Annotated in this window: 75 protein-coding genes (1 of these 75 cut by a window edge); 38 read left to right on the forward strand and 37 right to left on the reverse strand. The window is 70.4% G+C overall.

Translation table 11 applies throughout. The annotated features are described in order from the left end of the window. The 5 genes from AB0G32_RS15540 to AB0G32_RS15560 all read right to left on the reverse strand — a co-directional run. On the reverse strand, nucleotides 1-494 hold the 5' end (the start) of the coding sequence (locus AB0G32_RS15540) for an FtsX-like permease family protein (RefSeq protein WP_361162749.1). 1,837 nt of this gene lie to the left of the window's left edge; only the first 494 of its 2,331 coding nucleotides appear in the window; the start codon lies at nucleotides 492-494; its stop codon lies beyond the left edge, outside the window. Further along, the gene (locus tag AB0G32_RS15545) at nucleotides 491-1,183 is read right to left on the reverse strand and encodes an ABC transporter ATP-binding protein (protein WP_361162751.1); all 693 of its coding nucleotides are present in this window, start codon (nucleotides 1,181-1,183) and stop codon (nucleotides 491-493) included. Before AB0G32_RS15545 ends, AB0G32_RS15540 begins: the two co-directional genes overlap by 4 nt. Next, entirely contained in the window at nucleotides 1,180-1,704 is a 525-nt protein-coding gene (locus AB0G32_RS15550; RefSeq protein WP_361162753.1) for a PadR family transcriptional regulator, read from the reverse strand. The genes AB0G32_RS15545 and AB0G32_RS15550 overlap by 4 nt, the downstream gene beginning before the upstream one ends. A 94-nt stretch (nucleotides 1,705-1,798) precedes the next feature. After that, a complete protein-coding gene (locus AB0G32_RS15555; protein ID WP_361162755.1) occupies nucleotides 1,799-2,065 on the reverse strand; it encodes a hypothetical protein in 267 nt (88 codons plus the stop codon). After that, nucleotides 2,062-2,997: an SPFH domain-containing protein gene (locus tag AB0G32_RS15560; RefSeq protein WP_361162757.1), complete on the reverse strand. Its 936-nt coding sequence runs from the start codon at nucleotides 2,995-2,997 to the stop codon at nucleotides 2,062-2,064. Before AB0G32_RS15560 ends, AB0G32_RS15555 begins: the two co-directional genes overlap by 4 nt. Nucleotides 2,998-3,242: 245 nt before the next feature. On the opposite strand from AB0G32_RS15560, the gene AB0G32_RS15565 reads away from it, so the two are divergent. Continuing rightward, nucleotides 3,243-5,540 (forward strand): transglycosylase domain-containing protein, encoded by a 2,298-nt coding sequence (locus tag AB0G32_RS15565; RefSeq protein ID WP_361162759.1) that lies wholly within the window; start codon nucleotides 3,243-3,245, stop codon nucleotides 5,538-5,540. A gap of 67 nt (nucleotides 5,541-5,607) precedes the next feature. Here AB0G32_RS15565 and AB0G32_RS15570 read toward each other — a convergent pair whose 3' ends face one another. The 4 genes from AB0G32_RS15570 to AB0G32_RS15585 form a co-directional block, all read right to left on the reverse strand. Continuing rightward, nucleotides 5,608-7,665 carry a SpoIIE family protein phosphatase gene (locus AB0G32_RS15570; protein WP_361162761.1) on the reverse strand — a complete coding sequence of 686 codons (2,058 nt, stop codon included), beginning with the start codon at nucleotides 7,663-7,665 and terminating at the stop codon, nucleotides 5,608-5,610. A gap of 295 nt (nucleotides 7,666-7,960) precedes the next feature. Beyond that, the gene (locus tag AB0G32_RS15575) at nucleotides 7,961-8,653 is read right to left on the reverse strand and encodes a DUF402 domain-containing protein (RefSeq protein ID WP_361162763.1); all 693 of its coding nucleotides are present in this window, start codon (nucleotides 8,651-8,653) and stop codon (nucleotides 7,961-7,963) included. Nucleotides 8,654-8,713: 60 nt separating this feature from the next. Then, the gene (locus AB0G32_RS15580; protein ID WP_361162765.1) at nucleotides 8,714-10,105 is read right to left on the reverse strand and encodes a class II fumarate hydratase; all 1,392 of its coding nucleotides are present in this window, start codon (nucleotides 10,103-10,105) and stop codon (nucleotides 8,714-8,716) included. Nucleotides 10,106-10,159: 54 nt separating this feature from the next. Continuing rightward, nucleotides 10,160-11,845, reverse strand: coding sequence for a fumarate hydratase (locus AB0G32_RS15585; RefSeq protein ID WP_361162766.1), 1,686 nt, complete (start codon nucleotides 11,843-11,845; stop codon nucleotides 10,160-10,162). Nucleotides 11,846-11,990: 145 nt separating this feature from the next. Here AB0G32_RS15585 and AB0G32_RS15590 point away from each other — a divergent pair, with 145 nt between their 5' ends. Both AB0G32_RS15590 and AB0G32_RS15595 read left to right on the forward strand, forming a co-directional pair. Continuing rightward, nucleotides 11,991-12,686: a DUF1707 domain-containing protein gene (locus AB0G32_RS15590; RefSeq protein WP_361162768.1), complete on the forward strand. Its 696-nt coding sequence runs from the start codon at nucleotides 11,991-11,993 to the stop codon at nucleotides 12,684-12,686. 124 nt (nucleotides 12,687-12,810) lie between these two features. Further along, nucleotides 12,811-13,188, forward strand: coding sequence for a WhiB family transcriptional regulator (locus AB0G32_RS15595; protein ID WP_361162770.1), 378 nt, complete (start codon nucleotides 12,811-12,813; stop codon nucleotides 13,186-13,188). 119 nt (nucleotides 13,189-13,307) lie between these two features. Here AB0G32_RS15595 and glpX read toward each other — a convergent pair whose 3' ends face one another. Further along, nucleotides 13,308-14,345 carry a class II fructose-bisphosphatase gene (gene glpX / locus AB0G32_RS15600; protein WP_361162772.1) on the reverse strand — a complete coding sequence of 346 codons (1,038 nt, stop codon included), beginning with the start codon at nucleotides 14,343-14,345 and terminating at the stop codon, nucleotides 13,308-13,310. Between the two features lie 125 nt (nucleotides 14,346-14,470). On the opposite strand from glpX, the gene AB0G32_RS15605 reads away from it, so the two are divergent. Then, complete coding sequence (locus tag AB0G32_RS15605; protein WP_361162774.1) at nucleotides 14,471-15,004, forward strand: DUF4245 domain-containing protein; 534 nt, start codon at nucleotides 14,471-14,473, stop codon at nucleotides 15,002-15,004. 65 nt (nucleotides 15,005-15,069) lie between these two features. On the opposite strand, the gene AB0G32_RS15610 is transcribed toward AB0G32_RS15605, so the two are convergent. Further along, nucleotides 15,070-15,660: a malonic semialdehyde reductase gene (locus tag AB0G32_RS15610; RefSeq protein WP_361162776.1), complete on the reverse strand. Its 591-nt coding sequence runs from the start codon at nucleotides 15,658-15,660 to the stop codon at nucleotides 15,070-15,072. 261 nt (nucleotides 15,661-15,921) lie between these two features. Between AB0G32_RS15610 and AB0G32_RS15615 the strand changes: the two genes are divergently transcribed. Genes AB0G32_RS15615 through AB0G32_RS15625 form a run of 3 tightly spaced genes read left to right on the forward strand, consistent with a single transcriptional unit; the run spans nucleotide 15,922 to nucleotide 18,955 of the window. Further along, nucleotides 15,922-17,322 carry a glycosyltransferase gene (locus AB0G32_RS15615; RefSeq protein WP_361162899.1) on the forward strand — a complete coding sequence of 467 codons (1,401 nt, stop codon included), beginning with the start codon at nucleotides 15,922-15,924 and terminating at the stop codon, nucleotides 17,320-17,322. Beyond that, nucleotides 17,319-17,453, forward strand: a complete 135-nt coding sequence (locus AB0G32_RS15620) for a hypothetical protein (RefSeq protein ID WP_361162778.1) — start codon at nucleotides 17,319-17,321, stop codon at nucleotides 17,451-17,453. Before AB0G32_RS15615 ends, AB0G32_RS15620 begins: the two co-directional genes overlap by 4 nt. After that, nucleotides 17,450-18,955: a polysaccharide deacetylase family protein gene (locus AB0G32_RS15625; protein ID WP_361162780.1), complete on the forward strand. Its 1,506-nt coding sequence runs from the start codon at nucleotides 17,450-17,452 to the stop codon at nucleotides 18,953-18,955. Before AB0G32_RS15620 ends, AB0G32_RS15625 begins: the two co-directional genes overlap by 4 nt. 192 nt (nucleotides 18,956-19,147) lie before the next feature. Here the strand turns inward: AB0G32_RS15625 and AB0G32_RS15630 are convergent, their stop codons facing one another. The 3 genes from AB0G32_RS15630 to AB0G32_RS15640 form a co-directional block, all read right to left on the reverse strand. Further along, the gene (locus AB0G32_RS15630) at nucleotides 19,148-19,399 is read right to left on the reverse strand and encodes an exodeoxyribonuclease VII small subunit (RefSeq protein WP_361162782.1); all 252 of its coding nucleotides are present in this window, start codon (nucleotides 19,397-19,399) and stop codon (nucleotides 19,148-19,150) included. A gap of 9 nt (nucleotides 19,400-19,408) precedes the next feature. Continuing rightward, nucleotides 19,409-20,617: an exodeoxyribonuclease VII large subunit gene (xseA, locus tag AB0G32_RS15635; protein WP_361162784.1), complete on the reverse strand. Its 1,209-nt coding sequence runs from the start codon at nucleotides 20,615-20,617 to the stop codon at nucleotides 19,409-19,411. Nucleotides 20,618-20,789: 172 nt separating this feature from the next. Continuing rightward, nucleotides 20,790-22,160 carry an APC family permease gene (locus tag AB0G32_RS15640; protein ID WP_361162786.1) on the reverse strand — a complete coding sequence of 457 codons (1,371 nt, stop codon included), beginning with the start codon at nucleotides 22,158-22,160 and terminating at the stop codon, nucleotides 20,790-20,792. 92 nt (nucleotides 22,161-22,252) lie between these two features. Between AB0G32_RS15640 and AB0G32_RS15645 the strand changes: the two genes are divergently transcribed. Further along, nucleotides 22,253-23,350 carry a 4-hydroxy-3-methylbut-2-enyl diphosphate reductase gene (locus AB0G32_RS15645; protein ID WP_361162788.1) on the forward strand — a complete coding sequence of 366 codons (1,098 nt, stop codon included), beginning with the start codon at nucleotides 22,253-22,255 and terminating at the stop codon, nucleotides 23,348-23,350. Between the two features lie 9 nt (nucleotides 23,351-23,359). Next, nucleotides 23,360-24,115, forward strand: coding sequence for a polyphosphate--glucose phosphotransferase (gene ppgK / locus AB0G32_RS15650; protein ID WP_361162790.1), 756 nt, complete (start codon nucleotides 23,360-23,362; stop codon nucleotides 24,113-24,115). A 48-nt stretch (nucleotides 24,116-24,163) separates the two neighbouring features. Here ppgK and AB0G32_RS15655 read toward each other — a convergent pair whose 3' ends face one another. Beyond that, entirely contained in the window at nucleotides 24,164-24,775 is a 612-nt protein-coding gene (locus AB0G32_RS15655; protein ID WP_361162792.1) for a DUF6542 domain-containing protein, read from the reverse strand. Nucleotides 24,776-24,962: 187 nt separating this feature from the next. Between AB0G32_RS15655 and ychF the strand changes: the two genes are divergently transcribed. Beyond that, entirely contained in the window at nucleotides 24,963-26,051 is a 1,089-nt protein-coding gene (gene ychF, locus AB0G32_RS15660) for a redox-regulated ATPase YchF (protein WP_361162794.1), read from the forward strand. 320 nt (nucleotides 26,052-26,371) lie between these two features. Here the strand turns inward: ychF and AB0G32_RS15665 are convergent, their stop codons facing one another. The 7 genes from AB0G32_RS15665 to AB0G32_RS15695 all read right to left on the reverse strand — a co-directional run bounded on the left by AB0G32_RS15665 (nucleotide 26,372) and on the right by AB0G32_RS15695 (nucleotide 37,134). Beyond that, nucleotides 26,372-28,261 carry a tetratricopeptide repeat protein gene (locus AB0G32_RS15665; protein ID WP_361162796.1) on the reverse strand — a complete coding sequence of 630 codons (1,890 nt, stop codon included), beginning with the start codon at nucleotides 28,259-28,261 and terminating at the stop codon, nucleotides 26,372-26,374. Beyond that, nucleotides 28,258-29,400 carry a hypothetical protein gene (locus AB0G32_RS15670; RefSeq protein ID WP_361162798.1) on the reverse strand — a complete coding sequence of 381 codons (1,143 nt, stop codon included), beginning with the start codon at nucleotides 29,398-29,400 and terminating at the stop codon, nucleotides 28,258-28,260. The genes AB0G32_RS15665 and AB0G32_RS15670 overlap by 4 nt, the downstream gene beginning before the upstream one ends. Next, entirely contained in the window at nucleotides 29,372-33,871 is a 4,500-nt protein-coding gene (locus AB0G32_RS15675; RefSeq protein WP_361162800.1) for a hypothetical protein, read from the reverse strand. The genes AB0G32_RS15670 and AB0G32_RS15675 overlap by 29 nt, the downstream gene beginning before the upstream one ends. After that, a complete protein-coding gene (locus tag AB0G32_RS15680; protein ID WP_361162802.1) occupies nucleotides 33,864-34,667 on the reverse strand; it encodes a hypothetical protein in 804 nt (267 codons plus the stop codon). The genes AB0G32_RS15675 and AB0G32_RS15680 overlap by 8 nt, the downstream gene beginning before the upstream one ends. Beyond that, entirely contained in the window at nucleotides 34,645-36,135 is a 1,491-nt protein-coding gene (locus tag AB0G32_RS15685) for a hypothetical protein (protein ID WP_361162804.1), read from the reverse strand. Before AB0G32_RS15685 ends, AB0G32_RS15680 begins: the two co-directional genes overlap by 23 nt. Before the next feature lie 343 nt (nucleotides 36,136-36,478). Beyond that, nucleotides 36,479-36,871, reverse strand: a complete 393-nt coding sequence (locus AB0G32_RS15690) for a twitching motility protein PilT (RefSeq protein WP_361162806.1) — start codon at nucleotides 36,869-36,871, stop codon at nucleotides 36,479-36,481. Continuing rightward, the gene (locus AB0G32_RS15695; RefSeq protein WP_009321758.1) at nucleotides 36,868-37,134 is read right to left on the reverse strand and encodes a hypothetical protein; all 267 of its coding nucleotides are present in this window, start codon (nucleotides 37,132-37,134) and stop codon (nucleotides 36,868-36,870) included. Before AB0G32_RS15695 ends, AB0G32_RS15690 begins: the two co-directional genes overlap by 4 nt. 535 nt (nucleotides 37,135-37,669) lie before the next feature. Here AB0G32_RS15695 and AB0G32_RS15700 point away from each other — a divergent pair. The 9 genes from AB0G32_RS15700 (at nucleotide 37,670) to AB0G32_RS15740 (ending at nucleotide 46,589) form a co-directional block, all read left to right on the forward strand. Next, nucleotides 37,670-37,954 carry a hypothetical protein gene (locus tag AB0G32_RS15700; RefSeq protein ID WP_328330855.1) on the forward strand — a complete coding sequence of 95 codons (285 nt, stop codon included), beginning with the start codon at nucleotides 37,670-37,672 and terminating at the stop codon, nucleotides 37,952-37,954. Continuing rightward, entirely contained in the window at nucleotides 37,936-38,349 is a 414-nt protein-coding gene (locus tag AB0G32_RS15705; protein ID WP_361162809.1) for a DNA-binding protein, read from the forward strand. Before AB0G32_RS15700 ends, AB0G32_RS15705 begins: the two co-directional genes overlap by 19 nt. Before the next feature lie 342 nt (nucleotides 38,350-38,691). Beyond that, complete coding sequence (locus AB0G32_RS15710; protein WP_361162811.1) at nucleotides 38,692-39,717, forward strand: DUF4190 domain-containing protein; 1,026 nt, start codon at nucleotides 38,692-38,694, stop codon at nucleotides 39,715-39,717. Between the two features lie 182 nt (nucleotides 39,718-39,899). Further along, nucleotides 39,900-40,652, forward strand: coding sequence for a GntR family transcriptional regulator (locus tag AB0G32_RS15715; RefSeq protein WP_361162813.1), 753 nt, complete (start codon nucleotides 39,900-39,902; stop codon nucleotides 40,650-40,652). 388 nt (nucleotides 40,653-41,040) lie between these two features. Further along, nucleotides 41,041-41,229, forward strand: a complete 189-nt coding sequence (locus AB0G32_RS15720; RefSeq protein WP_361162815.1) for an SPOR domain-containing protein — start codon at nucleotides 41,041-41,043, stop codon at nucleotides 41,227-41,229. Nucleotides 41,230-41,273: 44 nt separating this feature from the next. Further along, on the forward strand, nucleotides 41,274-41,759 hold the full coding sequence (locus AB0G32_RS15725) for a (deoxy)nucleoside triphosphate pyrophosphohydrolase (RefSeq protein ID WP_361162817.1): 486 nt from the start codon (nucleotides 41,274-41,276) through the stop codon (nucleotides 41,757-41,759). Between the two features lie 138 nt (nucleotides 41,760-41,897). Further along, nucleotides 41,898-42,305: an ATP-binding protein gene (locus tag AB0G32_RS15730; RefSeq protein WP_361162819.1), complete on the forward strand. Its 408-nt coding sequence runs from the start codon at nucleotides 41,898-41,900 to the stop codon at nucleotides 42,303-42,305. Nucleotides 42,306-42,543: 238 nt separating this feature from the next. Further along, nucleotides 42,544-45,216 carry a SpoIIE family protein phosphatase gene (locus AB0G32_RS15735; RefSeq protein ID WP_361162821.1) on the forward strand — a complete coding sequence of 891 codons (2,673 nt, stop codon included), beginning with the start codon at nucleotides 42,544-42,546 and terminating at the stop codon, nucleotides 45,214-45,216. Nucleotides 45,217-45,305: 89 nt separating this feature from the next. Continuing rightward, complete coding sequence (locus AB0G32_RS15740; RefSeq protein ID WP_361162823.1) at nucleotides 45,306-46,589, forward strand: hypothetical protein; 1,284 nt, start codon at nucleotides 45,306-45,308, stop codon at nucleotides 46,587-46,589. Here AB0G32_RS15740 and AB0G32_RS15745 read toward each other — a convergent pair. The 4 genes from AB0G32_RS15745 to AB0G32_RS15760 are packed head-to-tail and all read right to left on the reverse strand — an operon-like array spanning nucleotide 46,567 to nucleotide 50,441. Beyond that, nucleotides 46,567-47,349: a succinate dehydrogenase/fumarate reductase iron-sulfur subunit gene (locus tag AB0G32_RS15745; RefSeq protein WP_361162826.1), complete on the reverse strand. Its 783-nt coding sequence runs from the start codon at nucleotides 47,347-47,349 to the stop codon at nucleotides 46,567-46,569. The two genes, AB0G32_RS15740 and AB0G32_RS15745, sit on opposite strands and share 23 nt — an antisense overlap. Beyond that, nucleotides 47,346-49,268: a fumarate reductase/succinate dehydrogenase flavoprotein subunit gene (locus AB0G32_RS15750; protein ID WP_361162828.1), complete on the reverse strand. Its 1,923-nt coding sequence runs from the start codon at nucleotides 49,266-49,268 to the stop codon at nucleotides 47,346-47,348. The genes AB0G32_RS15745 and AB0G32_RS15750 overlap by 4 nt, the downstream gene beginning before the upstream one ends. 20 nt (nucleotides 49,269-49,288) lie before the next feature. Further along, complete coding sequence (locus AB0G32_RS15755) at nucleotides 49,289-50,125, reverse strand: hypothetical protein (RefSeq protein ID WP_361162830.1); 837 nt, start codon at nucleotides 50,123-50,125, stop codon at nucleotides 49,289-49,291. A 25-nt stretch (nucleotides 50,126-50,150) separates the two neighbouring features. Continuing rightward, entirely contained in the window at nucleotides 50,151-50,441 is a 291-nt protein-coding gene (locus AB0G32_RS15760) for a hypothetical protein (protein ID WP_361162832.1), read from the reverse strand. Nucleotides 50,442-50,712: 271 nt separating this feature from the next. Here AB0G32_RS15760 and AB0G32_RS15765 point away from each other — a divergent pair, with 271 nt between their 5' ends. The 8 genes from AB0G32_RS15765 to AB0G32_RS15800 all read left to right on the forward strand — a co-directional run bounded on the left by AB0G32_RS15765 (nucleotide 50,713) and on the right by AB0G32_RS15800 (nucleotide 62,312). Then, nucleotides 50,713-52,965 carry an ABC transporter family substrate-binding protein gene (locus AB0G32_RS15765; protein ID WP_361162834.1) on the forward strand — a complete coding sequence of 751 codons (2,253 nt, stop codon included), beginning with the start codon at nucleotides 50,713-50,715 and terminating at the stop codon, nucleotides 52,963-52,965. 163 nt (nucleotides 52,966-53,128) lie between these two features. Beyond that, complete coding sequence (gene typA, locus AB0G32_RS15770) at nucleotides 53,129-55,045, forward strand: translational GTPase TypA (protein ID WP_361162836.1); 1,917 nt, start codon at nucleotides 53,129-53,131, stop codon at nucleotides 55,043-55,045. Nucleotides 55,046-55,770: 725 nt separating this feature from the next. Continuing rightward, complete coding sequence (locus AB0G32_RS15775; protein WP_361162901.1) at nucleotides 55,771-56,724, forward strand: ABC transporter permease; 954 nt, start codon at nucleotides 55,771-55,773, stop codon at nucleotides 56,722-56,724. A 128-nt stretch (nucleotides 56,725-56,852) separates the two neighbouring features. Beyond that, a complete protein-coding gene (locus tag AB0G32_RS15780; protein ID WP_361162838.1) occupies nucleotides 56,853-58,646 on the forward strand; it encodes an ABC transporter substrate-binding protein in 1,794 nt (597 codons plus the stop codon). A gap of 111 nt (nucleotides 58,647-58,757) precedes the next feature. Beyond that, entirely contained in the window at nucleotides 58,758-59,735 is a 978-nt protein-coding gene (locus AB0G32_RS15785; protein ID WP_361162840.1) for an ABC transporter permease, read from the forward strand. Between the two features lie 22 nt (nucleotides 59,736-59,757). Continuing rightward, nucleotides 59,758-60,819 carry an ABC transporter ATP-binding protein gene (locus AB0G32_RS15790; RefSeq protein ID WP_361162842.1) on the forward strand — a complete coding sequence of 354 codons (1,062 nt, stop codon included), beginning with the start codon at nucleotides 59,758-59,760 and terminating at the stop codon, nucleotides 60,817-60,819. Between the two features lie 16 nt (nucleotides 60,820-60,835). Continuing rightward, complete coding sequence (locus AB0G32_RS15795; protein ID WP_361162844.1) at nucleotides 60,836-61,966, forward strand: oligopeptide/dipeptide ABC transporter ATP-binding protein; 1,131 nt, start codon at nucleotides 60,836-60,838, stop codon at nucleotides 61,964-61,966. Between the two features lie 13 nt (nucleotides 61,967-61,979). Further along, nucleotides 61,980-62,312, forward strand: a complete 333-nt coding sequence (locus AB0G32_RS15800; RefSeq protein ID WP_361162846.1) for a hypothetical protein — start codon at nucleotides 61,980-61,982, stop codon at nucleotides 62,310-62,312. A 192-nt stretch (nucleotides 62,313-62,504) separates the two neighbouring features. Here AB0G32_RS15800 and AB0G32_RS15805 read toward each other — a convergent pair whose 3' ends face one another. The 5 genes from AB0G32_RS15805 to AB0G32_RS15825 form a co-directional block, all read right to left on the reverse strand. Then, entirely contained in the window at nucleotides 62,505-63,548 is a 1,044-nt protein-coding gene (locus AB0G32_RS15805; protein ID WP_361162848.1) for a dipeptide ABC transporter ATP-binding protein, read from the reverse strand. Between the two features lie 25 nt (nucleotides 63,549-63,573). Then, a complete protein-coding gene (locus AB0G32_RS15810) occupies nucleotides 63,574-64,620 on the reverse strand; it encodes an ABC transporter ATP-binding protein (protein ID WP_361162850.1) in 1,047 nt (348 codons plus the stop codon). Between the two features lie 46 nt (nucleotides 64,621-64,666). Next, nucleotides 64,667-65,647, reverse strand: coding sequence for an ABC transporter permease (locus tag AB0G32_RS15815; RefSeq protein WP_361162852.1), 981 nt, complete (start codon nucleotides 65,645-65,647; stop codon nucleotides 64,667-64,669). A gap of 121 nt (nucleotides 65,648-65,768) precedes the next feature. Further along, a complete protein-coding gene (locus AB0G32_RS15820; protein ID WP_361162854.1) occupies nucleotides 65,769-67,529 on the reverse strand; it encodes an ABC transporter substrate-binding protein in 1,761 nt (586 codons plus the stop codon). A gap of 111 nt (nucleotides 67,530-67,640) precedes the next feature. Beyond that, nucleotides 67,641-68,669: an ABC transporter permease gene (locus AB0G32_RS15825; RefSeq protein ID WP_361162856.1), complete on the reverse strand. Its 1,029-nt coding sequence runs from the start codon at nucleotides 68,667-68,669 to the stop codon at nucleotides 67,641-67,643. 479 nt (nucleotides 68,670-69,148) lie between these two features. Between AB0G32_RS15825 and AB0G32_RS15830 the strand changes: the two genes are divergently transcribed. Genes AB0G32_RS15830 through AB0G32_RS15850 form a run of 5 tightly spaced genes read left to right on the forward strand, consistent with a single transcriptional unit; the run spans nucleotide 69,149 to nucleotide 74,691 of the window. Further along, nucleotides 69,149-70,777, forward strand: coding sequence for an ABC transporter substrate-binding protein (locus tag AB0G32_RS15830; protein WP_361162858.1), 1,629 nt, complete (start codon nucleotides 69,149-69,151; stop codon nucleotides 70,775-70,777). Between the two features lie 6 nt (nucleotides 70,778-70,783). Then, entirely contained in the window at nucleotides 70,784-71,707 is a 924-nt protein-coding gene (locus tag AB0G32_RS15835) for an ABC transporter permease (protein WP_361162860.1), read from the forward strand. After that, nucleotides 71,700-72,683, forward strand: a complete 984-nt coding sequence (locus AB0G32_RS15840) for an ABC transporter permease (RefSeq protein ID WP_361162862.1) — start codon at nucleotides 71,700-71,702, stop codon at nucleotides 72,681-72,683. The genes AB0G32_RS15835 and AB0G32_RS15840 overlap by 8 nt, the downstream gene beginning before the upstream one ends. A gap of 9 nt (nucleotides 72,684-72,692) precedes the next feature. Continuing rightward, nucleotides 72,693-73,667, forward strand: a complete 975-nt coding sequence (locus tag AB0G32_RS15845) for an ABC transporter ATP-binding protein (RefSeq protein WP_361162864.1) — start codon at nucleotides 72,693-72,695, stop codon at nucleotides 73,665-73,667. Further along, complete coding sequence (locus AB0G32_RS15850) at nucleotides 73,660-74,691, forward strand: dipeptide ABC transporter ATP-binding protein (RefSeq protein WP_361162866.1); 1,032 nt, start codon at nucleotides 73,660-73,662, stop codon at nucleotides 74,689-74,691. The genes AB0G32_RS15845 and AB0G32_RS15850 overlap by 8 nt, the downstream gene beginning before the upstream one ends. 145 nt (nucleotides 74,692-74,836) lie before the next feature. Here the strand turns inward: AB0G32_RS15850 and AB0G32_RS15855 are convergent, their stop codons facing one another. Next, nucleotides 74,837-76,969: a prolyl oligopeptidase family serine peptidase gene (locus tag AB0G32_RS15855; protein ID WP_361162868.1), complete on the reverse strand. Its 2,133-nt coding sequence runs from the start codon at nucleotides 76,967-76,969 to the stop codon at nucleotides 74,837-74,839. A gap of 200 nt (nucleotides 76,970-77,169) precedes the next feature. On the opposite strand from AB0G32_RS15855, the gene AB0G32_RS15860 reads away from it, so the two are divergent. Then, nucleotides 77,170-77,364 carry a hypothetical protein gene (locus AB0G32_RS15860; RefSeq protein ID WP_189415312.1) on the forward strand — a complete coding sequence of 65 codons (195 nt, stop codon included), beginning with the start codon at nucleotides 77,170-77,172 and terminating at the stop codon, nucleotides 77,362-77,364. Between the two features lie 12 nt (nucleotides 77,365-77,376). Here the strand turns inward: AB0G32_RS15860 and AB0G32_RS15865 are convergent, their stop codons facing one another. The 3 genes from AB0G32_RS15865 to AB0G32_RS15875 are packed head-to-tail and all read right to left on the reverse strand — an operon-like array spanning nucleotide 77,377 to nucleotide 78,625. Beyond that, complete coding sequence (locus AB0G32_RS15865; protein WP_361162870.1) at nucleotides 77,377-77,583, reverse strand: DUF397 domain-containing protein; 207 nt, start codon at nucleotides 77,581-77,583, stop codon at nucleotides 77,377-77,379. Next, a complete protein-coding gene (locus AB0G32_RS15870; protein WP_361162872.1) occupies nucleotides 77,580-77,783 on the reverse strand; it encodes a DUF397 domain-containing protein in 204 nt (67 codons plus the stop codon). The genes AB0G32_RS15865 and AB0G32_RS15870 overlap by 4 nt, the downstream gene beginning before the upstream one ends. Next, nucleotides 77,780-78,625, reverse strand: a complete 846-nt coding sequence (locus AB0G32_RS15875; protein ID WP_361162874.1) for a helix-turn-helix transcriptional regulator — start codon at nucleotides 78,623-78,625, stop codon at nucleotides 77,780-77,782. The genes AB0G32_RS15870 and AB0G32_RS15875 overlap by 4 nt, the downstream gene beginning before the upstream one ends. Nucleotides 78,626-78,735: 110 nt before the next feature. Between AB0G32_RS15875 and mshB the strand changes: the two genes are divergently transcribed. The 3 genes from mshB (at nucleotide 78,736) to AB0G32_RS15890 (ending at nucleotide 82,448) form a co-directional block, all read left to right on the forward strand. Continuing rightward, complete coding sequence (gene mshB, locus AB0G32_RS15880) at nucleotides 78,736-79,602, forward strand: N-acetyl-1-D-myo-inositol-2-amino-2-deoxy-alpha-D-glucopyranoside deacetylase (protein WP_361162876.1); 867 nt, start codon at nucleotides 78,736-78,738, stop codon at nucleotides 79,600-79,602. Continuing rightward, nucleotides 79,599-80,018 (forward strand): DUF6113 family protein, encoded by a 420-nt coding sequence (locus AB0G32_RS15885; protein WP_361162877.1) that lies wholly within the window; start codon nucleotides 79,599-79,601, stop codon nucleotides 80,016-80,018. Before mshB ends, AB0G32_RS15885 begins: the two co-directional genes overlap by 4 nt. A gap of 156 nt (nucleotides 80,019-80,174) precedes the next feature. Then, on the forward strand, nucleotides 80,175-82,448 hold the full coding sequence (locus AB0G32_RS15890; RefSeq protein WP_361162879.1) for a hypothetical protein: 2,274 nt from the start codon (nucleotides 80,175-80,177) through the stop codon (nucleotides 82,446-82,448). 94 nt (nucleotides 82,449-82,542) lie between these two features. On the opposite strand, the gene AB0G32_RS15895 is transcribed toward AB0G32_RS15890, so the two are convergent. Beyond that, a complete protein-coding gene (locus AB0G32_RS15895) occupies nucleotides 82,543-83,409 on the reverse strand; it encodes a transglutaminase-like domain-containing protein (protein ID WP_361162881.1) in 867 nt (288 codons plus the stop codon). An 88-nt stretch (nucleotides 83,410-83,497) separates the two neighbouring features. Further along, nucleotides 83,498-84,499 carry a GNAT family N-acetyltransferase gene (locus tag AB0G32_RS15900; protein ID WP_361162883.1) on the reverse strand — a complete coding sequence of 334 codons (1,002 nt, stop codon included), beginning with the start codon at nucleotides 84,497-84,499 and terminating at the stop codon, nucleotides 83,498-83,500. A gap of 141 nt (nucleotides 84,500-84,640) precedes the next feature. Here AB0G32_RS15900 and fdxA point away from each other — a divergent pair, with 141 nt between their 5' ends. Beyond that, nucleotides 84,641-84,961, forward strand: coding sequence for a ferredoxin (fdxA, locus tag AB0G32_RS15905; RefSeq protein ID WP_003973842.1), 321 nt, complete (start codon nucleotides 84,641-84,643; stop codon nucleotides 84,959-84,961). A 110-nt stretch (nucleotides 84,962-85,071) separates the two neighbouring features. Then, nucleotides 85,072-86,166, forward strand: coding sequence for a bifunctional succinyldiaminopimelate transaminase/glutamate-prephenate aminotransferase (locus AB0G32_RS15910; protein ID WP_361162885.1), 1,095 nt, complete (start codon nucleotides 85,072-85,074; stop codon nucleotides 86,164-86,166). The last annotated feature ends 75 nt before the right edge of the window (nucleotides 86,167-86,241 follow it).

The following is an 86,241-nucleotide window of genomic DNA, read 5'->3' on the forward strand; positions in this document are numbered from 1 at the left end:
ACGAAGGCGAGTTCCGCCGAACCGACCAGGCCCTGCTCGGCGATGGTGCCGGTGACCGGGTCGGGCAGCCGCGCGCGCAACAGCTTCCCGGCGTCCGACTCCAGCAGCTTCTTCAGCGCGGGGGAGACGAACATCTCGCCCGCGGCCGGGACGGCGTCCAGGCCGGGCGGCACCGGCGCGTCGGGTCCCTCGGCCTGCATCGCGCGGCCCCGGATCCGCTGGCCGCGGAACTCCGTGTCCAGGTCCGCGACCAGCAGGGTGCCGGCCGAGCGCGCGGGGACGGTGGTGTTCATCCACGTGATGTCCGTACGGGCGTCCTCCCGGGCGTGCCGGGCGGACAGCGCGCTCGGGACGGCGGTGGTCAGCAGCAGCAGCGCCACCCCGAGCCCGACGCCGACGGCCGTCAGCAGCGCGCGGGTCCAGCCCTCGCGCCCTCCGGTGAGCGCGAACCGGACGCCCAGGGCCAGATCGCGGCCCCAGTGCCGGGCGTTCATACGACCCGCTCCATGTCCCGGGACCGGCCGTCGCGCACGATGATCTCGCGGTCCGAGTAGGCGGCCACCCGGGCCTCGTGGGTGACCAGCACCACGGCGGCGTTGGTGGACCGGGCGGCCTCGGTGAGCAGTTCCATCACGCGTTCGCCGTTGAGCGAGTCCAGGGCACCGGTGGGCTCGTCGGCGAAGAGCACCCGCGGGCTGGTCACCAGCGACCGGGCGACGGCGACCCGCTGCCCCTGACCGCCGGAGACCTCGCCGGGCCGCTTCCTGGCCAGGTCGTCCACCTCCAGGCGTTCCATCCAGCCGAGCGCGGTCCGTTCGGCCGCCTTGCGGGCGGTGCCGTTCAGTCTGAGCGGCAGCGCCACGTTCTCCACGCAGGTCAGTTCCGGTACGAGCTGGCCGAACTGGAACACGAACCCGAACTCGGTGCGCCGGAGCGCGCTGCGCTGGGCGTCGTTCATGGCGGACAGTTCCCGCCCGTCGTAGCTGATGGTCCCGGAGTCGGGCGGGACGATGCCGGCCAGGCAGTGCAACAGCGTGGACTTGCCGGAACCGGACGGTCCCATCACGGCGACGACCTCGCCGGGGTGGATGGAGAACTCGGCGCCGTCCAGCGCCAGGGTGGGGCCGTAGGCCTTGCGCAGGTCCTGCGCGGTGAGCAGCGAGCCGGGGGGCGGAGTCGTCACGGGGCCACCGCCGTACGGAGCCTGTCGAGGCGCGCCGCGGTGAGCTCCAGCCACCGCAGGTCGGCTTCCAGGTGGAACAGGGCGTGGTCGCAGATGAGCTGGTCGGCGAGGTCGCCCTTGCGCTTGCGGTCGGTCAGCACCCGCATGTGCCGCAGGTGCTCGGCGCGCTGCTCGTCGAGGATGCCGGCGGCGTCGCGGTGCGTGAGCAGGGCGAGGACGACCTTCGTGTACAGCGTCGACTGGAGGTACGGCTCCGGCTTCTCCGGCGTCGCGAGCCACCGCGCCACGTCGGTGACGCCGGCGTCGGTGATCGCGTACCGCTTGCGCTCCGGGCCGCCGCCGGCCTCGATGCCGTCGACCTCCACGAGGCCGTTCTTCAGCAGCCGGGACATCGTCGAATAGACCTGGCCGTAGTGGAGCGGCCGGTCGTGACCGAACTTCTCGTCGAAGGCCCGCTTCAGGTCGTAACCGTGGCGGGGGCCGGACTCCAGGAGCCCGAGCAGAGTGTGACCGATGGACATGCGGAGCACTCTACATACGGTGTATACGCGGTGTGTATACATCTTGTGTGTAGACCGTGGCGGGCGGTGCGGCCGTGCAGGTGGGGGCTTGTTGTCACGGTTGTGTCACATCGGGCGGCGGCCCGTCGCTCGACGGCGGCCGGCCCCGGCGGGGCAGCGGGCCGGTGTCGCGGGGCAGCCGGCCGGCCTCCGCGAGGGCCCGGCGCAGCAGGAACTCGATCTGCGCGTTGGCCGAGCGCAGTTCGTCGCCCGCCCAGCGGGCCAGCGCCTCGTACACCAGGGGGTCCAGCCGCAGCAGCACCTGCTTGCGCTGCTGCGGCCGGCGCCGCGGGGTGGGGTCGGCCCCGGAATCCGTCGTCACTGGTAGAGCGTCCCCGTGTTGAGCACCGGCTGCGCGGAGCGGTCCCCGCACAGCACGACCATCAGGTTGGACACCATCGCCGCCTTGCGCTCCTCGTCCAGCGTCACGATGTCCTCCCGGGTGATCCGGGCCAGCGCCATCTCGACCATCCCGACCGCCCCGTCCACGATCTGCCGCCGCGCCGCCACGACCGCCCCCGCCTGCTGCCGCTGGAGCATCGCCGAGGCGATCTCCGGCGCGTACGCGAGGTGCGTGAAGCGGGACTCGACGATCTTCACGCCGGCCGCCTCCACCCGCGCGTGTAGCTCCACGGCGAGCTTCTCGGTGATCTCCTCCGCGTTGCCGCGCAGCGACAGGCCGTCCTCCTCGTGGGCGTCGTAGGGGTACTCGATGGCGATGTGCCGCACGGCCGCCTCGGTCTGGGTCGAGACGAACTCCACGTAGTCGTCCACCTCGAACATGGCCTGCGCGGTGTCCTCGACCTTCCACACCACCACGGCCGCCAGCTCGATCGGGTTGCCGTAGGCGTCGTTCACCTTGAGCACCGCGGTCTCGTGGTTGCGCACCCGGGTGGAGATCTTGGTGCGGGAAGTGAGCGGGTTGACCCAGCGCAGGCCGTCCTGCCGGATCGTGCCCCGGTAGCGGCCGAAGAGCTGGACCACCCGCGCCTCGCCGGGCGCGACCATGTTCAGCCCGCACATCGCGAGGAACGCGGCGATCGCGACCAGGATGCCGCCGATGATCAGCGCCGTCTTGCCGCCGGCCGCCGCGACCGCCGTGGCGCTCGCGATCAGCCCCGCGCCCGCCAGCAGCCCGACCAGCCCGAGCAGCAGCGCCCAGCCCCCGCCGATGCTGTTGGCCGGGCACTCCCGCACCCGCGGCGCCGGCATCTCGGGCAGGTCGGCGGTGACCTGCGGGTCCTGTGCGGTCATGGGAATACCCCCGTCAGTAGCCATCGTGTTTCTATCTAAGTGATAGCACTTTACCCGCTCACGGCAACCTTCAAGCCCTCCCGTACGTCGGTTCCAAGTGGAGGAGGTGCTGATTCTCACGTGCCCAAAAGGCAGGATCGGCGACTCTTCGCCACATCTGGCGGTGCTAGCTTCTTACGCTGACCTGCTGACGGAACCTGTGTGGCCGGTGAGCACACACGAACGAAGCGGAGCGGAACGAGCCCATGGGACGAGCGGAAGAGAGAAAAGCGCGGCAGCGTGGCGGACGCCGCGCGGCGCCAAAGCGCCGCCGTCCACCGGCCGCCGCGAACGGCAAGGGACGGATACGCCGGCTCTTCACCTGGAAGAAGATGCTCGGCACCTTCCTCGGCCTCTGCCTGCTCGGCATGGGTGCCTTCATCGTGCTGTACATGATGATCCAGATCCCCGCGGGGAACGCCGACGCGACGCTGCAGAGCAACGTCTACAAGTACAGCGACGGCACGGTCATGACCCGCGACGGCGACCGCAACCGCGAGATCGTCGACCTCTCCAAGGTGCCCAAGGACGTCCAGCACGCCTTCGTCGCCGCCGAGAACAAGACGTTCTACGAGGACTCCGGCGTCGACCTCAAGGGCACCGCCCGCGGTCTGCTCAACACGGTCTCCGGCAAGGGCGCGCAGGGCGGCTCGACCATCACCCAGCAGTACGTCAAGAACTACTACCTGACCCAGGACCAGACCGTCACCCGCAAGCTGAAGGAACTGGTCATCTCCCTGAAGCTGGACCGGGAGAAGTCCAAGGACTACATCCTCGCCGGCTATCTGAACACCAGCTACTACGGCCGCGGCGCCTACGGCATCCAGGCCGCCGCCCAGGCCTACTACCGGGTCGACGCCGAGGACCTCACGGTCGAGCAGGGCGCCTACCTGGCCGCACTCCTCCAGGCGCCGAGCCAGTACGACTGGGCGGTGGCCACCGACACCGGCAAGAAGCTGGCCAAGGAGCGCTGGAACTACGTCCTGGACAAGATGGTCGAGCAGGACTGGCTGAGCAGCTCCGACCGGAAGGCCGCGAAGTTCCAGGTCCCCAAGGACCCCAAGGGCACCGCTGGCATGCAGGGGCAGACCGGCTATCTGGTGGACGCGGCCAACGACGCGCTGGAGCAGCAACTGGTCGACCAGGGCACCGCCGAGGACAGCGACCAGGCCGAGGCCATGCGGGAGGCCGGCGGCTGGACCATCACCCTCAACATCGACAAGAAGAAGCAGGCCGCGCTGGAGAAGTCGGTCAAGGCCCAGCTGACCAGCAAGCTCGACTCCGACGAACGCGACGTGGACGCCGACGTCCAGGCGGGCGCGGTCTCCGTCGACCCGAAGACCGGCGCGGTCGTGGCGATGTACGGCGGCGTGGACTACCTCAAGCACTACGTCAACAACGCCACCCGCAAGGACTACCAGCCCGCCTCCACCTTCAAGCCGGTCATCCTGGCCGCCGCCGTGGACCAGGACGCCGAGACCCAGGACGGCGTGCCGATCACCGCGAACACGGTCTACGACGGCACCAGCAAGCGCCAGGTGGTGGAGAACGGCACCAAGGTCGGCTTCGCCCCGGAGAACGAGGACGACGCCGACTACGGCGACATCTCCGTGCAGACGGCCATGAACAAGTCCGTGAACTCCGTCTTCGCGCAGATGGGCGTCGACGTCGGCATGCAGCAGGTGGTCGACGTCGCCGCCGACCTCGGCATGGACGACGACCTCCAGGCCGTACCGGCCCAGACCCTGGGCAGTATGGGCGCCAGCCCGCTCCAGATGGCCGGCGTCTACGCCACCCTCGACAACCACGGCAAGAAGGTCACCCCGGCGGTCGTGAAGTCCGTCGAACACAACTCCCGGGCGGTCGAGTTCCCCGACCCGATCGGCGAGCAGGTCATCAGCCGGGAGGCCGCGGACACCGTGACCAGCGTGCTGACCGGCGTGGTCGACGACGGTACGGCCAAGACGTCGGTACGCGACAACACGATGCGCGACGGCCAGCAGGTGGCCGGCAAGACCGGTACCTCCGACAACAACAAGTCGGCCTGGTTCACCGGCTTCACCCCCAAGCTGGTCACCTCCGTCGGCCTGTTCGGCGAGGACGCCAAGACCCACGGCCAGGTCGCGATGTACGGCGCGGGCGGCAACGACCGCGTCAACGGCGGCGGGTACCCGGCGCAGATCTGGGCCGCGTACACCTTCGGCGTGATGGACGCGACCAGCAAGTTCGACCTGGACACCAAGCAGGGCGCGGCGGTCGCCCCCACCACCTCGGCGCCGCCGGTCACGTCGGCCCCGCCCACCGAGGAGGAGACCACCTCCGCGCCGCCGACCGACGAGGAGACCACCTCCGCGCCGCCCACGGACGAGGAGACCACCACCCCGCCGCCGGACGACGAGGAGACCACCACTCCGCCGCCGGACGACGAGGAGACCACCACTCCGCCGCCGGACGACGAGGAGACCGACGAGGAGGACGACGGCATCCCGGGCGACGACTGGTAGGCGGCAGCTAGACGGGAAGGGCGCCCGGTGCACATCTGCACCGGGCGCCCTTCCGTCTGTCGGGGACTCAGCCGTGGTTCAGCTCGAACCACACCACCTTGCCGGTACTCAGCCGGGTCGCGCCCCAGCGCCGGGCCAGCCGGTTCACCAGGTACAGCCCGCGCCCGCCCTCGTCGGTGGCCCGGGCCTGCCGCAGCCGCGGCAGTTGCGGCACGTCGTCGCCGACCTCGCAGCGCAGCACGTCGGTACGCAGCAGCCGCAGGGTCACCGGCCGGGAGGCGTACCGCACCGCGTTGGTGACCACCTCGCTGACCAGCAGCTCGACCGAGTCGGTCAGCTCCTCCAGGCCCCAGCGGGCCAGCGCGTGCCGGGCCAGCCGGCGGGCCCGGCCGGGCGCCGCGTCCTCCGGCTCCAGGTACCAGTACGCCACGTCGCTCGGCGCGATCCCGTCGAAGCGGGCGGCGAGCAGCGCGATGTCGTCGTCCCGGTCGCCCGGCCCGAGCATGTCCAGCACCTCGTCGCACAGCGCTTCCAGGGGCGGCGGATGGTCCGGGCCGGTCAGCTGGGCGGTGGCGGCGAGCTTCTCCCGCAGCTGCTCTATGCCGGTCCACACGTCCCGCAGCCGCGACTCCACCAGACCGTCGGTGTAGAGCAGCAGGGTGGCGCCGGCCGGCGCGTCCAGCTCCACGGCCTCGAAGTCCACGCCGCCGACGCCGATCGGGGCGCCCGGCGGCACCCGCAGCACCTCCGCCCGGCCGCCCAGGTGCAGCAGGACGGGCGGCGGATGGCCGGCGTTGGCGATGGTGATGCGGTGCGAGACCGGGTCGTAGACCGCGTACAGGCAGGTCGCCATCCGGTCGGTGCCGAGCCGCTGGGCCTGCTCGTCCAGGTGGTGCAGCACCTCCTGGGGCGGCAGGTCCAGGCCCGCCAGGGTCTGCGCGGTGGTGCGCAGCTGGCCCATGATGGCCGCCGACGTCATGGAGTGCCCCATCACGTCCCCGACCACCAGCGCCACCCGGCTGCCGGGCAGCGGGATCGCGTCGTACCAGTCGCCGCCGACCCGGGCCGTCTCGGCGGCCGGGAGGTAACGGGAGGCCAGCCGGACGCCCGTGCAGCGCGGCAGGTTCTCCGGGAGCATGGTGCGCTGGAGCTCGTCCGCGATGTACGCCTCGCGGCCGTACAGCACCGCCTTGTCGATGCCCAGCGCGCTGTGCGTGGCGAGCTGCGCGGCGACCAGCAGGTCGTCGGCCTCGAAGGCGGTCCGGTCCGGGCGGCGCAGGAACAGCGCGGCGCCGATCACCCGGCGCCGGCCGCGCAGCGGCGCCAGGATGGCGCGCTGTCCTTCGGGGATGGGCAGTTCGCTGCGGTCGCCGAGGAGTTCGGGCAGGGCGGCGCGGGCCGCGGGCGCGTCCGTGAAGACCGGCCGCACGCCGCGCAGCACCTCCGCCAGTGCGCTGCCGGGCCGTACTTCGCACAGCTCGGCGCCGACCGCGTCCAGATCGGCCGGTTCCGGCTGGACCGGCGGCACGAAGCTGCCCTCGGTGTCCCGCTCGGCCGGAATCCGGTCGGTGCGGCGCAGCCGCAGCACCAGCGGACCGGTGGGCCGCTCGTCGCCGACCGGCAGCGGCTCGCGCAGATAGACCAGGATCGCGTCGGCGAACGTGGGCACGGTCGCCCGGCACAGCCCCATCACGATCTCGTCGAGGTCCATGCCCCGGGCGATCCGCCGGGTCGCGGCGCCCACGAACCGCAGCCGCTCCCCGTCCCGCCGCATCGGCGTGGGCCGGCCCGGCGGCAGCGGCTGCCCGCTGCGCCGCTCCGGACCGGCCGGCTCGGCCGGGGCGCCCTCCTGGACCGGCACCGGCCGGGGGCGGTGGGCGCCGGGCCCGGCCGGCTCCTCGGTGCCCGGCTGGGCGTGCTCGGAGACCCCGACGGGGTCGCCGCCCGCCGCGGCGGGCGCGGGCGGCACGGGTGGCGTCGGCGGGGTGTCCCCGGTGCGGCCCTGCGCCGGGAGGGCGCCCTCGGGGGCGCGTGGCGGTGCCGGGGTGTGCAGCAGCGCCCCGCGGGGGTCCGTGGGGTCGATGCCCGGCTGAGGGCGCTCGAAGGAGATCGGGTGCTCCGTCACGCGTGTCGAATCCGTCCGTCCGCGACTGCCCGCCGTGCGTGCAGTTCGTCCCGCAGAAATCCGATTACCCGGAACTGCCGTCCCGGGAACGGAATCCCCGCGTGGTCAGAGGCTGTGCCTGTACCGCCGCCGCACCGGCCGCGGTCCCTGCCGGCGCTGCCCTCGTACCCCTCGCTCACGTCCTGCCGCCCCTCGGTGACGTTCGGTCAAGCCCTGTGCGGGTCACGCCTGTTGCCGCCGCGAGCCCTTGCGGAGGACGATCCTACGTTTCTTGCCCGGGGGCGCATCAAGGGTCTCATGAGGACACGTGCGCGGGCGTGCGATCCCAGTCGGCCGGGAGGAACGGTACCGGCCACGCGGGGTCCGGGCGCCAGTGCTGCCAGCCGTCCGAGAACGGCGGCCCCCAGGCGCGGATCAGCGCCACGGCGGCCCGGCCGGCCGCCCGCACCCGCTCGGCCAGCGCCGCGTCCATCAGTCCGTCCCGCTGGGCCTGCGCGAACTCGTCCTCGTCCCGCCACTGCCAGCCGCGGTCCGGGTCGACGGTGATGTCCAGGAAGTGGTCCTCGGAGTCGACGCCGCCGGACCAGCGGGTCAGCGGCTCCTCCAGGTTCACGTACCAGTTCTTGAACCGCCAGTCCGGCTCCCAGAACAGCCACACCGACCAGGGCTCGCCGGGCCGGGCCAGCTTCAGCACCCCGGTGCCGAGCCAGTGGCCGCGGGCCACGGTCCGGGGTCTGGTGTAGCGGGTGGCCAGCGGTTCCCGGTGCGGGGGCGTGCCGTCGGCCAGCACCGGCTTGACGCATTCGGTGCCGGGGGCCAGCCAGACGGCGAGCAGGTCGGCGTCGTCGCGTACGACGGTGACGGGGCGGGCGATGTGCGGGCGGGGGCCGCCGTTCTCCCGGTAGCGCCACAGGATCTGGGTCCCGGGGGTCCAGAACGCCGGCCCGCCCGCCCGGGCGGCCGTACTCACCGCTTCACCGTCTGCCATGCGGAGATATTAGGTGCCGCGGGCATCCGGCGCTGCGGCATCCGTCACCTCGGCCCCCGTTCAGGGGCGGGTCATCCGCAGCACGTCCAGCGCCTCGTCGAGCTGCTGCTCGGTCAGGTCGCCGCGCTCCACGTACCCGCTCTCCACGACGACCTGACGGATCGTCTTCCGCTCGGCCAGCGCCTTCTTGGCGACCTTGGCGGCCTCCTCGTACCCGATGTACTTGTTCAGCGGCGTGACCACGGACGGCGAGGACTCGGCGTACTCGCGGGCCCGGTCGCGGTGGGCGACGATCCCGTCCACGGTCCGGTCGGCCAGCAGCCGGGAGACGTTGGCGAGCAGCCGCACCGACTCCAGCACGTTCTTGGCGATGACCGGCAGCATGACGTTCAGCTCGAAGTTGCCGGCCGCGCCCGCCGTCGCCACGGTGGCGTCATTGCCGGTCACTTGGGCCGCGACCATCAGCACCGCCTCCGGAATGACCGGATTCACCTTGCCCGGCATGATCGACGACCCGGGCTGGAGGTCGGGCAGCGCGATCTCCGCGAGCCCGGTCCGGGGGCCGGAGGACATCCAGCGCAGATCGTTGGCGATCTTCGTCAGCCCGACCGCGATGGTGCGCAACTGCCCGCTGGTCTCCACGATCCCGTCCCGGGCGCCCTGCGCCTCGAAGTGGTCGCGGGCCTCGGTCAGCGGCAGCCCGGTGACCCGGGCCACCTCCGCGATGACGGCGGCGGCGAACCCGGGCGGGGTGTTGATCCCGGTGCCGACCGCCGTGCCGCCCAGCGGCAGTTCGGCCAGCCGCGGCAGCGAGGCGTGCAGCCGCTCCACGCCGTACCGGACCTGGGCCGCGTATCCGCCGAACTCCTGCCCCAGGGTCACCGGGGTGGCGTCCATCAGATGCGTCCGCCCCGACTTCACGACGTCGGCGAACTCCTCGGCCTTCCGCTCCAGGGCCGCCGCCAGATGTTCCAGCGCCGGGACCAGGTCCCGGCTGACGGCGGCGGTCGCGGCGATGTGGATGGAGGACGGGAAGACGTCGTTGGACGACTGGGAGGCGTTGACGTGGTCGTTGGGGTGCACGTCCCGCCCGAGCCGTTCGCTCGCCAGGGTGGCGATCACCTCGTTGGTGTTCATGTTGGACGAGGTGCCGGAGCCGGTCTGGAAGACATCGACCGGGAAGTGGTCGTCCCACCTCCCGTCGGCGACCTCGGCCGCCGCCGCCCCGATCGCCCCGGCCACCTCCTGGTCCAGCACCCCCAGCTCGGCGTTGACCTTCGCCGCCGCCCCCTTGATCCGGGCCAGCGCCTCGATGTGCGCCCGCTCGATCCGCTGCCCGGAGACGGGGAAGTTCTCGACGGCCCGTTGCGTCTGCGCCCGCCACTTGGCGGCTGCGGGGACGCGGACCTCGCCCATGGAGTCGTGCTCGATGCGGTAGTCGCTGTCGCTCATGTCCGGTACAGCGAACGGCACCGGCCCGTTGTTCCTGGACGAGGTCCGTTCGGGTCAGGCGAGCCCCGGCCCTCGCACCGGGATCGACGTGAACGTCAGCTGCGGCGCGGGGTCCTGGAAGAAGTCGTTCCCCTTGTCGTCGACGACGACGAACGCCGGGAAGTCCTCGACCTCGATCTTCCAGACCGCCTCCATGCCGAGCTCCTCGTACTCGACGACCTCGACCTTCTTGATGCAGTCCTGGGCGAGCCGGGCGGCCGGGCCGCCGATCGAGCCGAGGTAGAAGCCGCCGTGCGCGTCGCAGGCGTCGGTGACCTGCTTGGACCGGTTGCCCTTGGCCAGCATCACCTTGGAGCCGCCCGCCGCCTGGAACTGCGCGACGTAGGAGTCCATCCGCCCGGCCGTGGTCGGCCCGAAGGACCCGGAGGCGTACCCCTCGGGCGTCTTCGCCGGACCGGCGTAGTACACCGGGTGGTCCTTCAGGTACTGCGGCATCTCCTCGCCCGCGTCCAGCCGCTCCTTGATCTTGGCGTGCGCGATGTCGCGGGCCACCACCAGCGGGCCGGTCAGCGACAGCCGGGTCTTGACCGGGTACTTGGTCAGCTCGGCGAGAATGGCGTCCATCGGCTGGTTGAGGTCGATCCGGACGACGTCGCCCTCGACGCCCCCCTCGTTGAGGGTCTCGTCCGTGGTCTCCGGCAGGAACCGCGCCGGGTCGGTCTCCAGCTGCTCCAGGAACACGCCCTCGGCGGTGATCTTCGCGACCGCCTGCCGGTCGGCCGAGCAGGAGACGGCGATCGCGACGGGGCACGAGGCGCCGTGCCGGGGCAGGCGGACCACCCGTACGTCGTGGCAGAAGTACTTGCCGCCGAACTGCGCCCCGATCCCGATCTGCTGGGTCAGCTCGAAGACCTTCTCCTCCAGCTCCTTGTCCCGGAACCCGTGCCCGAGCGGCGAGCCCTCGGTGGGCGCGTTGTCCAGGTAGTGCGCGGAGGCGTACTTCGCGGTCTTCAGCGCGTACTCGGCCGACGTGCCGCCGACCACGATCGCCAGGTGGTACGGCGGGCAGGCGGCCGTACCCAGCGAGCGGATCTTCTCCTCCAGGAACTTCATCATGGCGGACTCGTTCAGGACCGCCTTGGTCTCCTGGTAGAGGAACGACTTGTTGGCCGAGCCGCCGCCCTTGGCCATGAACAGGAACTTGTAGGCGCCGCCGTCGGTCGCGTACAGCTCGATCTGGGCGGGCAGGTTGGAGCCGGTGTTCTTCTCCTCCCACATGGTGAGCGGGGCCATCTGGGAGTAGCGCAGGTTGAGGTTCTGGTACGCGTCGTAGATGCCGCGGCTGAGCGCCGCCTCGTCGCCGCCCGCCGTCAGCACGTTCTGGCCGCGCTTGCCCATGACGATCGCCGTACCGGTGTCCTGGCACATCGGCAGCACGCCCGCCGCCGCGATGTTGGCGTTCTTCAGCAGGTCGAGGGCCACGAACTTGTCGTTGCCGGAGGCCTCCGGGTCGTCGATGATCCGGCGGAGCTGCGCCAGGTGCGCGGGGCGCAGATAGTGCTGGATGTCGTGGATGGCCTCCTCGGCCAGCTTGCGCAGCGCCTGCGGCTCCACCTTGAGGAACGTTCGCCCGTCGGCCTCGAAGGTGGAGACACCCTCGGAGGTCACCAGCCGGTAGGGGGTGGTGTCCTCTCCCTGGGGGAGCAGATCGGTGTACGCGAACTCAGGCATCTCGCCCATTCCTCACTCGACAGACGGTCGCTGGCCTCCGTTGGCAGCGTTCCTCAGCGTAGAACCTGCCGGTGACGGTGAACTTGTGAGGTTGTCCTCAGTAAGTACCGGCGAGGGCTGGTCGCGATCTATCGCGTTTGGGTACGCTGCTGCCGTGGACCTTCAGAAGCACGCGCCGCAGCAGGACGCCCCCACGCCCGTCGCCGAACTGCGCGCCTCGGACGCCGACCGCGACCGCATCGCCGACATGCTCCGCGAGGCGCACGCCGAGGGGCGGCTCAGCGCCGACGAGCACGCCGAGCGGGTCGAGGGCGTGCTGGCCGCCAAGACCGTGGGCGAGCTGGACGGGTTCGTCCGGGACCTGCCCGCCGCCCACGAGCGGCGCGCGTTCCCCTCGGCGCCGCCGCGGCGCCCCGTGCCCGGCGCGCTGCCCGCCGAGCCGGACGACCGGGTGGTCGCGGTGTTCAGCGCCGCGGTCCGCAAGGGCCGCTGGCGGGCGGGCCGCCGGATCCACGCCTACTCGGTCTTCGGCAGCGTCGAGATAGACCTGAGCGAGGCGGTCTTCGAGTACCAGCAGGTGGTCGTCAAGGCCGTCTCGGTCTTCGGCAGCGTCGACATCCGGGTCCCGGAGAACGTGACGCTGCGCGGCGCGGGCGGCGCCGTGCTGGGCAGCTTCGAGGTGGACACGGCCGACTCGACCGACACCGAGGCCCCCGTGGTGCACGTGGACGGCTGGGCGGTCCTGGGCAGCGTCGAGGCCCGCCCCAGACGCGGCAGTCTGGTCGTGGACATCCTGGACCGGGTCCAGCGCAAGGTCGACCGGCATGTGCGCAGGCATCTGGGGCGCTGACCGTTGCCGTCGTGAACGCCCGGGGTGAGCGCGGCGGTTCGGGACCCAGTGCATAGGCGCGCGTACAGCGGGTAAGGCTTGCTGCATCGTCTCTCGCTCGCGAAGCCGTCGTCAGGAGTAGACCGTGCTGCAACCGCCGCCTTCGTCCCTGCAGGTAGCCGCCGTTCCGGCCCAGCGGGTGCCGGCGCGAGACCGGGACCAGGACGCCCCCTGGCACACCGAGGCGGTGTGCCGACGCGACGAGGCGGGCCTGTTCTTCGCACCGTCCAAGGAGCCGACCGCCGCCCGGCTCTCCCGCGAGGAGGCCGCCAAACGCGTCTGCGCGCGCTGTCCGGTGATGGTGGAGTGCCGCGAGCACGCCCTGCTCCAGCCCGAGCCCTACGGCGTCTGGGGCGGGCTCACCGCCGCCGAACGCCGCGTGGTCCTGGCCCGCCGGCGCCGCCGCGACCTGGAACTGAAGAAGACGACCCGGACGACGGGCCACATAGCGGCGGCGGGCTGAGCCGGATACGAAAGGAAAGGCACCCCCTCCGCACCAGGGGGTGCCTTGCGACGCCCGGAAGAGAGCTCACCCAGGGGCGCGCGGAACTGCGCGACCAGCCACGAACTACCCGCAGTCGGTCACTTCGCCCTATCGAAGTCCACCGCGCTGTACGCCCGCAGCTTGCTCAGCCGGTGCTCGGAGTCGATCCGCCGCACCGTCCCCGACTTCGACCGCATCACGATGGAATCGGTCTGGGCCGTCTCCGGCCGGTACCGCACCCCGCGCAGCAGTTCCCCGTCCGTGATCCCGGTCGCCACGAAGAACACGTTCTCCCCGGTGACGAGATCCTCCGTGGTCAGCACCCGGTCCAGGTCGTGCCCCGCGTCCAGCGCCCGCTGCCGCTCCGCGTCGTCCTTCGGCCACAGCTTGCCCTGGATGGTGCCGCCCAGGCACTTCACCGCACAGGCCGAGATGATGCCCTCGGGCGTACCGCCGATCCCGAGCAGCAGGTCGATGCCGGTACCCGCGCGCAGCGCCAGGATCGAGCCGGCCACGTCGCCGTCGGAGATCAGCTTGATCCGGGCGCCGGTCTCCCGGACCTCCTGGATCAGGCCCTGGTGCCGCGGCCGGTCCAGGATGACGACCGTGACGTCCTCCGGCGTGACCCGCTTGGCCTTGGCGACCCGGCGGATGTTCACGGAGACCGGCGCGTTGATGTCGACGAAGTCGGCCGCCTCCGGTCCGGTGACCAGCTTGTCCATGTAGAAGACGGCCGACGGGTCGAACATCGAGCCGCGTTCGGCCGCGGCCAGCACCGCGATCGCGTTGGTCATGCCGTTCGCGGTCAGCGTGGTGCCGTCGATCGGGTCGACCGCGATGTCGACCTCGGCGCCGGTGCCGTCGCCGACCCGCTCCCCGTTGAAGAGCATCGGGGCCTCGTCCTTCTCCCCTTCGCCGATGACGACGACGCCGTTCATCGACACGGTCTGGACGAGGGTCCGCATGGCGCGCACCGCGGCACCGTCGGCGCCGTTCTTGTCGCCGCGCCCGACCCAGCGGCCCGCGGCCATCGCCGCCGCCTCGGTCACGCGGACCAGTTCCATCGCGAGGTTGCGGTCCGGGGCCTCGGCTGGGACGTCCAGCTCGGACGGCAGATGGTGATGATGCTCGGTCATCGATACGCACCTTTCTGTACGACGACGGCCGGATGAGGGTATGGCCATGACTCTATCGTCAGTCCGACTAAATGAGCAGGGGACCCCACGGATGAGCACTTCGGGTACCTGCGACGATAGGGGGCGTGGCAGGTAGAAACGGCAAGCAGAAGACCGCGCGGAACATGATCTACTCGCTGGGCGTGACCGTCCTGGCCGGGCTGGTCATGTGGGCCTTCGTCCCGCACGACGACAAGGATCCCGACCTCCAGCGGGTCGACTACCGGGTGGAGCTGCTCACCGCCCGCCGCGCCGCGCCGTACCCGGTGGCCGCGCCGCAGGGGCTGCCCAAGGAGTGGAAGCCGACATCGGTCCGCTACCAGGCCACCGAATCCGAGAGCTGGCACCTGGGCTTCCACCTCCCGGACAGCCAGTACGTCCAGGTCGAGCAGTCGACCGGGAAGCCGTCCGCCTTCATCGAGGAGGCGAGCCAGGGCGCCTCGGCGACCGAGGTCACCGAGCGGATCGACGGCCGCACCTGGACGCGGTACGAGGGCGGCCGGTACGACGCCCTGGTGCTGACGGACACCGGCGGGGTGAAGGGCGCGACGACGGTGGTGGCCGGCACCGGCTCGTTCGGTGAGCTGACGAAGATGGCGGCGGCGCTGAAGATGTCCTGAACGGCCGCGGAGGAGGTCCCGCACGGCGCGGGGCCTCCTCCGGAGCCGGTGCCTGCTCAGCCGGTTCAGACGGTGGTGACGACCTCGTCGTACGCCAGCCGCGGCGAGCGCGGGTACCAGGCGTCCGGGCCCGGCCGGCCGATGTTGACGATCATCAGCGGGGTGTGGTCGCCGTCCAGGAACTCCTTGCGGACGCCCTCGAAGTCGAAGCCGGTCATCGGACCGGCGGCCAGGCCCGCGGCGCGGACGCCGACGATGAAGTAACCGGCCTGGAGCGCGGCGTTCAGCGCCGCGGAGCCCTCGCGGGCCGGGCGCTCGGCGAAGAACGCGTCCTTGGCCTGCGGGAAGTGCGGGAAGAGCTGCGGCAGTTCCTCGTGGAACTCGTTGTCCGCGGACAGGATGGCGACCAGCGGCGCGGTGGCGGTCTTGGCGGCGTTGCCCTCGGACATGTGCTTCACCAGCCGCTCGCGGGCCTCGGGGGAGCGCACCAGGGTGACCCGCAGCGGGGACTGGTTGAAGGCGGTCGGACCGTACTTGACCAGGTCGTAGATCGCCTGCACCTGCTCCTCGGTGACCGGCTCGTCGGTGAAGGTGTTCGCGGTGCGGGCCTCGCGGAACAGCAGGTCCTGGGCGGCGGGGTCAAGAACGAGAGACATGCGTGATCTTCCTCGAAGTGCGGATCCGTTGACGGGTACGACGGTACGACAAAGAAGTTCAAGGTTCAACAAATATCGGAATCGGGTGATCCGCATCACGCCGCCGCCAGGGTGAAGGGGGTCGCGCCGATCGCCGGGCGCCGCGTGTCGGGGCGCCGGAGGGATGTCTGAATACGCCTATATGACCGTGTGAACGCCCTGCTGCCCGGCACCCGCACCCGCGCCCCGGCCCTTTCCCCGGTCCGGCTCGCCGCCCGCCGCCTGGGCGGGCGGCTGGACGCCCTGGACGCCGAGGTCCGCCGCGGCGTCGTCAGCCTGCTCACCCTGGTCGCCCTGCTGCCCCTGCTGCTGCTCCTGGCCCGCCGGGCGGTCCGGCTGCCGCACGGCTCCGACCTGCCGCTGTGCTACGGCCTGACCGTCCTGGCCGGCACCATCTGCCTGCTGCACCTCGCCTACAGCCGCTACGACGACCCGGCCCTGCGCCCGCTGCGCCGCCGCCCCCGCGACCTCGCCGCCTTCCCGCCGCTGCCGGCCCGGCCCCGGGTGAGCTTCCTGCTCGCGGTGCGCGACGAACGCGAGCACATCGAGACCTGCGTGCGCTCCATGGCCGCCGTCGGCCATCCCGACGTACAGATCGTCGTGGTCGACGACGCCTCCACCGACGGCACCGCCGGCATCCTGGAGCGGCTCGCCGCCGAACTGCCCCTCACCCTGATCCGCCTGGAACGCAACCTCGGCAAGAAGGGCGCCCTGGTGCGCGCCTGCGAACTCGCCGACGGCGACATCCTGCTGTTCACCGACTCCGACTGCGTCATCGCCCCGGACGCCGTCACCGCCTGCGTCACCGCCATGACCCGGCACCCCGAACTGGGCGCGCTCAGCGGCCACTGCCGGGCCCTGAACACCGACGCCGGCCTGCTCGCCCGGATCCAGGACGTCTGGTACGAGGGACAGTTCCGCATCACCAAGGCCGCCGAGGCCGCCTTCGGCTCGGTCGCCTGCGTCTCCGGGCCGCTGGCCGCGTTCCGCCGCGAGGCGATCTGGAACTACCTGCCCGCCTGGGCCGCGGACCGCTTCCTCGGCGCCCCGTTCCGCTTCGCCACCGACCGCCAGCTCACCGGGTACGTCCTCGGCCAGAAATGGCGGGGCCGCGCCCTGAAGCGGCGGCACGCGGACTCGCCGTTCGTCCGCGACCACGACTACCCCGAGCTGAAGTGGGAGGTCGGCTACTCCCGCGCGGCCCGGGTGTGGACCCGGGTGCCGTCCCGCCCCGCCGCGTTCCTGCGCCAGCAGATCCGCTGGAAGAAGAGCTTCGTCCGCAACCTCTTCTTCACCGGCCGCTTCATGTGGCGCCGGGGCCCGGCCGCCGCCGCGCTCTACTACGGACACGTCCTGTGGGTGATCGCCGCGCCCGTCCTCGCCGTCCGCCACCTGCTGTGGGCCCCGCTGCACCTGGCCGGCCTGCTCACCCTGCTCTACCTGGGCGGCGTCGTCCTCAAGGGCTGCGTCTGGGGCCTCGCCTACCGGCTCGACCACCCCGCCGACCGGGCCTGGCGCTGCCGCCCGCTGATGAGCCTGCTGTCGTGCTGCGTACTGGCCTGGCTGCTGCCGTACGCCCTGTGCACCCTGCGCCGCAACGTCTGGTCGAGGAGCCCCGCATGAACGCCCGGCCGAGGAACCCGGTCACGAGAACGCCGCTGCGCGCGCTGGCCCGCGCGCTCGCCGTCGGCACCACGGGCGCCGTGATCGCCCTGGTCTACCTGTTCGTCATCAGCCGGGGGCGGCTGCTGTGACCGCCCGGCCCGGCGGACCCCGCCTGCTCCTGCGCGGCACCCTCGCCCTGCTCTCGCTCACCGTCGTCGCCCTGCCCTTCGCCGCCACCTGGCGGTACGACGCCCTGCGCCGTGCCGTCGCCCCCCAGGCACCGGCCCCGGCGGCCGAGGGCAAGGCGGCCGGGGCCCCGGCGCCGGGCCGGGCCGCCGCCCCGGTCGTCCTCGCCTACCACGACATCGGCGCCGAGCCGACGGGCCGCTACGCCGTGTCCCCCGAGCGCTTCGACGCCCACCTGCGCGCCCTGCGCGCGGCCGGCTACCGCACCCTGTCGACCGCCGAGTTCACCGGGTACCTGCGCACCGGCCGTACCCCCGCGCCGCGCACCGTCTACCTCACCTTCGACGACGGCACCCACGGCCTGTGGACCCACGCCGACCCGATCCTGAAGCGGCACGGCGCGCAGGCGGCGGCGTACCTCATCACCGGCAAGGTGGGCACCCACCGCCCCTACTACCTGTCCTGGGCGGAGACCGAGCGGATGGCCCGCTCCGGGCGCTGGGACTTCCAGGCGCACACCGACGACAGCCACGTCCGGGCCCCGGTGGACGCCGCCGGCCGCCGGGCCTCGGTCCTCAGCAACCGGATCTGGCTGCCGGCCGCGGGCCGCCGGGAGACCGTGGCGGAGTACCGGCGCCGGATCGCCGCCGACCTCGACCGGTCGATCACCGCCCTCACCGACCACGGGCTGCCCCGCCCGGAACTGTTCGCGATGCCCTTCTCCGAGGTGCTGGACCGCACCAACCTGGGCCCGGACGGCGCCGCGACGCTCCGCTCGCTGCTGCGCGAGCGGTTCACGGCCGCCCTGACCAACAGCGGACGCCGCCCGGCCCCGCCCGGCCGCCGGGCCGCCGCGGCCGGGTTCGTGCAGCGCCTCGAGATCACGCCGGACACCGGCGCCGAGGACCTGCTGAAGGAACTGGCCCACTGGGCGCCCCGCCGGCCCGCCGACGCCGGACGGCCGCTGCGGCAGCCCGGTGACTGGCACTTCGGCTCCGCCCGGGGGGTCGGCCTCGGCGCCCTCACCGGCGCCGGCCCCTACCCGCGCGACCACTACGTCTGGGCCGACCACCTGCCGCTCGCCACCGCCGACTGGACGGCGTACCGGCTGCGGGCCACGGTGACCGGACTGCGCGGCGGGGTGACCGGCGCGAGCGTCCTGGTCCGCGCCGGCAGCCAGCGTCCCGTGGTGCTCTCGGTGGGCCACGGCGCCGCCCGCCTGACCGGGAAGAACTCCGGGCGAGCGGGCCGGAGCTGCGAACTGCGGGCCGCCGCCGAGCACCGGCTGGAGGTCTCGGTGAGTCCCGAGCGGGTCCGGGCGACGGTCGACGGACGCCCCTGCGCCACCCTGCGCTCGCCCCGGGCCGCCGACCCGGCGGCCGGGTCGGGCGGCTTCTCGCTGGCCGTGCGCAACGAGCGGGCGGACGGCGCCTGGCCCGCCTTCACCTCGCTCACGGTGGAGTGATGCGGACCACAGGGGCCGGCCGGCGGCTCACGCTCCATCGAGAAGCGGTACGGCCGTCCGACCGCGGGGTGGACGGCGCTCGGCGCCCGGCCGAGGACCGGGTACGCGCTCGGCCACGGTCACGGTCAGGCGAACGCCCTGGCCGCGCACACGCCGGCCGAGGACAGCGGCAGGCAGCGGGTCCGTCCGCGCCTAGGAGGCCGCCGCCGGGTCCTCGCCCCCGGCCTCCTCGGCCAGGGCCGCGTCCAGCCGGGCCCGGGCCCCGTCCAGCCAGCGCCGGCAGACCTTCGCCAGCTCCTCGCCCCGCTCCCACAGGGCGAGCGACTCCTCCAGCGTCGTACCGCCCGCCTCCAGGCGTCGTACGACCTCGATCAGCTCGTCCCGGGCCTGCTCGTAGCCGAGCGCCTCGGTCCGGGCCGCCGTCTGCTCCACCTCGCTGGTCATCCGTTCACCCTATGCGTCGACTCGGACAGTGAGATCGCCCTCGGCGACCCGGGCCCGCAGCGTCTCGCCCGCCGTCACCTCGGCCGGATCGCGGACCGCCTGGCCGTCGGACCGCTGCAACACCGCGTACCCCCGCCGCAAGGTCGCCGCGGGGGAGAGGGCCACCACCCGCGCGTGCGTGTGCGTCAGCTCGGAGTCGGCCCGGTCCAGGTGGTGGCGCAGGGTGCGGCGGCCCCGCTCCAGCAGGGCCGTCACCTGCTCGGCGCGCTCGTCGATCATGCGCTGCGGGTCCTGTATCGCCGGGCGGGCCAGCGCGTGCGCCAGGCCCCGCTCCTCACGGTCGACGAACGCCGCCACACAGCGCCGGGCCCGGTCCCGCAGCAGCCGTACCCGCTCGTACTCCTCGCCGACGTCCGGCACCACCTTCTTCGCCGCGTCGGTCGGGGTGGAGGCGCGCAGGTCGGCCACGTGGTCCAGGAGCGGGTTGTCCGGCTCGTGCCCGATGGCGGAGACCACCGGCGTACGGCACTCGGCGACCACCCGGACCAGCTGCTCGTCCGAGAACGGCAGCAGGTCCTCCACGCTGCCGCCGCCGCGGGCCACGACGATCACGTCCACCTCGTCCAGCGCGTCCAGCTCCTTGACCGCCTGGACGACCTGCGGCACGGCGTGCACGCCCTGCACCGCGACGTTGCGCACCTCGAAGCGGACGGCGGGCCAGCGGCGGTGGGCGTTCTCCAGCACGTCCCGCTCGGCGGCCGAGGCGCGGCCGCACACCAGCCCGACGAGCTGCGGCAGGAACGGCAGCGGCTTCTTGCGCTCCGGCGCGAACAGACCCTCGCGGGCGAGGGACTTCTTCAGCTGCTCGAGGCGGGCCAGCAGCTCGCCCACTCCCACCGGCTTGATCTCGGCGGCCCGCAGCGACAGCTGCCCGCGCGGCGCGTACCACTCCGGTTTGGCGCGGACCACGACGCGGGCGCCCTCGCCGATCACGTCGGCGACCGCGTCGAAGACCTGCCGGTAGCAGGTGACGCTCACCGAGATGTCGTGCGAGGGGTCGCGCAGGGTCAGGAACACCACGCCCGCGCCGGGCCGCCGCGACAGCTGGGTGATCTGCCCCTCCACCCAGATCGCCCCCAGCCGGTCGATCCAGCTCCCGATCAGCCGCGACACCTCGCCCACGGGCAGCGGCGACTCCGGACTCGTGTTCAAAGCCATGCGGCGAGCGTAACGGGAGCCGCTGACATCGCCGGGTGCGAGCAACGGCCTCACCGGACCCGGGGCCGTGACCTGTGCGGCTCCGCCGCGCGGGCGCGACAGCCCGCCGTCGAAGGCCGCCACCCGGTCCGCCCGGCCGCGAACGGCCCGCACCCGCCGACCCGGGTCACCTTCACGGCGATGGCCGTCCCCGCTGCACCACCAGCACCACCAGCCCGATCACCAACCAGATCAACGCCACCACCTGCGCCGTCCCCGACGCCTCCGCGATCACCGCCACCGTGATCGCCGCCCCGACGACGGGAACCACCAGATGCCGCCACCAGCTCACCGCACCCCCCGCCCGCCGTACCCGCACCACGAACCACCCCACCACGCTCGCGTGCAACAACGTGAACGCGGACAACGCGCCCAGATTCACCACCGAGGTCAGATGGTCGAGCCCGTCGTCCCGGCGCGCCGCCCACACCGCCGCGACCAGCGTGATCACCGCCGCCACCAGCAGCGCCACCCGCGGCACACCGGAGTACGTCCGCGCCAGCACCCCCGGCAGCCGCCGGTCCCGGCCCATCGCGAACAGCAGCCGCCCGGCCGCCGCCTGCCCGGCCAGCGCCGCGAACGCCGCGCCGATCGCCTTGCTCACCGCCACCAGATCGTGCAGCCAGGTCCCCGCCGCGGAGTTCACCGTGTCGTAGAACGCCGACCCCTGCCCGCCCGGCTCGGCCGCCAGTTCCGCCGACGACATCGGCGCCAGCAGCCCCGCCAGATACGTCTGCGCCACGAACAGCACCCCAGCCAGCGCCAGGCAGAACAGCAGCGCGCGGGCCACCTTCGCCGACCCGCCGGTCACCTCCTCGGCGAACGTCGCGATCGCGTCGAAGCCGAGGTACGACAGCACCGCCACCGACACCGCCCCGACCACCGCCGACAGCGCGAACGCGCCCTGCGTGCCGTCCCCGCTCAGCGGCGACAGCCACCCGCGTTCCGCCCCGTCCCGCACCAGCACCACGACCGCCGCCACCACGAACACGGCCAGCACCACGATCTCCATCGCCAGCACCGCGAACCCCACCCGGGCCGCCGCCCGTACCCCCCACAGGTTCAGCAGCGTGGTGACGACCACGGCCAGCGCCGTCCACACCCAGCGCGACACGTCCGGCACCAGCTCGTTCATCGCGATGCCGGAGAAGAGGTAGGCGACCGCCGGGATGAGGACGTAGTCCAGCATCGCCATCCACCCGGCGACGAAACCCGCGGCCCTGCCGAGGCCCGCCCGCGCGTACGCGAACACCGACCCCGCCTGCGGGACCACCCGCACCATCTGCGCGTAGCTGAACGCGGTGAACGCCATCGCCACCGTCGCGACGAGGTACACCAGCGCCACCGCGCCGTGCGACTTGGCGTCCAGCGTGCCGAAGACACCGACCGGCGCCATCGGCGCGATGAACAGCAGCCCGTAGACCACCAGGTCGCGAAAGCCCAGTGTGCGCCGCAGCGCGTCGTGCTCCTCGGCCCGCTGGGCCCCTGCGCCGGTCTCGGACATCGCGCCTCCGCCATTACCCGTACAGCCTCCGGCCAGTCTCTCCGCCAACGCGCCCCCCACGCGATCTCCGACCCGCCGAACGCGCCCGTACGATGGACCGCATGACTGCTTCGCCTGGCCGCCGTGTCCTGCTCGCCGCCCCCCGTGGCTACTGCGCGGGTGTGGACCGCGCCGTGATCGCCGTCGAGAAAGCGCTGGAACAGTACGGCGCCCCCGTCTACGTCCGGCACGAGATCGTGCACAACAAGTACGTCGTGCAGACCCTGGAGAAGAAGGGCGCGATCTTCGTCGAGCGGACCGAGGAGGTGCCCGAGGGCAACATCGTGATGTTCTCCGCGCACGGCGTCGCCCCCGTCGTCCACGAGGAGGCCGAACGCGGCCGGCTCGCCACCATCGACGCGACCTGCCCGCTGGTCACCAAGGTGCACAAGGAAGCGGTCCGGTTCGCCAACGACGACTACGACATCCTGCTGATCGGCCACGAGGGCCACGAGGAGGTCATCGGCACCTCCGGCGAGGCCCCCGAGCACATCCAGCTGGTGGACGGCCCCGAGGACGTCGCCAAGGTCGAGGTCCGCGACCCCTCCAAGATCGTCTGGCTCTCCCAGACCACCCTCTCCGTCGACGAGACCATGGAGACCGTCGACGCGCTGAAGGAGAAGTTCCCGCAGCTCATCTCCCCGCCCAGCGACGACATCTGCTACGCCACGCAGAACCGCCAGCTCGCGGTGAAGCAGATGGGCGCCGAGGCCGAACTGGTCATCGTGGTCGGCTCCCGCAACTCCTCCAACTCCAAGCGGCTGGTCGAGGTCGCCAAGCAGGCCGGCGCCCGCGACGCGTACCTGGTGGACTTCGCCGACGAGATCGACGAGACCTGGCTGGACGGCGTCAGCACGGTCGGCGTCACCTCCGGCGCCTCGGTCCCGGAGATCCTGGTCGAGCAGGTCCTGGAGTACCTCGCCGCGCGGGGCTACGAGGACGTGGAGATCGTCAAGGCGGCCGAGGAGTCCATCACCTTCTCGCTCCCCAAGGAACTGCGCCGGGACCTGCGCGAGGAGGCGGCGGCGCTGGTCGCGGAGCGCGGCGCCCCGGGTACGTCAGCCTCGGGTGCGTCCGCCCCGGGTACGTCAGCCTCGGGTGCGTCCGACCTCGGGTACCTCGGGGGAGTGACTGTCAGTCGCAGGCCGTAACGTGGTGCCATGCAGATCTTCGGCGTGGACATCGGCGGATCCGGCATCAAGGGTGCCCCTGTGGATCTCGACAGGGGCGACCTGGCCCAGGAGCGCTGCAAGGTGCTCACCCCGCATCCGGCGACGCCGGACGGGGTGGCCGACGGCGTGCGGGAGGTCGTCGAGCACTTCGGCTGGACCGGCCCGGTCGGCCTGACCTTCCCGGGCGTGGTCACCGGCGGCGCCACCGTGCGCACGGCGGCCAACGTCGACAAGAGCTGGGTCGACACCGACGCCCGCGCCCTCTTCGGCGACCGCCTGGGCGGCCTGCCGGTGACCGTCGTCAACGACGCCGACGCGGCCGGTGTCGCCGAGATGCACTTCGGCGCGGGACGCGGCCGCAAGGGCACGGTGATCCTGCTCACCTTCGGCACCGGCATCGGCAGCGCCGTCTTCGCCGACGGCGTCCTGGTCCCCAACACCGAGCTGGGCCATCTGGAGCTGGACGGCCACGAGGCCGAGAAGCGGGCCTCCAGCAAGGTCAAGGACGACCACGACATGTCCTGGGAGCACTGGGCACACCGGGTGCAGAAGTATCTGACCCACGTCGAGATGCTGTTCTCGCCGGAGCTGTTCATCATCGGCGGCGGGGTCAGCCGCAAGGCGCACAAGTTCCTGCCGTACGTCGACGGCATCCGCGCGGAGATCGTGCCGGCCCAGTTGCAGAACAACGCGGGGATCGTCGGGGCGGCGATGCGGGCGGCGGAAGGGGCGGCGGCCGGCTGAGCCGCGCGGGGCGGGAGCGCTCATGCCGGTGCGCTCAGGCCGGTGCGCTCATGCCGGTGCGCGGCCGCCGCGGGCGGCGACCCGGCGCCGCACCAGCCGGATCCGGCGCGCGATCACGATCGAACCGGCGATCAGGGTCCCGCCGTACAGCCACCCGGCCTCCGTGGCCAGCGCGGTCACGAATCCGCCGAGCGCCCCGGTGAAGCCGTCGCCGCCGTCCGCCACGGTGGTCAGCCCCACCGCGAAGGCGATCGGCACCACGATCGGCGCGGTCAGCAGATCGCCCCGGCGCACCCAGACCGCGGTCAGCACGCAGGCCGGCAGGAACAGCACGCCGTACACCGTCGGCGAGGCGCCGAACAGCAACTGGTCTAGGAACCCGAAGGCGAGCATCAGCGCGGCGCAGAACAGGCCGCCGCCCAGCCCGGTCAGCCGGGGACTGGGCATCCGCCGCCCCGCCCCCACCGCCTCCGGTCCGGCCGGCCGCACCGCCGCCGTCCGCCGCGCGGCGCCGCCGCCGGAGCGCTGCACCCCCGGCCCGGGTGCCCGCACGGGCCGGGCCGGTCCCGGAGAACCGTCCGGGCCCCGGCCCTGCGGGGGCAGCGGCGGCCGGCCGCCTCGCGGTCCGTACTGCGCAGGTCGCGTCCTGTGTTGCTCCACTGGTCCAACTTAGGTCGGTTAATGTGCAGAATCGGCTCTCGGACACGCCGGAGACCGGCCCCGGCCATCCGTTCGACTGCCCGCGTGGCCGGTACCGCACACCCCGTAGACTGGGGGATCGGCCCGTGCCGGGCTGCTCCCTTCGCACCTACCCCTCTCCGCATCCTCACGTACGGGAAGTCGCAACGTGTCGCTCACGATCGGAATCGTCGGTCTGCCGAATGTCGGCAAGTCGACCCTGTTCAACGCCCTGACCAAGAACGACGTGCTGGCGGCCAACTACCCGTTCGCCACGATCGAGCCCAACGTCGGCGTGGTCGGGGTCCCCGACCCCCGCCTGACGAAGCTGGCCGAGATCTTCTCCTCGGAGAAGACCCTCCCCGCCACCGTCGACTTCGTCGACATCGCGGGCATCGTGCGCGGCGCCAGTGAGGGCGAGGGCCTGGGCAACAAGTTCCTGGCGAACATCCGCGAGTCCGACGCGATCTGCCAGGTCATCCGCGCCTTCGCCGACGAGAACGTCGTCCACGTGGACGGCAAGGTCTCGCCCAAGGACGACATCGAGACGATCAACACCGAGCTGATCCTCGCCGACCTCCAGACCATCGAGAAGGTCCTGCCGCGGCTCCAGAAGGAGTCGCGGATCAAGAAGGACATCGGGCCCAAGGTCAAGGCCGTCGAGGAGGCGAAGGAAATCCTCGAAAAGGGCGACACCCTCTTCGCCCACGGCATCGTCCAGGGCAGCGAGCGCGCCGAGCTCCTGCACGACCTGCACCTCCTCACCACCAAGCCGTTCCTCTACGTCTTCAACGTCGACGAGGACGAGCTGACCGACGAGGACTTCAAGAACGAGCAGCGCGCCCTGGTCGCCCCCGCCGAGGCGATCTTCCTCAACGCCAAGCTGGAGGCGGACCTCGCCGAGCTGGACGAGGCCGACGCGATGGAACTGCTGGAGTCGGTCGGCGCCACCGAACCCGGCCTGGCCACCCTCGCCCACGTCGGCTTCGACACCCTCGGCCTCCAGACCTACCTGACGGCCGGCCCCAAGGAATCCCGCGCCTGGACCATCAAGAAGGGCGCCACCGCCCCCGAGGCCGCCGGAGTCATCCACACCGACTTCCAGAAGGGCTTCATCAAGGCGGAGGTCATCTCCTTCGCCGACCTGGTGGAGACCGGCTCGGTCGCGGAGGCCCGCGCGAAGGGCAAGGCCCGCATGGAGGGGAAGGACTATGTGATGCGGGACGGGGACGTGGTGGAGTTCCGCTTCAACGTGTGACCAATTCATCGCTGTGCGTTAGCGCCATTCGTTTAGCGTGCTTGTTTGGGGCCGAGCCTTCTTGGGGGCTCGGCCCCGTTCGTGTTCGTGGGCGGGCGGGACGATTCGACTCGAGGCGCATGGTTCGGCGCTGTCGAGGCGGCCCTTCCTCTCGAATGCCGCTTCAGGCGAATCTGATCAAGCCCCGCTTCACCGGAAGAGCGGTCAGTCGATCATTGGGTACATCAGGGTGCTACGGACAAAGCGTCTCGGAAGATCCGCTCAGGTGTGATCCCTTCCAGCTGCAGCGCGTGGGACAAGGTGTACTTGATTCCGCGTGGTCAGCGCTTCGCCATTGCCGTCAAGCGGCGTACGACGTGGTGGTCCCGGTCGAAAGCCTTGCGCAGGCCATCACAGGTCCAGTGCGCGGCCGACTGGGACACCGGACGACCCAAGTCTGCCGACAGCAGGTGGTAATGCGCGGCGGTCCAGAGAGTGTCCGGATGGCCGGGAGGCAAGATCTCCTTCCGGCACTTCAGGGTCTCCTCCAACAGTGGGAGAGCTTTCCGGAATTCGTGCAGAGCGACGAGACAGAGCGCCAGATGATGGGCTGTGTCGAGGGTGTGCTGGTGGCGGACACCGAGGTGGTCCCGTTGGAGACGGTAAATGTTCAGGCCAAGTTGATAAGCCTGCGCGGGGTCCTGCGTTGTCTGGAGCCGTGCCAGATAGCTTCCTGTGAGCATCGCCGGCCGGCTTTCCTGGCCGAAGATTTTGCACTGTTCCAGCCAGGATTGTCGGGCAAGCTGGCATGCGTCAGAGTGGTGGCCCTTGGCGCCGAGATCGAGCGCGCAATACACCGAAGCGGCCAGAGTCCTGGGATCGCTCGGGCCCATCTCTCTCTCACTCTCCAAGTAGACCTGCAAGTTGAGTCGCTCGGCGTCTTCGTAGTGCCCACGTCCGAAGTGGGCGCGAGCCAGCACTGACATCACCACAAGTTCGTCCGCGCGATGTTGTGCGAAGTACTCCGCCCATGCCATGCGGAGACTACCGAGGCCGTCAATGGCCTCCCTGTATCTGCCGCTGTCCACCAAGTAGCCATATGTGCCAAGCAGAGCTTTGCGCCCAGGTTCCGTGCGGATATTCGCGGGATCGACAGCGAGGACGGATGGAGCGACCAGCGCCCAGTCGCCCCATGCTCCCTCCGGCGCGGCACGCTCTGGCACCGCTGCCACCAGCAATTGTTCCGCCAATGAGAAGGCGCCCGTCTCGTCCTCGGGGCGGGCAACGAGCAGGTCGCGGATGACCGCGCCGCTCATCTCATCGAGTTTCGCGGCCCCGGTCTGTAAAATCATCAACCCTCGATCGCGGAGACCTCCAAGTCTGCGATGCAGATCGTAAATGGTCAGTAGGCGCTGTGCATCCGACTCTGACACTTCCCATCGGTCGCTCCTCAAGGCGCGAGTGGGAAACGGATCGGGACCGAGAACGGCCAGTGCGTGAAGGAGGTGAAGCATCCGCTGGTCTTCCTCGGATCCGGCTGCAAGCGCACGCGTTGCTTTCGACAATCGGCCTGCCAGCGATCCCGGAAAATCGGATGAGCGATACCCGCTGAGGATTTTCGAGGCGCTCGACTCCAACTGTTCGAGCACCTGCTCCGGCGTCATGCCACTCGTCAGCCAACTCGCCGCGTTCTCCATGGCAAGCGGCAGGTCGTCCAACGCACCGGCCAGACGCATGGCGTCGGCCTCCGTGAGTCCGTGGACCTGTGTCCTCAGCAGGCGCACCGATTCCTCTCGGGGTAGGACCGGAACCTGGATCACCCGAGCGATCCTGTGCCAGATCCCTGTGTCGGCCCGTGAGGTGATCAGGACCTTGGTCTCGTCCTGAGGCAGATACCGGACAACGTCTTCCGGGTCCGACACCCCGTCCAACACCAAAAGATGAGGGCCCGATCTTCCGCTGACGGTGGTCAGGCAGGCGGCAATCCGTTCGGCCGAATGACCAGAACCGGAGGTTGCCATATCGATCCAGCTCACGTCCGCGTACCGCGAGTGCTGCCGATGCGCCAGTTCGCTGCTCACCACCGTCTTCCCGATGCCCACTCGCCCGTTGAGCACGACCGGTACGCCGTCATCTGCCCGGTCCAGATACCCGGGGAGTACGTCGTCCACCAGCTCGGTACGCCCGAGGAAACTCGGATCGCGGCGCGGGAGCGCGAAACTCTCGTTCATCCGTGCATGCCCCCGAGCCACTCGGTGTTTGTCTTTAGGTACCGCAGGTTGACCCATTCCTGGGCGAGGCGGTCTTCGCCGCACAACAGTGCGGTCACCATGGCCTGGTGTGAAGGATCGAGCCACCGCACTCGGCCGGCCGCCTGTTGTGAAGTAAGACGCCTCTCCTTGCGTGGCAACGGAGTACCGATGCCCAGCAGTGCCTCATAGAGCCCGACCGCAGGGAGTACGACGGGAAGGTCGTTGTCCTTGAGGGCCTCCTCGGCAGCCGCCGCCGGGATGGACAACCCGGTCGGGTCGAGGTCGCCGAAGTAGCGGATCTTCGCGATCTTGCCGCGTCGGAGCATCTTGACACCGGCGAGTGAGGCCAAGAACGAACTTCCCATCCCGCAGGCCACGTAGCCGACTGCGTGGCCCTCCATCCTGTCCAACGCCTCTATCAACGACCAGCAAGTGGTGACGTTCTCCACGACCAGGAGGATGTCACCGTCGCCGATGCGTCCGTAGTAGCCGTCGCTCTCCGGGATGAGTCTTTCGGTGAGGATCTGAGGTGGTGCGGAATACATCTGCAACAGTTCGTACAGAGCTTCCCGGTCCGAGAAGAACGGACCGCTCAACTCGTCGAACGCTTTTTCCTCGGCCTCGAAGCATCCCGAGTAGGTGCGACTCCCGAAGATGTCAAGAGCACGCTCACGTTTCGGCGCAGGTGTCATGTCCGGCTCGGAAAGGAACCAGTTGTTGATCGCGCGGTAGCCGATCCGCGTTCTGGGGGCGGCGCTGTCCCAGTACTGGGCCACCTTGCGCATCTTCGGATGCAAGGGAGGAAGCGGCTCCCGCACCTTCTTCACCGACGGGTGGGTGGGAAGCACCCACACTCCCTTCGGCAGCGGAACCTTCTCCCCGTCGTCGCCCTTCATCGCGGTGATGGCACCGTACCCGTACAACTCGTCCAGATGACGGTGCAGAACCACCGACTCCAGTTCGTCCTCCACCTTCGGATGAGGCACCGAATGGAAGACACGGCGCAGCTCCGGCAAAGAGACGCGGGTCCTGCGAGTACCGTCCCACTTCTTCTGTGAACGGGCGTACTCGTACAGCGCGTTCAGCAACTCACGCGCGGGACGACTCAGATCGGTCAACGCTCTCTTCCTCGCGGTCCTGGTGGCGGTTGTGCTCTGCTTCGGCGCGGGCGTGGTACTTGATGGATGTGATCACCGGGTTCTCGCCCTCCTCCAGCGGCTCAAGAAGATGCTTTCTCCCGTCGCCCACGACGGTGAGGTACATGCGGTGTGCGCGCAGGTCGGCGTCATTGCGCAGACGGATGACGAGCGGGAAGGAGTCCAGGACCGCCAGATCGTTCAGCCCTGTGGTGTAGACGAGTTGGACGCCCAGCGCGCGGGCGACCGACTGCTGAAGCCTCAGCAGATAGCCGGCCGAGGCCCGACCGATCGGGTTGTCCAAGAACAGCACCCCCGAGTTCCGGCGGTGCTGCACCCTGCCTTTCTCGTTCGCGCGGAGCGCTGCCATGGTGCAGTAGAGGACGATGGCAGCGGTCAGCACCTGGCCGCCCGAGAAGACGTCCTTCATGGCCGAGACCGGCACCCGCTCCGTCCGCAGGACGGCGTCCGGTTTGAGAATCCGTACCCGGAACCCCTTAGGGGCCACTGCTTCGGTCACGCCGCGTAGCAGCAGTGCCAGACCGTCCCGTTTGATCTCTTTTCCGCGGATCACCGCTTCGGCGGTCTCGTCGACGACGGTACCGAGCCGGTCCTCCAGCGCCTGTTCGGAAACCTCGGTGAAGCGGATTCGCAGGAATTCCTGCTCGGACCACTCCTGCAGCCCCTTGGGGAGTCTGGAAAGAGCCTGCGCGCGCCTCAAGGTCCGGAGGGCCTCCTGCACCTGCTGGCACAGCTGGAGGACGATCTGTCGGCGGTGCCGTTCGATGGAGTCCAGGTCCACTGTGAGGCTGCGCAGTCTGGGGCGGAGATTGTCACTCCATTCGGCCGCCCGCGCCGGCAGTTCGGCACGAGGACAGGACTGGATGACTGTCCGGCTGGGGGAGGACAACTCTCCGAATCGGGCGCCCGAGGCGAACCCGACCAGTTGGTCGGTCAGTGTCCGTTCTTCGGCGAGTGCCGTCTCGACCTTCGCCCCGATCCGGTCGTATTCGGCCTTCAGTACGGTGTGCCTGTCTCGGGCGGCTGAGACCCCGCCCTCGTACGCCATGTCGTCTTCTCGGGGCTCACCCGACCGGGACAGGACGGTGATCAGGTCCGTGAAGTTCTTTGCGGAGGTGCGCAGGGCGATGGCGGCGCTCTCGGCACGCTCGCTGTGGTAGGTGAGTTCACGCCGGATACGTCCTGCTTCATCGCGATCGTGCTCCGCCGCCTCGATCAGGCGCATGCCGTGTATGACGTGCAGAGGCGGGCCGTAGGGAGCGAGATCCACGTCGGTGAGCGGTTCCGGAAAGTCTTTGAGGACCGCTCGGTGTTCCGCCATACTCGCGTCCGCCCCGGCCAGTGAGGTCTGGCAGTCGGAGACCGCCTGTTCGGCACGGCGTTGAGCGGCGGCCCGGCTCGCGCCGTCCACTCCGTCAGGACCGTTCAGCAACGCCTGAGCGGTTGCTCGTGCTCCGGGAGAATCGTTTTCCAGCTCCTGCGCAGCGTCCTTCTCGCGTTGCTCCGCCTGACGCATGTCGAGAAGAAGGTCGGCTCCGACTGATGCCCGTTCGTACTCGATGGCCGCAGCCTCGTAGGCACGGCGCAGTACGGGGAGCGGCTCCGCCGGAACCTCCGTCCTGCTCTCCGGAACGGCGTCGGTGCCCGGAAGTTCATCCAGTTCGGCGGTCATACGGTGTGCGGAGCCGGCCAGTCGGTCCATCGTGCGCACGTGCTCGGCGCTGGCGGCCCGGTGACTCTTGGCGGCCGTTTCTGCCTTTTGAGCGGCTTCTCGGGCGCGGACCTCCGCCGTCCGAGCCTGGTCCACGGTGGTCTGCCAGTCGGGGATCCGCTCCTCTTGGCCGGCCAGAGTACGCAACGTGGACTTGCGGGCCTCCAGTGCCGACTGCGCCGTACGAAGCTGCGGGATGGCTTCGCTGATGGCCTTGAGACGGGCGGCCGCGAGCTCACGCTTCGTGGTCTGCTCGGTCAGCGCCGCTTGGGCCTCGTCGTGAGCCTGTACTCGGACGGTGACGATCTCGCGCAGTTCGGCGAGCTTTCCTTCAGGGAAATCCGCCCGCCACTCCTCAAGGCGGTTGAGCAGCGAGAGGAACAGGCGTTGCCGTGCGTCCCACTCGGCGATCCGCGCGCGGTGTTCGTCATGGCGTCGACCGAGGGCGAGCCGTTCCTCCGCGGCTGCTCTCTCGTCGTACAGCGCCGGATGCGGGGGTACCACGAAATCCAGCCCGGAAAGCGATGCGTCGGGATCGTGCATGTCCGTGGTGGTGCCCAGCGCCACCAGCGTGCTGGGCCACAGCTTCCGGGCGGCCAGGATCTCCGTTGCCCGGGTCGTCTGCTCCGGATCGTTCAGGAGTACACCCGTGACCAGATGCGGCACGCGCTCGATGAGTGCGCGCCGCTGCTCGACCCGGGGCAGACCGGCGAGGTAGTCCCAGCCGGTGTAGGCGTCAACACCGGCTTCTCGCAATGTCTCGCACGCTTCCGCGGCCTCCGGGGAGGGCGGCAGCAGTTCGTTCGTCTCCAACGCGAGCCTGGCCCGTTCGTCACGCACCATGGCGATACGGACCTCGGTCCTTGCCACATCTGCGGCGTCACGTCGCTGAGCGAGCTTGCCGACCAGCCGGGGAGCGTCCACCTCAAGGTCGAGACGGTCGATGTCCAGGAGCGCGAGCGGCTGGATTTCCGCTTCCAGGGCACGGGTGCGCTCGTCGGCTCTCGCCCAGTCGCGGCGGGCCAGATCGAGAGAGTGCCGGGCCTCGGCCAAAGCCTGCTCGGCAGCTCGGCAAGCCTGGTGGGAAGCATCGTGAAGCCCCGCCGCGTCCTTGGCGGCGGATTCCTGCCGGGATATCTCCTCGGCGTTCTTACGGGCCTCCTCCTCGGCTTGCCGCGCGGCGTCACGAGCCGTCACGCCGTCGCTCAGCAGACCGTCGCGCACGGCGCCTGCGAGGGCGTCCCGCACTTCCTGGATACGAGTGTCGAGCGCCTTGGCCTGCGCCTGGTGCTCGGCAGCCAGGCCGACGGCCGCGTTGTACTCGGTCTGAGCCTGCTCGGACAGCGAGCGTTCGGTCTCTGCCTGACGCTGCGCCGTCGTAGCCTGCTCAGTGAGGCGCCGCGACATGGCGCGCAGTGCCCCGACGAGAACCCCTAGCGCGGCGTCCCGGGCCTGCAATGCCGGAAGGGCGGCTTCCTCAGTACGCCGGACCAGCTCACGCAACCGGTTCGCGTTGGCGATCGCTTCCAGGCTCTTGGCCAGGCGGGGTACGACCTTCCAGGCGCGTTCGGTCTCCTGCGCCCGGTTCCACGCGGCGCGCGCCCTCTGTTGTTCCTCCAGAGCTTCGGCCAGCTTCAACAAGGCTGTGAGGCGGCCCAGTTCACGAGCAGCGGCCACGAGCTTCTCATGATGGAGCACGGCCCGCCGTAGATCGCCGCCAAGGCGTTTGGCAATGTCCTCGCTCGTCTTCGCGGCCTCGGCTTCACGGAACGCGCGTACCTTGACCGAACGGACAAAGGCGTCCAGCGTCTTCCTCGCGGCGCGCTGTTCCTCCTGGGCGGTGAGAGCGGTGGTATGGACGCCGGCCAGTGGCTCGAGGAACTCCAGCGCGCCGGCCACGAAATCCCGTTCCAAGGTCAGCGCACCACGCCTGCCGAGCTTGTCGCCGTAGGAGTTCAGCAGGTTGGCGAGATCCTGGGCCGGTCCGGTGGGCAGCACAGCCGACAACAGAAACTCTACGAAGGCGGCGTCGCTGGCGAAGGAGAAGACGTCGGCCGCCTCACCTTCCCCGGCGTTCATCGCCCGTTGGTAGCGAAAGAGTTCGGGGTCCAAGCCGAGGTCTGTGAGTCGCTCGGTCCACTCCGACTGAACACGGAAATGATTGAACTCAAGTTCGGGATCAGCCCGTTGGGCCTCATCGAGTTCGCCGATGAAGTCGGCCAGCCGCAGATATCGTCCGTCCTCGGCCACGGGGAGGGCTTCGAGTGTGGTCTCTCGCGTAGGGCGGAAGTGGTACCAGCGTTCCATCAAGTTGGACGCGTCGGGAGTCGCCTTGAGATGGCGCCACTCGGCGACTTTGCCGGTCACCAGCCGACGCCCGCTGCGGGTGTGCGTCCACTCCAACGCGATGTGGGCCACATCTTTGTCGAGCACGAATCCGCTCAGCGTACGGGGATCACGAGTCCCCACCACTTGACGGCGCCCGGGCAGCAGGACCGAGAAGATCAGCTTGATCAGTACGGACTTGCCGCCGCCGTTCTCCAGGAAGAGCACCGTGGCCGGGGAGGGGCGCCGGACAGGTTGCTCGCCCCTGACGCTGAACAAGGTGGCGGGGCGGTCGGCGATGGGATCTCCGACGCCGCTGAAGTCCAGGAGAACGTTCTCGTAGCGCGCCGCTGTGGGCCCGACGCACTGCAGGAGCACTCGGGACAGTTCATACATCCTCCGGGGCCTCCGGCACGGTTCCCGGTCCGGTCGTCACCGCCATGGGAAGGACTACGCCCAGCGCCACCAACTCCTCGAAAGCGCTGGTGGCCGCGAGTTCGCGCACCTGGAGCTGGTAACGGCGTGTGGTCTGAAAGACGTCGTCGCCGGCGTTCTTCATCGGCGTCAGGAAGCCTTGCTCGGCGAGGAAGTTCAGGGCTCGGGAGACCATGCCCTTGGTCGTGTTCATCGCTCGACGCTTGTCCTTCGTGGGGAATGCCTCCGGCCGGTTGGCATACACGTGCCACGCCAATTCCAGTTCCGGTGCGTCACTGGGTACGTCAGCCGACTCCTCACGGGACGCCGCTTTCTCCCGCAACCGGTCGCAGGCTTCGCGAACGACGGCGTCGACCACATCGACACTGACCCTGCCGACGTACTCGTCTTCAGCGAGGTCGTCCGGCCGGGGAAAGGACACCGCGGCGACGGCAAGGTGGATGATGCCGTGCAGAAATCGCTCGGCATAGCCGCCTTCCTTCTGGGTGCGGCGGGCGTAGGTCTCCATCTTGGTCTCGAAGGGAGAACCTCCGTCGGCCGCGATCGCGAGGCCGATGTCCTCGTGTTCCCCTAGCACCCTGAGTCCCAGACCGGTGGCGATCCGCCCGGTCAGGGTTCGGAACGCGCCGTCGTGCCGGTAACGGCGCAGCAGCTCTCGATAGGCGTTGTCGCGACTTGGCAGCAGCCGAGGGCGCATCGCGAAGGCGAGCAACTGCGCAGCCTGTTCGGCGTCGTCATCCGTGAAGCGAGATCTCATCACCGAACTCCTCGTGCCGAGCCGTACCGGGCTCGTCTGATCCTGGAACGACTGGCCTTACGCCTGCCCTCGTGAGCCACAGTTCGTCGCCACCGAACTCCCGGTCGTGCAGCGGATCTCCGGTGGGTACGGCTATCAACACCTCGGGTACGCCCTCACGAACCGCGTCACCGACGGACGGGTTGAAGGCGTGTGCCGCCCGATGCATCACCAGCTTGGCGACCTGAGGCGCATAGCGATGCGCATGGTCGAGCAAGTCGCTCAGCAACGCGGAGCCATCAGGCAGGGAGAGGATCTCGCTTGACAGCCTGAAGTGTTCGGGAGTGAACAATTCGCGTTCCGGCATGAGGTCGAGGCGCGGCTCCCGGACCTCGCCTGCGAACCTCTCGGGCTCCGAGGGCGGTTGCAGCAAGCGCCCGACAAGTGACGGCAGCGTGAGAACTTCGGGGGGCGCCGGGGCGACCGCTCCCCGGAAGAAGTCGTACACCGGTCCGAGTGCCTTACCCACGGGAAGTCCGAGCAGCGGTACCAGCAGTTGCCCGTGCAAGTGCAGCGCGGCACGCTGCGGTTCGCCGGAGAACAGCTGACGGTCCTGTTCGGAACGGAATTGATCCCCCGCTTCCTGTACCGCTTTCTGAAGCTGCATATGACGGCGGATGCAGTCGCGGACGATCTCCACGAGCTCCGCCGCCCGCTGCTTGTGGCGCGGATCGTCAGAGTCGTCCCGCGCGGCGGTGATGTTGGTCAGGATGGCGTGCTCCGCCGTGTAGCGCCCCTCGATGTGCTCAAGGGCGTCCAACAGCAGGTCTGGTACCACTCGCTCCCAGTCCACCGTGCGCACGTCGCGACGAGTGGCGTCCAGGTAGCGACGTAGGGTCTCTCCGTATTGGACTGTGCGGTATCTGGCCTGTTCGGCGGCGAGTTTGGCATCGGCGAGTCGACCGCGTCTGATGAGATTGTCGAGTTTGACCTCGGCGGCGATCTGCGCGGACTCCACATCCGTGTCCAATGCGCCGACGAGTACGTTGATGGCCTCGTCGGTGGCTCGCAGTGAAAACCCGTCGGGTGTCGACTGTTCCACCAACAGCTTGAAGTCGAACTCGAAGCGATTGTAGGTTCCCTCGTCGCCCACGAGCCCATAGGGCCAGGAGAATCCACGTTCGATGGTGCCGACATTGATCAGTCGCTGGAGCACCCAGTCGGCCACTGCGGTGTGCTCGGCGTCACCTCTGTCGGGTGCCTGAGCCGCGACGAAGTGCTTTACCTGCTCAAGTACCTTGGTGTGCTCGGCTCCGGTGTCGAAGTCCATCGCGATGGTGACCTGGTCGATCGTGTGCAACGCGATTTCGGCCATGTGATAGACCTTGGCATCCGCCCAATCCAGCGACGTCTTGCGCTGATCCAACGCCTGCAATGGCGCCGTACAAGCCAATGCCTTGACGCGGCGAACCAGTCCTTCATCAGGCAAGTGAGGTGGGTGGGACAGATCGTGGTACACAATCCGCCACGCTAGCACCGCCTACACCACCATACGCAGCGATCTCCAAATATCCGGCTCGACAACTCCCTTCGCTCGTAATCGAGCCATAGGCTGAAATTCGTCGCTCGCGAACTGATGTTCCCCTGTTCCGCGGCTCGCTGGACACTTTGGGGCACTGCATGGACCCGGTATGCGGATTTTTTCACTCCGCTACAGGCTGCGCCAGATCGCAGCGATGCCACTGCCTGTCCGAGCGATCGGGTAGCTGCTCCTACCTCTAGCCTCAGGATCTCCGGGCCCGTACGGGCTGGTCGTCGGAGACCATCGGTGGTCAGACGGTGCGGATTACAGAGGCGGGCTTGATGTCCTGGGCGTCGATGAGGGCGCGGATGTCGTCCGGGTCCGAGGTCCAGACGATGGCGCCGAGGCAGGCTGCCATGGTCACGACGGTGGCGTCGACGATGTCGGAGGTGCCGGCCTTGCCGCAGAGGATGCCTGCGGCTTTGGCGGTTTCGAGGCCGACGGGTACGACGTGGCACCCGGCGAGAAACTTGCCGAGTCTGACCTGGCGGCGGGAGTCCCGCCATGCCTGGCTGACGACGACGGACGGCACGTGGATGTCCCGGCCGTCGTCGAGGGCCAGGCTGTGGCGGGCCCACATGCGGCGGTCGTTGTTGTCGATGGCGATGAGTACCCCGGCGTCGTACAGATAGGGGATGTTCACGCGGCCGAGGCTCCCGAACTGCTGAGGTACTCGGCGTCGGCGGCGGCCAGGTCCGCGCGGGCGGCGGCGAGTTCTTCCAGGGTGAAGGCGCCGTGTTCGGCCTGCCATTCCTGGATGACGGCTCGGCCGGCCCGGAGGCGCAGCTCGCGTTCGGCTGCTCCGGCGACGAGGCGGGAGAGTGGGATGCCTTCTTCCTCGGCGGCTCCGGCCAGGGCTTCGACCAGAGATTCGTCGAGAGTGATAGTCACCTTCTTGGTAGCCATATATCAACCATAGCGCGGTATGGCCTTCGATGCTGATGGATCGCGTGCCGGCGAGTGCGGAGGGCGTAAGCGCATCCAGCGAGGAGGGTCCTCGCAGACTCGATGCCGGCCTGGTCGATGTGGACGGCAAGGCCAGGTGCACGCCCGGCGGTCTGCGGCACTTCTTCGCCTCGACCGCATTGGCGAACGGCGTACCGATCCGCGAGGTCTCGCGCTGGCTTGGCTGTCCCCGAGGTGTGGGATCGTTGTCGAGAGATCATGCAGAGCTCGGCCCCGACGGTGCTGGATGGGTGCTGGATTCGATCACGCCAAGGGACGTTCCCGCAGGTGAGAGCGCTGCATTGAGTGTTCCGCTGCAATGTGTAGCGGGTGACATAACACCACGTCGTTGATCTGGGATCGTGCTGGGATGGGATGAGAACGCCCGTGGGGGCGAGCGGGAGTGGTCTCATCTGCACGCCTTCTTCACGGCTCCGGGGTTCCGCGCGGATCCGGGCCGTGGCGCTTTTCCTACTCGTTTGACACACTCGGCGCTATGGGTGAGACGACGTACAGCATCGGGGAAGGGCCGGCGACGCGGGTGAGCTTGTCGCTGCCGGAGGGGACCGCGGAGGCGATCCGGGCGCGGGTGGGCAAGCGGGAGTTCTCCGCGTTTATCGCTGAGGCGGTCGAGCGTGAGCTGCGAGGGCAGGTCCTCGACGAGTATTTGGCGGACTACGAGAGCCGCAAGGGGCCGGTCTCCGAACAGGCTCGTCAGCGGGCGCGGCAGGTCTTCGATGAGGTGTTCGCCGAGGAGGGCGAGTGGCCCGCCGCAAGCTGAGTCACGAGGGGACGCTGGTCGTCGACAGCGAAGGTCTCTCGAAGATGCTCGCCGATGACGAGCAGGTGGTGGCCCTGGTCGCCGAGGCGCGCTCGCGCGGTATGGAGGTCGCGATCAGTGTGCTCACCATCATCGAGGCCGTTCACGCTCGTACGAACAAGTCCCGTCTGAACTGGCTGCTCTCCGGACTGCGTGTGGTACCGGTGGGCGACGAGGAGGCGAGGGCGGCTTCGAAGTTGCTGATGGATGCTGGTTTGCACGGGCACAAGTACGCGACCGATGCAGCGGTCGCCGAGGCCGCGCTGCGACAGCACCGCCCTGTGGTCATGTTGACTTCCGATATCGACGACATGGTCAAGCTCTGCGGCGATCGGGTCCGGCTCGTGGCGGTCTGATTTCTGCGGTCGGACGACCCGGACCATTAGCTGTCCGGCTCGGTCAGCCCGGCTCGGTACTCACTCACCCGCGGGCCAGCGTCTTCCTCATGATGTCCTCGATGGGGATGTCGGGTACGGGGCGGCGTCGCGGTTCGCACGTTCAGCCAGGGGAAACGACTCCGCGTCCGTGCCGTTCGGTGCTTACGATGCGCCCAGTCGTACGGCAGCAGTACGGCATGTCCGCAGGCGCCTTGGCGTCGCTGTCCGAGTCAGGAGCACGGTTTCGTGTCCATACCGCCGCCGCCCCGCCCGGTCTGGGGTCAGTCCTACGGGGCGCCTCGTCCGGCGCCTGTCAACGGGGTGGCGATTTCCGCCCTCGTCCTCGGGCTGCTCTGTTTTGTGCCGGCCGTCGGGCTGGTGCTGGGACTGATCGCGCTCAGTCAGATCAGGCGGAGCGGGGAGCGGGGCAAGGGGTTCGCGGTGGCCGGGGCCGTGCTGTCCTCGGTGGGGCTGGCGCTGTGGGCGCTGCTGCTGGCCACGGGCGGCGCGGCGGTCGTCTGGGAGGGCTTCAAGGGCGCGGCGAGCGGGGAGGGGACCGCGTACGCCCTGGACGCCGGCCAGTGTTTCGACACCCCGGACGGGGCGCTGGAGGGCGTGACGTACGACGTCGACGAAGTGCCGTGCGCGGGTGCGCACGACGGTGAGGTGTTCGCCGTCTTCGATCTGGACGACGGGTCCTTCCCCGGCGACGACTCGATCACCGCCGCGGCCGACGACAAGTGCTACGCGCTGCGCGCCGGTTACGCCATGGACGCCTGGGCGGTGCCCGCGAACGTCGACGTCTACTACCTCACGCCGACCCGGCAGAGCTGGCGCGCGGGGGACCGCGAGGTCACCTGTCTGTTCGGCGGCGCCGCGCGGGGGGACGTGCTGACCGGGTCGCTGCGCAACGACCGGACGACGCTCGACGACCACCAGTTCGCGTTCCTGAAGGCGGCCGCGCCCCTCGACGAGGTGCTGGCGGCCGAGCCCGCGACCGCGTATATCGAGGACGACCTGCCGGGGCATCGGGAGTGGGCGGGTGAGGTGGCGGGCGCGCTCGCCGGGCAGGTCGAGTCGCTGCACGGGCACAGCTGGCCGGCCGACGTCGAGCGGCCGGTCGCCGGGCTGGCCGAGGATCTGGACGCGGCGCGCGAGGAGTGGGCCGCCGCCGCGAAGGCGTCCGACGCGGACACGTTCTACGAGCACTACGACACCGGGTACGACCTGATCGCTCCCGCCGGTTCGGTCGCCGCGCGCAAGGCTCTGGGGCTGGCCACCACGCCGCCCGTCTACCAGGGGGGGGACGCGGGGGAGGGAGGGGACGACCCCGGCTTCGAGGCGTGAGGGGTGGGGGTGAGGGGACGTGAGGTCCGGGGCGTCGAGGGTGGGCCCTGCGGTGAAGCCGCTGGGAAACCCGTCGCCGCCACATGTCATCACATCGAGTGATTCCCTGGCCTTTGCTTGCCTGGCACAACCTACGGTTGCCACGCTGTCGCTGTCTGTACAACCTGATGGGAGAGCGGCCAGTGACATTCGGTGAGCAGCCGGCGTATCTGCGTGTCGCGGGGGATCTGCGCAAGAAGATCGCCGACGGCCTGCTGCCGCCCCACACCCGCCTGCCCTCCCAGGCCCGCATCCGCGAGGAGTACGGCGTCTCGGACACCGTCGCGCTGGAAGCCCGCAAGGTGCTGATGGCCGAGGGCCTGGTCGAGGGCCGGTCGGGTTCGGGGACGTATGTGCGCGAGCTGCCGGTGCCCCGGCGCATCGCCCGCTCCGGTTACCGGCCGGCGGGCGGGGCCACGCCGTTCCGGCAGGAGCAGGCCGACGCCGAGGCGCGCGGCACCTGGGAGTCGAGCAGCGAGCAGGCGGAGGCCAGCGCCGCCGTCGCCGAGCGGCTCGGCATCAAGCCCGGCGAGCGCGTGATGTGCACGAAGTACGTGTTCCGCGAGGCCGGCGAGGCGGTCATGCTCTCCACCTCCTGGGAGCCGTTCGCCGTCACCGGCCGTACGCCCGTGATGCTGCCCGAGGAGGGCCCGCTCGGCGGGATGGGCGTCGTCGAGCGGATGGCCGCCATCGACGTCGTCGTGGACAACGTGACCGAGGAGGTCGGCGCCCGCCCCGGCCTCGCGGAGGAGCTGCTCGCGCTGGGCGGTGTCCCCGGCCATGTCGTCCTGGTCGTGCACCGCACCTTCTTCGCCTCCGGCCTCGCGGTCGAGACGGCCGAGGTGGTGATCCCGGCGGACCGGTTCCGGGTGGCCTACCACCTGCCGGTGAAGTAGGCCCGGCCGACAGACCTGTCCGGCAGACCTATCGGGCAGACCTGACCGGCAGGCCCGCCGGGCCGGATGCACGGCCCGGAAGCATCCGGTGTGAGATGGCGCACGCCTCCCGCACCTCTCGCGCCCCTCCGACGCGCCCCGCGACGGGTGCCCGCGGCCGGCCGCGCCCGTCGCCGGCGCAGTGATCCGGCCGTTCTCGCAGGTGGCCCGGACGGGTCCGGTCGCCGCCTTGACCCGGTGCGCCGACGTACCGGCGGGGCGCGTTCGGTGGTGTGCGCCCCGGGCGCTGGCCGGTTGCCTACCTCTTCGTAAAAAGCCGTATTCGGTGCGTGAAGGTTGGGCGTAAGGTCGGGCATATGCGGACTGCGGTTTCCTGGGGAGGGGCGCAATGAATGACGGCACGGTCACTCTGCCCTGGCTCGTCGTCCGGCAGGACGACAACGGCCATCGCTACCGGGTGGGCAGGTACGCGACCCGGGCCGAGGCCCAGAAGATCGCGGACCGCCTCGGTGGCCGCGGCAGCAAGCAGATGTACTGGGTCGAGCAGCTCGGGCCGAACGGCACCGCGGCCGACTGACCGACGTGTCCGGCGGGTCCGCCCCCTCCCGCAGGCTCCGGCGCATGACGGAACGGATCGTGGTCGGGGCCGCCCTGATCGACGGCGGGCGGCTGCTCGCCGCGCGGCGCAGCGCGCCGGCCGAGCTGGCCGGCCGGTGGGAGCTCCCCGGCGGCAAGGTGGAGGAGGGCGAGACGCCCGAGGCCGCGCTGGTGCGGGAACTGCGCGAGGAACTCGGGGTGGACGCCCGTACCGGCGACCGGGTGCCGGGGCAGTGGCCCCTGAAGTCCCCCTACGTCCTCCAGGTGTGGACCGCGCGCCTGCTGCCCGGCTCCGCCGCCCCCGAGCCGCTCCAGGACCACGACGCACTGCGCTGGCTGACCCCGGCCGAGATCTGGGACGTGCCCTGGCTGGACCAGGACGTGCCGGCCGTCCGCCGGGCGCTCGCCCACCTCTCCAGGACCTCGGACAGGACCTCCGACAGGACCTCCGACGGGACCTCCGACAGGACCTCCGGCAGGGCCCCCGACAGGGCCTCCGGGGTGGCGTGAGCCGGGGTGCGCCTCGCCGTACGCCCCCTGTGCCGCAGTGCGCCGGGTCGGACGGTACCCGACCTCGCTAATCGGGTATGACCCCATTAACCCCATGAATGCGGACATGTGTGTGGGGCGGGTTCCAGTGGCCGGGGAGTGAGCGGTGTGATCGACACCGAGGGCGAGTGCGCCGAGTGGCTGTTCCCGGCGGAACCGGGCGCCGTGCGCGCCGCCCGCTCCGTGGTGCGCGGCCGGCTGCGCGACTGGGGCCTGGACGACCTCGGCGACCTCGCCGTCCTGCTCGTCAGCGAACTGGTCACCAACGCCCTGCGACACGCCACCGGCCCCGTCGGAGTCCGCCTGGTGCCGCCGGCCGGACCGGACGGGGTGCTGCGGGTGGAGGTCTCCGACTCGCTCCCCGACCTGCCCCGGGAGCGGCCCGCCCGCCCCGAGGACGAGAGCGGCCGGGGTCTGTACCTGGTCTCCGCCGCCGCCCGGCGCTGGGGCGCGCGGCCGGCCGCGGACGGCAAGACGGTGTGGTTCGAACTCGCCCCGGCCGGGTGAGCGCCCGTCACGCTCCGTACCGATGCATCCGTGACCCGGACCATTGCCGAAGTACGTGGTTCGATGGCGTGTCCGCTGGTTAGAAGACTGAAAGTGTTGTCACGGACCGGTCCGGAAAGCACAGGGACCGTGCTGTGATCGTGAACACCGTGTTGTGCGGCGCCGTAGTGCTGGATACTGCGGACAGCCGCCCCCGGTGACCGGTGCCGGACGCGGTGAGCTGGAGGGGACGGTTCGCGTGAGCGAGATACCAGCGAGGGCCACAGGGTCCGAGGACGCGCCGAACGGCGCGCTGCCCACGGGACGAGGGCCCGCCGGGCGGGGCGGAGCCCTGCCCGCGGACACCATGTGGCAGAGCAGTCCGCCCGGCTCCATCTACGACTACATCAAGGTCGCCTCCTTCTCCATCGGGCCGGACGGGCTGGTGGACCAGTGGAGTCTGCGCGCCGAGCAGCTGTTCGGCATCCCCGGGGACCGGGCCCTCGGCGTCGATCCCATCGACGTCTTCATCGACCCCGACCTGCGCGAGCGCGGCCAGCGCAAGATGGCCGAGATACTCGACGGGCGGGAGTGGACCGGAGTGGTCCCCTTCCGCATCCCGCACGGCGAGGGCGGGGAGTGCGGCAAGCGCGGCCTCGCCGAGGTCTACGTGATGCCGACCCGGACCCGGGACGGGGAGAAGGCCGCCGTCTGTATCGTCGTGGACGTCCGCACCCTGCGCAGCATCGAGACCGACCTTGCCGCCTCGCAGTCCATTTTCGGTCAATCTCCGTTCGGATTCCTGCTGATAGACCCCGATCTGAAGGTGCGCCGCGTCAACCAGCGGTTCGCCTCCGTCTTCGGCGGCGCCCCCGACGACCATCGCGGCCGGGGCGTCCACGACTATCTGCCGCGCGGCGAGGGCGACCGGGTCGCCGCGACCCTGCGCCGGGTGCTGGAGACCGGCGACTCCATCACCGACATGCATGTCACGGGCTATGTGCCGGACTCCGACGAGCGCCGCCACTGGTCCGTCAACATGTACCGGGTGCACAGCGGTTCGGGCCGCCCCATCGGCGTCGCCTGGCTCGGCACGGACATCACCGCCCGCCGCGCCGCCGCCCGCGAGGCCGCCGCCGCCCGGCGCAATCTCGCCCTGCTCAACGACGCGGGCGCCCGCATAGGTACCTCCCTCGACCTGGAGACCACCGCCCGCGAACTCCTCGACGTGGTCGTGCCCGGCTTCTGCGACCTGGCCACCGTCGACCTCTACCAGGGCCTGCTGACCGGCGACGAGACCCCGCCCGGCCTCGCCGACGGCAGCGCCGAACTGCGCCGCGTCGCCTACTCCAGCGCCGTCGCCGACGTGCCCTTCCTCGGCACCGGACAGAAGGTCCAGGTCGGCGCCGTGCACCACTACCCCTTCACCTCGCCGCACGCGGACGCCCTGCGCACCGGCCGGCCGCGCACCGTCCCGGCCGAGGAGGGCGGTCTGGTGCAGTCCACGCTGGCCGTGCCGATGGTCGCCCACGACACGGTGGTGGGCCTCGCGCAGTTCGCCCGCACCAAGGGCAGCGAGCCGTTCGGCGACCGCGACCGGGGTCTCGCCGTGGAGCTGGCCGCCCGCGCCGCCGTCTGCATCGACAACGCCCGGCTCTACCGGCGCGAGCACGAACGGGCGCTGATACTGCAACGGTCCCTGCTGCCGCCCGGTGACCCGGAGGCGTCCGGCCTCGACATCGCCTGCCGCTACCTGCCCGGCAACGCGGCCACCGGCCGGCCCAGCGAGGTCGGCGGCGACTGGTTCGACGTCATCGAACTGCCCGGCCACCGCACCGCGCTGGTCGTCGGCGACGTGATGGGCCGCGGCCTGCGGGCCGCCGTGGCGATGGGCGAACTGCGCACCGCAGTAAGGACGCTGGCCCAGCTCGACCTGGAACCGGCCGAAGTGCTCGCCCAGTTGGACGAGATCGCCCGCGGCCTCGGCGCCCCCGGCGGCCCCTCGCAGGCGTTCGCCGGCGGCGTCCAGCAGGCCACCCGGGCCGCCCGCCGCCCCCGCGAGGCCGACCTCTCCGAGGTGTACCTAGCGACCTGCGTCTACGCCGTCTACGACTCGGTGACCCGGCGCTGCACCTTCGCCAACGCCGGGCACCTGCCGCCCGTCCTGGTCGAACCGGGCGAGCCCGCCCTGATGCTGGACGTGCCGCCCGGGCTGCCGCTCGGCGTCGGCGGCGAGCCCTTCGAGGAGGTGGAGGTCGAACTCCCCGAGGGCGCCCTCCTCGCGCTCTACACCGACGGTCTGGTCGAGAGCCGCGACCATCCGCTGGACGAGGGGCTCCAGGCGTTCGTGGGCGCGCTGACCGACCCGGCCCGCCCGTCGGCCGCCGCGCCGCGCGCCGCCACCCACAGCAACCTGGAGGACGTCTGCGACCACGTCCTCAACACCCTCGACTCGCACCACGGCGAGGACGACATCGCGCTGCTCATGGCCCGGGTGCAGGGGCTGCCCGCCGAGTCGGTCGGCGACTGGACGCTGCCGCGCGAGCCGCGCAGCGTGGGCCGGGCCCGGGAGTACGCCCGCACCCAGCTCACCGGCTGGGACCTGGAACCCCTCGTCGACACCACCGAACTCCTGGTCAGCGAACTGGTCACCAACGCCCTCAGGTACGGCGAGGGCGAGATCAGGCTGCGCCTGCTGCTCGACCGTTCGCTGGTCTGCGAGGTCTGGGACTCCGGCCTGGTCCAGCCGCGCCGCCGCCGCGCCCGCGACACCGACGAGGGCGGCCGGGGCCTGCAACTGGTCGGCCTGCTCAGCGCCGCGTGGGGGTCACGGCGTACGCCGCGCGGCAAGACGGTGTGGTTCGAACTCCCCCTGCCGGGCGGCGACACCGGCCTGCCCGACCCGGCGGAGGCACTGCTCAGCCTGTTCTGAGCGGGCCCCCGAAGATCGCAACCGGCACCCTCGTCCCGATCGTCCTCGCCCGTGACACCTGCCACCGGGGCGGGACGAGGGGGCAGGGCATGGCAGACCCGACGGAGGAGCCGGACACCCCGGCGCCCGGTGCCGACGGCGACGACGGTGACGGCGACGGCGGCATACGCGAGCCGAGACCGACGCGCACCGCGGCCACCCGACCGGCGGCTGAATCGCCGGCCGGACCGGCGGACCCGGCCGGCACCGGGGGAGACGACCCGGCCGCCACCGCGACAGGCGACCCGGCCGCCACCGCGACAGGCGACCCGGAAGCCCCCCGCGCCCCCCAGGCCCCCCACGCCCCCCGGCGGCCCTGGCCCCGCCGGCTGCGCCGTACCGCCCTGGTGCTCGTCCTGGTCCTCCTCGTCCCCGTCCTCGCCGCGCAGGCCGCCCTGCGCCTCAACTACGCCGGCGACCCGGCGGACGGCACGTACACCCGGCACAAGGACGCGATCTGGCTCGGGCACGCCTGGGTCGACGGCCGCAAGACGGACGCCGACCTCGCCGCCCTCGGCCGGCGACTGGCCGGCACCGGCCTCCGCGACCTCTACGTCCACACCGGCCCGCTGGAGCACGACGGCACCCTGCCGGGCACGCTGTACCCGAAGGCCCGCTGGCTGGTCCAGGCCGTGCACGACGAGTTGCCCGGCATCCGGGTACACGCCTGGCTGGGCGACGTCCTGGCCACCGAGACCCCGGACGGCATGCGGCTCGACGACGCCGGGACCCGGGCCGCCGTCGTCCGCTCCGCCCGGCAGATCCTCGCCGAGGGCTTCGACGGCGTCCACCTCGACCTGGAACCCGCGCACTCCGGCGACACCGACTACCTCGCCCTCCTCGACCAGGTCCGCGAGGTGACCGACGAGCACGGCGCCGTACTGTCCGTCGCCGCCCACCAGATCGACCCGCTGCCGGCCCTGCACACCGTCGCCGGCGCCCTCACCGGCCACCCCAAGTGGTGGTCGCAGCGGTACTTCGGCCAGGTCGCCCGCCGGGTCGGCCAGATCGCCGTCATGTCGTACGACACCGCCCAGCCGTTGCGGAGCACCTACGGCGGTTACGTCGCCCAGCAGACCGCGCTGGCCCTGGAGGTCACCCCGCCCGGTACCGACCTGCTGATGGGCCTGCCCTTCTACTACGAGAGCGACCCCTCCCACTGGGGCCACGCCGAGACCGTGCCCGCCGCCGTGCGCGGCGTCCGCCTCGGCCTGTCCCGCACCGACCCGGACCGGAAGAACTTCGGCGTCGCCCTGTACGTCGACTTCGCCGCGACCGAGGCGGACTGGCGGGCCTACCGGGCGGACTGGGTCAGCTCTCCCGGCGCCGCCTGATCCGCGCGCCGAGCCAGACCAGCGGGTCGTACTTGCGGTCCACGGCCCGCTCCTTCAACGGGATCAGCGCGTTGTCCGTGATCTTGATGCCCTCGGGGCAGACCTCCGTGCAGCACTTGGTGATGTTGCAGTAGCCGAGGCCGTGCTCGTCCTGGGCGGTCTGCTTGCGGTCCAGGCCGCTCGCCTCGGCCGCGTCCAGCGGGTGCATGTCGAGTTCCGCGACCCGCATCAGGAACCGGGGACCCGCGAAGGCCGGCTTGTTCTCCTCGTGGTCGCGGACCACGTGGCAGGTGTCCTGGCACAGGAAGCACTCGATGCACTTGCGGAACTCCTGCGGCCGGTCCACGTCCTCCTGCGTCATCCGGTACTCGCCGGGACCGACCCCCGGCGGCGGCACGAACGCCGGGACCTCACGGGCCTTGGCGTAGTTGAAGCCGACGTCCGTCACCAGGTCCCGGACCACCGGGAAGGCGCGCAGCGGCGTGACGGTGATCGTCTCGTCCTGGGTGAAGACCGACATCCGGGTCATGCACAGCAGCCGGGGCCGCCCGTTGATCTCGGCGGAGCAGGAACCGCACTTGCCGGCCTTGCAGTTCCAGCGCACGGCGAGGTCGGGGGCCTGGGTGGCCTGGAGGCGGTGGATGATGTCGAGGACCACCTCGCCCTCGTTCACCTCGACGGTGAAGTCGGCCAGGGCGCCGCCCCCGGTGTCGCCCCGCCACACCCGGAACCGGGCTGCGTAGCCGTCGTTGCCGCTCATCGGTACAGCTCCTCATCGGCGAGGTACTTGGCCAGCTCTTCCTTCTCGAACAGGGCGAGCAGGTCGGGGCGGACGGGTTCGGTGGTCTCCCGGTCCAGGGCGATCTGGCCGCGCACCGGGTCGGTGGCCGCCAGGCCGTCGGTCGGGTCGGTCAGCCGGCACAGCAGGTTCACGTTGCGCCAGCGGCGGTCCATCGCGGCATGGTCCTCGCGGGTGTGGCCGCCGCGCGACTCGGTGCGCTCCAGCGCGGCCCGCGCCACGCACTCGCTGACCAGCAGCATGTTGCGCAGGTCCAGGGCGAGGTGCCAGCCCGGGTTGAACTGCCGGTGCCCCTCGACGCCGGCCCGGCGGGCCCGCACCCGCAGCTCGGCCAGTTTCTCCAGGGCCTGCTCCATCTCCGCCTCCCGGCGGATGATGCCGACCAGGTCGTTCATCGTCTGCTGGAGCTCCTGGTGCAGGGTGTACGGGTTCTCCGGCGCGGCGGCGTCGGGGCTCTCCGCCGAGAACGGCCGCAGCGCCTCGGCGGCGGCCGCGCCGATGTCCGCCTCGGCCACCCGGGGCCGCTCCCGGCCCGCGGCGTACTCCGCCGCGTGCCACCCCGCCCGGCGGCCGAACACCAGCAGGTCGGAGAGCGAGTTGCCGCCGAGCCGGTTGGAGCCGTGCATCCCGCCGGCCACCTCACCGGCCGCGTACAGCCCCGGTACGCCGCGCGCGGCGGCGGTGTCGGAGTCGACGGCGATGCCGCCCATCACGTAGTGGCAGGTGGGCCCGACCTCCATCGCCTCGGCGGTGATGTCGACGTCGGCCAGCTCCTTGAACTGGTGGTACATCGAAGGCAGCCGTCGCTTGACGACCTCGGCGGGCATCCGGGTCGACACGTCCAGGAAGACCCCGCCGTGCGGGGAGCCGCGGCCCGCCTTCACCTCGGCGTTGATGGCGCGGGCCACCTCGTCGCGCGGCAGCAGTTCGGGGGGCCGCCGGTTGCGTTCCGGGTCGTCGTACCAGCGGTCGGCCTCGGCCTCGGACTCGGCGTACTTCTCCTTGAAGACGTCCGGGACGTAGTCGAACATGAACCGCTGGCCGGCGGAGTTCCGGAGCACCCCGCCGTCGCCGCGCACCGACTCGGTGACGAGGATGCCCTTGACCGACGGCGGCCAGACCATGCCGGTCGGGTGGAACTGCACGAACTCCATGTTCAGCAGGGGTGCGCCCGCGAGCAGGGCGAGGGCGTGGCCGTCCCCGGTGTACTCCCACGAGTTCGACGTCACCTTGAACGACTTGCCGATGCCACCGGTGGCGATGACCACGGCGGGGGCTTCGAGCACGAGGAAACGGCCGGTCTCGCGCTCGTAGGCGAAGACACCGGAGACCTGGCCACCGTCCTTCAGGATCCGCGTGACCGTGCACTCCTGGAAGACCTTCAGCCGGGACTCGTAGTCGCCGGTCTCCCGGTGGTCCTCCTGCTGGAGGGCGACGATCTTCTGCTGGAGGGTGCGGATCAGCTCCAGGCCGGTGCGGTCGCCGACGTGGGCGAGGCGCGGGTACTCGTGGCCGCCGAAGTTGCGCTGCGAGATCCGGCCGTCCTTGGTGCGGTCGAACAGGGCGCCCCAGGTCTCCAGTTCCCAGACCCGGTCCGGGGCCTCCCTGGCGTGCAGTTCGGCCATCCGCCACTGGTTGAGGAACTTGCCGCCGCGCAGGGTGTCCCGGAAGTGCGTCTGCCAGTCGTCGCGCTCGTTGGCGTTGCCCATCGCCGCCGCGATGCCGCCCTCGGCCATCACCGTGTGCGCCTTGCCGAACAGCGACTTGCAGATCACCGCCGTACGGGCGCCCCGCTCGCGCGCCTCGATCGCGGCCCGCAGCCCGGCGCCGCCCGCGCCGACCACGACGACGTCCCACTCCTGCCGGTCCACCACGGACATCAGAAGCACCTTTGTTTTCGTCAGAAGATGGTCGGATCACTGAAGGCACCGGACGCGACCAGGTACACGTAGAAGTCGGCGAGCGCCACGCTCACCAGGGAGGCCCAGGCGAGCTGCATGTGCCGGGCGTTGAGCTTTCCCACCCACTGCCACATCCGGTAGCGCACGGGGTGCTTGGAGAAGTGTTTGAGCTTGCCGCCGACGATGTGCCGGCAGGAGTGGCAGGACAGCGTGTACGCCCAGATCAGCACGATGTTGAGCAGGAAGACCAGGGTGCCCAGGCCCAGGTGGCCCCACGCGTAGTGCTCGTCGCGGAAGGCGAGCACGGTGTCGTACGTCAGCACCAGGGCGACCAGCACCGCCGCGTAGAAGAAATAGCGGTGGAGGTTCTGGAGGACCAGCGGGAGGCGGGACTCGCCGGTGTACTTCCGGTGCGGCTCGGCCACCGCGCAGGCCGGCGGCGAGGCCCAGAAGCCGCGGTAGTACGCCTTGCGGTAGTAGTAGCAGGTCAGGCGGAAGCCGAGCGGGAAGATCAGGATGATGATCGCCGGCGAGATGCCCCACCAGCCGCCCAGCAGGTCCCAGTTGGGGCCGGAGCGCATCGGCGCGCAGCGCTCGGCGAGGCAGGGGGAGTAGAACGGCGAGACGTAGGGGGCCGCGTAGTAGTCGGCGTCGGCGAACGCCCGCCAGGTCGAGTACACGATGAACGCGAGCAGTCCGGCGGCGGTGCCGGCGGGGGCCAGCCACCAGCGGTCGGTGCGCAGGTGCGGGGCGCTGATGGCGGCGCGCGTCGGGGTGTGGACGCCGCCGCCCGGGGGATGGGCGTCGGTGGGCGGGGGTTCCGTACCAGTGGCCACTAGTGACTCCGGGTCGGGTGCGGGTTCAGGGAGCGCGTCGGTCGCGGGCGCCGAGGCCCTCGTCGTCCGAGTCCGTCCACAGGGAGAGGTCGTACGGGGCGTCGGAGATGGTGACCAGGTCCGGGCGTTTCGGCGCGTCCGGCGCGGTGGCGGCGGCGCGCAGCAGGGCGACGCTCTCCCGCAGATGGCCGGCGTCGGTACGGACCCGCCGGACCTCCAGACCCTCGCGGCCGGTCTGCTGCTCCAGCCGGCTCAGGGCGCGCGACAGATCGTCGAGGCAGCGCTGGATCGTGGTCAGTTCGTCGTGCACGGACATGACGTGACCTCACTTCCGTCGGTGCGCCTGAGAGTGTCGCGCGTCACACCTGTCGCTGTGAAGGGATGTGCGGGGATTGGCCGGGGCGCGCGGGCGTGCCCCGGCGCGCGCGTTCCCCCGCACGGGTGAGCTTGCGGGCCGTGGCCGACGTGTCGCACTGCGTTGCCGAACCGATTCCTCTTCAGTGGCCGCAGACGTCTGAATACAAATGATCAACTCCATATACCGCCATAAGGGAACGTAACGCCCGCGGCTTTCCGGAGGTAGAGAGATGTCCCACGTCGGCGTCGGACCACGCGCCCTCGCGCGCTCGGTCGCCTTCCTCACCGCGGGCGCGCTCGCGGTCCCCGTGCTCACCGGGTGCAGCTCCGACGAGCCCGCCGGCGAGCCGCTCGCCGCCCCGGACACCGCCACCGCGGCCCGGGCCCGGATCGCCGACGGCGGCACCCTGCGCTGGGCCGCCGACTCCGTACCGGACACGCTGAACGTCTTCCAGTCCGACGCCGACGCCACCACCACCCGGGTCGCCCAGGCCGTGCTGCCCTCGATGTTCCGGCTCGACGCCACCGGCCGCCCGGTGCGCAACCCCGACTACCTGGAATCCGCCGAGGTGGTCGGCACCGAGCCCAAGCAGGTCGTCCTCTACAAGCTCAACCAGCAGGCGGTCTGGAGCGACGGCCGGGAGATCGGCGCCGCCGACTTCGCCGCCCAGTGGCGCGCCCTGTCCGGCAAGGACACCGCCTACTGGACCGCCCGCAACGCCGGCTACGACCGCATCGAGAAGATCCAGCGGGGCAAGAACGACCTGGAGGTCAAGGTCACCTTCAAACGCCCCTACGCGGACTGGCGGTCGCTGTTCACGCCGCTGTACCCGCGGGACGTGATGGGCAGCCCGGACGCCTTCAACGACGGGGCGCGGCGCAGGCTGAAGGTCACCGCCGGTCCGTTCGCCCTCCAGAAGGTGGACCGCGAGAACGACGAGGTGGTGCTCGACCGCAATCCGCGCTGGTGGGGCGAGCCGGCCAAGCTGTCCGGGATCGTGCTGCGCTCGGTGCCGCGCGGCAAGCGGGTCAAGGCGCTGACCGCCGGCACCCTCGACCTCGCCGAGATCGACCCGGAGACCGCCCGTGAGGTCGGCCGGGCCGGCGCCCCGCCCGGCACCGGCAACCCGCTCGACGGCACCGCCGCACCGGGCACGGCACCGCTGGCCGGCCCGGAGAGCGGCCAGGGGCGGTCCGCCGCCGACGCGCTGCGCTCCTGGGCGGTCGCCAACGGCTCCGACGAGGACGCCGCGTACGAGGAGACGCTGGCCCGCGAGAAGCGGCGCAAGGCACTGGCCAAGGCCGAGCGGCGGCGGGCCGCCCTGCGCGGCTTCGAGGTCCGCAAGTCGCTGGAGCCCGCCTACACGCAGCTCGCCCTCAACGGCGCCGACGGCCCGCTCGCCGACGAACGGGTGCGCCGGGCGGTGGCCCGCGCCGTCGACCGCGAGCAACTGGCCAAGGCGGTCCTGAAGCCGCTGGGCCTGCCCGCCGAGCCGCTCGGCAGCCACCTCGCGCTGGCCGGGCAGGACGCCTACGCCGACGGCAGCGGCGCGCTCGGCGACCCGGACGTCAAGGAGGCGCGGGCGCTGCTCGCGGACGCCGGGTGGGTGCCGGGCGGGCCGGTGGAGAAGCGCGAGGAGCAGGACGGGGAGGAGGCGGCCGGCGCCGAGGAGAGCGGCCCGGACGGCGACGGGAGTACCGAGAGCGACTCCCCGGGCGGCGACGACGGCACGTACATCGTGGGGGAGGACGGCAAGGGCGAGGACGGCGGGGGCGGCAAGGGGCAGGCCGACGGCGAGAAGAACGACGGGGAGAAGAACGACGGGGAGAAGAACAAGGCCAACGGCAGCGCGCCCGGCGCCTACGCCCCCAAGGGCACCGCCGCCCCGGCCGGCGCGGCGGCGGCCCCGCTGGCCAGGAACGGCAAGCCGCTCACCCTGCGCTTCGTGCTCCCCTCCGGCCCCGGCTCCGGCACCCTGCGCACGGTCGCCGACCGGATCAGCGCCATGCTGGACCGGATCGGGGTCCGCACCGACATCACCAAGGTCTCCGACGAGAGCTACTTCCGCGACCACATCGCGAACGGGAACTACGACCTCGCCCTGTACTCCTGGCCCGGCACCGCGTTCCCGGCCACCGACGCCCGCCCCATCTACGCCAAGCCGGTCCCGGGCGCCGACGGCTCGCTCAACGTGGAGCAGAACTACACCCGGGTCGGCACCGACCAGGTCGATCAGCTGTTCGATCAGGCGATCGGCACCCTGGACGAGAAGGAGGCCCGCTCCCTGATCCGCAAGGCCGACTCCCGGATCTGGGCGACGGCCGGCTCGCTCCCCCTCTACCAGCGCCCCCAGCTCACCGCCGCCCGCAAGGACCTCGCCAACGCCGGCGCCTTCGGCTTCGGCACCCCGGTCTACGAGGACATGGGTTTCCTGAAGAAGGGCGCCCGGGGCGGCCAGCGCTCCGCGAGCCCGTCCGCGTAGCCGCCTCGGCGGCCGTCCCCACAGGCCGTCCCCACAGGGTCGAACAAGGCCACTGCCGCCCGCCCCGTACCATGGAAGGGAAAAGGCCGAGGCGTCACCAGCCCGGCGAAGGCCAGCGCACAGTGACCTGGCCGTCCTCACCACTCCGGGAGTACGCCGCACCATGGCTGTGTCCGCAACGCGTCACGACATCCGCAACGTCGCCATCGTCGCCCACGTCGACCACGGCAAGACCACCATCGTCGACGGCATGCTCAAGCAGGCCGGCGCCTTCGCCGCGCACCAGCTCGAAGGCGTCGACGACCGCATGATGGACTCGAACGACCTGGAGCGTGAGAAGGGCATCACGATCCTGGCCAAGAACACGGCCGTGAAGTACCACCCGAAGGATGGTGGCGAGGTCATCACCATCAACATCATCGACACCCCGGGCCACGCCGACTTCGGCGGCGAGGTCGAGCGCGGTCTGTCGATGGTGGACGGCGTGGTGCTGCTGGTGGACGCCTCCGAGGGCCCGCTGCCGCAGACCCGCTTCGTGCTCCGCAAGGCGCTCGCCCAGCGGCTGCCGATCATCCTCTGCATCAACAAGACGGACCGCCCCGACGCCCGCATCGACGAGGTGGTCAACGAGACCTACGACCTCTTCCTCGACCTGGACGCCGACGAGGAGCAGATCGAGTTCCCGATCGTCTACGCCTGCGGCCGGGACGGCGTCGCCTCGCTGACCAAGCCGGAGGACGGCACGGTCCCCACCGACTCCGACAGCCTGGAGCCGTTCTTCTCCACCATCCTCCAGCACATCCCGGCGCCCACCTACGAGGAGGACGCGCCGCTCCAGGCCCACGTGACGAACCTGGACGCGGACAACTTCCTCGGCCGCATCGCGCTGTTGCGCGTGCACAACGGCGAGCTGAAGAAGGGCCAGACGGTCGCCTGGCTCAAGCGCGACGGGTCCACGCAGAACGTGCGGATCTCCGAGCTGATGATGACCGAGGCGCTCACCCGCAAGCCCGCCGAGAAGGCCGGCCCCGGTGACATCTGCGCGGTCGCCGGCATCCCGGACATCATGATCGGCGAGACCCTGGCCGACCCGGAGAACCCGGTCCCGCTGCCGCTGATCACGGTCGACGAGCCCGCCATCTCCATGACCATCGGCACCAACACCTCGCCGCTGGTCGGCCGCGGCGCCACCGGCAAGGGCGCCGACAACAAGGCGGCCGTCAAGGACCGCAAGGTCACCGCCCGCCAGGTCAAGGACCGCCTGGACCGCGAGCTGATCGGCAACGTCTCGCTGCGGGTGCTGGACACCGAGCGCCCGGACGCCTGGGAGGTGCAGGGCCGCGGCGAGCTGGCGCTGGCCATCCTGGTCGAGCAGATGCGCCGCGAGGGCTTCGAGCTGACCATCGGCAAGCCGCAGGTCGTCACCCAGCAGGTCGAGGGCAAGACCTACGAGCCGGTCGAGCGCATGACGATCGACGTGCCCGAGGAGCACATGGGCGCGGTCACCCAGCTGATGGGCGTCCGCAAGGGCCGGATGGACAACATGTCCAACCACGGCTCCGGCTGGGTCCGCATGGAGTTCGTCGTGCCCTCCCGCGGTCTGATCGGTTTCCGGACCGAGTTCCTCACCCAGACCCGCGGCACCGGCATCGCGCACTCCATCCACGAGGGCCACGAGCCCTGGTTCGGCACGCTCACCACGCGCAACAACGGCTCGCTGGTCGCCGACCGCTCCGGTGCCGTCACCGCGTTCGCGATGACGAACCTCCAGGAGCGCGGCGTGCTCTTCACCGAGCCCGGCACCGAGGTGTACGAGGGCATGATCGTCGGCGAGAACTCGCGCGCCGACGACATGGACGTCAACATCACCAAGGAGAAGAAGCTCACCAACATGCGGTCGTCCTCGGCCGACACGTTCGAGGCGATCGTCCCGCCGCGCAAGCTCTCCCTGGAGCAGTCGCTGGAGTTCTGCCGCGACGACGAGTGCGTGGAGGTCACCCCGGAGGCGGTTCGCATCCGCAAGGTGAACCTGGACGCCCGCGAGCGCGCCCGCGCCGCGAGCCGCGCCAAGCACGGCTGACCCGTCCCGAACCGGAGCCCGGGCACCCCGCAGGGGGTGCCCGGGCTTTTTGCAACTCCCTTTTATGACCCCGGTGTTCGACATGCGGAGAGCGGCGCCCGATAGCTATGTAACACGTCCGTTTCGCGGCCTTCTCGTCCCGAACAGTTTGTCCAGATTTTGGAAGATCTAGGCGTGAGCTGTGACTGAATTGAGATTTAAAGACGGTGGTCGGTCCTTCTGGTCATGGCAGATAGTTAGCCGCGTAGCGCTCGGGTCAATGGGTTCGCGCTGTGGGGACAGCGCCGACTCACGAGCACCAGGGGGCGTCTGATCTTCCGTCAGGGGTGTCGGAAGCAAGACGTGTGCCCCCTCCTGTCGGTGAACACGTGGAGTCATGAGGAGGAGCCCCATGTGCGGTGTCTTGAGCACTAGGCGGGTCACACAGCCACAGTCACAGCCACAGTCACAGTCGCAGTCACAGTCACAGTCACGGTCGCAGTCATACGCCGCCGGCGGCGTCCGGCCTCGCGGCTACGCGCGTCCGGCTGCGCGTTTCTGACCTGACGCTTCTTCACGCGCCGTACCGCGACCAGGCATGGGTCATGCCGGTCGGCGGTCCGGCACACCCACATCTGTGAAATGGGCGAACTGTGACAAGTCCTATCGAGACCGAGGGCGGCGGCGGGACGTCGGCCGTCGTCGACGGCGGGCCGGAGCCGGCCGGGAAACCGGAGTCCGAGCGGCTGGAGGGCCGCTCCCCGGGCCAGTTGATGTGGCTGCGCTTCAAGCGCGACCGGACCGGTGTCGTCTGCGCCTGGGTGGTGCTCGCCTACTTCGTGGTCGCCGCGCTGGCCCCGGTGATCGCCGCCCTCTACGGCAAGGACCCGTACACCCTGTACGGGCAGGACCCCGAGTACGTCGCCCAGAACCCGGTACTCGACGACTTCGGCCTGCCGCTCGGCTACTTCGGCGGGGTCACCGGGGAGCACTGGTTCGGCGTCGAGCCGCAGTTCGGCCGGGACGTCTTCACCATGCTGCTCTACGGCATGCGCACCTCGCTCTACATGGCGCTGGGTGTGAGCACCCTGCTGATGACGACCGGTGTGGTACTCGGCCTGATCGGCGGTTACTTCGGCGGCCGGACCGACTACTTCATCGGCCGGGTCACCGACTTCTTCCTGTCCTTCCCGCAGCAGCTGTTCTTCATCGCCTTCATGCCGGTGGTGACCGCGTTCTTCGTCGACCCCCGGGACGAGACCCCCACCTACTTCCGGGCGCTGGCGATCCTCATCGTGCTGTGGCTGCTGGGCTGGATGGCGATGGCCCGCCTGGTGCGGTCCACGGTGCTGTCGCTGCGCGAGCGGGAGTTCGTCGAGGCGGCCAAGGTGGCTGGCGCCTCGCCCTGGCGGATCGTCCGCAAGGAGATCCTGCCGAACGTCGTCTCCCCGATCCTGGTGCAGTTCACCTACCAGCTGCCCAGCACCATCCTCACCATCGCCTTCCTCTCCTTCGCCGGCGTCGGCTTCGTCGAGCCGACCCCGGACTGGGGGCGGATGTTCGCCACCGGGGCCAAGGTCGCCGAGCAGGACCCGGCGTTCATGTTCTTCCCCGGAGTGGCGCTCGTGGTCTTCGTCCTGTGCTTCAACCTCCTCGGAGACGCCGTACGGGACGCGCTCGATCCCAAGTCAGGACGGTAAGAGGGGTCCATGGCCGAGGGGTCCATGGGTGGGGGGACTGCCGCCCTTTCGCCGGCTCGCCGGCCGCGTCAGGCAGTGCACAGCAGTGGTCAGTGGATTACCAAACCGACAGGCAGGTGCATCACCACATGAACACGCTCAACTCTCGCAGCGCGCGAGCCGCGTTGGTCGCGCTGGCGGCCGGATCACTGGTCCTCACGGGATGCTCGGAGAACAAGGGCGGCGACTCCGGCAAGGACTCCAAGGAGGACCAGAAGGAGGCCGCGGTCCAGTCCAAGCCGGTCACCTACGGGGACGCCGCCGCCTCCACCGGCCCGGCCGAGGAGGTGACCGGCGCCAAGAGCGGCGGCACCATCCAGGTCTACCAGGAGCAGGGCCTGACCCACCTGGACCCGGGCCAGATCTACGTCTCCGACGCCGGCCAGGTCGCCAACCTGCTCTTTCGCGGCCTGACCAACTTCGAGGAGGACGGCAAGGGCAACGTCTCGGTCGTCGGCGACCTCGCCACCGACTCCGGGAAGTCCTCCGACGGCGGCAAGACCTGGACGTTCACGCTGAAGGACGGCGTCAAGGACCAGAACGGCAACCCGATCACGTCCGCCGACATACGCCACACTGTCGAACGCCAGTACGCGAAGTTCATCTTCGACGGCCCGACCTACCTGCAGACCTGGCTGAGCGGCGCCGACTACCGCAAGGCGCTGCCCGACGGCGGCTACGGGAGCAAGCACCTGCCGGCCTCGGTGCTCGACACCCCGGACGACAAGACGATCGTCTTCCACTTCGACACCGCCCGGCCCGACCTGCCGCAGACCCTGGCCATGCCGGGCTACACCGTGGTGCCGGAGGAGACCGACACCAAGGAGAAGTACGACAAGGCGCCCGTCTCCACCGGCCCGTACAAGATCGCGGAGTACAAGGTCGGCAAGTCGCTCAAGCTGGTCAAGAACGAGAACTGGGACCCGAAGACCGACTCCGTGCGCCACCAGTACGTCGACGGCTACGGCTTCGACTTCGGCGTCACCGAGTCCACCCAGACCAAGCGGCTCATCGCCGACCAGGGCGACTCCAAGAACGCCATCCAGCTCACCGGCGCCGTGGAGTCCACCCAGGTCCAGGACGTGGTCGGCGACCCGGCCGTCAACAAGCGCACCATCAAGGGCTACCAGCCCTACGTCATGGTGCTCAGCTTCAACCTGGACCGGATCAAGAACAAGAAGGTCCGCGACGCCATCACCTACGCGGTCAACTCCAAGTCGCTGATCGCCGGCGAGGGCGGCGCGTACGGCGGCGATGTCGCGCCCAACCTGTTCGCGCCGACGCTGCCGGGCTACGAGGCGGACTACGACCCGTACGGCCGGCTCAAGATGCCGTCCGGGAACATCGAGAAGGCCAAGGAACTCCTCAAGGACGTCCCCGCCGCCGAGAAGAAGATCGTGCACGCCTACCGCAACAGCGAGGCCGGCCAGAAGCACAAGGTCGCCATCGAGGACGCGCTGAGCAAGATCGGCATCGAGGTCGTCTCCAAGGAGGTCGACGCGGCCAGCTTCTACGAGCAGGTCGGCAAGCTCGACAACCCGTACGACGTCTACATCACCGGCTGGGGCCAGGACTGGCCGTCGCCGGGCACCGTCGTCACGCCCATCTACGACGGCGACCAGGTCGCCGACGGCGCGCCGAACTACTCGCACGTCGACGACCCGAAGGTCCAGGAACTGATCAACAAGGCGCTCACCCAGGAGCCCACCGAGGCGGCGGCGACCTGGAAGGAAGCGCACCACTACATCCTGGAGAAGATCAACCCGTCGGCCCCGCTGTGGTACACGAAGCAGTTCCAGCTCTACGGCTCGAACATCGGCGGCGCCCGTTACAGCACGGAGTCCAGCTACATCGACGTCAACCGGCTGTTCCTGAAGTCCTGACGCGGGCGGTCGACCCGCGGGGTGCGCCGCGCGCCAGGCGCGGCGCACCCCCCGGGGTCCCGTGACACCTCCCGACCCCCTCCGCCTTCCGCAGAGAGCAGCCCTGTCGCCATGCTTCAGTTCATCATCCGGCGTACGGTCGGAGCCGCCGTCACCCTGTTCCTGATCGGCGCCGCCACCTTCTTCCTCTTCGTCGCCGCGCCGTCCGACTACGCGTCCCTGGCCTGTGGCAAGGACTGCTCGGCCAGTCGGCTGGAGGACATCCGTGCGGCGCTCGGCCTCAACCTGCCGCTGGCGCAGCAGTTCTGGGACTTCATGTCCGGCATCGTGGTGGGCCGCGACTTCCCGGCCGGCCACTGCGAGGCGCCCTGCCTCGGCCAGTCGTTCTACTCGGGCGACATGGTGTGGAGCACCATCATGGACCGCTTCCCGCTGACCCTGTCGCTGACCGTCGGCGCCATGGTCGTATTCCTGGTGATCGGGGTCGGGGCGGGCATGCTCGCCGCCTTCCGCCGCGGGTCCCCCGTCGACAAGGTGGCCACCGGCACCTCCATGGTGCTCAGCTCGTTCCAGATCTACTTCCTCGGCCCGATCGCGCTGACCGTCTTCGTCTACAGCACCGGCTGGATGGAGGACCCCAAGTACGTGCCCATCACCGAGGACCCGGTCGGCTGGCTGATCGGCCTGTCCATCCCGATGTTCGTGATGGCCACCATCTTCACCGCCCAGTACACCCGGATGGCCCGTTCCTCGCTGATCGAGCAGCTCGCCGAGGACCATGTCCGCACCGCCCGCGCCAAGGGCATGTCCCAGCGGTACGTCTTCTTCCGCTACGCCTGGCGCGGCTCCCTCATCCCCATCGTCACCATCCTCGGCATCGACCTCTCCAGCCTGCTCGGCGGCGCGGTCGTCACCGAGCTGACCTTCTCGCTGCAGGGCATCGGACGCCTGGCGGTGGACGGCGCGGTACACAAGGACCTGCCGCTGACCATGGGCGTGATGCTGGTCGGCGCCTTCGTGATCCTGATCCTCAACATCCTCACCGACATCGTGTACGCCTGGATCGACCCGCGCGTCCGGCTCTCCTAGGACGCAGGAAGAGGCAACAACCGTGACCACAGTGACCAAGACCGCCAACGCGCCGGTCCCGGCCGGGCCCGAGGGGTTCCTCTCGGTCCGCGATCTGAGCGTGCGGTTCGCCACCGAGGACGGTGTCGTCAAGGCGGTGGACGGCCTCTCCTTCGACGTGGAGCGCGGCCGGACGCTGGGCATCGTCGGCGAGTCCGGCTCCGGCAAGTCGGTGACCAACCTGACCATCCTGGGCCTGCACAACCCGCGCACCACCACCATCGACGGCGAGATCGTCTTCGACGGCAAGGAACTCGTCACCGCCACCGAGCGGGAACTGGAGAAGCTGCGCGGCAACCGGATCGCGATGATCTTCCAGGACCCGCTGACCGCGCTGTCCCCGTACTACACGGTGGGCCGGCAGATCGCCGAGCCGTTCATGAAGCACACCGGCGCCTCCAAGAAGGCCGGCTGGGACCGGGCCGTGGAGATGCTCGGCAAGGTCGGCATCCCCAATCCGGCGCAGCGCGCCAAGGACTATCCGCACCAGTTCTCCGGCGGCATGCGCCAGCGCGCGATGATCGCGATGGCCCTGGTCTGCGACCCCGACCTGCTGATCGCCGACGAGCCGACCACCGCCCTCGACGTCACCGTCCAGGCGCAGATCCTCGACCTGCTGAAAGACCTCCAGCAGGAGTTCGGCTCGGCGATCGTCTTCATCACCCACGACCTCGGGGTGATCGCCGACATGGCCGACGACATCATGGTGATGTACGCGGGCAGCGCGGTCGAGCGCGGCTCGGTGGCCGAGGTGCTGCACGCCCCCCGCCACCCGTACACCTGGGGCCTGCTGAACTCCATGCCCCGGCTGGACTCCGACCTCAGCGCCGCCCTGGAGCCGATCCCGGGCACCCCGCCCTCCCTGCTCAACCCGCCCACCGGCTGCCGGTTCCATCCCCGCTGCACCTTCCAGGACCGGGTGGGCGGCAGCCGCTGCGTCACCGAGCGGCCGCCGCTCGGCGCGGACCGCTCCTCGGCGTGCCATCTGACGGCGGAGCAGAAGCGGACCATCTTCGCCGAAGAGATCAAGCCCCGACTGGGCTGAAAAGGGAGTCAGAGCAATGAAGGAAGATCTCGTCCTCCCCGCGCCGCGCGAGGCGGTGGCCGGCACGCCCCCGGAGCCCCTGCTGGTTACGGAGGGACTGACCAAGCACTTCCCGGTCATGGGCGGGTTCCCGATCCGGCGGACGGTCGGCCAGGTACAGGCCGTCGACGGCATCGACCTGACCGTGGGGGTCGGCGAGAGCTTCGGCCTGGTGGGGGAGTCCGGCTGCGGCAAGTCGACCACCGGCCGGCTGATCACCCGCCTCCTGGAGCCGACGGCCGGCAAGATCCTGTACAAGGGCCAGGACATCTCGCACGCCGGGCGCAAGAAGCTGGCCCCGGTCCGGTCCGAGATCCAGATGATCTTCCAGGACCCGTACTCCTCGCTGAACCCCCGGCAGACGGTCGGCAAGATCATCTCCGGTCCGATGGAGATCAACGGCATCAGCCCGGCGGGCGGCCGCGAGGCACGCGTCCGTGAGCTGCTGGAGATCGTCGGCCTCAACCCCGAGCACTACAACCGCTTCCCGCACGAGTTCTCCGGCGGCCAGCGCCAGCGCATCGGGGTGGCCCGCGCCCTGGCCCTGGAGCCGAAGCTGATCGTCGCCGACGAGCCGGTCTCGGCACTGGACGTGTCGATCCAGGCCCAGGTGGTCAACCTGCTCCAGAAGGTGCAGCGGGAACTGGGCATCGCCTTCGTCTTCATCGCCCACGACCTGGCCGTCGTCCGGCACTTCTCCCAGCGCGTCGCGGTCATGTACCTCGGCAAGATCATCGAGGTCGGCGACCGGGACTCCATCTACACCCGCCCCCGCCACCCCTACACCCACGCCCTGCTCTCCGCCGTCCCCGAGGTCACCCTGGCCGAGGGGGCCGGCAAGCAGCGCGAGCGCATCCGGCTGGCCGGCGACGTGCCGTCCCCGATCTCACCGCCGTCCGGCTGCCGCTTCCGCACCCGCTGCTGGAAGGCCCAGGACAAGTGCGCCGCCGAGGTCCCCCCGCTGGTCCGTCTCGACGGCAACCGCGAGGGCCACCTGACGGCCTGCCACTTCCCGGAGGCCCCGACGATCACGGCCCGCGAGGAGGACATCGTGCTGGATCCGGCGCTGGTGGCGCTGGAGGAGGGGACGGAGGGGGCGGAGAGCTGAAAGGGTGGGGCGCGTGACTGAGAAGAACGCCACCACGCCCGAGGCCGGCATCAGCGTCCCGGCCGAGGTGTACGACCGGCTGGCCGGGGCGGCGGCCGGTGCGGGGCTGTCGCTGCGGGCGTACCTCGGCCGGCTCGCCCAGTCGCTGCCCACGCCGGCCCCACGGGCCGAGCCGGCGGAGCGAACTCGCGCCGTACGCCACGAGTGGAACGGCTACGACCCGAGCGAGGAAGAGCAGGCGGAGCTGGACGTCGAACTCGACCGACGGCTGGCCCGGGCGGGCACCCGTGACCTCCTCGCGGCCGGCCCCGCCCCGGCTTCGGCGGCATCCGGGCCGCCCGGCTGATTCACCGTGCTCACACGATGCCGGACCGGGATCAGTACGCGCCCGTGTGCGCCCCGGTCCGGCCGGTACGACGAAGAGGGCCCGCGCTGGGAGGCGCGGGCCCTCGTCCCCTGGAGCGGACATATCCGGGCTCGGGTCAATGGGCCATGAAAGTCCGTTCCGCAAGGCGCGGCTGACGGAAAAGGGGTGTTGTCAGGCCGCTGCCTCGGGGTTCTTGGAGAGCCGGCCGGCGGACACCGTCTCGGCCGTCTCCGGGTAGTGGCACGCGGTGAGGTGGCCGGGCCTGTTGCCCTCGACCTGCACCAGCGGCGGCGCCTCGGCCGCGCACTTGTCGGTCGCCTTCCAGCACCGGGTGCGGAACCGGCAGCCGGACGGCGGGTTGATCGGGGACGGCACGTCACCCACGAGCCGGATGCGCTCACGGGGCGTGTCCTCCACCGTGGCCTCGGGCACGGCGGAGAGCAGGGCCCGCGTATAGGGGTGGCGCGGGTTGCCGTACAGGTCGTCGCGGTCGGCGATCTCCACGATCTTACCGAGGTACATGACCGCGACGCGCTGTGAGAAGTGCCGCACGATCGCCAGGTCGTGGGCGATGAAGACGAAGGCGATGCCCAGTTCCCGCTGCACCTTCTGGAGCAGGTTGACCACCTGGGCCTGGATCGACACGTCCAGTGCCGAGACCGGCTCGTCGGCGACGATCAGCTTCGGCTCCAGGGCCAGGGCGCGGGCCACCCCGATGCGCTGGCGCTGGCCGCCGGAGAACTCGTGCGGGAAGCGGTTGTAGTGCTCGGGGTTGAGGCCGACGATCTCCAGCAGCTCACGGACGCGGGCCTCGCGGCCGCCGGGCGGGTTGATGCCGTTGATCTCCATCGGCCCGGAGATGATCTTGCCGACCGTCTGCCGCGGGTTGAGGGACGCGTACGGGTCCTGGAAGATCATCTGGATCTCGGACCGGACCGGCGCGAGCTGCCGGCGGCCGGCGTGGGTGATGTCCTGGCCCCGGTAGGTCACGGTGCCGCCGGTCGGCTCCAGGAGGCGGGTGATCAGCCGGCCGGTGGTCGACTTGCCGCAGCCGGACTCGCCGACCAGGCCCAGGCTCTCGCCCTCGCCGACCTGGAAGTCCAGCCCGTCCACGGCCCGTACGGCACCGACCGTGCGCGGGATCGGGAAGCCGCCCTTGATCGGGAAGTGCTTGGTCAGACCGCTGACGTCCAGGAGCGGAGTTGCGTTGCTCATGATGGTAAGTCCCGTCTCGTGTCCGTCAGTTGTGCCGGGCGGCCGTGGCACCGGCGTAGTCGGCGAAGAGTTCCGAGCGCTGCTCGCTGGTGAGGTGACAGGCCGAGCCGCGGCCGTCCACCACCTCGAGCAGCGGCCGCTCCGAGGAGCACCGCCCGCCCGGCACCTTCTCCACGAAGGGGCAGCGCGGGTGGAAGCGGCAGCCGGAGGGCGGGTTGAGCAGCGACGGCGGCGAACCGGGGATCGGGGACAGCGGCACGTCGACCGGCCCGTCCAGGCTCGGCATGGAACCCATCAGACCCAGCGTGTACGGGTGCTGCGGGTCGCGCAGCACCTCCTCCTTGGTGCCCCGCTCCACGCACCGGCCGCCGTACATCACCAGCACGTCGTCCGCGATGTCGGCGATGACACCGAGGTCGTGGGTGATGAAGATGATGGCGGTGCCGAACTCCTGCTGGAGGTCCTTGAGCAGGTCCATGATCTGCGCCTGCACCGTCACGTCCAGGGCGGTGGTCGGCTCGTCGGCGATCAGCAGCTCCGGGTCGCAGACCAGCGCCATGGCGATCATCGCGCGCTGGCGCATACCGCCGGAGAACTGGTGCGGATAGTCGTCCACCCGCATGTCCGGCTGCGGGATGCCCACCCGCCGCAGCATCTCGATCGCCCGGTTCCAGGCCTCCAGCTTGGAGGCACCGGTGTGCTTGCGGTACGTCTCGGCGATCTGCCGGCCGACGGTGTGGTACGGCGACAGGGAGGCGAGGGCGTCCTGGAAGATCATGGACATCTTGTTGCCGCGGAGGCGCTCCAGCGTCTGCTCCGGAGCGCCGTTCAGCTCCTCGCCGTCCAGGACGATGGAGCCCTCGACCGTGGTGTGGTCGGGGTGGTGCAGGCCCAGGATGGTCAGGTTGGTGACCGACTTGCCGGAGCCCGACTCGCCCACGATGCCCAGCGTCCTGCCGCGTGCGAGGTCGAAGGAGAGACCGTCGACGGCCTTGACGGTGCCGTCCTCGGTCGAGAAGTGCACCTTCAGGTCCTTGAGGGACAGGAAGGGCTGCTGGTCGGTGCTCGTCACGGGGACGCTCCAGATGATGCGGGGGGTAGGGGACTACGGGCGGAGGTCAGGCGAGCCGGATCCGCGGGTCGATCAGGGCGTAGCAGGCGTCCACGACGATGTTGGCGATGATCACGAAGGACGCGGTGATCACCATCACGCCGAGCAGCATCGGCAGGTCGTTGGTGCTCACGGACTTCACGGCGAGCATGCCGAGGCCCTGGATGCTGAAGGTCTTCTCGGTGATCATGGCGCCACCGAGCAGGACACCCAGGTCAATGCCGAAGATGGTGACAATCGGTCCCATCGCGCCACGCCAGGCGAAGCGGAAGAAGACGGTACGGCGGGAGAGGCCCTTGGCCCGGGCCGTGCGGACGAAGTCCTCGTTGAGCGTCTCGACCATCTGAGAGCGCGTCATACGGGTGTAGTTCGCGGTGAAGATCAGGGCGAGCACCAGCCAGGGGAGCAGCAGTCCGCTGAACCAGGCGGCCGGGTTGTCGGAGAGCTTTGTGTACGACGGCTGGTCCATGACGTGCCACTGGTACACGAGGAAGTACATGGCCAGCGTGCCGACGAAGTAGATCTGCATCGACGAGGCGACCAGCGAGGCGCCGGAGGCGAGCTTGTCGAGGGCCTTGCCCTGCTTCACGGCGGCGAGCATGCCCGCACCGACACCGATGATGAGGAAGACGACGGCCGCGCCGATGGAGAGCGAGAAGGTCGTCGGGAACCGGTCGAGGACCGTGGAGAGGACCGGCTCGCGGTTGACGAACGAGTAACCGAGGCAGGGGGCGTCGCAATTGCCGAAGCCAGGGTAGTCGCGGCCCACGAAGATGCCGGCCAGCCAGTGCCAGTACTGCTCCGGCAGGGGATCCGAGATCCCCAGGTTGTGCCGGATCACCTCAAGCGTCTCCGGCGTGCAGACCTTGCCGCAGGCTATCCGGGCCGGGTCGCGGGGCACCGCGTAGAAAAGTATGAAGGTGACCGCGCTGATGATCAATATGGTGATCACCGCGCCGATGAACCGGCGGACGAGGAAGCGAAGCATGGGGGATTGGCTTTCCTGGGAGGGCCGTCGTGCGGATCGGGCCGGACCGGGGCGACCGGGGCCCCGAGGACGAGAGCCGAGGGTGGGGGCGGCGCGACCGCCCCCACCGCTCAGTGACGGATCAGCTCTTGACGTACAGCTTGTAGAGCATGCAGCCGTCGAAGTTCGGGTCCATTTTGACGTTGCCGAGCTTCGAGCCGTGCAGGTACGTGCGCTTCATGTACACGTCGGGAACGAAAGCGCCGGTCTCGGTGACCTGCTTGTCCAGGGCAGCCCACATCTTGTTGGCCTTGTCCTGGTCGGTCTCCAGGGTCGCGGCCTTGATGGCGGCGTCGACCTTGGGGTCCTTCAGGTGCGAGTAGTTGGTGCCCTGCTCCCGGATCTGGCTGCTCTCGAACAGCGGCTGGAACACCGAGTAACCGGTGGGCCAGTCGGAGGACCAGCCGCCCCAGTAGATGTCGTACGGGTTGTCCAGCGCGCCGATCTGGTCGTACCAGGTCGTGGAGTCGACACCCTTGGTGACGACCTCGAAGCCGGCTTCCTTCAGGGCGTTCTCAATGACGACCTTGATCTTCGCCTGCGTCTCGTCCTGCTGGTAGGCGTAGACGACCTTGGTGCCGAGCTTGCCGGCCTTCTTCAGGACCTTCTTCGCAGCCGCGGGGTCACCCGCCGGGTTCTTCAGCTTGCCCCAGACGTCCTGGGACTCGTAACCGGCCACGAGCGGACTCATGACGCCGGTCGCGTAGTCACCGCGGTGCGTGCCGCCCCACAGCTGCCGGACCTGGGAGGTTGGCCAGGCGCGGATGATGGCCTCGCGGACGGCCAGGTCGGTGACCCGGGTGGTGTTGATCCAGAAAAGGCTGGTACCGGAGGACAGGTCCTCGAAGACGCGGTCCTTGGCCTCGGCGGTGGCCTTGGCGATGCGCTCCACGGGAATGGTCCGCCAGGAGACGGCGTACTGGTCGTTGCCCGAGTCGGCGAGCAGCCGGTCGGCCGCGGTCAGCTGCTCGATGCCGAAGCTGAAGTCGAACTGGTCCGGGTAGGCGTTGCGGATCGGGTCGGTGTCCGCGTCCCAGTGCTCGTTGCGGACCAGCACCATCGACTTGTCGGTGCTGTGCGACTTGATCATGTACGGGCCGTTGGAGTACGGCTTCTTGTCGTAGTTCTGCTTGGTGTCGTGCTTGACCGGGGTCGGCGCGTAGGACTGCATCGCTACGACGTAGTTGAAGTCCGGGCGCGCCTCGGAGAGGTGGAAGGTGATCGTCTTGCCGCTGGTCTCGATCGACTTCAGGTGCTTGCCGCTGTAGGGACCGGAGTACGACTTGCGGTAGTCCTGGCTTCCGGTCAGCCAGGTCTGCGCGTAGGAGGCGCCCTCGGTGACGAAGCTGGCGAAGCCGCGCTCGAAGCCGTGGCGGACGTCGTCGACGGTGACGTCGGAGCCGTCCTCCCACTTGACGTTGTCCTTCAGAGTGAAGGACCAGGTCTTGCCCTCGTCCTCCATCGTTCCGGTGTCGGTGGCGAGGTCGCCGACCAGGGTCAGGGCGCCGTCGTCGGCCACCTTGTAACCGGTCAGGGTGCGGGAGAGGACGATCGCCGCCAGCGAGTTCCAGGCGTAGTAGATCCGCTGCGGGTCGAGGTGCGAGAAGTCGTCGTCGTTCAGCAGGTAGACCGTGCCGCCCTTCTTGGCGCCGGAGACCTCCGGAGCCGGACCCTTGGAGTCCTCGGCGGTGCCAATCGTGACGGTCGTCGCGTTGGCCTTGGCGGCTTCCTGCTTGCCACCGCCGCTGCTGCTGGTGTCACCGCTGCTGCACGCGGTGAGCACGGAGCCCGCCGCAGCCGCGACGCCGGTGGCTATCAGGAAGTTTCTGCGCGAAAAGGACATCGCATCCTGCCTTGAGGAGTGGGTTGATGAGAGAGGATCCGGCACCCGGCGTCTTTGCCGTGGTCCTGAAGGCCGTGGTCCTGAACGTTCGTGGTCCTGGTAGGGCCGGGGTCAGCGCTTGGTCTTCGGGTCGAGCGCGTCGCGTACCGAGTCGCCGAGCAGGTTGAACGCCAGAACGAAGATCACCATCGCCACACCCGGGAAGAGCAGGAAGGTGATGTCGTCCTGGTAAAACTTCGCGGCGTAGCTGATCATGAGGCCCCAGTCGGGGGTCGGGTCCTGGAGGCCGACGCCGAGGAAGGAGAGACCCGCTTCCGTGGTGACCATCATCGGCAGGTTGAGAGTCGCCTGGATGAGGATCGGCGTCCACAGGTTCGGGAGCAGCTCCTTGAAGATGATGCGTGTCGGGGAAGCACCGGTGACCTTGGCCGCCTCGACGAACTCCCGCTCGCGCAGGGCGAGCACCTGGCCGCGCAGCAGCCGGGCGATGGACGCCCAGCCGAAGAGGGTCAGCAGGCCGATGAGGCACGTGACCGTCAGCCAGATCGGCGTGTTCTCCTCAGGGGATACGAACAGGGCGATCACCACAGGCGTGAAGGCTACGAAGAACAGCTGGGACGGGAAGGCCAGCAGCAGGTCGATGACCCGGCCGATGAACCAGTCCGTCTTGCCGCCCATGTAGCCGGCGGTCACGCCCACCACCACGCCGATGATCACTACGAGGATGGTGATGCCGATGGAGATCAGCAGCGAGTTGCGGATCGCGTAGAGCAGGAAGCTGAAGACGTCACGGCCGAGCTGGGGGTCGATACCGAACCAGAAGTCGCCGCTTATGCCGCCGTTGGCACCCACGGGGAACCCGTTGTCGCCCAGCAGCCCCGGTGTGTTCAGTCCGTAGGTGGTGTAAGGGTCCTTGCCGTACAACTTGGTGATCAGCGGCGCGGCCAGCGCGACCACGAAGAAGAAGATCACGATGCAGGCGGAGACAATGCCCGTACGGTCGCGCTTGAACCGGCGCCAGGCAAGCTGCCCGGGAGAGCGACTCTCATTGCCCTTGGAGGTGGCGGGCGTGGGCGACGCGGGGGCCGTCTCGTCGGTCACCTCGAGCGGGGCAGCCGCTGATGGAGTTGGGGGGGTCATGGTGCTCCTGGCCCAAGGGAGGGTCTGATGACTCCGCAGGGCACTCCCCTACGGGCTACGCCGGACTTTTTCAACGCAATTCGTTCAAGGTCAATAAAATCTGGGTCAGCTTGGGTTTCTCTTTACTTTCTTTACCTCGACTTTGCCGATCCGTAGCTACGCGTGTAGCGCGTTGTGATCTATCTGTGCCTTATAACGAACTAATCCGGCAATTCAGGCAAGGCGTTCGTTATGCGGACGCCTGGGTGTCGAAATGTGAACATCACGGGGTCGCATTCCAACGGTTCCGCATCGGATGGTGAAGATCTGTTGCGCGGCCGTTCAAGATCCTTCGTGCGGGGTGACAAGGGATCGTTTGGGCCTCTCGTTCGGCCCGTTCGTCCGGCTGGCGGGTTCCTCCAAAGGGCCCCATCCGTGTGCGGCGTGCACTTTTTGGCGTGATATTGGCCGTTAAGTGATCGGCGGACGAGGAGGCACCCATGCGCAGAGCGACGCACGCCACACGGGCCGCGTGCGCGGCGGCGGCGGCAGCCCTCGCGGCGACCGCCTGCGGCGGCGGTGGCGGGGGCGGCGGGGGCGACGCGGTGCTCAGTTCCTCCTGGGGCGACCCGCAGAACCCGCTGGAGCCGGCCAACACCAACGAGGTGCAGGGCGGCAAGGTGCTGGACATGATCTTCCGGGGCCTGAAGCGCTACGACCCGGACAGCGGCGAGGCGCAGGACATGCTCGCCGAGAAGATCGACACCTCCGACTCGCAGAACTTCACCGTCACCGTCAAGGACGGCTGGACCTTCAGCAACGGCGAGAAGGTCACCGCCAAGTCCTTCGTCGATGCCTGGAACTATGGGGCGAGCCTCAAGAACAACCAGCGCAACGCCTACTTCTTCAGCTACATCGAGGGCTACGACAAGGCGCACCCGGAGGACGGCGGCAAGCAGAGCGCCGACACCCTCTCCGGACTGAAGGTCACCGGCGACCGCACCTTCACCGTCGCGCTCAACCAGAAGTTCTCCACCTTCCCCGACACCCTCGGCTACCCCGCCTACGCCCCGCTGCCCAGCGCCTTCTTCGACGACCACGCCGGTTGGCTGAAGAAGCCGGTCGGCAACGGCCCGTACCAGGTCGACAACTACACCCGGGGCTCCCAGATGTCCCTGCGCAAGTGGGACGCCTACCCCGGCGACGACAAGGCCGCCAACGGCGGCGTCGACCTCAAGGTCTACACCGACAACAACACCGCCTACACCGACCTCATGGCCGGCAACCTCGACCTGGTCGACGACGTCCCGGCCGCCCAGCTGAAGAACGTCAAGAACGACCTCGGTGACCGGTACATCAACACCCCGGCCGGCATCATCCAGACCCTGGCCTTCCCGTACTACGACGACAACTGGAACAAGAGCGGCTCGGAGAAGGTCCGCAAGGGCCTGTCCATGGCGATCGACCGCGACCAGATCACCAAGACGATCTTCCAGAACACCCGCACCCCGGCCACCGACTGGACCTCACCCGTGCTCGGCGCGGACGGCGGTTACAAGGAGGGCCTGTGCGGGGAGGCGTGCGAGTACCGGCCCGACGAAGCCAAGAAGCTGATCCAGGACGGCGGCGGGCTGCCCGGCGGCCAGGTCAAGATCACGTACAACTCGGACACCGGCTCCCACAAGCAGTGGGTCGACGCGGTCTGCAACTCCATCAACAACGCCCTCGGCAACGACAAGGCGTGCGTCGGCAACCCGGTCGGCACCTTCGCCGACTTCCGCAACCAGATCACCGGGAAGAAGATGAGCGGCCCCTTCCGGGCGGGCTGGCAGATGGACTACCCGCTCATCCAGAACTTCCTCCAGCCGCTCTACTACACCAACGCCTCCTCCAACGACGGCAAGTGGTCCAACGACGAGTTCGACGGCCTGATCGACAAGGCCAACGGCGAGACCGACACCGCCACGGCCATCAAGGACTTCCAGCAGGCCGAGGGAGTCGTCCGGGACAACATGGCGGCCATCCCGCTCTGGTACCAGAACGGCAGCGCCGGCTACTCCGACCGGCTCTCCGGCGTGAAACTCAATCCGTTCAGCGTCCCGGTGTACAACGAGATCAAGGTGAGCTGATCCGCCGTGGGCCGCTATGTGATCCGACGGCTGCTCCAGATGATCCCGGTCTTCATCGGGGCCACCCTGCTGATCTTCCTGATGGTCAACGTCATGGGCGACCCGATCGCCGGGCTGTGCGGCGACCGGGAGTGCGACCCGGCGACCGCCGCCCAGCTCAGGCGGGAGTTCGGCCTCGACAAGCCGGTCTGGCAGCAGTACGCGACCTACATGGGCAACGTCTTCACCGGCGACTTCGGCACCGCCTTCAACGGCCAGCCGGTCACCGAGCTGATGGGCACCGCCTTCCCGGTCACCATCCGGCTGACGATCATCGCGGTGGTCTTCGAGGTCGTCATCGGCATCACCCTCGGTGTCGTCACCGGCCTGCGGCGCGGCCGCCCCGTCGACACGGCGGTGCTGCTGCTCACCCTGATCGTCATCTCCGTCCCCACCTTCGTCACCGGCCTGCTGCTCCAGCTCCTGCTGGGCGTGAAGTGGGGGTGGATCGCGCCGTCCGTCTCCTCCGAGGCCCGGCTCGACGAGCTGATCCTGCCCGGCCTGGTGCTGGCCTCGGTCTCACTCGCGTACGTCACCCGCCTCACCCGTACCTCCATCGCGGAGAACCGGCGCGCCGACTACGTCCGCACCGCGATCGCCAAGGGCCTGCCCCGGCGCCGGGTCATCACCCGGCACCTGCTGCGCAACTCCCTCATCCCGGTCGTCACCTTCATCGGCACCGACGTGGGCGCCCTGATGGGCGGCGCGATCGTCACCGAGCGCATCTTCAACATCCACGGCGTCGGCTACCAGCTCTACCAGGGCATCCTGCGCCAGAACACCCAGACCGTCGTCGGCTTCGTCACCGTGCTGGTCCTCGTCTTCCTCGTCGCCAACCTCCTCGTCGACCTCCTGTACGCCGTACTCGACCCGAGGATCCGTTATGCCTGAGCAGCAGCCCTACGAACCGGAACGCGCCATCGCCGGTACCGGCATGGGCGGGCAGATGGACCTGGGGGCGAGTGAGGCCGTCACCCTGGAGAAGACACCCGGGGGGCCAGAAGGCACCGGACCGCAGGAGAAGCCGCACAGCCTCTGGTCCGACGCCTGGCACGACCTGCGCCGCAACCCGGTCTTCCTGATCTCCGCCCTGGTGATCCTCTTCCTGATCGTCATCTCCATCTGGCCGTCCCTCATCGCCTCCGGCAACCCGCTGCACTGCGACCTCGCCAAGGCCCAGGAAGGCTCCCAGTCCGGCCACCCCTTCGGCTTCAACGGCCAGGGCTGCGACGTCTACACCCGCACCGTCTACGGCGCCCGTACGTCCGTCCTGGTCGGTGTCCTGTCCACGCTCGGGGTCGCCATCCTGGGCAGCGTGCTCGGCGGGCTCGCCGGGTTCTTCGGCGGCTTCTGGGACGCGATCCTGTCCCGGATCACCGACATCTTCTTCGCGATCCCGGTGGTCCTCGGCGGCCTCGTCCTGCTCTCCGTCATCACCAGCAACACCGTCTGGCCGGTCATCGGCTTCATCGTGCTGCTCGGCTGGCCGCAGATCTCCCGGATCGCCCGCGGCTCGGTCATCACCGCCAAGCAGAACGACTACGTCCAGGCCGCCCGCGCCCTCGGCGCGAACAGCTCCCGGCTGCTGCTGCGGCACATCGCGCCCAACGCCGTCGCGCCGGTCATCGTGGTCGCCACCATCGCGCTCGGCACCTACATCTCGCTGGAGGCGACGCTGTCCTTCCTCGGCGTCGGCCTGAAGCCGCCCAGCGTCTCCTGGGGCATCGACATCTCCGCCGCCGCCCCTTACGTCCGCAACGCCCCGCACGCGCTGCTGTGGCCCTCCGGAGCCCTCGCGATCACCGTCCTGGCGTTCATCATGCTCGGCGACGCGGTGCGCGACGCCCTCGACCCGAAGCTGAGGTGAACCGCCGTCATGCTGCTCGAAGTGCGTGACCTGCACGTGGAGTTCCGCACCCGGGAGGGCGTCGCCAAGGCCGTCAACGGCGTCAGCTACGGCGTGGACGCCGGCCGCACCCTCGCCGTGCTCGGCGAGTCCGGCTCCGGCAAGTCCGTCACCGCCCAGACCGTCATGGGCATCCTCGACGTCCCGCCCGGGCGGATCACCGCCGGCGAGGTCCTCTTCGAGGGCCGGGACCTGCTGGAACTGAAGGAGGAGGAACGCCGCAAGGTGCGCGGCGCCGAGATGGCGATGATCTTCCAGGACGCGCTGTCCTCGCTGAACCCGGTACTGACCGTCGGCGACCAGCTCGCCGAGATGTTCACCGTGCACCGGGGGATGTCGCGGAAGGACGCGCGGGCCAAGGCGGTCGAGCTGATGGACCGGGTCCGCATCCCGGCGGCCAGGGAGCGGGTACGGCAGTACCCGCACCAGTTCTCCGGCGGCATGCGCCAGCGCATCATGATCGCGATGGCGATGGCCCTGGAGCCGAAGCTGATCATCGCCGACGAGCCGACCACCGCCCTCGACGTCACCGTCCAGGCCCAGGTGATGGACCTGCTCGCGGACCTCCAGCGCGAGTACAACATGGGCCTCATCCTCATCACCCACGACCTCGGTGTGGTCGCGGACGTCGCCGACGAGATCGCCGTGATGTACGCGGGCCGGATCGTGGAGAGCGCCCCCGTGCACGAGATCTACAAGGCCCCTGCCCACCCCTACACCCGCGGCCTGCTGGAATCCATCCCGCGCCTGGACCACAAGGGCCGGGAGCTGTACGCCATCAAGGGCCTGCCGCCCAGCCTCACCCGCATCCCGCCCGGCTGCGCCTTCCACCCGCGCTGCCCGATGGCCCAGGACGTGTGCCGCACCGACGTACCGCCGCTCTACGAGGTGAGCGGGACCCGGGGCAGCGCCTGCCACTTCTGGCGGGAGTGCCTCGATGCCTGAACCCCTCCTCGAAGTCCGCGCACTGGTCAAGCACTACCCCCTCACCACCGGCATCGTCTTCAAGAAGCAGGTCGGCGCGGTCAAGGCGGTCGACGGCGTCGACTTCCACCTCGACCGCGGCGAGACCCTCGGCATCGTCGGCGAGTCCGGCTGCGGCAAGTCCACGGTCGCCAGACTGCTGGTCAACCTGGAACGCCCGACCGCCGGCGAGATCCGCTACAAGGGCGAGGACATCACCCGCCTGTCCGGCCGCGCCCTGCGCGCGGTGCGCCGCAACATCCAGATGGTCTTCCAGGACCCCTACACCTCCCTCAACCCCCGCATGACGGTCGGCGACATCATCGGAGAGGCGTACGACATCCATCCGGAGGTCGCGCCGAAGGGCGACCGGCGCCGCCGGGTCCAGCACCTGCTGGACGTGGTCGGCCTCAACCCGGAGTACATCAACCGCTACCCGCACCAGTTCTCCGGCGGTCAGCGCCAGCGCATCGGCATCGCCCGGGGCCTGGCCCTGCGCCCGGAGATCATCGTCGCCGACGAACCGGTCTCCGCCCTCGACGTCTCGGTCCAGGCCCAGGTCATCAACCTGATGGGCCGGTTGCAGGACGAGTTCGACCTCTCCTACATCTTCATCGCGCACGACCTGTCGATCGTCCGGCACATCTCCGACCGGGTCGGCGTCATGTACCTGGGCCGCATCGTGGAGACGGGCCGGGACGCCGAGATCTACGAGCATCCCACCCACCCCTACACCCAGGCGCTGCTGTCCGCCGTGCCGGTGCCCGACCCCGAGGCCCGCGAACACCGCGAGCGGATCATCCTGGTCGGCGACGTCCCGTCGCCGACCAACATCCCCTCCGGCTGCCGCTTTCGCACCCGCTGCTTCAAGGCCCGGGAGCGCTGCGCCCTGGAGGTACCGGAGCTGGCGGTTCCGGCGGAGTTCCGGGGGACGGGCGGGCCTGCGGAGCACGACTCGGCGTGTCACTTCGCGGCGGAGAAGCTGGTCGTGCCGCCGGAGTCATAGGCGTACAAACCGTGACGAACTTCGTTAACACACAGGCAACTTCACGGAATCCGTATCGATATACGGACGCGAGAGGCTCTTCAGCGTACGGCCGTGCGGGTGCCGTAAACGGGCCGGGAGCGCCATGTCTCCCGGCCCGTTGCCGTTACCCCAGCCCCAGTGAACGGCGCAGGAAGTCCACCTGGAGCAGCAGCAGGTTCTCCGCCACCGACTCCTGCGGGGTCATGTGGGTGACGCCGGACAGCGGGAGCACCTCGTGCGGGCGGCCTGCCGACAGCAGGGCCGAGGACAGCCGCAGGGAGTGGGCGACCACCACGTTGTCGTCGGCCAGCCCGTGGATGATCATCATCGGGCGGTGCGGCTCGGCCGCGTCGACCAGCCCCGCGTCGTCGATCACGGAGTTGCGCCGGTAGACCTCGGGCTGCTCGTTCGGGTCCCCGAGGTAGCGCTCCTGGTAGTGGGTGTCGTAGAGGCGCAGGTCGGTGACCGGGGCGCCGACCACCGCCGCGTGGAAGACGTCCGGGCGGCGCAGGGCCGCGAGGGCGGCGAGGTAGCCGCCGAAGGACCAGCCGCGGATGGCGACCCGGCCGAGGTCGAGCGGGAAGTCGGCGGCGAGCGCGTGCAGCGTGTCCACCTGGTCCTGGAGGACGACCGCGGCGACGTCGTCCTTGATGGACTTCTCCCAGGCGGGGGAGTGGCCCGGGGTGCCGCGCCCGTCGGCGACGACCACCGCGAACCCCTGGTCCGCGAACCACTGCGACGTGAGGTGGGCGTTGTGCGCGGCGACCACGCGTTGTCCGTGCGGACCACCGTAGGGGTCGAGGAGAACGGGGAGGGGGGTGTCACCGTGGTAGTCCGTTGGCATAAGCACGGCGCACGGGACACGGCGTGCGCCCCCCTGGGTGAGCGTCACGCGCGGGGACAGACCGGGATCTTCGGCGTACGAGGTGACAGTGACCCCGGGCTTCCCGCCCTCCTTGTGGTCGCGGAGGACCTGGGCGCGGCTCCCCGGCCGGTCCAGGGTCGCGGAGACCAGGACGGTCGTGTCCCCGGCGCGCACCGCCGAGTGCACGCCGGGGACGGACGAGACGCGCTCCACGCCCAGTTCGTTCACGCGGTAGACATGCACCTCGCCGGTCTCCGGTTCGGCCGCCTCGGCTCCGGCCGACGCCGAGACCAGCACGTCGTCGGCCGACACGTCCAGTACCGCCCGTACGTGCAACTGCGGTCCGGTCAGCGGGCGTTCCCCCACCGCCAGGACCCGCGCGCCGCCCTCGTCGGCGATCCGCACCAGCTGTCCGGACGGACTCCAGCAGGGCACCCCGGGGAAAAGTTCCAGCCAAGTTCGATCTTCGTCGGCGTGCACCATCCGGGTCGCGCCGGAGGCCGCGTCCACCGCCAGATACACCTGACCACGCTGGTCGCGCGTCTGTACGAGCAGCAGCGGGGCACCCGCCGCTGACCAGTGAACTCGCGCCAGATACGGGTAGCGCCGACGGTCCCAGGCGACCTCCGCGCGGGCGCCGTCGAGGGCGATCACGAACAGCCGGACCTCCGCGTTGGGCGTGCCTGCCGCCGGGTACCGGACGTGTTGTGGATCACGGTCCGGGCGGGCCGGGTCGGAGATCCACCAGCGCTGCACCGGCGTGTCGTCCACGCGCGCCACCAGCAGCCGGTCCGAGTCCGGACCCCACCAGAAACCCCTGGTCCGGCCCATCTCCTCGGCCGCGATGAACTCCGCGAGACCGTAGCCGACGTCCCCCGCCTCGGGCTCCGCCAGCGCCCGGTCGTCGCCGCCCTCGGCACCGGTGACCCGCAGGGCGCCGCGCGCGACGTAGGCGACGTGCCGCCCGTCGGGGGAGGGGCGGGGGTCGATCACCGGCCCGGCGACCGGGAGTTCGCGTGCCGTGCCGGCCCGCAGCTCAGCCGTGAAAAGCCGCCCTGACAAGGCGAAAGAGGCCAACTCGACGGCCGCGTCGGTGGCGTAGCCGACGATGCCCGCCCCGCCCTCGCGGCTGCGTTCGCGGCGGGCGCGTTCCTCGGGCGGAAGGTGTTCCGCCGCGCCGCCGAGGAGGGCGCGCGGGTCGGCCGCGAGGCGCTCCTCGCCGCTCGCGGGGTCGAGCACCCACAGGGCGTTCGCCCGGTCCGGGCCGGCGGCGGAGCGGAGGAACGCGACACGGGAACCGTCGGGCGCCACGGTGAACGAACGCGGCGCGCCGAGGGTGAACCGCTGGGTGCGGGCGTGCCGTTTGGGGAAGGAGTCGGGCTCGGTCGTCATGCCCTGACCATATTGGCCATGCGCCCCCTTGTGCGGCCGTGCGCCACTCGATGCGCGCGTACGGATAGTTATGATCACTAGCGCATAGTGGGTATCAACCTGCTGCCCGCTGTGTGGATTTATCTGCCCCCATGGTTCCGTGCCGACGTCCCGACTGTTCGATCCCCCCATGTCCCTGGGTTCTTTGGAGGTGAGCCGCCGTGGCACTCTCGATTTCGGCGGTGGTGCTGCTGGCGATCATCGTCTTCCTGTTGATCAGGAAGTCCGGACTGAAGGCGGGGCATGCGGTTGTCTGCATGCTCTTGGGTTTCTACCTCGCCTCCTCCACGATCGCTCCCACGATCAGCGAACTGACGTCCAACATCGCCGGCATGATCGGCAGCATCAGCTTCTGACCCACCGGTGGCTCAAGCGCGCAGGGCGGTGACAAACACCGCCCATGCCTGCGGCGCGAGAGCGAGGCGAGGGCCGACGATGTCCCTGTGCTTCGAGTCGCGTACGTGCACCGTGGCGTGGGCTGTGGCTATCTCCACGCAGGAGTCGCCTTCGCTGCTGCTGCTGTAGCTGCTCTTGAACCACGTCGGCTCCTCGGAGCCGGTGGTGGTACGGGTCACGACTGGTCCGGCAGGTCCCGGACGAAGGCTGTCCACGCCTGCGCCGCGAGCGTCAACCGGGGGCCGGTGGTGTACCGGTGCTTGGAGTCGCGTACGTGCACCGTGGCGGGGGTTGTGGCTATCTCGACGCAGGAGTCGCCCTCGCTGCCGCTGCTGTAGCTGCTCTTGAACCACGCCGGCTCGGAGGTGTCGCGGATCATGTGTCCTCCAGCAGTTGCTTGATGAAGGCCGTCGACTCACGTGGCGTGAGTGCCTGGGCCCGGATGATGCCATACCGAAGTTCCAGGATACGAAGCTGTTTTGGGTCGCAGACAGGCCGCCCGTTGGCCACCGGAGCCGAGCGTCCGACGGCCGAGCCGTCCTGGAACTTCATCACCTCGATCCCACCGTCGATGCTCGCGTGCTCCTCTTGTTGCACAGGCATCACCTGCATCTCCACATTCCGGAACTCGGCCGCCCGCAGCAGGTGCCTCAGCTGGCCATGCAGCACTTGCGTCCCGCCGAGGGGGCGCCGAAGCGACCACTCCTCCAGGACGAAGCTGAGTTCGGGGGCAGGATCGCGCTCGAAGATCGCTTTGCGAGCCATGCGCGCCGCGACGAACTGTTCCACCTCTTCCGTCGAGTACGCGGGGCGCCGCATGGACAACAACGCACGCGCGTACTCGGGGGTCTGCAAGAGCCCATGGACGTGCAGCGGATCGTAGAGCTGAAGTTCAACCGCCTTCTCCTCCCGCTTCGCCAGGTCACGGACGTTCTTCGGGTACCGGACCTTGGCCACGTCCTCCTGCATGGCGGCGACCAGCCCGCCCGCGTCCAGGATCTGTTCCGCCTGCTTCAGATAGCCGGGCCGGGGGATCCGCCTGCCGCCCTCGACCTTGTAGACCAGATCCTCCCCGTACCCCATCGCCACCGCGAAGTCGCACGCCCGCATCCCCGCCGCCTCGCGCCGCAGCCTCAGCTGCCGGCCGACCGTCGCGATGACTGCCATGCCCCATTCGTCGTCCGGGTCCACCGCCCAGCTCGCCTCGTCGTCCTCCGACATCCCACACCACCCCCGGTCACCATCCGTGTCGGATCCGTCACGCATCAAGGTAGACGGCGAAGACCGCGCCGCGTGCAAGCCTGTGGAAAACCCCTCGTAGGGTGGAGCCCATGACGGAACAGCCCGCCCGGCGTCTGCTGCTGTTGCACGCGCACCCGGACGACGAGTCGATCAACAACGGCGCCACCATGGCCAAGTACGCGGCCGAGGGCGCCCACGTGACGTTGGTGACCTGCACGCTCGGGGAGCGCGGCGAGGTCATTCCGCCCGAGCTGGCGCACCTGGGCGGCGCCGCCCTCGGGCAGCACCGGCTCGGAGAGCTGACGGCGGCGATGAGCGCCCTCGGCGTGGCCGACTTCCGGCTGCTCGGCGGGCCGGGCCGGTTCGCCGACTCCGGGATGATGGGGCTGCCCGACAACGACGACCCCGGCTGCTTCTGGCAGGCCGACGTCGACGAGGCGGCCGGACTGCTGCTGGACGTGATCCGGGAGGTACGGCCCCAGGTCCTCGTCACGTACGACCCGAACGGCGGCTACGGCCACCCCGACCACATCCAGGCCCACCGCGTCGCCATGCGCGCCGCCGAGCTGGCCGCCGAGGCCGGCTGCGGTGTCGCCAGGGTCTACTGGAACCGCGTGCCGCGACCGGCCGCCGAGGCCGCCTTCGCGCGGCTCGACGCGGCGCTGCCCGGCCTCCCCTTCGACAAGGCCGCCGCCGTCGACGACGTACCGGGCGTCGTCGAGGACGAGCTGATCGGGGTCGAGATCGTCGCCGACGGCACCCCGTACGCCGCCGCCAAGGCCGCCGCCATGCGGGCGCACGCCACCCAGATCGACGTCGCCGAACCGTACTTCGCCCTCTCCAACGAGCTGGCGCAGCCGCTGTTCACCACCGAGTACTACGAACCGGTGAACGCGGCCGCCGCGGCGGGCGTACGTGGGACCGACCTGTTCGCCGGGACCGAGGAGACACCGTGAGCGACCGTGCCGGACAGACCTCGATGCTCGCCCAGCCGCTGCGGCCGCCGTCCCTCGGGCGGTCCGCCCTCTATCTGGCGCTGCTCGTGCTCGGTGCCCTCACCGGGGCGGCCGGGGCACTGGTGCAGCCCGCGTGGTTCCCGGGCGGGCTGCTGCTCGCCCTGGCCGCCGAGGCCGGGCTCTGCGTGGGGGCCGCCCGCGCGGTGGGCGCCCGGGGCGCGGCCGTCGCGCCCGCCCTCGGCTGGGCGGTCGCCGTCATCCTGCTCACCGCGAGCAGACCGGAGGGCGACTTCCTGTTCGCCGCGGGCAGCGGTTCGTATCTCTTCCTGCTCGGGGGCATCGCGGTGGCTGTGATCTGTGCCACCCTCGCTCCTGTACGGCAACCGGACGGCGACGCCGTCCGACTTGGCAAGTGACGTACTACTTCGCCGCCGCGCGCGGTGCGGGTCCGGTGTGGGTTTCCCCCACGGTCACGGGATACACGCGAGAAGCGGCCAGTATGGTGGTGCGCGCCGCCGAGCCGCCCGCTTTGTAGGTGTGACGGGCGGCGGAGCCAACCAGGAGAACCTGCCTTGAGTCGTGAAACTGACACTCCGTCGTCCGGACCTCACGGGCGCGGCTCAGCCGCGTACCCGTCGGGCACCCCGCCCTACGGGACGCCGACGGGCCCCGACGCCGGTGCGGACACGGGACGTTCGGCCGCCCGGCCGGACGAGCGCAAGACCGAGACGACGCTGACCACCCGGATCCGGATCAACATCCCCGGATCGCGGCCGATCCCGCCCGTGGTGGTGCGCAAGCCGGTCGGTGACGCCGAGGACGGCGCGGTCGAGCCGGAGGCCGAGGCGCCGGCGCCGCAGGCGCCCACGCCGGCCGCACCGGCCCCCGCCGAGCCCGCCCGGCCGGCCGGGGACAAGCCGACCAGTGACTGGTTCGCGCCCCGCAAGTCGGCGGCGGCCAAGGGCGGTCAGCCGGCCGATGGCCCCAAGGGGACTGGCCTGCCCGGCGGTACGGGCACGGGTGCCGGGGCTGCTCCCAGTACCGGCAGGCCGGGTGGCGTGGTCGGGTCGATGAGCGCGCCGGGTGGCTCCCGGTCGGGTCCCACGGGCGGTGCCGGGGCGACCGGCGGGCCCGTCGCGCCCGGACACGGCGGCGGTACCGGTTCCTTCGACGTGACCGAGGCACTGGCGGCCGGCCCGCTGGGCGACGGCTCCCGCCCGGGCGCCGGACCGGAGCCGCGCCGCGACGACCTGCCGTTCTTCACCGAGCCCGAGCCCGGGAGCGGCGGCGGTACCGGTTTCGGCGACCAGGGTCCCGCGGGCCCGACGAGCGGGCCGGTCACCGGTGACGGTCCGCTGACCGCACCGACAGTCCCGGCCGGACCGGGCGCCCCGGGCGCCCCGGGCGGCTTCGGCGGCTTGGGCTCACCCACGGGCCCCGCCGGCCCCACGGCCCCCGCCGGTCCCACGGCCCCCAACGGCCCCACGGGCCCTGGCGGCCCCGGCGCCCCGAGTGCCATGGGCAGCGCCGGGATAATGGGCGGTCTGGGCGCGACCAGCGGCGCCGGTGCCCACGCGGCCCCGGACACCGGATCGATCCCCCGCGTCCCGGGCACCCCGGGCGCCCCCGGCGCCGGACTCGGCGGCGGGCTCAGCGACGACACCGCGATCCTCACCCCGCAGACGCCGGCCCCCGAACCCCCGGGCGGCGTCCCCTTCGGCAACCGGGACAACGTCTCCGGCAACACCGTCACCAGCGGCATCCCGGTCGTCCCCGGCGACCGCTCGGTACCGTTCCACAGCGGTGCCCCCGCCGGCGGCCCGTCGGCACCCACGCCCCAGGCCCGCCCGGAACCCGCCGCCCCGGCCGCGCCGGCCGCCGCCAAGCCCGCGGCGGCCAAGAAGAAGGGCCGCCGCAAGCTCCCCCTGCTGGTCGGCGCCGTGATCGTGGTCGGCGGTCTGGTCTACGGCGCCGGGCTGCTGATGAACCACTCCGACGTGCCCAAGGGCACCACCGTGCTCGGCGTCGACATCGGCGGCGGCACCCGGGACGACGCCGTCGAGAAGCTCGACGACACCTTCAAGGACCGGGTCGACAAGGCGCTGAAGCTCACCGTCGACGGCGAGACCGTCTCGCTCAAGCCGGACCAGGCGGGGCTCCAGTTCGACACCCAGGCCACGGTCGACATCGCGGCCCAGAGCGACTACAACCCGGTCACCGTGATCGCCGCGCTCTTCGGCAACCAGCGCGTCGTCAATCCCGTGATGCCGGTCGACGAGGAGAAGCTGCACGCCGCGCTGGAGGACGCGGCGGGCGGCTCCGGCTCGCTGTCCGAGGGCGGCGTCGAGTTCAAGTCCGGCAAGGCGGTGGCCGTCTACCCGAAGGCGGGCCAGGGCATCGACGCGGACAAGTCGGCCGACGCGGTCGCCGAGGCGTACCGCACCCAGGTCGGGACCGGTTCCTCCGGCGCGGTGAAGGTACCCACCACCGCCAAGCAGCCCGAGGTCAGCAAGGCCGAGGTCGACCGGGAGATGAAGGAGTTCGCCGAGCCGGCCATGTCGGCCAACGTGGTCGTGCAGACCGACGCGGCGCACACCATCGAGATGTCCCCGCAGAACTCCCTGTGGAAGTTCCTCCGGGTCACCGCCGTCAGCGGCAAGCTGGTCGACAAGCCCGACCTGGACGCGCTCCAGGAGCTCTACGGCCAGACCTTCGACGGCGTCCTGATCACCCGCGCCAACGGCAAGAAGACCGCGGTCACCCCGGAGGACGTCTACGTCGCCCTCCGCCAGGCCCTGCTGAGCACCAGCAACCGCGTGGCGGTCATCGACACCGACCCGAGCTGAGCGCCCGTAAGCAGCGCGGGGGCCTGCGCGAGCGACCACGGACAACCCGCACTCGCGCAGGACCCCGCACCTCGCACGGCGACTGGGCGCACGCTCAGTTCAACAGCGCCCGAGCCGCCAACGCCTCCCCCCGCACCCGCTCCCCGGCCGCCCCGTCCACCGCCCCCACGATCTCCGCGTACGCCTCCAGCTCCGCCGCCCCGTCGACGAAGTCCCCCCGCTGCACCAGCAGCCGCGCCCGCTCGTAGCGCAGCCGCGCCGGATGGGCCGGCAGCAGCAGCGACAGCTCCACCGCCCACAGCGACACGTCCGACCGCTCGGGCCGGGCCGCCGCCCACGCCCGGATGTTGTTCAGGACGCGCAGCACCACGTCGAGCGGATCGGCCGGCACCAGCATCGACGCCCGCAACGGCGCCCCCGTCGCCCCGGCCACCAGCAGCTCCGCGTCCGTCCCGGACAGCACCCGCCCCCCGTCGAACGGATCGGCGAGCACCAGCTCCCGGGCCCCTTCGCCGGCCCCGGCGCCGAACCCGACGACGAAGTGCCCCGGCAGCGCCACCCCGCGCACCGGCGCCCCGGCCCGGCGCGCCACCTCCAGCCACACCACCGACAGCAGGATCGGCAGCCCGCGCCGCCGCACCAAGACCTGGTGCAGCAGCGACGACTCCAGCCGCCGGTAGTCCGCGGCCGCCCCGCGGAACCCGTACCCCGCGCCGAGCAGTTCGCGCAGCGCCACCGCCCAGGCGTGCGGCCCGCCGGGCCGGAACGGCAGCTGCCCGGCCAGCCGGTCCAGTTCCAGCTGCGCGGCGTCGATGCCCGCCTCGTCCAGCGACCCGTCCGCCACCGCGCCCAGCAGCAGACAGAGCGCGGCCAGGTCGGGCCGCTCGGAGCGGGCCTCCGCGGCGAACCGGCGGCGCAGGCCGGCGGCGCGTTCCGGGGACGGGGGACGGGGGGAACACATAGCTGGCTCGTGCCCTTTCACAGCGATCGGATACCAGGACCCGCCGAAGGTCCGCCCAAGGCCCGCCGACGGCCCGCCGACGGTCCGCTCAGACACCTTCCGGCGCCCGGTAGTGGTGATAGGCGTGGTGCGCGCCGAAGCCGAGTCCGGTGTACATCGCCCGGGCGCCGGCGTTGTCCGTCTCGACCTGCAGCCAGGCCGCCGACGCGCCCTCCTCCAGCGCCCGCCGGGCCAGCGCGGCCATCACCTCGCCGGCCAGCCCCCGGCGCCGTAGCGCCGGGTCCACCTCGACGGCCGCGAATCCGGCCCAGCGGCCGTCCACCACGCACCGCCCGATCGCGGCCGGCGCCCCGCCGTCCGCACCGGGCACGGCGGCGAACCACACCGAGGGGCCCCCGCCCAGCACCCGCAGCGCCACCTCGCTCACCCCCTTGCGCTGGTAGCGCGCCAGCCACCCCGCGTCGGCGGTCCGGGACAGCCCGACCCGCGCGCCCGCCGTCCGGTCGGCGACCGGCGCCAGACTCCCGGTCCACACCTCGGCGGTGACCTCCCGGGTCCAGCCGCGCTGCTCCAGCTCCGCGCAGAGCAGCTCCTGCGTACCCGCGGCCCCGGTCGCGGTCTGGATGTACGCGGGCAGCCCGCGCGCGGCGTACCAGCGCCGTACGGCGGCCAGCGCGTCGTCGAGCGGGCGGCCGGGATCGCCCAGCGGGAGCACCGAGTTGGCCCGCTTGGTGAAGCCGGCGGCGGCCCGCAGCTCCCACTCGCCGAGCCGCTCGCTCTCCACCGGCCGCCAGCCCCGGGAGGAGACCCGGGCCAGCTCCGGGTAGGAGGCGGCCGGACCGCGGCGGCGGGCCGGAGCGGAAGGCACCACTTTCCCGGCTACCAGCGAGGATTCCCCGATCCGGACGGTTTCGCCGCGCTTCGTTGTGATCAGCAGCACACCGTCGTCCCAGGATGTGAGAACGCCGACCGTGTCGGTGAACTTCGCGCCCGGCGCGCCGTCTTCCGTCAACTGCCGTACCGAGACCCGTTTGCCCACGTCAGCGCTGGTGATACGGACTGCCAGACGCCCGGCGCCAGAGATTTCCACGGGTCGGTTCACCCCTCCTGTTCGGATCATGCCCAGGAACGGAGATACTAGAGGCGGGCATCGACGACGCCGCGCTCCCGCGCGCCAGGCGGCGGAGCCTGAGGAGGCCCGCCAGCGCCCGTATCGAGGAGGAACGACAGCGTGACCTACGTCATCGCGCAGCCTTGTGTCGACGTCAAGGACAAGGCGTGTATCGAGGAGTGCCCGGTCGACTGCATCTACGAGGGCCAGCGGTCCTTGTACATCCACCCGGACGAATGCGTCGACTGTGGTGCCTGTGAGCCGGTCTGCCCGGTCGAGGCGATCTTCTACGAGGACGACACTCCGGAGGAGTGGAAGGACTACTACAAGGCGAACGTCGAGTTCTTCGACGAGCTCGGCTCGCCCGGCGGCGCCAGCAAGCTGGGTCTGATCGAGCGCGACCACCCCTTCGTCGCCGCGCTGCCGCCGCAGAACCAGTAGGCGGCGGTCCGCACAGCCGCGCCGCCTCGGTCCCGTACGGCCTGATCGTCCCCGATCGGCGCCGGACGGGACCGAGGCGTTTGCCGTACGACGAAAGTGAGCCAGTAACCGTGTCCGCAGTATCCGACCGCTTGCCGACCTTCCCCTGGGACAAGCTGGAGCCGTACCGGAAGACGGCCGCCGGGCACCCGGACGGCATCGTCGACCTCTCCGTCGGCACCCCGGTCGACCCGGTCCCCGAGCTGATCCAGAAGGCCCTGATCGACGCGGCCGACTCCCCGGGCTACCCGACCGTCTGGGGCACCCCGGCACTGCGCGACGCGCTCACCGGCTGGGTGGCCCGCCGCCTCGGCGCCCGGGACGTCACCCACCGCCACGTGCTGCCGATCGTCGGCTCCAAGGAACTCGTCGCCTGGCTCCCCACCCAGCTGGGCCTGGGCCCCGGCGACAAGGTGGCCTTCCCGCGCCTGGCCTACCCGACCTACGAGGTCGGCGCCCGGCTGGCCCGCGCCGAGTACGTCGCCTACGACGACCCGACCGAGCTGGACCCGACCGGCCTGAAGCTGCTCTGGCTGAACTCGCCGTCCAACCCGACCGGACGGGTGCTGTCCAAGGCGGACCTGACCCGGATCGTCGGCTGGGCCCGGGAACACGGCGTGCTGATCTGCTCCGACGAGTGCTACCTGGAGCTGGGCTGGGAGGCCGACCCGGTCTCGGTGCTGCACCCGGACGTCAACGGCGGCTCGTACGACGGTCTGGTCGCCGTGCACTCCCTGTCCAAGCGCTCCAACCTGGCCGGCTACCGCGCCGCCTTCCTGGCCGGCGACCCGGCGGTGCTCGGGCCCCTGCTGGAGATCCGCAAGCACGGCGGCATGATGACGTCCGCGCCGACCCAGGCGGCCGTGGTGGCCGCCCTCGGCGACGACGAGCACGTCCGGATCCAGCGCGAGCGGTACACGGCCCGCCGCACCGCCCTGCGCGCGGCGCTGCTCGGGCACGGCTTCCGCGTCGAGCACAGCGAGGCCGGCCTCTACCTGTGGGCCACCCGGGACGAGTCCTGCTGGGACACCGTGGCGCACCTGGCCGGCCTGGGCATCCTGGTCGCGCCGGGCGACTTCTACGGCCCGGCGGGCGACCGTTTCGTCCGGGTGGCCCTGACCGCGACGGACGAACGGGTCCGGGCGGCGGTGGCCCGGCTGACCTGACCGGGCACATCGGAAATGGCCGCGGGGCCCGGGGGCGCCTACCCCGGCCCCGCGGCCCATTACGATACGGGGATC

It is taken from the genome of Streptomyces sp. NPDC023723 (assembly GCF_040639815.1).
In the GTDB taxonomy this organism is placed as follows: Bacteria; Actinomycetota; Actinomycetes; order Streptomycetales; family Streptomycetaceae; genus Streptomyces.

Coding starts and splice junctions, on each gene's coding strand:
- AB0G32_RS15575 (WP_361162763.1), bottom strand. CDS start 8,653: ATGGCAGACGGTGAAGCGGTGAGTACGGCCGCCCGGGCGGGCGGGCCG.
- AB0G32_RS15875 (WP_361162874.1), bottom strand. CDS start 78,625: ATGTCGGAGGACGACGAGGCGAGCTGGGCGGTGGACCCGGACGACGAA.
- AB0G32_RS15845 (WP_361162864.1), top strand. CDS start 72,693: ATGCTGCTCGAAGTGCGTGACCTGCACGTGGAGTTCCGCACCCGGGAG.
- AB0G32_RS15825 (WP_361162856.1), bottom strand. CDS start 68,669: ATGACCCCCCCAACTCCATCAGCGGCTGCCCCGCTCGAGGTGACCGAC.
- AB0G32_RS15795 (WP_361162844.1), top strand. CDS start 60,836: ATGAAGGAAGATCTCGTCCTCCCCGCGCCGCGCGAGGCGGTGGCCGGC.
- AB0G32_RS15820 (WP_361162854.1), bottom strand. CDS start 67,529: ATGTCCTTTTCGCGCAGAAACTTCCTGATAGCCACCGGCGTCGCGGCT.
- glpX (WP_361162772.1), bottom strand. CDS start 14,345: ATGACCGAGCATCATCACCATCTGCCGTCCGAGCTGGACGTCCCAGCC.
- AB0G32_RS15870 (WP_361162872.1), bottom strand. CDS start 77,783: ATGATCCGCGACACCTCCGAGCCGGCGTGGTTCAAGAGCAGCTACAGC.
- AB0G32_RS15565 (WP_361162759.1), top strand. CDS start 3,243: ATGGGACGAGCGGAAGAGAGAAAAGCGCGGCAGCGTGGCGGACGCCGC.
- typA (WP_361162836.1), top strand. CDS start 53,129: ATGGCTGTGTCCGCAACGCGTCACGACATCCGCAACGTCGCCATCGTC.
- AB0G32_RS15745 (WP_361162826.1), bottom strand. CDS start 47,349: ATGAGCGGCAACGACGGCTACGCAGCCCGGTTCCGGGTGTGGCGGGGC.
- AB0G32_RS15855 (WP_361162868.1), bottom strand. CDS start 76,969: ATGACGACCGAGCCCGACTCCTTCCCCAAACGGCACGCCCGCACCCAG.
- AB0G32_RS15850 (WP_361162866.1), top strand. CDS start 73,660: ATGCCTGAACCCCTCCTCGAAGTCCGCGCACTGGTCAAGCACTACCCC.
- AB0G32_RS15720 (WP_361162815.1), top strand. CDS start 41,041: ATGAATGACGGCACGGTCACTCTGCCCTGGCTCGTCGTCCGGCAGGAC.
- AB0G32_RS15830 (WP_361162858.1), top strand. CDS start 69,149: ATGCGCAGAGCGACGCACGCCACACGGGCCGCGTGCGCGGCGGCGGCG.
- AB0G32_RS15680 (WP_361162802.1), bottom strand. CDS start 34,667: ATGAGATCTCGCTTCACGGATGACGACGCCGAACAGGCTGCGCAGTTG.
- AB0G32_RS15620 (WP_361162778.1), top strand. CDS start 17,319: ATGAACGCCCGGCCGAGGAACCCGGTCACGAGAACGCCGCTGCGCGCG.
- AB0G32_RS15610 (WP_361162776.1), bottom strand. CDS start 15,660: ATGTCTCTCGTTCTTGACCCCGCCGCCCAGGACCTGCTGTTCCGCGAG.
- AB0G32_RS15725 (WP_361162817.1), top strand. CDS start 41,274: ATGACGGAACGGATCGTGGTCGGGGCCGCCCTGATCGACGGCGGGCGG.
- AB0G32_RS15815 (WP_361162852.1), bottom strand. CDS start 65,647: ATGCTTCGCTTCCTCGTCCGCCGGTTCATCGGCGCGGTGATCACCATA.
- AB0G32_RS15840 (WP_361162862.1), top strand. CDS start 71,700: ATGCCTGAGCAGCAGCCCTACGAACCGGAACGCGCCATCGCCGGTACC.
- AB0G32_RS15580 (WP_361162765.1), bottom strand. CDS start 10,105: ATGAGCGACAGCGACTACCGCATCGAGCACGACTCCATGGGCGAGGTC.
- xseA (WP_361162784.1), bottom strand. CDS start 20,617: ATGGCTTTGAACACGAGTCCGGAGTCGCCGCTGCCCGTGGGCGAGGTG.
- AB0G32_RS15665 (WP_361162796.1), bottom strand. CDS start 28,261: ATGAACGAGAGTTTCGCGCTCCCGCGCCGCGATCCGAGTTTCCTCGGG.
- AB0G32_RS15895 (WP_361162881.1), bottom strand. CDS start 83,409: ATGTGTTCCCCCCGTCCCCCGTCCCCGGAACGCGCCGCCGGCCTGCGC.
- AB0G32_RS15785 (WP_361162840.1), top strand. CDS start 58,758: ATGCTTCAGTTCATCATCCGGCGTACGGTCGGAGCCGCCGTCACCCTG.
- AB0G32_RS15550 (WP_361162753.1), bottom strand. CDS start 1,704: ATGTCCATCGGTCACACTCTGCTCGGGCTCCTGGAGTCCGGCCCCCGC.
- AB0G32_RS15585 (WP_361162766.1), bottom strand. CDS start 11,845: ATGGGCGAGATGCCTGAGTTCGCGTACACCGATCTGCTCCCCCAGGGA.
- AB0G32_RS15765 (WP_361162834.1), top strand. CDS start 50,713: ATGTCCCACGTCGGCGTCGGACCACGCGCCCTCGCGCGCTCGGTCGCC.
- AB0G32_RS15645 (WP_361162788.1), top strand. CDS start 22,253: ATGGACCGCATGACTGCTTCGCCTGGCCGCCGTGTCCTGCTCGCCGCC.
- AB0G32_RS15640 (WP_361162786.1), bottom strand. CDS start 22,160: ATGTCCGAGACCGGCGCAGGGGCCCAGCGGGCCGAGGAGCACGACGCG.
- AB0G32_RS15695 (WP_009321758.1), bottom strand. CDS start 37,134: ATGGCTACCAAGAAGGTGACTATCACTCTCGACGAATCTCTGGTCGAA.
- AB0G32_RS15780 (WP_361162838.1), top strand. CDS start 56,853: ATGAACACGCTCAACTCTCGCAGCGCGCGAGCCGCGTTGGTCGCGCTG.
- AB0G32_RS15675 (WP_361162800.1), bottom strand. CDS start 33,871: ATGTATGAACTGTCCCGAGTGCTCCTGCAGTGCGTCGGGCCCACAGCG.
- AB0G32_RS15750 (WP_361162828.1), bottom strand. CDS start 49,268: ATGTCCGTGGTGGACCGGCAGGAGTGGGACGTCGTCGTGGTCGGCGCG.
- ppgK (WP_361162790.1), top strand. CDS start 23,360: ATGCAGATCTTCGGCGTGGACATCGGCGGATCCGGCATCAAGGGTGCC.
- AB0G32_RS15560 (WP_361162757.1), bottom strand. CDS start 2,997: ATGACCGCACAGGACCCGCAGGTCACCGCCGACCTGCCCGAGATGCCG.
- AB0G32_RS15760 (WP_361162832.1), bottom strand. CDS start 50,441: ATGTCCGTGCACGACGAACTGACCACGATCCAGCGCTGCCTCGACGAT.
- AB0G32_RS15700 (WP_328330855.1), top strand. CDS start 37,670: ATGGGTGAGACGACGTACAGCATCGGGGAAGGGCCGGCGACGCGGGTG.
- mshB (WP_361162876.1), top strand. CDS start 78,736: ATGACGGAACAGCCCGCCCGGCGTCTGCTGCTGTTGCACGCGCACCCG.
- AB0G32_RS15805 (WP_361162848.1), bottom strand. CDS start 63,548: ATGAGCAACGCAACTCCGCTCCTGGACGTCAGCGGTCTGACCAAGCAC.
- AB0G32_RS15740 (WP_361162823.1), top strand. CDS start 45,306: ATGGCAGACCCGACGGAGGAGCCGGACACCCCGGCGCCCGGTGCCGAC.
- AB0G32_RS15630 (WP_361162782.1), bottom strand. CDS start 19,399: ATGACCAGCGAGGTGGAGCAGACGGCGGCCCGGACCGAGGCGCTCGGC.